General features: G+C 69.0%; 110 protein-coding genes, 1 tRNA gene, 1 pseudogene and 1 riboswitch (1 of these 113 running past the window's edge). Of the genes and pseudogenes, 62 read left to right on the top strand and 50 right to left on the bottom strand.

Features of this window, described 5'->3' with window-relative positions:
- From ASG17_RS14655 to ASG17_RS14645, 3 genes are all read right to left on the bottom strand, one after another.
- Positions 1-1,308, bottom strand: partial view of a M1 family aminopeptidase gene (locus ASG17_RS14655; protein WP_056105286.1) — the start only. Its footprint begins 2,265 nt before the window's first position; the window shows 1,308 of its 3,573 coding nt (coding positions 1-1,308); the start codon lies at positions 1,306-1,308; the stop codon falls past the left edge of the window.
- A 4-nt stretch (positions 1,309-1,312) separates the two neighbouring features.
- Positions 1,313-2,191: an ABC transporter ATP-binding protein gene (locus tag ASG17_RS14650; protein ID WP_056105283.1), complete on the bottom strand. Its 879-nt coding sequence runs from the start codon at positions 2,189-2,191 to the stop codon at positions 1,313-1,315.
- A 226-nt stretch (positions 2,192-2,417) separates the two neighbouring features.
- Positions 2,418-4,532, bottom strand: a complete 2,115-nt coding sequence (locus tag ASG17_RS14645) for a malate synthase G (RefSeq protein WP_056105281.1) — start codon at positions 4,530-4,532, stop codon at positions 2,418-2,420.
- Positions 4,533-4,631: 99 nt separating this feature from the next.
- Between ASG17_RS14645 and ASG17_RS14640 the strand changes: the two genes are divergently transcribed.
- The 6 genes from ASG17_RS14640 to ASG17_RS14615 all read left to right on the top strand — a co-directional run bounded on the left by ASG17_RS14640 (position 4,632) and on the right by ASG17_RS14615 (position 10,903).
- A complete protein-coding gene (locus ASG17_RS14640) occupies positions 4,632-5,279 on the top strand; it encodes a DUF1345 domain-containing protein (protein ID WP_056105361.1) in 648 nt (215 codons plus the stop codon).
- Between the two features lie 127 nt (positions 5,280-5,406).
- Complete coding sequence (locus tag ASG17_RS14635) at positions 5,407-5,787, top strand: hypothetical protein (RefSeq protein WP_056105279.1); 381 nt, start codon at positions 5,407-5,409, stop codon at positions 5,785-5,787.
- Between the two features lie 92 nt (positions 5,788-5,879).
- Positions 5,880-7,412, top strand: coding sequence for a hypothetical protein (locus ASG17_RS14630; RefSeq protein ID WP_056105278.1), 1,533 nt, complete (start codon positions 5,880-5,882; stop codon positions 7,410-7,412).
- Between the two features lie 56 nt (positions 7,413-7,468).
- Positions 7,469-9,097 carry a peptide chain release factor 3 gene (locus ASG17_RS14625; RefSeq protein WP_056105275.1) on the top strand — a complete coding sequence of 543 codons (1,629 nt, stop codon included), beginning with the start codon at positions 7,469-7,471 and terminating at the stop codon, positions 9,095-9,097.
- Between the two features lie 116 nt (positions 9,098-9,213).
- Positions 9,214-9,555, top strand: coding sequence for a hypothetical protein (locus ASG17_RS14620; protein ID WP_056105273.1), 342 nt, complete (start codon positions 9,214-9,216; stop codon positions 9,553-9,555).
- A 106-nt stretch (positions 9,556-9,661) separates the two neighbouring features.
- Positions 9,662-10,903: a hypothetical protein gene (locus ASG17_RS14615; protein ID WP_056105271.1), complete on the top strand. Its 1,242-nt coding sequence runs from the start codon at positions 9,662-9,664 to the stop codon at positions 10,901-10,903.
- Here ASG17_RS14615 and cysQ read toward each other — a convergent pair whose 3' ends face one another.
- On the bottom strand, positions 10,904-11,689 hold the full coding sequence (gene cysQ / locus ASG17_RS14610) for a 3'(2'),5'-bisphosphate nucleotidase CysQ (protein ID WP_056105269.1): 786 nt from the start codon (positions 11,687-11,689) through the stop codon (positions 10,904-10,906).
- Positions 11,690-11,775: 86 nt separating this feature from the next.
- On the opposite strand from cysQ, the gene chpT reads away from it, so the two are divergent.
- The 4 genes from chpT (at position 11,776) to ASG17_RS14590 (ending at position 15,676) form a co-directional block, all read left to right on the top strand.
- Positions 11,776-12,432, top strand: coding sequence for a histidine phosphotransferase ChpT (gene chpT / locus ASG17_RS14605; RefSeq protein ID WP_056105267.1), 657 nt, complete (start codon positions 11,776-11,778; stop codon positions 12,430-12,432).
- Between the two features lie 87 nt (positions 12,433-12,519).
- A complete protein-coding gene (locus tag ASG17_RS14600; RefSeq protein ID WP_056105265.1) occupies positions 12,520-12,906 on the top strand; it encodes a PleD family two-component system response regulator in 387 nt (128 codons plus the stop codon).
- Positions 12,903-13,715 (top strand): protein-glutamate O-methyltransferase CheR, encoded by an 813-nt coding sequence (locus ASG17_RS14595; protein ID WP_056105263.1) that lies wholly within the window; start codon positions 12,903-12,905, stop codon positions 13,713-13,715. The genes ASG17_RS14600 and ASG17_RS14595 overlap by 4 nt, the downstream gene beginning before the upstream one ends.
- Positions 13,716-13,789: 74 nt before the next feature.
- On the top strand, positions 13,790-15,676 hold the full coding sequence (locus ASG17_RS14590) for a M20/M25/M40 family metallo-hydrolase (protein WP_056105261.1): 1,887 nt from the start codon (positions 13,790-13,792) through the stop codon (positions 15,674-15,676).
- Positions 15,677-15,683: 7 nt separating this feature from the next.
- Here the strand turns inward: ASG17_RS14590 and ASG17_RS14585 are convergent, their stop codons facing one another.
- The 8 genes from ASG17_RS14585 to ASG17_RS14550 all read right to left on the bottom strand — a co-directional run bounded on the left by ASG17_RS14585 (position 15,684) and on the right by ASG17_RS14550 (position 21,493).
- Entirely contained in the window at positions 15,684-15,947 is a 264-nt protein-coding gene (locus ASG17_RS14585) for a BrnA antitoxin family protein (RefSeq protein WP_200935097.1), read from the bottom strand.
- Between the two features lie 4 nt (positions 15,948-15,951).
- The gene (locus tag ASG17_RS14580) at positions 15,952-16,215 is read right to left on the bottom strand and encodes a BrnT family toxin (RefSeq protein WP_056105258.1); all 264 of its coding nucleotides are present in this window, start codon (positions 16,213-16,215) and stop codon (positions 15,952-15,954) included.
- 35 nt (positions 16,216-16,250) lie between these two features.
- Positions 16,251-17,327, bottom strand: a complete 1,077-nt coding sequence (gene flhB, locus ASG17_RS14575; RefSeq protein ID WP_056105256.1) for a flagellar biosynthesis protein FlhB — start codon at positions 17,325-17,327, stop codon at positions 16,251-16,253.
- Positions 17,320-18,090 carry a flagellar biosynthetic protein FliR gene (fliR, locus tag ASG17_RS14570; RefSeq protein WP_056105254.1) on the bottom strand — a complete coding sequence of 257 codons (771 nt, stop codon included), beginning with the start codon at positions 18,088-18,090 and terminating at the stop codon, positions 17,320-17,322. The genes flhB and fliR overlap by 8 nt, the downstream gene beginning before the upstream one ends.
- Positions 18,091-18,354, bottom strand: a complete 264-nt coding sequence (gene fliQ, locus ASG17_RS14565) for a flagellar biosynthesis protein FliQ (protein ID WP_056105252.1) — start codon at positions 18,352-18,354, stop codon at positions 18,091-18,093. It lies immediately after the preceding gene.
- Between the two features lie 89 nt (positions 18,355-18,443).
- A complete protein-coding gene (locus ASG17_RS14560) occupies positions 18,444-19,880 on the bottom strand; it encodes a S41 family peptidase (protein ID WP_082496320.1) in 1,437 nt (478 codons plus the stop codon).
- Between the two features lie 32 nt (positions 19,881-19,912).
- Entirely contained in the window at positions 19,913-20,299 is a 387-nt protein-coding gene (locus ASG17_RS14555; protein WP_056105248.1) for a hypothetical protein, read from the bottom strand.
- Positions 20,300-20,380: 81 nt separating this feature from the next.
- Positions 20,381-21,493, bottom strand: coding sequence for an AraC family transcriptional regulator (locus tag ASG17_RS14550; RefSeq protein WP_235560480.1), 1,113 nt, complete (start codon positions 21,491-21,493; stop codon positions 20,381-20,383).
- 87 nt (positions 21,494-21,580) lie between these two features.
- Between ASG17_RS14550 and folE the strand changes: the two genes are divergently transcribed.
- The 3 genes from folE to ASG17_RS14535 all read left to right on the top strand — a co-directional run bounded on the left by folE (position 21,581) and on the right by ASG17_RS14535 (position 24,433).
- Positions 21,581-22,156: a GTP cyclohydrolase I FolE gene (gene folE, locus ASG17_RS14545; RefSeq protein WP_056105246.1), complete on the top strand. Its 576-nt coding sequence runs from the start codon at positions 21,581-21,583 to the stop codon at positions 22,154-22,156.
- Positions 22,153-23,196, top strand: coding sequence for a 2OG-Fe(II) oxygenase (locus ASG17_RS14540; RefSeq protein ID WP_056105245.1), 1,044 nt, complete (start codon positions 22,153-22,155; stop codon positions 23,194-23,196). The genes folE and ASG17_RS14540 overlap by 4 nt, the downstream gene beginning before the upstream one ends.
- An 85-nt stretch (positions 23,197-23,281) precedes the next feature.
- Positions 23,282-24,433, top strand: coding sequence for an acyltransferase (locus ASG17_RS14535; RefSeq protein ID WP_056105243.1), 1,152 nt, complete (start codon positions 23,282-23,284; stop codon positions 24,431-24,433).
- Here the strand turns inward: ASG17_RS14535 and ASG17_RS14530 are convergent.
- The 4 genes from ASG17_RS14530 to flgB are packed head-to-tail and all read right to left on the bottom strand — an operon-like array spanning position 24,430 to position 26,024.
- Complete coding sequence (locus tag ASG17_RS14530) at positions 24,430-24,810, bottom strand: VOC family protein (protein WP_056105241.1); 381 nt, start codon at positions 24,808-24,810, stop codon at positions 24,430-24,432. The genes ASG17_RS14535 and ASG17_RS14530 overlap by 4 nt on opposite strands.
- Positions 24,811-24,860: 50 nt before the next feature.
- Complete coding sequence (locus ASG17_RS14525) at positions 24,861-25,169, bottom strand: flagellar hook-basal body complex protein FliE (RefSeq protein ID WP_056105239.1); 309 nt, start codon at positions 25,167-25,169, stop codon at positions 24,861-24,863.
- Between the two features lie 13 nt (positions 25,170-25,182).
- The gene (gene flgC, locus ASG17_RS14520) at positions 25,183-25,569 is read right to left on the bottom strand and encodes a flagellar basal body rod protein FlgC (RefSeq protein WP_056105357.1); all 387 of its coding nucleotides are present in this window, start codon (positions 25,567-25,569) and stop codon (positions 25,183-25,185) included.
- A gap of 47 nt (positions 25,570-25,616) precedes the next feature.
- Entirely contained in the window at positions 25,617-26,024 is a 408-nt protein-coding gene (gene flgB / locus ASG17_RS14515) for a flagellar basal body rod protein FlgB (RefSeq protein WP_056105237.1), read from the bottom strand.
- 115 nt (positions 26,025-26,139) lie between these two features.
- On the opposite strand from flgB, the gene ASG17_RS14510 reads away from it, so the two are divergent.
- From ASG17_RS14510 to ASG17_RS14500, 3 genes are all read left to right on the top strand, one after another.
- A complete protein-coding gene (locus ASG17_RS14510; protein ID WP_056105235.1) occupies positions 26,140-26,409 on the top strand; it encodes a flagellar biosynthetic protein FliO in 270 nt (89 codons plus the stop codon).
- 38 nt (positions 26,410-26,447) lie between these two features.
- Complete coding sequence (fliP, locus tag ASG17_RS14505) at positions 26,448-27,377, top strand: flagellar type III secretion system pore protein FliP (protein ID WP_156367892.1); 930 nt, start codon at positions 26,448-26,450, stop codon at positions 27,375-27,377.
- A 116-nt stretch (positions 27,378-27,493) separates the two neighbouring features.
- On the top strand, positions 27,494-27,772 hold the full coding sequence (locus tag ASG17_RS14500; RefSeq protein WP_056105233.1) for an HU family DNA-binding protein: 279 nt from the start codon (positions 27,494-27,496) through the stop codon (positions 27,770-27,772).
- 254 nt (positions 27,773-28,026) lie between these two features.
- On the opposite strand, the gene ASG17_RS14495 is transcribed toward ASG17_RS14500, so the two are convergent.
- Complete coding sequence (locus tag ASG17_RS14495) at positions 28,027-30,849, bottom strand: tetratricopeptide repeat protein (RefSeq protein WP_056105231.1); 2,823 nt, start codon at positions 30,847-30,849, stop codon at positions 28,027-28,029.
- Positions 30,850-30,944: 95 nt separating this feature from the next.
- On the opposite strand from ASG17_RS14495, the gene ASG17_RS14490 reads away from it, so the two are divergent.
- Both ASG17_RS14490 and ASG17_RS14485 read left to right on the top strand, forming a co-directional pair.
- Positions 30,945-31,304 carry a hypothetical protein gene (locus tag ASG17_RS14490; RefSeq protein WP_056105229.1) on the top strand — a complete coding sequence of 120 codons (360 nt, stop codon included), beginning with the start codon at positions 30,945-30,947 and terminating at the stop codon, positions 31,302-31,304.
- A gap of 56 nt (positions 31,305-31,360) precedes the next feature.
- On the top strand, positions 31,361-31,750 hold the full coding sequence (locus tag ASG17_RS14485) for a DUF983 domain-containing protein (protein WP_056105227.1): 390 nt from the start codon (positions 31,361-31,363) through the stop codon (positions 31,748-31,750).
- 173 nt (positions 31,751-31,923) lie between these two features.
- On the opposite strand, the gene ASG17_RS14480 is transcribed toward ASG17_RS14485, so the two are convergent.
- On the bottom strand, positions 31,924-33,576 hold the full coding sequence (locus tag ASG17_RS14480; RefSeq protein WP_056105225.1) for a DNA mismatch repair protein MutT: 1,653 nt from the start codon (positions 33,574-33,576) through the stop codon (positions 31,924-31,926).
- A 144-nt stretch (positions 33,577-33,720) separates the two neighbouring features.
- Between ASG17_RS14480 and ASG17_RS14475 the strand changes: the two genes are divergently transcribed.
- Positions 33,721-34,407, top strand: coding sequence for a sulfotransferase family 2 domain-containing protein (locus ASG17_RS14475; RefSeq protein ID WP_156367891.1), 687 nt, complete (start codon positions 33,721-33,723; stop codon positions 34,405-34,407).
- A gap of 19 nt (positions 34,408-34,426) precedes the next feature.
- On the opposite strand, the gene ASG17_RS14470 is transcribed toward ASG17_RS14475, so the two are convergent.
- Together ASG17_RS14470 and ASG17_RS14465 are read right to left on the bottom strand one after the other, a co-directional pair.
- Positions 34,427-34,503, bottom strand: a tRNA-Arg gene (locus ASG17_RS14470).
- A 140-nt stretch (positions 34,504-34,643) separates the two neighbouring features.
- Positions 34,644-35,108, bottom strand: a complete 465-nt coding sequence (locus ASG17_RS14465; RefSeq protein ID WP_156367890.1) for a hypothetical protein — start codon at positions 35,106-35,108, stop codon at positions 34,644-34,646.
- A gap of 130 nt (positions 35,109-35,238) precedes the next feature.
- On the opposite strand from ASG17_RS14465, the gene ASG17_RS14460 reads away from it, so the two are divergent.
- Positions 35,239-37,722 carry a helicase-related protein gene (locus ASG17_RS14460; RefSeq protein WP_056105218.1) on the top strand — a complete coding sequence of 828 codons (2,484 nt, stop codon included), beginning with the start codon at positions 35,239-35,241 and terminating at the stop codon, positions 37,720-37,722.
- Here the strand turns inward: ASG17_RS14460 and ASG17_RS14455 are convergent.
- Both ASG17_RS14455 and ASG17_RS14450 read right to left on the bottom strand, forming a co-directional pair.
- Entirely contained in the window at positions 37,709-38,332 is a 624-nt protein-coding gene (locus ASG17_RS14455) for a hypothetical protein (RefSeq protein ID WP_056105216.1), read from the bottom strand. The genes ASG17_RS14460 and ASG17_RS14455 overlap by 14 nt on opposite strands.
- On the bottom strand, positions 38,329-38,631 hold the full coding sequence (locus tag ASG17_RS14450) for a PadR family transcriptional regulator (RefSeq protein ID WP_056105214.1): 303 nt from the start codon (positions 38,629-38,631) through the stop codon (positions 38,329-38,331). Before ASG17_RS14450 ends, ASG17_RS14455 begins: the two co-directional genes overlap by 4 nt.
- Positions 38,632-38,705: 74 nt before the next feature.
- Between ASG17_RS14450 and ASG17_RS14445 the strand changes: the two genes are divergently transcribed.
- Positions 38,706-39,008 carry an RNA-binding S4 domain-containing protein gene (locus ASG17_RS14445; protein ID WP_056105213.1) on the top strand — a complete coding sequence of 101 codons (303 nt, stop codon included), beginning with the start codon at positions 38,706-38,708 and terminating at the stop codon, positions 39,006-39,008.
- Positions 39,009-39,098: 90 nt separating this feature from the next.
- Here the strand turns inward: ASG17_RS14445 and ASG17_RS14440 are convergent, their stop codons facing one another.
- Entirely contained in the window at positions 39,099-39,731 is a 633-nt protein-coding gene (locus ASG17_RS14440) for a YceI family protein (protein ID WP_056105211.1), read from the bottom strand.
- A gap of 199 nt (positions 39,732-39,930) precedes the next feature.
- Between ASG17_RS14440 and fdxA the strand changes: the two genes are divergently transcribed.
- Both fdxA and ASG17_RS14430 read left to right on the top strand, forming a co-directional pair.
- Positions 39,931-40,272: a ferredoxin FdxA gene (gene fdxA, locus ASG17_RS14435; protein ID WP_056105210.1), complete on the top strand. Its 342-nt coding sequence runs from the start codon at positions 39,931-39,933 to the stop codon at positions 40,270-40,272.
- Between the two features lie 300 nt (positions 40,273-40,572).
- A complete protein-coding gene (locus ASG17_RS14430; protein WP_056105208.1) occupies positions 40,573-41,109 on the top strand; it encodes a CarD family transcriptional regulator in 537 nt (178 codons plus the stop codon).
- A 198-nt stretch (positions 41,110-41,307) separates the two neighbouring features.
- Here the strand turns inward: ASG17_RS14430 and ASG17_RS14425 are convergent, their stop codons facing one another.
- Positions 41,308-41,796, bottom strand: coding sequence for a DUF3617 family protein (locus ASG17_RS14425; protein WP_056105206.1), 489 nt, complete (start codon positions 41,794-41,796; stop codon positions 41,308-41,310).
- Positions 41,797-41,958: 162 nt separating this feature from the next.
- Between ASG17_RS14425 and rpmB the strand changes: the two genes are divergently transcribed.
- The gene (gene rpmB / locus ASG17_RS14420) at positions 41,959-42,255 is read left to right on the top strand and encodes a 50S ribosomal protein L28 (protein ID WP_082496314.1); all 297 of its coding nucleotides are present in this window, start codon (positions 41,959-41,961) and stop codon (positions 42,253-42,255) included.
- Between the two features lie 123 nt (positions 42,256-42,378).
- Positions 42,379-44,100 (top strand): M1 family metallopeptidase, encoded by a 1,722-nt coding sequence (locus tag ASG17_RS14415; RefSeq protein ID WP_235560479.1) that lies wholly within the window; start codon positions 42,379-42,381, stop codon positions 44,098-44,100.
- A gap of 160 nt (positions 44,101-44,260) precedes the next feature.
- Here ASG17_RS14415 and ASG17_RS14410 read toward each other — a convergent pair whose 3' ends face one another.
- Entirely contained in the window at positions 44,261-45,037 is a 777-nt protein-coding gene (locus tag ASG17_RS14410) for a transglutaminase family protein (protein ID WP_056105202.1), read from the bottom strand.
- A 229-nt stretch (positions 45,038-45,266) separates the two neighbouring features.
- Here ASG17_RS14410 and ASG17_RS14405 point away from each other — a divergent pair, with 229 nt between their 5' ends.
- The 7 genes from ASG17_RS14405 (at position 45,267) to ASG17_RS14375 (ending at position 54,119) form a co-directional block, all read left to right on the top strand.
- Positions 45,267-47,348, top strand: a complete 2,082-nt coding sequence (locus ASG17_RS14405) for a TonB-dependent siderophore receptor (RefSeq protein WP_056105200.1) — start codon at positions 45,267-45,269, stop codon at positions 47,346-47,348.
- 312 nt (positions 47,349-47,660) lie between these two features.
- Positions 47,661-49,604 carry a peptide MFS transporter gene (locus ASG17_RS14400; protein ID WP_056105199.1) on the top strand — a complete coding sequence of 648 codons (1,944 nt, stop codon included), beginning with the start codon at positions 47,661-47,663 and terminating at the stop codon, positions 49,602-49,604.
- An 87-nt stretch (positions 49,605-49,691) separates the two neighbouring features.
- On the top strand, positions 49,692-50,351 hold the full coding sequence (locus ASG17_RS14395) for a PepSY-associated TM helix domain-containing protein (RefSeq protein WP_235560478.1): 660 nt from the start codon (positions 49,692-49,694) through the stop codon (positions 50,349-50,351).
- Between the two features lie 13 nt (positions 50,352-50,364).
- A complete protein-coding gene (locus ASG17_RS14390; protein WP_056105197.1) occupies positions 50,365-50,877 on the top strand; it encodes a DUF2271 domain-containing protein in 513 nt (170 codons plus the stop codon).
- Between the two features lie 19 nt (positions 50,878-50,896).
- Positions 50,897-51,700 (top strand): DUF4198 domain-containing protein, encoded by an 804-nt coding sequence (locus ASG17_RS14385; protein ID WP_056105195.1) that lies wholly within the window; start codon positions 50,897-50,899, stop codon positions 51,698-51,700.
- Between the two features lie 83 nt (positions 51,701-51,783).
- The gene (locus ASG17_RS15885; protein WP_235560477.1) at positions 51,784-52,779 is read left to right on the top strand and encodes an FAD:protein FMN transferase; all 996 of its coding nucleotides are present in this window, start codon (positions 51,784-51,786) and stop codon (positions 52,777-52,779) included.
- Positions 52,776-54,119 carry a sulfite reductase subunit alpha gene (locus ASG17_RS14375; protein WP_056105192.1) on the top strand — a complete coding sequence of 448 codons (1,344 nt, stop codon included), beginning with the start codon at positions 52,776-52,778 and terminating at the stop codon, positions 54,117-54,119. The genes ASG17_RS15885 and ASG17_RS14375 overlap by 4 nt, the downstream gene beginning before the upstream one ends.
- A gap of 144 nt (positions 54,120-54,263) precedes the next feature.
- Here the strand turns inward: ASG17_RS14375 and ASG17_RS14370 are convergent, their stop codons facing one another.
- From ASG17_RS14370 to ASG17_RS14340, 7 genes are all read right to left on the bottom strand, one after another.
- Complete coding sequence (locus tag ASG17_RS14370) at positions 54,264-54,950, bottom strand: Fe2+-dependent dioxygenase (protein WP_056105190.1); 687 nt, start codon at positions 54,948-54,950, stop codon at positions 54,264-54,266.
- Positions 54,951-55,027: 77 nt separating this feature from the next.
- The gene (locus ASG17_RS14365) at positions 55,028-57,304 is read right to left on the bottom strand and encodes a TonB-dependent siderophore receptor (protein WP_056105188.1); all 2,277 of its coding nucleotides are present in this window, start codon (positions 57,302-57,304) and stop codon (positions 55,028-55,030) included.
- 142 nt (positions 57,305-57,446) lie between these two features.
- The gene (locus ASG17_RS14360; protein WP_056105186.1) at positions 57,447-58,232 is read right to left on the bottom strand and encodes a hypothetical protein; all 786 of its coding nucleotides are present in this window, start codon (positions 58,230-58,232) and stop codon (positions 57,447-57,449) included.
- Positions 58,233-58,291: 59 nt separating this feature from the next.
- The gene (locus tag ASG17_RS14355) at positions 58,292-59,134 is read right to left on the bottom strand and encodes a transglutaminase family protein (RefSeq protein ID WP_056105184.1); all 843 of its coding nucleotides are present in this window, start codon (positions 59,132-59,134) and stop codon (positions 58,292-58,294) included.
- A 4-nt stretch (positions 59,135-59,138) separates the two neighbouring features.
- The gene (locus ASG17_RS14350) at positions 59,139-60,077 is read right to left on the bottom strand and encodes an alpha-E domain-containing protein (protein WP_056105182.1); all 939 of its coding nucleotides are present in this window, start codon (positions 60,075-60,077) and stop codon (positions 59,139-59,141) included.
- Positions 60,078-60,238: 161 nt separating this feature from the next.
- On the bottom strand, positions 60,239-61,663 hold the full coding sequence (locus ASG17_RS14345) for a circularly permuted type 2 ATP-grasp protein (RefSeq protein WP_056105180.1): 1,425 nt from the start codon (positions 61,661-61,663) through the stop codon (positions 60,239-60,241).
- A gap of 81 nt (positions 61,664-61,744) precedes the next feature.
- Positions 61,745-62,950 (bottom strand): NAD(P)/FAD-dependent oxidoreductase, encoded by a 1,206-nt coding sequence (locus ASG17_RS14340; RefSeq protein WP_056105179.1) that lies wholly within the window; start codon positions 62,948-62,950, stop codon positions 61,745-61,747.
- Between the two features lie 215 nt (positions 62,951-63,165).
- Between ASG17_RS14340 and ASG17_RS14335 the strand changes: the two genes are divergently transcribed.
- From ASG17_RS14335 to ASG17_RS14275, 14 genes and pseudogenes are all read left to right on the top strand, one after another.
- Complete coding sequence (locus ASG17_RS14335; RefSeq protein ID WP_056105350.1) at positions 63,166-63,453, top strand: YerC/YecD family TrpR-related protein; 288 nt, start codon at positions 63,166-63,168, stop codon at positions 63,451-63,453.
- A gap of 1 nt (position 63,454) precedes the next feature.
- Positions 63,455-64,336 (top strand): ATP phosphoribosyltransferase, encoded by an 882-nt coding sequence (gene hisG, locus ASG17_RS14330; RefSeq protein WP_056105177.1) that lies wholly within the window; start codon positions 63,455-63,457, stop codon positions 64,334-64,336.
- Positions 64,336-65,655, top strand: a complete 1,320-nt coding sequence (hisD, locus tag ASG17_RS14325; RefSeq protein WP_056105175.1) for a histidinol dehydrogenase — start codon at positions 64,336-64,338, stop codon at positions 65,653-65,655. The genes hisG and hisD overlap by 1 nt, the downstream gene beginning before the upstream one ends.
- 175 nt (positions 65,656-65,830) lie before the next feature.
- A pseudogene (locus tag ASG17_RS16045) lies at positions 65,831-66,472 on the top strand (aminotransferase class I/II-fold pyridoxal phosphate-dependent enzyme); the annotation flags it as partial.
- 186 nt (positions 66,473-66,658) lie between these two features.
- A complete protein-coding gene (gene hisB / locus ASG17_RS15875) occupies positions 66,659-67,255 on the top strand; it encodes an imidazoleglycerol-phosphate dehydratase HisB (protein ID WP_235560484.1) in 597 nt (198 codons plus the stop codon).
- A 172-nt stretch (positions 67,256-67,427) separates the two neighbouring features.
- A complete protein-coding gene (gene hisH / locus ASG17_RS14315; protein WP_056105171.1) occupies positions 67,428-68,027 on the top strand; it encodes an imidazole glycerol phosphate synthase subunit HisH in 600 nt (199 codons plus the stop codon).
- On the top strand, positions 68,024-68,758 hold the full coding sequence (hisA, locus tag ASG17_RS14310) for a 1-(5-phosphoribosyl)-5-[(5-phosphoribosylamino)methylideneamino]imidazole-4-carboxamide isomerase (protein ID WP_056105169.1): 735 nt from the start codon (positions 68,024-68,026) through the stop codon (positions 68,756-68,758). Before hisH ends, hisA begins: the two co-directional genes overlap by 4 nt.
- Positions 68,755-69,522: an imidazole glycerol phosphate synthase subunit HisF gene (gene hisF, locus ASG17_RS14305; RefSeq protein WP_056105167.1), complete on the top strand. Its 768-nt coding sequence runs from the start codon at positions 68,755-68,757 to the stop codon at positions 69,520-69,522. Before hisA ends, hisF begins: the two co-directional genes overlap by 4 nt.
- Positions 69,523-69,659: 137 nt before the next feature.
- The gene (gene hisIE, locus ASG17_RS14300; RefSeq protein ID WP_056105166.1) at positions 69,660-70,280 is read left to right on the top strand and encodes a bifunctional phosphoribosyl-AMP cyclohydrolase/phosphoribosyl-ATP diphosphatase HisIE; all 621 of its coding nucleotides are present in this window, start codon (positions 69,660-69,662) and stop codon (positions 70,278-70,280) included.
- A 41-nt stretch (positions 70,281-70,321) separates the two neighbouring features.
- The gene (gene zwf, locus ASG17_RS14295) at positions 70,322-71,773 is read left to right on the top strand and encodes a glucose-6-phosphate dehydrogenase (RefSeq protein ID WP_056105163.1); all 1,452 of its coding nucleotides are present in this window, start codon (positions 70,322-70,324) and stop codon (positions 71,771-71,773) included.
- Complete coding sequence (pgl, locus tag ASG17_RS14290; protein WP_056105162.1) at positions 71,770-72,477, top strand: 6-phosphogluconolactonase; 708 nt, start codon at positions 71,770-71,772, stop codon at positions 72,475-72,477. Before zwf ends, pgl begins: the two co-directional genes overlap by 4 nt.
- Positions 72,477-74,357, top strand: a complete 1,881-nt coding sequence (gene edd / locus ASG17_RS14285; protein WP_082496312.1) for a phosphogluconate dehydratase — start codon at positions 72,477-72,479, stop codon at positions 74,355-74,357. Before pgl ends, edd begins: the two co-directional genes overlap by 1 nt.
- 2 nt (positions 74,358-74,359) lie before the next feature.
- Positions 74,360-75,337 carry a glucokinase gene (glk, locus tag ASG17_RS14280; RefSeq protein WP_056105159.1) on the top strand — a complete coding sequence of 326 codons (978 nt, stop codon included), beginning with the start codon at positions 74,360-74,362 and terminating at the stop codon, positions 75,335-75,337.
- A gap of 111 nt (positions 75,338-75,448) precedes the next feature.
- Complete coding sequence (locus ASG17_RS14275) at positions 75,449-75,703, top strand: hypothetical protein (RefSeq protein ID WP_235560476.1); 255 nt, start codon at positions 75,449-75,451, stop codon at positions 75,701-75,703.
- 58 nt (positions 75,704-75,761) lie between these two features.
- On the opposite strand, the gene ASG17_RS14270 is transcribed toward ASG17_RS14275, so the two are convergent.
- From ASG17_RS14270 to hmgA, 3 genes are read right to left on the bottom strand one after another with little or no spacing between them, the layout of a single operon-like run.
- A complete protein-coding gene (locus ASG17_RS14270; protein ID WP_056105155.1) occupies positions 75,762-76,556 on the bottom strand; it encodes a DUF1295 domain-containing protein in 795 nt (264 codons plus the stop codon).
- A gap of 36 nt (positions 76,557-76,592) precedes the next feature.
- Entirely contained in the window at positions 76,593-76,991 is a 399-nt protein-coding gene (locus ASG17_RS14265; RefSeq protein WP_056105152.1) for a hypothetical protein, read from the bottom strand.
- Positions 76,988-78,280: a homogentisate 1,2-dioxygenase gene (hmgA, locus tag ASG17_RS14260; RefSeq protein WP_156367889.1), complete on the bottom strand. Its 1,293-nt coding sequence runs from the start codon at positions 78,278-78,280 to the stop codon at positions 76,988-76,990. Before hmgA ends, ASG17_RS14265 begins: the two co-directional genes overlap by 4 nt.
- 63 nt (positions 78,281-78,343) lie before the next feature.
- On the opposite strand from hmgA, the gene ASG17_RS14255 reads away from it, so the two are divergent.
- Positions 78,344-79,018 (top strand): DsbA family oxidoreductase, encoded by a 675-nt coding sequence (locus ASG17_RS14255; RefSeq protein WP_056105151.1) that lies wholly within the window; start codon positions 78,344-78,346, stop codon positions 79,016-79,018.
- 15 nt (positions 79,019-79,033) lie between these two features.
- Here ASG17_RS14255 and ASG17_RS14250 read toward each other — a convergent pair whose 3' ends face one another.
- Positions 79,034-79,660, bottom strand: coding sequence for a hypothetical protein (locus ASG17_RS14250; protein WP_056105149.1), 627 nt, complete (start codon positions 79,658-79,660; stop codon positions 79,034-79,036).
- A gap of 335 nt (positions 79,661-79,995) precedes the next feature.
- On the opposite strand from ASG17_RS14250, the gene ASG17_RS14245 reads away from it, so the two are divergent.
- Positions 79,996-80,586 (top strand): hypothetical protein, encoded by a 591-nt coding sequence (locus tag ASG17_RS14245; protein WP_056105148.1) that lies wholly within the window; start codon positions 79,996-79,998, stop codon positions 80,584-80,586.
- A gap of 211 nt (positions 80,587-80,797) precedes the next feature.
- Here ASG17_RS14245 and ASG17_RS14240 read toward each other — a convergent pair whose 3' ends face one another.
- The 5 genes from ASG17_RS14240 to ASG17_RS14225 form a co-directional block, all read right to left on the bottom strand.
- Positions 80,798-80,986: a hypothetical protein gene (locus ASG17_RS14240; RefSeq protein ID WP_056105145.1), complete on the bottom strand. Its 189-nt coding sequence runs from the start codon at positions 80,984-80,986 to the stop codon at positions 80,798-80,800.
- Positions 80,983-81,492 (bottom strand): AAA family ATPase, encoded by a 510-nt coding sequence (locus tag ASG17_RS14235; RefSeq protein ID WP_056105144.1) that lies wholly within the window; start codon positions 81,490-81,492, stop codon positions 80,983-80,985. The genes ASG17_RS14240 and ASG17_RS14235 overlap by 4 nt, the downstream gene beginning before the upstream one ends.
- A 13-nt stretch (positions 81,493-81,505) precedes the next feature.
- A complete protein-coding gene (locus ASG17_RS15290) occupies positions 81,506-82,906 on the bottom strand; it encodes a reverse transcriptase domain-containing protein (RefSeq protein WP_082496311.1) in 1,401 nt (466 codons plus the stop codon).
- A 455-nt stretch (positions 82,907-83,361) separates the two neighbouring features.
- Positions 83,362-85,191 (bottom strand): phosphomethylpyrimidine synthase ThiC, encoded by a 1,830-nt coding sequence (thiC, locus tag ASG17_RS14230; protein WP_056105346.1) that lies wholly within the window; start codon positions 85,189-85,191, stop codon positions 83,362-83,364.
- Positions 85,192-85,342: 151 nt separating this feature from the next.
- Positions 85,343-85,451, bottom strand: a riboswitch (TPP riboswitch).
- A gap of 5 nt (positions 85,452-85,456) precedes the next feature.
- The gene (locus tag ASG17_RS14225; protein ID WP_056105142.1) at positions 85,457-87,187 is read right to left on the bottom strand and encodes a glycosyl hydrolase family 28-related protein; all 1,731 of its coding nucleotides are present in this window, start codon (positions 87,185-87,187) and stop codon (positions 85,457-85,459) included.
- A 170-nt stretch (positions 87,188-87,357) separates the two neighbouring features.
- Between ASG17_RS14225 and ASG17_RS14220 the strand changes: the two genes are divergently transcribed.
- Together ASG17_RS14220 and ASG17_RS14215 are read left to right on the top strand one after the other, a co-directional pair.
- On the top strand, positions 87,358-87,765 hold the full coding sequence (locus ASG17_RS14220) for a BLUF domain-containing protein (RefSeq protein ID WP_056105139.1): 408 nt from the start codon (positions 87,358-87,360) through the stop codon (positions 87,763-87,765).
- 77 nt (positions 87,766-87,842) lie between these two features.
- Complete coding sequence (locus ASG17_RS14215) at positions 87,843-88,220, top strand: hypothetical protein (RefSeq protein ID WP_056105137.1); 378 nt, start codon at positions 87,843-87,845, stop codon at positions 88,218-88,220.
- Between the two features lie 33 nt (positions 88,221-88,253).
- Here the strand turns inward: ASG17_RS14215 and ASG17_RS14210 are convergent, their stop codons facing one another.
- A complete protein-coding gene (locus tag ASG17_RS14210; protein WP_056105135.1) occupies positions 88,254-90,053 on the bottom strand; it encodes a long-chain-acyl-CoA synthetase in 1,800 nt (599 codons plus the stop codon).
- Positions 90,054-90,288: 235 nt separating this feature from the next.
- On the opposite strand from ASG17_RS14210, the gene ASG17_RS14205 reads away from it, so the two are divergent.
- Both ASG17_RS14205 and ASG17_RS14200 read left to right on the top strand, forming a co-directional pair.
- Positions 90,289-90,768 carry a peptidase S1 gene (locus tag ASG17_RS14205; protein ID WP_200935096.1) on the top strand — a complete coding sequence of 160 codons (480 nt, stop codon included), beginning with the start codon at positions 90,289-90,291 and terminating at the stop codon, positions 90,766-90,768.
- 145 nt (positions 90,769-90,913) lie between these two features.
- On the top strand, positions 90,914-91,510 hold the full coding sequence (locus ASG17_RS14200) for a hypothetical protein (RefSeq protein ID WP_056105133.1): 597 nt from the start codon (positions 90,914-90,916) through the stop codon (positions 91,508-91,510).
- A gap of 104 nt (positions 91,511-91,614) precedes the next feature.
- On the opposite strand, the gene ASG17_RS14195 is transcribed toward ASG17_RS14200, so the two are convergent.
- A complete protein-coding gene (locus ASG17_RS14195; protein ID WP_056105131.1) occupies positions 91,615-92,943 on the bottom strand; it encodes a sorbosone dehydrogenase family protein in 1,329 nt (442 codons plus the stop codon).
- A gap of 8 nt (positions 92,944-92,951) precedes the next feature.
- Positions 92,952-93,500 carry a lipocalin family protein gene (locus ASG17_RS14190; protein ID WP_056105130.1) on the bottom strand — a complete coding sequence of 183 codons (549 nt, stop codon included), beginning with the start codon at positions 93,498-93,500 and terminating at the stop codon, positions 92,952-92,954.
- 151 nt (positions 93,501-93,651) lie between these two features.
- On the opposite strand from ASG17_RS14190, the gene ASG17_RS14185 reads away from it, so the two are divergent.
- The 7 genes from ASG17_RS14185 (at position 93,652) to mnmD (ending at position 100,308) form a co-directional block, all read left to right on the top strand.
- Positions 93,652-94,584, top strand: coding sequence for an ABC transporter ATP-binding protein (locus ASG17_RS14185; protein ID WP_056105128.1), 933 nt, complete (start codon positions 93,652-93,654; stop codon positions 94,582-94,584).
- A gap of 2 nt (positions 94,585-94,586) precedes the next feature.
- Positions 94,587-95,360 carry an ABC transporter permease gene (locus ASG17_RS14180; protein ID WP_056105126.1) on the top strand — a complete coding sequence of 258 codons (774 nt, stop codon included), beginning with the start codon at positions 94,587-94,589 and terminating at the stop codon, positions 95,358-95,360.
- A 73-nt stretch (positions 95,361-95,433) separates the two neighbouring features.
- Positions 95,434-96,504 (top strand): hypothetical protein, encoded by a 1,071-nt coding sequence (locus tag ASG17_RS14175; RefSeq protein WP_056105124.1) that lies wholly within the window; start codon positions 95,434-95,436, stop codon positions 96,502-96,504.
- Positions 96,505-96,610: 106 nt separating this feature from the next.
- Complete coding sequence (gene motA, locus ASG17_RS14170) at positions 96,611-97,480, top strand: flagellar motor stator protein MotA (RefSeq protein ID WP_056105122.1); 870 nt, start codon at positions 96,611-96,613, stop codon at positions 97,478-97,480.
- 123 nt (positions 97,481-97,603) lie between these two features.
- Complete coding sequence (locus ASG17_RS14165; protein ID WP_056105120.1) at positions 97,604-98,005, top strand: hypothetical protein; 402 nt, start codon at positions 97,604-97,606, stop codon at positions 98,003-98,005.
- Between the two features lie 145 nt (positions 98,006-98,150).
- The gene (locus ASG17_RS14160) at positions 98,151-98,456 is read left to right on the top strand and encodes a hypothetical protein (RefSeq protein WP_056105118.1); all 306 of its coding nucleotides are present in this window, start codon (positions 98,151-98,153) and stop codon (positions 98,454-98,456) included.
- A gap of 79 nt (positions 98,457-98,535) precedes the next feature.
- Entirely contained in the window at positions 98,536-100,308 is a 1,773-nt protein-coding gene (gene mnmD, locus ASG17_RS14155; RefSeq protein WP_056105116.1) for a tRNA (5-methylaminomethyl-2-thiouridine)(34)-methyltransferase MnmD, read from the top strand.
- Here the strand turns inward: mnmD and ASG17_RS14150 are convergent.
- On the bottom strand, positions 100,305-100,916 hold the full coding sequence (locus ASG17_RS14150; protein ID WP_056105114.1) for a GyrI-like domain-containing protein: 612 nt from the start codon (positions 100,914-100,916) through the stop codon (positions 100,305-100,307). The genes mnmD and ASG17_RS14150 overlap by 4 nt on opposite strands.
- A 110-nt stretch (positions 100,917-101,026) precedes the next feature.
- On the opposite strand from ASG17_RS14150, the gene ASG17_RS14145 reads away from it, so the two are divergent.
- Positions 101,027-101,446, top strand: a complete 420-nt coding sequence (locus tag ASG17_RS14145; protein ID WP_056105112.1) for a DUF6491 family protein — start codon at positions 101,027-101,029, stop codon at positions 101,444-101,446.
- A gap of 17 nt (positions 101,447-101,463) precedes the next feature.
- Here ASG17_RS14145 and ASG17_RS14140 read toward each other — a convergent pair whose 3' ends face one another.
- The 5 genes from ASG17_RS14140 to ASG17_RS14120 all read right to left on the bottom strand — a co-directional run bounded on the left by ASG17_RS14140 (position 101,464) and on the right by ASG17_RS14120 (position 107,227).
- Complete coding sequence (locus tag ASG17_RS14140; protein WP_056105110.1) at positions 101,464-102,243, bottom strand: hypothetical protein; 780 nt, start codon at positions 102,241-102,243, stop codon at positions 101,464-101,466.
- Positions 102,240-103,292: a GSCFA domain-containing protein gene (locus ASG17_RS14135; protein ID WP_056105108.1), complete on the bottom strand. Its 1,053-nt coding sequence runs from the start codon at positions 103,290-103,292 to the stop codon at positions 102,240-102,242. The genes ASG17_RS14140 and ASG17_RS14135 overlap by 4 nt, the downstream gene beginning before the upstream one ends.
- Before the next feature lie 97 nt (positions 103,293-103,389).
- A complete protein-coding gene (gene scpA, locus ASG17_RS14130; RefSeq protein WP_056105341.1) occupies positions 103,390-105,525 on the bottom strand; it encodes a methylmalonyl-CoA mutase in 2,136 nt (711 codons plus the stop codon).
- An 11-nt stretch (positions 105,526-105,536) separates the two neighbouring features.
- Positions 105,537-106,925, bottom strand: coding sequence for a methylmalonyl-CoA mutase family protein (locus ASG17_RS14125; protein ID WP_056105106.1), 1,389 nt, complete (start codon positions 106,923-106,925; stop codon positions 105,537-105,539).
- 68 nt (positions 106,926-106,993) lie between these two features.
- A complete protein-coding gene (locus tag ASG17_RS14120; protein ID WP_056105103.1) occupies positions 106,994-107,227 on the bottom strand; it encodes a hypothetical protein in 234 nt (77 codons plus the stop codon).
- A 178-nt stretch (positions 107,228-107,405) separates the two neighbouring features.
- Between ASG17_RS14120 and ASG17_RS16005 the strand changes: the two genes are divergently transcribed.
- Positions 107,406-109,280: a M10 family metallopeptidase C-terminal domain-containing protein gene (locus tag ASG17_RS16005; protein ID WP_056105101.1), complete on the top strand. Its 1,875-nt coding sequence runs from the start codon at positions 107,406-107,408 to the stop codon at positions 109,278-109,280.
- Positions 109,281-109,383: 103 nt separating this feature from the next.
- A partial coding sequence (locus ASG17_RS14110; RefSeq protein WP_369796713.1) for a calcium-binding protein occupies positions 109,384-110,738 on the top strand: 1,355 nt, incomplete at its 3' end.

The following is a 110,738-nucleotide window of genomic DNA, read 5'->3' as shown; positions in this document are numbered from 1 at the left end:
GTCGAACCAGCCCCTGAAGGTCTGGACCACGACGCCGGCCAGGACACTGACCGCCAGGGTCGAGATCAGCACCAGCGCCAGGGCCAGCGTCTTGGGGATCAGGAACGACCAGTCGGGCGCGGCGGAGGCGTCGATGATCTCGTGCACGCGCCGCTCGCGGTCGCGCCAGACCAGCTCGCCCGAATAGTAGATCGCCACGATCATGGAGATCAGGCCGAACGCGCCCACCAGCGTCCCGATGACCACGCGCGTCACCGGCAGCACCGGCGCGCCGTAGATCTCGCCCATGAACAGCAGCGTGGCCACCGCAAAGGCGAAGCCCAGCAGGATCAGGACCGCATAGGCCGGGCTCTTGAACACCAGGACGGTCTCGAACCGGGTGCGTGCGACCAGGACGGCGAGGGCGCTCTTCAGGCCGAAGGCGGGCGTGGCCAGCGGGCCGGTCGCGACCGGCGCGGGCGCGGGCGCTTCGGCCTGGGCGGCCAGGCGGGCGGCCGTCTTGGGCTTGGCGCCCTTGGCCGAGAACTGGAAGACCCCGTAGGCGAGCGCCAGGAAGCCCAGCCCGATCGCCGACCACAGCACCCGGTTCCAGCCCAGCGTCCCGTCCAGCGACGGGTTGATCGTGTTGCGCTCCAGCGGGGTGAAGTACTTGGTCGCCTGTTCGAAGGCGAAGCCGCCGAACGGATCGAGCCAGACCATGAGGCCCTCGAACTGCGGTTTGTCGAGCACCGAGTTGACCGTCATGTACAGGATGAAGACCGCCACGACCCCGACGTAGGTGGCCATCATCGAGCGTGTGGCGGTGGCCAGGGCGAAGAACAGGGCCGAGGTCAGCAGGACCGACGGCAGCCCCATGACCACATAGGCCCAGACGAAGTCGCCGATGCGGAAGGGGCCGATCGTCTCGGGATCGACCCAGGGCATGGCCATGCCGACCACGGCGCCGATGTTGATGGCCAGGAAGGCCAGAGCCACGGCCCCGAAGGCGCCCGTGAAACGTCCGTACAGATAGTCGAACTTGGTGACCCGCGTGCTCTGGATCATCGGCCCGAAGCCGCTCTGGGCGTCCCGCGCCACGACGTTGGCGACGATGGCCGTGGTCGCCAGCATGAAGAAGACCGACCCGATCATGTTCAGGATGGCCAGAACATGGGGCGCGTTCTTGTGCACGTTCGAGCCTGCGACCAGGCCGACGTTGTCGCTGGCCACGGCGCCGAAGCCGATCAGGGCGAACAGGATGGCGATGACCCAGAAGGCGGGCTGGCGAAGCTGGTAGCGGAACTCGAAGGCCGCGATCTTGACGAACATGGGATCAGGCCGCGCGGCGGGTGGCGGCCAGGGTCGAGAAGTAGACGTCCTCCAGCCCGCCGGGGACCGGTTCGAAGCCTTCGCCCGGACGACCGTCGGCCAGGACGTGGATCACGGTGCGGCCGGCGAACAGGCGGGTCGAGATGACCTCGTAGCGGGCCTGGTGATCGGCCAGCGCCTCCTTGTCGATGGTCTTCTTCCAGACGCGGCCGTTCATCGACTTCATCAGCTCGACGGGGGCGCCCTCCATGCGGATCTTGCCGCCGGCCAGCACGGCCATGCGCGGGCACAGGTCGGCCACGTCCTCGACGATGTGGGTCGACAGGATGATGACCACCCCCTCGGCGATCTCGGCGAGCAGGTTGAGGAAGCGGTTGCGCTCCTCCGGGTCGAGGCCCGCGGTCGGCTCGTCGACGATGATCAGCTTTGGATTGCCGATCAGGGCCTGGGCGATGCCGAAGCGCTGGCGCATGCCGCCCGAGAAGCCGGCCAGGGCCTTCTTGCGCACGGACCACAGGTTGACCTGGTTCAGCAGCGCCTCGACCGTTTCCTTGCGCTCCTTGCCGCCGGCGATGCCCTTCAGAACCGCCATGTGATCCAGCATGTCGTAGGCCGAGACGCGCGGGTAGACGCCGAAGTCCTGGGGCAGATAGCCCAGGGTGCGGCGCAGCTCCTCCGGGTCCTTGATGACGTCGATGTCGCCGAAGGTGATGGAGCCGCTGGTCGGCGTCTGCAGCGTCGCGATCGAGCGCATCAGCGTCGACTTGCCCGCGCCGTTGGGGCCCAGCAGGCCGAACATGCCGGTGGGGACCGTCAGGCTGACGTCGTCGAGGGCGCGCACGCCGTTGCCGTAGACGTGGACCAGATTCTCGACGACCAGCATGCGCAACTCCCCAACCAGCGGCGGCAACCTGTCGCCGCAGAGAGTGAATCGCAAGTTACGGCTGAGTCACACTCGGGGATCTTCCCTCTCCCAGAGGGAGAGGGCTTGAGGCTCCAGGAGCCGAAGGCGATTGGCTAAGCCGAAAGGGTGAGGGGTGGGCGGCTAACAGGACAGGGCGGTCCCCTCACCCTTTCGCGCCAGAACGACGGCTATCGCCGCCGTGCGCTCAAGCCCTCTCCCTTTGGGAGAGGGACGCTTTGGCTTTGAGCCGGTAGGCATGCAGCAGCGGCTCCGTGTAGCCGTTCGGCTGGGTCAGGCCTTCGAACACCAGGTGGCGCGCCGCCTGGAAGGCGAGGCTGCCCGCCGGGTCCGGCGCCATGGGGCGGTAGAGCGGATCGCCCGCGTTCTGGGCATCGACCTTGGCGGCCATGCGCAGGAGTGCGGCGTCGGCGTCGGCCGCCGTGCACACCCCGTGCAGCAGCCAGTTGGCCATGTGCTGGGACGAGATGCGCAGGGTGGCGCGGTCCTCCATCAGGCCGATGTCGTGGATGTCCGGCACCTTGGAGCAGCCCACGCCCTGGTCGATCCAGCGCACGACGTAGCCGAGGATGCCCTGGGCGTTGTTGTCCAGCTCAGCGGCAATCTCGTCCGGCGTCCAGTTGCGGCCCTCTGCCAAGGGCGGGGTCAGCAGGGCCGACAGCGGTGGAACAGGTTGCGCGGCGATGGCGTCCCGCAGGGCGAACACGTCGCTCTGGTGATAGTGAAGGGCGTGCAGGGTCGCGGCGGTCGGCGACGGGACCCAGGCTGTGTTGGCGCCCGTCTTCGGATGCGCCGCCTTCTGGGCCAGCATGTCCGCCATTCGGTCGGGCGCCGCCCACATGCCCTTGCCGATCTGGGCCTTGCCGTTGAGGCCGCAGGCCAGGCCGATAGCGACGTTGCGCGCCTCATAGGCGGCGATCCAGGCGGCCGACTTGATCTCGCCCTTGGGGACCACCGGCCCGGCCTGCATGGCGGTGTGGATCTCGTCGCCGGTGCGGTCCAGGAAGCCGGTGTTGATGAAGACGATGCGGTCCTTCACCGCGTGGATGCAGGCGGCGAGGTTGGCGGACGTGCGTCGCTCCTCGTCCATCACCCCGACCTTGATCGTGTGGCGCGGCAGGGCCAGCAGGTCCTCCACCGCGTCGAACAGGGCGTCGGTGAAGGCGCACTCGTCCGGCCCATGCATCTTGGGTTTGACGATGTAGATCGACCCGGCGGCGCTGTTGCGACCGGCGCCCCTCACATCGTGCAGCGCGATCAGGCTGGTGACGATGGCGTCCAGTATGCCTTCCGGCGCATCCGATCCGTCCGCCAGCCGCACGGCCGGATTGGTCATCAGGTGGCCGACGTTGCGCACGAACAGCAGGCTGCGGCCCTTCAGCGTCACGGCCGATCCGTCCGGCGCGGTGAAGACGCGGTCCTCGGCCAGGCGCCGCGTCAGGCTCTGGCCGCCCTTGTCGAAGGTCTCGACCAGATCGCCCTTCATCAGGCCCAGCCAGTTCCGGTAGGCCGCCGCCTTGTCCGCCGCATCGACCGCCGCGACCGAATCCTCCAGGTCGCAGATGGTGGTCAGCGCCGCCTCGAGCACCACGTCACTGATCCCCGCAGGATCGCTGCGCCCGATGGCGGATGAGCGGTCGGTCACCACTTCGATATGCAGGCCGTTGTGGCGATAGAGCCGCGACCCCTCGGTCGAACCGACGAACTGGGCGGGCTCGGCCAGATCGGCCGCCGCGATGTCGGTCACGTCCGCCCACCGCCCGCTCTTCAGCGGCAGGGCCTCGTCCAAGAAAGCCTTGGCCCGCGCCACCACCCGCGCGCCGCGCGCCGGATCGTAGCCGCCGCCCGCCGGCAGGTCGCCCAGCGCGTCGGTCCCATACAGCGCGTCATATAGGCTGCCCCAGCGCGCATTGGCGGCATTCAGCAGGAAGCGGGCGTTGAGGATCGGGACCACCAGTTGCGGCCCCGCCATGGTCGCCACCTCCGGATCGACGCCTCTCGTGCCGATGGCGAAGGGTTCAGGCTCGGCGACCAGATAGCCGACCTCGCGCAGGAAGGTCTCGGACGTGGCGCTGTCATAGGGCTGGCCGCGCCGGGCCTCATGCCAGGCGTCGATCTTCGCCTGCAGGTCGTCGCGCACCGCCAGCAGCCGCCGGTTCTCCGGCGCGAACCGGGCGAAGATCGCCGCCGCGCCTGCCCAGAAGGCTTCCGGTTCGAGACCGAGGCCGGACAGCACCTCGTCCTCGATCAGGGCGGCGATCTCGGGCGCGACCGACAGGTCCGCGCGGTTAAAATAGGTCATGGCTCGATCCGTCGGGGAGACGACTGTAACATTCCGTGATGACGCAGCGGAAGTCGAGAGGCTTTGCGGATGTTTGCGCCGAAGCGCAGGGTGACGCCGATGGCCGATCACCCCTCGATGCTTCGCCTGCACGGCCTGTTGTTCGCCTCTGCGGCGGCGGGCCTGGTCGTCGGCATGGCGGCGGTCCCCTTCGGCTGGCTGAGCCGCGCGGCCTTGGGCGGCGAGACGGCGATGGCGCTCTTCATCGCCGGATCGCTCTTGAACATGGCGCGCAGCAAGGGCACGCAAGCGATCCGCGAACGCGCGGCCGCGCTGGATCAGGGCGGCGCCTTCGTTCTGCCTCTGGCCCTCTGCGCGGCGCTGGGCAGCGTCGGGGTCGTGATCGGCGAGGCCGCGCAAGGGCGACAGAGCGCGTCGGGGGCGCTGCTGGCCGTGGGGGCGGTGACGGTGTCGTGGCTGTTCACCCACGTCATCTTCGCCCTGCATTACGCCCACCGGTTCTATGCGCCGGAGAAGAACGGGGTGGCGGGCGGCCTGCTGTTCCCCGGCGAGGACGACCCCGACTATTGGGACTTCCTGCATTTCGCCCTGATCATCGGCGTCGCGTCGCAGACCGCCGACATCCAGATTTCCAGCCGGCCCCTGCGCCGCCTGGCCACCGTGCACAGCCTGACGGCGTTCCTGTTCAACACCGTCGTCCTGGCCCTGACGGTCAATCTGGCCGTGACCTTGATGGGGCAAGGATGAGACCGGCGCGTAAACGCGCTTAACGGTCGGTGCGAAAGGCTTAACCGCGTTCGGAAACGGGACCGCAAGCGGCCGTCCGTATGGTGACGACATGGACGAGAAACGTCCGGTTCGCGCCAGAGGCCCCATGCTGTTCCTGTTGAATGACGTCGTGTTCGATCTGGACGAGACCTGCCCGGTCACGCCTGGGGACGCGCGCCGCTTCGACAGCCTGGACTTCGACTATGTGCTGGAGCTGGGCTGCGAGCTGTTCGCCGAGGACCCGATGCTTCATCGCACCGATCCGCAGAAGGCGCGCCGGCTGGCCTGGCTTATCGCCGACCGCTCGCCCGAGGTGAACGCCGCTCTGTTCTGCGCACCGGAAAAGGACTGCGCGCCCGAACTGGTCGAGCCGCGGTTCTGCGCCCTGCCCGAGGCCGTCCTGGCCCAACTGGGGCAGAGCGCCCGCAAGGGCCGCCTGAGCCCGGTCGCCGCCGACCGCGCGGTGTGGAACCGAATGGCTGCCTGAGGCCGCGACACCCGACCGATCGCAACCTGCGCTTGCGACAAGGGCGGTTTCGGCTCTAGATGTCCGCGCCTTGGGGAAGGCGGGGGCCCATCATGTTGAAACGCTGGATTTTTGCGCTGGCCACGCTGTGCGCCATCGCCGCCGCCTCGCCGGCCGCCGCGGAATGGAAGCGCGCCGAAAGCGAGCGTTTCATCGTCTACAGCCAGGGCGGCGAGCGCGAGCTGGTCACGTACGTTCAGAAGCTGGAGACGTTCGATTACATCGTGCGCCTGCGCCTGGGCCTGTCGACCGACGCCCCGCCCCGTAAATTCCCCGTCTATCTGCTGCGCAATCGCCGCGACCTGCTGCAGGTGCTGCCGGGCGCCGGCGAGAACATCCAGGGCGTCTACATTCCACGCAACGACGACATCTTCGCCCTGTCGATGACCGGCGGCGACCACACCCTGCTGCACGAGTATTTCCACCACCTCTCGATCGCGACCGGCGGATTGGCCGCCTATCCCGGCTGGCTGGTCGAGGGACTGGCGGAATATTACGCCACCGCCGACGTCCTGCAGTCACGCGTGACGCTGGGGGGCTATGAGGACAACACCGCCTACTGGCTGTCGCAAAGCAGCTGGCTGCCGCTGGAGACCCTGCTGACCGAGCGGCCGTCGGTGATCAACACCAGCGCGGTGGCGCCGACCTACTATCCGGTGGCGTGGCTGCTGACCCACTATTTCATGAACGACGAGAGCCGGCGGCCGCTGCTGCAGGCCTATGTCCGCGACGTCAGCGCCGGCGGCGACCCGGTCGAGGCCATGCAGCGCGCGACGGGCATGGATCTGGCCGCCCTGAAGACGGAACTGCGGGGCTATATGCGCGACCGCATCACCCTGACCCGCTACAGCTTCCAGCGAGCGCCGGCCGAGATCACCGTCACCACCCTGCCCCCGTCGGCCGACGACCTGCTGCTGATCGGCCAGCGGCTGAGCGACGGCGTGGCGGACGAGGACAAGGCGCCGACCCTGGCGGCGATCCGCACGGCGGCGGCGCGCTATCCCGACGACGCCTTCGCCCTGCTGCAACTGGGCCGGGCCGAGATGGATCTGGGCGACAAGGCCATCGGCGAGGCGACCCTGCAGCGGGTGCTGGAGATCGAGCCGGCCAATGTCGGCGCCCTGCAGCGGCTGGCGGCGGAGCGCATCGACCATGCGCGCGACGAGACCGACTATCAGGCGTCCCTGGCCACGATCCGCGAGGCGCGCGCCTATCTGGCGCGCGCGTACCAGGCCGACCCGACCCACTTCTACACGCTGCAGATGCTGGCCGAGACCCGCCAGTGGTCGCAGTCCTATCCCAACGACAACGACCTGCTGACCTGGGACCAGGCCTTCAACCTGGCGCCGCAGCTGCCGAACATCCGCTTCGGTTACGCCAACGCCCTGATGCAGGCGGGCAAGAACGACGAAGCCATCATCCTGATGAAGCCCATCGCCAATGCGCCGCACAACGACGGCCAGGCCGAAGCCGCCCAGCAGATGATCGACCGCGCCCTGGCGGGTCAGGCGCCGCTGAGCCAGGAGGCGCTGGACGCCGCGGCGGACGAGCCGTCCGAACCGGTCGACGAACCCGCGCCGCAGTGACCCGCGCGTGACTTCCGGCGGCCGGCGCGGTACCTGCGCCCGCCCAAGGATTTCCCATGCCGCTGCCCCTCCCCGAAGAAGCTGCCCGCCGCAGAACCTTCGCCATCATCGCCCACCCCGACGCGGGCAAGACGACACTGACCGAGCACCTGCTGCTGGCGGGCGGCGCCATTCGCGCGGCCGGCGCGGTGCGGGCGCGGGGCGAGGCGCGGCGGGCGCGGTCGGACTGGATGAAGATCGAGAAGGAGCGGGGCATCTCCGTCACCGCCTCGGTCATGACGTTCGAGCACGACGGCAAGATGTTCAACTTGCTGGACACGCCCGGGCACGAGGACTTCTCGGAAGACACCTATCGCACCCTGACGGCCGCCGACTGCGCCATCATGGTGCTGGACGCCGCCAAGGGCATCGAGCCGCAGACGCTGAAGCTGTTCGAGGTCTGCCGCCTGCGCGACATCCCGATCATCACCTTCATCAACAAGCTGGACCGCGAGGCCCAGGACCCGATGGCCTTGCTGGACGAGATCGCCAGCCGCCTGCAGCTGGACCCGTCGCCGATCTGGTGGCCGGCCGAGAGCGGCAATCGCCTCAGGGGCATGGTCGAGCTGGGGACCGGCCGGTTCCAGCCCTACAAGCGCAAGGTCGCCGGTTCGGACGAGGACGCGGGCCATCCCGACGCCCTGCCGCTGGACGACGCCGCCGCCCACTTCGAGGGCGCCGAACAGGGCGACCTGGCCGAGGCGCTGGAGCTGGTCGAGGCCGGCTACAAGCCGTTCGACCGCGCGGCCTTTTTGGAGGGCCACATGACGCCGGTGCTGTGGGGCTCGGCGCTGCGCCATTTCGGCATCGAGCAGCTGCTGAAGGCCATCGCCGACTGGGCGCCGCCGCCCAAGACGATGGCGGCCCGCAAGGAGGCGCCGCCCGAAACCCGCAACGCGCCGGCGCCCGAGGCCATCACGGTCGAGCCGGCGCAGGGCGAGGTCACCGGCTTCGTCTTCAAGGTCCAGGCCAATATGGACCCCAACCACCGCGACCGTATCGCCATGTTCCGCATGGCGTCCGGCAGCTTCAAGCGCGGCATGAAGCTGAAGGTGCAGAACACCGGCAAGTCGCTCAGCGTGAACGCCCCCATCATGTTCTTCGCCTCGGACCGCGAGCTGGCCGAGGAAGCCTTCGCCGGCGACGTCATCGGCATTCCAAACCACGGCGTGCTGCGTGTGGGCGACAGCCTGTCCGAGAGCGGCATGATCCGCTTCGCCGGCCTGCCGAACTTTGCGCCGGAAATCCTGCAGCGCGTGCGGGTCAAGGATCCGCTGAAGGCCAAGCACCTGAAGAAGGCGCTGGAGGGTCTGGCCGAAGAAGGCGTGACCCAGCTGTTCCGGCCCGAGATCGGCAGCGACTTCATCGTCGGCGCCGTCGGCCAGCTGCAGTTCGAGGTCATGGCCGACCGGTTGAGCGAGGAATACGGCCTGGACGTCGTGTTCGAGCCCAGCCCCTACGCCGAGGCGCGCTGGATCGGCGGGTCGGACGCCGACATCGACGACTTCACCGGCAAATACCGTCCCCAGATGGCCCGCGACATCGACCAGGCCCCGGTCTTCCTGGCCAAGTCCAGTTGGGAGACCGGTTACGTTGGCGAACGCTTCACGCAGATCAGCTTCACCAAGACGAGGGAGCGGGGCTAGGCCCCTTCGGCTCGCTCAACGCGCGATTTTGATCGGGCGAGCGACTTCCTTCGGCCACAGGCGCGTGGTCATGTGGGGGTGAAGGTTCTGCGGGGGCGTGGAGCCGCGGAGAGTCCATGCATCTGATCGCCACCTTGCTGCTGACGCTGGTCGCGCCGGAAGGCGCGGGCGGCGGCTTGTTGTCCTATCAGGACACGGTGCGCTGCTCGGGGCTGACGCAGGCGGCGTCGGAGCTGGAGGGCGGCGAGAGCGCGCGCGGGCGGCAGCTGTTCGATGCGGCGCTGTACTGGTCGCTGGCGTCCGGTCAGGCGGCTGCGGCGGCGGGCCGCCCGGGCGCGTCGGCCGACGCCGACCAGACACGCGAGCGGATCGCCGCGGTCCGCGACCTGAGCGAACATCTGAACGGCGCCGAGGCGGCGCTGGAGGTCTGCCTGCGGCGGACGCCCGACCTGGGTTAGCGACCTTTAAGGCCAAGCCGAACGCAACGGGCGGCGTCGCGTTTGCAGGAGCGTCGGGCGAGAGCTTACGACGGTCCCGAACCGGGACGGCTGGCCAGGGTTGACGATGTTCGAGTTCGGCAGAGATCTGCGAAAACTGTTCGCCCAGGCGCGCGAGAGCGAAGACCTGAGCTGGCTGGAGCTGATCGGCGCCAATCTGGTCGAGGCCGAGGCGCGCGCCCAGAGCGTGGACGCCGGCCGCGTCTCGTGCCGCAAGCCGATGGACGCCGCCCTGCGCGCCGCCGCCCTGTGGCGCGAACAGGCGCGCCGCAGCGGTCGACGCGTCGCACTGGACAAGGCGAAGAGCGCCGCCGAGGACGCGGCGCGCCGCGCGGTCACCCCCGACGCCCACGCCCGCACGACCATTGAACGCGTGCGGGTGCTGTTGCTGGACTTCGATCTGTTCGGGCGGGCGCAAGCTCTGGCGGAGGCCGGCGCCCTGATCGAGGCGACGCAGCCGCCGGCGCGCGATCTGGGCGCCCAGCTGGCCGCCGTCCATGCCCGGGTCGCCGCGCGTCGCCAACGGCTGGTCGGCGACGTGGCCGCCTTGATGGACGCCGCCGCCCTGATGGATGCGGCCGAGCATGACAGCCGCCACGCCCTGCCCCGCGATCAGGCCGAGGACCTGCAGCTGGACCGCGCCGCCCTGCTGCTGGAAGGCGGCGTGCTGCAGCGGGATGCGCGGTTGCTGGACCAGGCGGGGCGCGAGCTGAGCCTGCTGGTCGAGGCGGCGTCGCCGGATTACCGGCCCCTGACCCGCGCGCGGGCCCTGATGCTGTGCGCGGCGGGACTGGCCGGTCTGGCCGCGCTGGCGCACGACGATGCGGCGGCCGCCCAGGCGTGCGTGCTGTTCGACGCCGCCGCCGAACAGTTCACCCCCGACCACAGCCCGCTGGACTGGGCCGCCATCCAGATCGCCCGCGCCGGCGATCCGCAGGCCTCGCTGACCGCCCTGATGCAGGCCGAGGCCCTGGCCGCCGAGCCGGGCTCCATCCTCGGGGCGCTGGCGCGCGAGCGCCGGGTCTCGCTGCAGGTCGAGGCGGCTGAAGCGGCGGGCGACAAGACCATGCTGGACAGCATGGCCGAGCAGCTGAAGCGCCGCCTTTCGGTCGGTCAGACGCCGATCGACTGGGCCGCCGACCAGATCGGCCTGGTTCGCGTCGGGCTGGCGCGGCAGGCGCTGGGCGGGCCCGCGATGATGGGCGTGGGACTGGTGCTCATCGAGGCCGCCGACGCGGCCCGTGACTGGGGCGCCCCGGCCTTGGCCGACCGCGCCATGAGGCTGCTGCCCAGCCGGCAGACCGTCTGATCAGCCTGCGACAGCGGTAAAGGCGCCGTTCAGCAGGCCCGGCTTGCCGTAGGCGAAACGCCGCCCGTCAGGCCCGATCATGCGCCCGCCCGCCGCCTCCAGCACCGCCTGACCGGCCGCCGTGTCCCATTCATAGGTCGGGCCTGTGCGCGCATAGGCGTCGGCGCCGCCCTCGGCCAGGAGGCAGAACTTCAGCGACGAATCCATTGCGATCCAGCGCATGCAGCCGGTCGCATCTGCTAGCGCGCGCGCGGCGTCCTCGGTGATGCTGAGACTGACAAGGGCGACCGGCTCGTCCGGCCGAGCCCGGACATGGATGGGAGCCCAATCGCCGCCCGCATGACGCTTCGCAGCCCCCTCGCCCGGCGTGACCGTGCGCCAGGTCTGGCCCGTCGCCGGCGCGTGGATCACGCCCGCGACCGGGGCGTCGCCCTCGATCAGGGCGATGTTGACGGTGAAGCTTTCCCGGCCCTCGACGAAGCCGCGCGTACCGTCCAGCGGGTCGATCAGCCAGCGACGGGTCTCCATCCGCGACGGGGCGCCGTCCGCCGCGACGCTCTCCTCGGCCACCGCCTGCACGCCGGGCCACCGCCGCGCCAGCGCCGTCAGGATCAGGGCCTCGGCCTTCTGGTCCGCCTCGGTGACAGGGCTGGCGTCGGCCTTGCGCGACACCTGGGCGCCGGCGCGCCAGTAGGGCAGGATCACGCGGCCGGCGGCCTCGGCGATGTCGGCCAAAGCCTCGGTCAGGGCGCCGGAGGCCAGGTCGGCCTGAAGTTGATCGCTCATGAGGCCGGCTTATCGCATGGCGGGGTTCAAACCCCAGACAAATCACCCCAGCTTGGCGCCACCCCGAACAGGACGCCTCCTCGCCTATGACCGACGCCCAAGCCCAGCCGCTGAACATCGACGGCGCCGATCTGGCCGCCCTGGTCGCGGCCAAGCTGTGCCACGACTTCATCAGCCCCGCGGGCGCCATCGTCTCGGGCCTGGACCTGCTGGACGATCCCAGCGCGGCGGACATGCGCGACGACGCCTTGTCGCTGATCCGGCAGAGCGCGACCAAGTTGACGGCGCTGGTCCAGTTCGCCCGCGTCGCCTTCGGCGCGGCGACGACGGCCGAACGCTTCACCGGCGAGACCTTGAAGGAGCTGGTCGCGGGCCTGACCGAGGGCGGGCGGGCCAGCCTGGCCTGGGTGCTGGAGGAGACCGACTTTTCCAAGCCGGCGGCGCGGACACTGGTCAACCTGGCCTATCTGACCCACGCCGCCCTGCCGACCGGCGGGGAGGCGACGGTGACGGCGCGGCGCGAAGGCGGCGACCTGGTGCTGATCGGAGAGGCCGTCGGCGCCCGCGCCCGGCTGAAGCCCGAGGCCGCCAGCGGCCTGCGCGGCGAGCGGCTGAGCGAGGGGCTGCAGGGCCAGTGGATCCAGCCCTACTGGCTGTGGCTGACGGTCCGCAACGCCGGCGGCGTGCTGACGCTGGACGTGGCGGAGGGTTGCGTGGTTCTGACGGCTCGCCTGCCGCGCTAAAGGCCTGAATCCCAACCGCTCGTTAACCCGGCGCGCCCGATAAGGGCGGTCGATGCGCGCGGCCTGCGTTTGGCGGGCCGGCACGGGATGACGCTCGCCTTGGACCCCAGGACCTGCCTGATCGTCGACGACAGCCGGATCATCCGCAAGGTCGCGCGGCGCATCGTCGAGGGCCTCGGCTTCGAGGTCGACGAGGCCGGTGACGGCGCGGAGGCCCTGACCTTCTGCGCCGGGGCCATGCCGGAGGTGATCCTTCTGGACTGGGCCATGCCGGTGATGGACGGCCTGACCTTTCTGGGGCGGCTGCGCGCCCTGCCCGGCGGCGACCAGCCCAAGGTGCTGTTCTGCACCATCGAGACCCGCGCCGAACGGATCGCGGAGGCGCTGGACGCCGGCGCCGACGACTATGTGATGAAGCCGTTCGACGGCGAGATCCTGCAATCCAAGTTCGCCGAAGTGGGGGCGGTGGCGTGAGCCCGGCCGACTTCGAACGCCTGCAGGCCCTGATGGCGACGCGCGCCGGCTATCGGCTGACGCGCGACCGGATGCAGCTGGCCAACCACCGGCTGGGTCCCGTCGCGCGACGCGAAGGCTTCGACAGCGTCGAGGCGATGCTGCATTCGCTGGCCGATCAGCCGGTCGCCTCGCTGGGCTGGTCGGTGATCGAGGCCCTGCTGAACGGCGAGACCTGGTTCCGGCGCGACCGGGCGGTGTTCGACAGCTTCGCCCGCGAAGTGCTGCCGGCCCTGGCCAAGGCGCGCGGCCGGCCCGTGCGCATCTGGTCGGCGGGGACGTCGACCGGACAGGAAGCCTATTCGCTGGCCATGGCGGCGATGGACGCGGGCGTCGACGCCGAGGTGCAGGGCGTCGATCTGGCCGGCCGGTCGATCGAGAAGGCCAGAAGCGGCCTCTACACCGCCTTCGAGATCCAGAAAGGACTGTCGGCGTCGACCATGCTGCGCTGGTTTGAACAGGTCGAGGACGGCTGGCGCGCCCGGCCGGCCCTGCGCCAGGCTGTGACCTTCACACGCGGCAACCTGCTGGACGAGCCGTCCGACACCCTGCAGTACGACGTCATCTTCTGTCGCCACCTGTTGAAGGACATGGAGCCGGGACGCCGCTCGCGGCTGCTGGACGCGCTGGACCGACGGCTGCTGGACGACGGTTGCCTGTTCCTGGGGCTGGACGAACGGCCCGAGGGCGAGACCGTCGCCTTCCGCGGCATCGCCGGCCGGCCGGGCCTCTACATCAAGGCCGACCGCAGCCTGAGCCGCGCGGCCTGATCTCGCCGAGGCGCTGAGCAGGCTTGCACAAGCCGCCGCCACGCGCCCTATTGCGCGCCCTGTGGGGGAAGCTGATGCGACTAGGACTTCTGATCGGAACCCTGGCTCTGGCCCTGGGTCTGGCCATCGCCACACTGCAGACGCCGGCGCCGGTGGGGCGACAGGCGGCTGCCAGCGACTTCTCGGCCGAGCGGGCCATGGACGACGTGCGCCTGATCGCCCGCGCGCCGCACCCGGCCGGATCGGCCGAGCACGCCGCCGTGCGCGAGCGGCTGCTGGCGCGAATGACGGCCCTGGGCTTGTCGCCGCAGGTGCAGACGGGCGCGCTGGATCCGCGCGTCATTCAGGCCATGCGCGAGCGCGGCGTCGCCCAGCCGCCGGCCGTCGCGCAGAACCTCATCGGCGTCCTGCCCGGCGCCGACCCGGCGGCGCCCGCCGTCGTCATGATGGCCCACTACGACAGCGCCGTCGGCTCGCCCGGCGCGGCCGATGACGCCACGGGCGTCGCCGCCATTCTGGAGGGCGTGCGCGCCATCAAGGCGCGTGGCGCGGCGAAACGCGACCTGATCGTCCTGATCACCGACGCCGAGGAGATCGGCCTGGACGGCGCCCGCATCTTCTTCAACGAACACCCCCTGCGCACCCGCGTCGGCATGGTCGTGAACCTGGAGGCGCGCGGCGGCGGGGGCCGGGCGGCCATGTTCGAGACGGGCCGGGGCAACGCCGAGACCATCGCCGTCTACGAGCGCGCATCGCGCCGCGCGACGGGCGGGCCGGACAGCAATTCGCTGGCCATCTTCGTCTATGAGAACATGCCCAACGGCACCGATTACACCATCCCCAAGGAGCAGGGGACGCCGGGCCTGAACTTTGCCTTCATCGGCCGGCCGAGCCAGTATCACTCGGCGACCTCGACCCCCGAGGCGCTGGACCAGGGGTCGCTGCAGCACATCGGATCGCAGGCGCTGGAGGCGACCGACGCGCTGCTCCGTGCGCCAGCCCTGCCGACCGCGACGGTCGACCGCGTCTACGCCGACGTCTTCGGCCAGTTCATCATCGGCCATGCGCCGGCCTTTGGCTGGACGCTGCTGGGGATCGCGGCCGTGCTGTGGCTGTTCGCGGCCTGGGGGGCGCGCCATGCGTCGGGGCTGACCTTCGCCGATCTGGGCGGTGGCATTCTGGGCGGGATCTGGACCATCACCACGGCCGTCGTCCTGACGGGCCTGGTCCGCGTGCTGGCCGGTCCGATGGGCCAAAGAGCCGGGTCGATGGAGAGCTATTATCTGATGATGCGGCGACTGCCGTGGCTGGAGGCCGGGGTCGCCCTGATGGTCACCTCCATCGCCCTGACCGCCATCATCGGCCGCGACCTGATCGGGCGCAGGGTGCTGGCCGGGGTGATCGTCCTGTCGGCCGGGGTGGTGCTGCTGGTCGGCGGGGTGGACGTCGTAATGATCGGCGCAGCGGTCATCGCGGCCAGCCTCAGCCTGTGGCCCAAGGCCGACGCGCGGCCGCCTTGGGGCGGCTGGCTGGGGCTGATCCTGCTGGTCATGGTGCTGGCCGCGCTGGCGCAGGCGTTCGCGCCGCAAGCCGCCTTCCTGTTCGTCTGGCCGGTGCTGGTCGCCAGCGGGACGGCCGCCGTGTCCGCTCTGATCGGCGCGAAGCTGGAGCGGTGGCCGTCGCTGGTCCCGCCGGTCGTGGCGGGCGTGGTGATGGGCGGCTGGCTGATGGGCTGGAGCCACGGCGTGTTTCTGGGCGTCGGAGCGACGGTGCCGGCCGTCACCGTGCTGCTGGCGCTGTTGATCATGCTGTTCGTCCGGCCCTTGCAGCCGGTGGGCATGGGCGGCCGCTCCGTGGCGGGCCTCGCCGCCGCCTGCGCCGTCATCGCCTGCGCCATGGCCCTGACCGGCGTAGTGTTGGAGCCGAGCGCACCGCCGGCTGGCGCCCGGCCGATGCAATAGCCGTCGATCAGAGCGCCTTGAGCTTGGGCAGGATCGCCGCGCGCAGGGCGTCGTTCATGCGGGTCTGCCACCCGGCGCCCGTGGCCTTCCAGGCATCCAGGACATCCTGATCGAGACGCAGCGACACCGGCGCCTTGGCGGCCTCTGACCTGGGGCGGCCGCGACCGCGCGGAAACTGGGACAGGATGGTTTCCGGCAGGACGTCGCGTCCGCGCCGCGCCGACCTCGCCAAATCGGCCGTCAGTTCGGGACCGTCGTCGTCATGGGTCATGGCTTCAATCCTCCACAGCGTCGTACTGGCGCCGTTCGCGGGCATTGGCCTTGCGAAGGCTGATGACGCGGAGGTCTTCGCCACGGGCGGTGAAGACCATCACAAATAGCCGATCCTCGATCAGCCCGTAGGCCACCGACCGATCCTCGTCGGCGCGCGGGCTCGGGACGATCAGCGCCCCGTCCAGTTTCATCTGCGCGCCCAAGCCAAGGGACACGCCGTGCTTGTCGAGGTTGGCGGCGTCCTTGGAAGGATCGAAGACAATCATTCATAGCCGTATATACGATAATTCGAGCGGCCGCGCTACCGCCCCCGCTTGCGCCCCTGCATCACGAAACCGATGACCTTGGCCGCGGCTTCGAAATGTTCGCGCGGGATGGTCTCGTCGATGTCGACGGCGGCGTAGAGGGCGCGGGCGAGTGGGACGTTCTCGACGATCGGCACCTTGTGCTCCTTGGCCACTTCGCGGATGCGCAAGGCCAGGGCGTCGACGCCCTTGGCCACGCAGATCGGCGCGGCGTCGCCCTTGTCCGGCTCGTAGCGCAGGGCGACCGAGTAGTGGGTCGGGTTGGTGACGATGACCGTGGCGGTCGGCACGTTCTGCATCATCCGCTGGCGGCTGCGCTGCATGCGGATCTGCTTCAGCTTGGCCTTGACGTGCGGGTCGCCCTCGGACTGCTTGTAGTCCTCCTTCACCTCTTCCTTCGACATCTTCATGCGCTGGGCGAAGCGGAACTTCTGCCAGATGTAGTCGGCCCCGGCGGTGAAGCTGAGGAAGACGATGGTCGAGGCCATCAGGGCGATCGCCAGGTCCCGCGCCAGCGGCAAGAGGGCGATGGGGCTCATCGCCGCCATGTTCTCGAACTCGCGCGCGTGCGGCTTCAGCACCATCCAGCAGATCACGCAGACGGCGATCAGCTTGATGAAGGTTTTCAGGAACTGCATCAGGCCGTCCGGCCCGAACATCCGCTTCAGCCCCTCCAGCGGGTTCAGCTTGGACCACTGCGGCTTCAGCTTGTCGGGTGAGAACATCAGCCCGGACTGCGCCAGCCCGCCGCCCACGCCGCCGATGATCGTGGCCAACATCACCGCCCCCAGGAAGGGCGCCACGGCCCACAGGGCGCGGGCGCCGATCTGGACGCCGGCGCCGCTTTCCAGCGCCCCGACCATGGCGTGCGGGCGGGCGATGAACGGCAGAAGATCCTCGGCCATGGAGGTGGCGAACCAGCCGCCCGCGCCCAGCACCACCGAGACCGCACCCAGAAGACTGAGCGCCGCCGAGACGTCGGGCGATCGGGCGACGTCGCCCTTGGCTCGCGCCTGTTCGAGTTTTCGCGGGGTGGCTTCTTCTGTCTTCGAGTCGGGATCGGCGTCAGCCACCGGCCCCTCCCGCGAAGACGGCCGCGACGGCGCGGTAACGGTCGATGAAGACCGTGCCCAGCACCCCCAGCGACAGGGCGAAGACCGACAGGCCCAGGATCACGCTGAGCGGGGCGGCGGCGAAGAAGATCTGGAACTGCGGCATGACCCGCGCGACCAGGCCCGACGCCAGGTTGAAGATCAGGGCGAAGACGATCACCGGCGCCGCGAGCTGGACCCCCAGCAGGAAACTGTCGCCCACGGTCCGCACCGCCATGGTCGCGAAGTCGCCGACGACCAGTGGCTTGGCCGGCGCGATCAGCTCGTACGACCCGACCAAGGCGGCGATGAACAGGTGGTGGGTGTTGGTGGCGAAGATCAGGGTGATGCCGAACAGCATCAGGAAGGTGGCGATGGTCGTGCCCGGCTGGGCCTGCAGCGGATTGGCGGTCTGGGCGAAGCTGAGGGTGGTCTGCAGGCTGACGATCTCGCCCGCCGTGGTCAGGGCGCCGGCGAAGACGCGGATCAGCATGCCGATCATCAGCCCGACGATGACCTCGCGCAGGACCCAGCCGATCATCGATCCCATGCTCTCGGGTAGGGCCGGCAGGACGCCGCGCACCACCGGCCACAGGGCCAGAGTGATGACCAGCGCCAACGACAGGCGCACGCGCGGCGGCACATAGGTTTCGCCAAAGCCGGGCAGCAGCATCAGGATCGCCCCGATGCGCGCGAAAATCAGCGCCCCGGTCCAGATCTCGCCGGTGGTCGCATACGCCTCCAACTACATGCTCGCGATGCGGCCGGCGATCTGATGCATGAAGCCGCCCAGGAGCGCGCCCATCAGCGGCAGGAACAGCAGCAGGGAGACGAAGATGGCGATGATCTTGGGCGCATAGATCAGGGTCTGTTCCTGGATCTGGGTCAGGGCCTGGAACAGGCCGATGACCACGCCGACCACCAGGCCGACGATCAGGATCGGCGCGCACAGCTGAATGGTCAGCCACAGGGCGTCGCGCCCCACGTCCAGAACCTCGGAACCGTTCATCGCTCACTCCACGCACGCGGTCGGCCACGGGACCGATCGGCAGAAAATGCCGGGCCCATGGTTAATGCCGCGCTAACCGTTGGTGGACGTCAGCCCAGCACCGCCTCCATCACCGGATCGCGGCCCGAGGCGATGGCGCCCGGCGTGCGCGCGATCGTCACGTCCGGCTCGATCCCGGCGTCGGGCTGGGGCGTCAGCGGGAAGGTCCCGATCAGCGGCAGGTCCGCCTCCAGCCCCGTCGCCGGCAACTTTAGGAAGTAGAAGGCACCGCCGTTGATGCCGCGCCGGTTGCCGCCCGTGGTCTCGCCCACCAGCCGCGCCAGGCCCTCGCGCTTGACCATCTGGGCGAAGCCGAACGTGGCCGAGCTGTTCTGCGGTCCGATCAGGACCGCGACGTCGCCGGTGAAGCGCGGCCCGCGCGGCTGGATCACCCCGCCCTCGTCCGCCGAACGCGCCAGGGTGAAGTAGCGGTCGTCGAAGGGCTGGGCGTCGTCGCCCCAGTCGTCGAAGCTGCGGTCCCAGGTCGCCAGCACAGGCCGAAGGTCTTCGGGGATGCGGCGATAGCGCACCAGCCGGCGCGCCACATCCGGCACGACGGGCCGATCGATCAGGCGCGCGGCCAGCACGTCGCCGCAGTCCAGTCCGCCCTCGTTGTCGCGAATGTCGACCACCAGGCGCCGCACGCGGTCGGCGACGACCTGGTCCATCTGGTCGTTCAGCCAGCCCTTCCAGTCCCAGGCGCTCTCGTACAGTCCCCAGCCCGGCATGGTCAGAACGGCGACGTCGCCCCGCCGCTGCATCGACCATACCGGCGTGTCGCCACCGGCGTCGACCACCGGCGGCCGCTGTGCGCGGCGGGCCTCCAGCGAGATGGCGTCGACGACGGCGCGCCGAACGCGCCCGTCCGGCGCCTGGATCTCCAGATCGTGCCGCGACCGCGATCCGAACATCAGCGAGTAGAAGACGTCGAAGCTCTCGTAGCCGTCCTGGCCCTGCACCGACATCAGCTGGCGGCGCTTGGCGTCGTTGCCGCCGTCGGCGCGGGCCACGGTCATCAACCCGGCCAGCACCTCGCCCGCCGGCCGGCCGTTGAGGGTGACGATCTCGCTGCCGGGAGCGACGCTCGAGCCGCTGAGGTCGCGTGTCACGATCATCCGGTCGCCCAGCCAGACGAACTGGAACGGCAGGCGGTCGGCGGTCTCGAACAGCCGCTGCTGCACCGGCCGGGACTGGTTGTAGAAGTTGGCGTAGGAATGCCCGCACTTTAGCGTCGCCAGGAAGCGCGACAGCCGGATGTAGAAGGCCTCCAGCGACACCGGCGCTCGGGCGTCCGCCTCCAGCCCGTCGAAGGCGGCCGCCATCTGGTCCGCCGTGTTGTAGCGCAGCAGGCCGGGATGCAGCGTCTCATAGGCGCGGCGCAGCAGGCGCACGTCCTCGATCATGGCGTCCGGCGACAGGCTCGCCGACGCCGCCTGTGCGCGCACGAGGCCCGGTGCGGCGACGGCGGCGGTCACGGCCCCGAGCATCAGGCTCCGTCGCGAGAGTTCGAACAGGGCCGTCACGGGCGCACCGCCAGTTCACGATCGACCTGGGTCGCCAGATCGGCGGGCAGGCCTTCGGCATAGCGAACCAGCGCACCGCCGTATTCGCGAAGTTCCGACGCCCGCACCCCGGATTCCTCGGCGGCCAATGCGTCGAACGCAGCCCGGGCGTCGGCGGCGTAGGCGGCGATGTCCGGGCGCAGGGCCTCGATCCGCGCCAGCGCGATGCGGCGGCGCTGCTCGGCCGGACCCGGTCTGTCGAGGTCGGCCTCTATGGCGGCGACGACCTGGTCGAGCCGCGCCTCGAAACGCGCCGAGCGCTGTTCGAGCGCCGCCTCGACAGCGGCGGTGCCGGTGGGCGGGCTTGCGCCGAAGAGGGCGAGGCAGAGAAGGGACGCGATCATGATCGAACTCCATCAGCGATGGTCCGACCCTGAGCGCCGGTCCGCGCCGGGTCGTCGCAGTTCACGGCTCGGCGGCGATTTTCATGATTTGAGACCTCGCGCGATCGCCGCGCGGTAAGCCTGCGGCGTCTGGCCGAAGCGGCTCAGAAAGGCGCGGTTGAAGCTGGCCTTCGAGCTGAAGCCCGCGTCGAGCGCCAGCGTCAGCAGGGAGGCCTGCGCGCCCGCCTCGATCCGCGCGGCCACCGCCTCGCTGCGCAGGCCGTTGATGAAGGTCGAGAAGTTGACGCCCAGCCCGTCGTTGATCGCGCGCGACAGATAGGCCGTGTTGGTGCCGAGGCGCGCGGCCAAGGTGGACAGGCTGAGCTCCGGCTCGGCGAACCAGTCCTCGGCGCGCACCCGCGCGGCCCAGGCCTGACCCTGCGCGGCCCAGTCTCGACCGGTCGCCTGTACGGGCGGGGTCGGCAGGGCGTCCAGCACCGGATAGGCCACTCGCGTCTGGCGCCAGCTTTCGACCGCCAGATAGACGGCGATGGCGGCCAGCCCGACATAGAGACCCATCAGCCCCTGATAACCCAACGGCGCGATCGCATCCCAGACGCCGTAGACGGTCCAGAAGGCGGCCAGAAGCGCGCCGGCCGCCAGCGCCTGATTGAGCCACCGCAGGGCGAAGCGGGCGTCGTCGCTGCGCTGCTGGGCGAGAACCCCGCGCTGAGTCTCCAGCAGCCGGACGGTCATCCATCCGTAGGCCACGAAGGATAGGCCCAGGGCGGCGGTGAACAGCGGCCCTGTCACGGGCATGCTGGCGTCGGCCCAGGCGTTCTTGAGATCCAGCGGCAGGGCGAAGGCCGCCGCCTGCCAGAGGAACTGGGCGGCGCCCGGCAGCAGGTGTCGCCACGCCCGGTCCGGCCAGCGCCCGTGGACCAGCGCATGCACGTAGAGAAACAGCAGCGGCGGCGCCCACAGCGGATTGGCGACCGGCAGGAAGGTCAGCCAGCGCCACTTGTCATAGGCGCCGGCGAAGCCGATCAGCCACGGGGTGAACACCCCGACCAGCACCAGCAGCGCCATCGCCATGGTCCGCGCCGCCAGCCGACCGTGGAACGCGTTGAACAGGCCCAGCGCGATGGGCAGCACCACCGCCGCCGCGACGCTGAGCACCGCCGTGCGCCAACCGAAGACCAGCCCCTCGAACATGCGGTGATAGTAGGTTCACGGAGGCGCTTGTCACCTGCCGTAAAGCGGGGTCTGCACATCGGCCGCGCGGCTCGCTATGTAGGCGCCATGACCGAAGAAGCCGTCTCCCAGAGCGAAGCCGAAGCCGCCGTGCGGACCCTGATCAAATGGGCCGGCGACAACCCCGACCGCGAGGGCCTTTTGGAGACGCCTTCGCGGGTGGCGCGCAGCTATCGCGAGCTGTTCTCGGGCTACGAGGTCGATCCCCTGACCTATCTGGAGAAGACCTTCGAGGAGACAGGCGGCTACGACCAGCTGGTGGTGCTGAAGGACATCCGCTTCGTGAGTTTCTGCGAGCACCACATGCTGCCGGTCGTGGGCAAGGCGCACGTCGCCTATCTGCCGACCGACCGGGTGGTGGGCATCTCCAAGCTGGCGCGCGTGGTGCGCGGCTTAGCCCGGCGTCTGCAGATCCAGGAGAAGATGACGGCCGAGATCGCGGAGGCCATCCAGACTGTGCTGAAGCCGCACGGCGTCGGGGTGGTGATTGAGGCGGAGCACAGCTGCATGACCCTGCGCGGCGTTAATGCGCCGGGCGCCAGCCTGACGACCAGCCACCTGATCGGCGTGGTGCGCGACGACGCCCGCACGCGCGAGGAGTTCCTGCGGCTGGTCCGGGGGTGACGGCGATCACGCCGCAGCAGTTGCATGCCCGCGCGGTGGGCGGCGATGTGGCGGCCCAGGTCGCCCTGTCGCAGCTGTTCGACCGCGAGGGCCGGCACGACGTGGCGGTCGCCTGGCTGGAGAAGGCCGCCCAGGGTGGGTCGGTCGAGGCGGCCACCGCCTTCGGCGCGCGCCTGCTGGTCGGCCGAGCCGCGCCGTTCGAGCCGTCCAAGGGCGCGGCCTGGCTGGCCAAGGCCGCCGAGACGGGCGCCGAGGCGGCCTCGCGGATGGCCGTGATCGAGGGACTGGGCCTGAAGGGCCGGAGCGACTGGCCCAAGGCGATCGACTGGCTGACCAAGGCGGCCCATCGTGGCGATGCGAGCGCCCAGGCCCAGCGGGCCATCTTGTCCGGCGCGGCGGGCTCCGTGGATTTGAAGGGCTGGCTGACGCCGCCCGCGTCTCAGGCGCCGCACGAGACGCCGCGTGTCCGGGTCTTCCATGACTTCGTGGCGGCAGAGGTCCTGGCCTGGATCCGTTCGCGGGCCGAAGGGCGGCTGGATGCGCTCAGGGTCTATGACGCGGCCGGCGGCGGGGTGCGCACCGACGAGATCCGAACCAGCCGAGGGACCGGTTTCGGCCTGCTGGAGACGGACGTGGTCATTTCCATCATGCGGGCGCGGATGGCCGCCGCCTGCGGCCTGGCCCTGGCCCAATTCGAGCCGCCCAACGTGCTGAACTATCAGGTCGGCCAGCAGTACCGGCCCCACTACGACTACATCGACCCCGAGGCTCCGGCCCTGGCCGAGACCCTGGCGCGACAGGGCCAGCGGACCGCGACCTTCCTGCTGTACCTGAACGACGACTACGAGGGCGGCGAGACGGCGTTCCCCGAGCTGGACTGGTCGTTCAAGGCGCGGGCCGGAGACGCCCTGCTGTTCTTCAACACCGATGCGGCGGGACGGCCCGTACCGGCCAGCCTGCACGCCGGTCTGCCGCCGACGGCCGGCGAGAAATGGCTGCTGTCGCAGTGGATCCGCGACCGGCCGCAGCCGATCGTCTGACACGCCGCTTCGACACATTACCGCCGATCACCGAACGGACCTGATCTTGCGGCGCACGCCTTGAGTCATCTCGACGTGGTGCAAAATGACACAGGCTTGGTCACAGATCATCGGTCGGCGGGAAACGCCGCCCATCGCGCGCGGCGGCTGGCTGGACGCGCTGCGCTTCATCGTCGCCGGTCTGATCATCCTGCATCACTTCCAGGCCTATGGCCCCCATCCGCTGGCCGAGATCGTCAATCCGATCTTCGAGCGCGCCGGATTTCTGCTGACCAACTTCTTCCTGATCGACAGCGGCTATGTGCTGATGCGGGTCTATGGCGGCGCGGTCGGGAACGGTCGGATGTCGCCCGGCGACTTTGTGCTGAAGCGGCTGCTGCGTGTCTGGCCGGCGCACCTGATGATGGGCTGGGTGCTGGTCGTCGCCATCGTCCTGGCGGCCGCGGTCGGCGTGTCGCCCAGCAATCCGGAATGGTTCGCCTGGGATCAGCTGCCGGCCCAGCTGGCGCTGGTCCAGGCGTTCGGCATCCACGGCGGCCTGGGCTGGAACGCGCCCAGCTGGTCGATCTCCGCCCTGATCGGCTGCTACCTGGCATTCCCGTGGATCCTGCGCGCCCTGACCCGGCTGAGCGCCTGGAATGCGCTGCTGCTGGGGATCGGCGTCTATCTGCTGGCCAATCAGCTGTGCTGGATGCTGCTGGACTTCCCCGTCTACCAGATGCCCATGCAGTACGGCTTCTTCCGCGCTCTGCCGCTGTTCTTCCTGGGCATGTGCCTGGCCTGGTTCGCCCAGACGGTGTGGATCAATCCTAAGCTGGCGGGCTGGACCGGCATGCTCGCGGCGGCCGCACTGCTGCTGGTCGAACTGCACGACAAGCATGCGCTGATCGCCCTGACCCTAATCAGCCTGATCATCCTGGCGGCCGGCGCCATTCCGGTGACCAAGCCCAACCGCTGGATCGAACAGGCGGCGATGGTCAGCTTTTCGATGTTCATCACCAACGAGGTCACGCGCATCATCTGGTTCGCCGGCGCCGAGGCCCTGATTGTGCGCTTCAATCTGTCGGCGCCGGTGCAGTGGGTTATATGGGGCATGGGCGTCATGGCCGCCTTCGTGGCCGCCTTCGCCTTCCACTATCTGATCGACAACCCGCTGCAGAACCACATCCGCGCCTGGTTCAAGCGCAACGGACGCCAGCCGTCGCGGATCGGCCCGGTCGTGTCGCTGGAAGGTTAGCCCATGCCCTGGTTCAGATGGATCAGATTGCCGTCCGGGTCCTTGACCCAGACCAGTTTGACCTCCCCCGAGACGTGGATCGGCCCGTCCATCGTCATGCCCATCGCGGGATAGGTGGCGAACGCGGCGCCCTTGGCCTGAAGGGCGGCGACGATGGCCTCGATCCCTTCGACGCCGAAGACCACGGCGTTGGCCTTGTTCGTGCCGGCGAACTCGGACGGATAGACCAGCAGCGTGACGCCGCCCGTCTTGAATGCCAGCGACCCGCCGGGGCCGTCCTCGGGCGCATCCAGGCCCAGAACGTCGGTGTAGAAGACGCGGGCACGCTCGGTGTCGCTGACGGCGATGATGGCGACGGCGTCGAAATCCTTGAGCATGAACGCCTCCTTCGGTTCTCTCTGAACCGGCCGAGCCACGCCCTGTTCCGTCAGATCGGCATCCGCATGATTTCCTGATAGGCCGCGATGACCTGGTCGCGGACGGCCATGACGGTTTCCAGCGACGCCTCGGCCGAGGACACCGCCGTGACCACGTCGATCAGGCTGCCCTGGCCCTGGACGGCGCTGGTCATCTGGGTTTCGGCCGCCTTGGACGCCTGGGTCATGTCGCCCATGACGTTCTGCAGGATGTCCCCGAAGCCCGCGCCCTGGACCTGGCCGGCGCCGCCGGTGGGGCTGGGCAGGCCTGATCCGCCCTGAACCGCCTGATACGCGCGGGCCGCCATCATCGGGTTCATGGCCTAGCCTCCCCTATCGCTTCAGCAGGTCGAGGGTGCGCTGCTCCATCGCGCGCGCCGTCTCGATCACGTTCAGGTTGGCCTCATAGGCGCGCTGCGCCTCGCGCATGTCCATCGCCTCGACCAGGGTGTCGACGTTGGGCCGCTGAACATAGCCCTGGGCATTCGCCGCCGGATGGGATGGGTCGTATTCCATGCGGAACGGCGCCTGGTCGGGCCGCACCTCGGCCAGGGCCACCCCCGTGGCGCCGTCCACCTCCTGCGACTGGAAGATCGGCATCTGACGACGATAGGGCGCGCCGCCGGCCGTATCGGCGGTCGACTGGGCGTTGGCGATGTTCTCGGCGATGATCCGCATGCGCGACTGCTGGGCGCGCAGGGCGGTGGCGGCGACGGCCATGGCCGGATTTCTGGGCGGGATCGGATCGGACATGGCCTAGCGCTCCATCACCGGCCGGGAGCCCGGGCGGCCATGCGGATCATCGACAGGCTCTTCTGGTAGAAGCCGATGGCGGCGTCATAGGCCATGCGGCTCTCGGCCATCTTCAGCATCTGCTCCTCGACGACGACGGAGTTGCCGTCCAGCGTGGTCTCCGAATCCGGGGCCTTCACGCTGGTGAAGCGGGCCTGGGGGCCGGACGGCGCGATGTGGCTGGCGCTGGTGCGGGTCATCTGCAGCCCGCCGCCCCCGCCGTTCAGGGCGGCGGCGAAGTCGGTCGGCTGGTTGATGTCGCGGGCGACGTATCCGGGCGTGTCGGCGTTGGCGACGTTCTGGGCGATGACGCGCTGACGCTCGTCCAGCCAGCCGAGGCGGCCCTTGATCTGCGACAGCAGCGGAAGATCGGCGATCGACATGATCGGTCCTCGCGGGCGCGCGGATCGCGCCTGACACGGCAGAAAATGCCGCCTGCGTGGTTAACGGGGGGTTATCTCAACGCGGCGTTAACCACGATGGTCAACGCTGGGCGCCATGAACTTCCTCGACCTGGCGCGCGCGATCTTCGGCCTGGCCTTCGTGCTGGGCATCATCGGCCTGTGCGCCTGGGCCGCGCGCCGCTATGCGCCCCAGCTGATGGCGCGCCTGCAGGCGGATCGGGGCGAGCGCCGTCTGACCGTGGTCGAAACCCTGGTGCTGGACCCCGCGCGGCGTCTGGTCCTGGTGCGGATCGACGACGAGGAGCGGCTGCTGCTGCTGGGCGAAGGGCGCGAATTGATCGAGCCGCGGCAGGTGCGGACGTGAGCCAGCGCGACGCTTCTCCCTGCCCGTCCCGGGGAGGGATGACGCCGAAGGCGTCGGGGTGGGGGCGGCCTCGCAAGGCGAGCGCTGTAGATGCCCGGCCGGGCCGTCCCCACCCGGCCGCTGCGCGGCCCGCCCTCCCCGGGACGGGGAGGGAGAAGCTGTGGTCGACCCCCACCGGCGCCGAACTCAAGCGCGCCGCCTGGCTGTCGCTGTTCACCACCCTGGCCTGTCTGCTCTGGCCCATCGGCGCCCTGGCGCAGGAGGCGGCGCAGGCCGCCGCGACCGGATCGGCCATCAACGTCGATCTGGGCACCGGCGCCGGCCTGACCGAGCGTGTGGTCCAGCTGGTCGGCCTGATGACCGTTCTGTCGCTGGCGCCGTCCATCGTCATCATGACCACCAGCTTCGTGCGCATCGTCGTCGTGCTGTCGCTGCTGCGGACCGCGCTGGGCCTGACAGCCTCGCCGCCGAACGCCGTTCTGGTCTCCCTGGCCCTGTTCCTCAGCGCCATCGTCATGGCCCCGACCTGGCAGGACGCCTATGATTCGGGCATCCGCCCCCTGATGGATCAGCAGATGGAGCTGCCCCAGGCGTTCGATGCGGCGTCCGAGCCGGTGAAAACCTTCATGCTCGCTCAGGTGGATCGATCCGACCTCGCACTCTTCACCCGATTGTCCCAAGTCGAGGCCGGCACGGAACTGCAGGACCTGCCCATCCGGGTGGTCACTCCGGCCTTCATGATCAGCGAGTTGAAGCGGGCCTTTGAAATCGGATTTCTTCTTTTCGTTCCGTTTCTTGTGATCGATCTGGTGGTGGCCAGCGTGCTGATGTCCATGGGTATGATGATGCTGCCGCCGGTGGTCGTCTCCCTGCCCTTCAAGCTGATCTTTTTCGTGCTGGTGGATGGCTGGCGGCTGGTGTGCGGAAGCCTGGTCGAGAGCTTCCAGAGAGCCTCCGGTACGGGCTGAATCCCCAAGCGGTGGGGGTTTGCGGGCCAAAGTCGCTTGCCAAGTCCCCAGAAAAGCGTGTTGATCCGCCGGTCTTCGCCCGGGAATCATCGGGCGGCTTACGGGAAACGACCCATATGACCACTCAAGCCGAACTCATCGCCGCCGTCGCCAAGGACGCCAACGTCAGCCAAGCTGACGCCGGCCGCGTTCTGACCTCGCTGGTCGAGCAGATCCACGCCAGCCTGAAGTCGGGCGGCGACGTCCGCATCTCCAACCTGGGCGTGTTCGACACCGCCGCCCGCGCCGCTCGCGAAGGCCGCAACCCGGCCACCGGCGCGACCATCAAGATCGCCGCCTCCAAGGCCGTCCGCTTCCGGGTCTCCAAGCCCCTGAAGGACGCCGTCAACGGCTAAGCCGCTCCGCCGGCCACGCGCCGGCTGACGGACTGAAACAGACGGGCGGGATCGCGCAGCGCGGTCCCGCCCGTTTTGCGTTTCAAGATCCTCCACCGCGCAGCGGGGGAGGGGGACCACGAAGTGGTGGAGGGGGCGAAGGCTGGGTTGAGCGCTGAATTGAGATGGCGCGGATGCCCTCGCCCCCTCCACCACGCTTCGCGCGGTCCCCCTCCCCCGTTTCGCTGCGCTTCACGGTGGAGGATCGAAGGCCTCTACGGCTTCGCCGTCTCTTGCCGGAACTGGGTCTTCATCGCAGCGACCCAGCCGGTGAAGGCGTCGGCCTGGGCGGTGACCGAGGCGACGGTGCCGGGGCTGTCGATCTGGTCGGCCAGGGCGATGCGCAGGGCGTCCTTGCGCCGCGCCGTCTGCACCAGCGGGGCGTAGGCGCGCGACAGGCGGGCCAGCGCCACGTCGTCGTGAGCCAGCGACCAGCCCACTCCGGCGCGGATCAGCCGAACCTCCTCCTCGGGCGCCAGCGGCGTGCCCGGCGTCTTCCAGCGGTCGCCCAGCAGGCCTTCGTACAGGGCGCCTGCGTCGGCCCACTTCGCCTGCTTCCAGGCGATCTCCGCGCGCACGGCGCGAGCCTCGGGCGACTGGTCACGGTCCAGCACCTCCAGCGCATGGTCGAAGCGGCCGAGGTCATACAGCGCCCTCGCCTCCAGCGCGCGTCGCTCGGTATTCAGCGCCGTCGGCAGCAGGGTGGTGCGCGACGCCCAGATGGTCTGCAGCGCCTGCTCCGGCTGGCGGTTCATTAGATAGACGGTGGCCAGGTCGGTCGCGACCTGCGCCTTGGCGACGCCGTCCAGCCGGCTGTCGACCTGATATTTCAGCAGCTCGGCCGCTTGGGTCAGCAGGTCGACGTCGATCAGGCGGCGCGCCAGACGCCGCACCATCTCGTCGCCGTCGGCGCCCAGCGGCGTCAGGTCGCGGAAGTCGAAGAACAGCGCCAGCGCCTGCACCGGCTGCAGCCCGTCGGCCGCGCCTTCCAGGAACAGGGCGCGGAAGGCGTTGGCCAGATCGGCCTGCAGATCCGCCGCCCCCGGCAGGTCGGCCATCCGCTTGCCGGCGCCGCGCAGCGTCTCCAGCGCCTCGCGGTATCGGCCCTGGGACAGATAGAGGCTGCCCAGGGTGCGGATCACCGTCAGCTCGGTCGCGTCGCCGCGCCAGCGCCACTTCAGGCTTTCCAGCTGCGCCGCCGCCTCATCCGGCTTCATCGCCTGGCGAGCCAGCTTCATGCGCACGACGGCCAGCTTGGCCGGCGTGGCGATGCCGTCCAGCGGGGCGCGGCCGACGGCCGTATAGACCGCCAGCGCCCGGTCGCCCTGGCCTTCCAGTTCGAACAGGCGGGCCTGCACCAGCCGCGCCTCCAGCTGGTCGGGGGCCGAGGCGTTCTGGCTGAAGCTGTAGGCCAGCAGCGCCCGCGCCGCGTCCAGATCGCCGGTCTCGATGGCGGCCATGGCGTGGGCGGCGCCGAAGCGGGCGCGCCACGACGTCGGAAACTGGTCGATGACGCCGGCGCCGGCGGTGAAGGCGCGGCGCGCCGCCTCCCAGTCGCCATGCTGGGTCGCCAGATACCCCAGCCAGACCTGCGTCGCCGGATCGTCGGTGATGGTCGCGGCCGAGAAATCGACCTGAGCCTCGTCATAGCGGCCGACCTGGGCGCGGGCGACCCCGCGCAGGCCGCGCAGCTCCGGCTCGCCCAGCAGGGACGGCGTCTTGACGGCCATGGCGTTCAGGACGCCCACCGCCTCGTACCCCAAGCCCGATCCGACCAGGAAGCGGGCCAGCGCCATCCGGGCCTCGATCGGCGCGCGCGGATCGTCGCCGGCGCGCATCTGCTCCTCGGCCGCCTTGTCCTGCAGGTCGCGGTAGCGCGCGCTGAAGCCGTGCTCGGGCGTCTTGGCCCAGTCGTCCAGGATCAGAGCCGCGTGCGCCGCCTTGCGAGGCGCGTCGCCGGCGTCGTCGCCCGCCTCCAGACCGGCCGAGGGCGGCGACAGGATCAGGCCGCGCGGCCGCGACAGGGTGACCAGATCGCCGGCCGCGACGATGGTCAGGTCGTCGGCCCGGCTCTCGACCGCCAGCCCTTGCGCGCTGGGCAGGACGGTCAGATCCACGGTCTGGAACTGGTTGGCGTACCCCTTGGTCGGCCCCAGCGCCGTGACCGCCGCGAAGCGGTCGCCCGACATCGGGTCGGTCAGCCAGATGGCCCGCGTCGCCCCGGCCATGCGCGCCACCAGCGTCTGGTGACCCTCGTCGTCGCGCGTGACGTCCACGCCGCCGCCCGCGCCGGTCGGCCCGCCCAGGCTGACGGTCCAGCTCGACCCCTCGCCCACGGCGGTGACCGAGATGTTCTCCGGCGCGTCGATGCGCACCACGCTGTAGTCCGGTCCGGTCGCCCAGCGCGCCTCGCCCGCAGGCCCGAGCGCACCCCGGCTCTGCATGTCGAACCGGGTGGCGGCGTCGAACACGATCCAAACCGCGCCGCCGCGCCGGAACACCGCCGCCCCCACCGGTGTGGACCAGCGGAACGTCAGCACCGCCTTGTCCGGCGAGACCTGCGCCGCCACCGGCGTGACGGCCGAGACCGGCGCCGCCGGCGTGGCCGGGGCCTCGCCTTCCGGCTTCGTCGGATAGAGGTTCAGCCAGACCGAGCCGTCGGCCGCGCCGTTGCGGACATCCGCCCCCTCGGCCAGCGTCAGGATGATGTCGGTGCCGCCCTGGACCGCGCGGGTCTCGACCTCGGTGACGCCCGGCGGCGGATTGACCTTCAGCAGCGAAACGTCGGGCGCCGCCGTCGTGCCGACGCGCACCACGACCTGTTGGCCGACGCGCCGCACCCGCGCGCGCGCGCCGATGACGCCGGCGAACTCGACCTTGGTGAACTCGGCCGTCGAACCGACGCGGATAACGATGGGGTCCGCGACCCGGCCGCCCTCCTGGGCCAGCGAGGCCAGGGGCGCGAACGCCAGCGCCCCCGCCGTCGCAACGGCGACGGTCGAGTTCAGCAGGCGCGATCGGGATCGGGCGACGGACATTCGCGCGCACGGTGCAGGCAAGCCGTTTAATCGCGGTTAATCCTTAATGGTAGAACGCGCGTATCTGGGCGAAGGCCGCCCTTCAGGAGATCGCCATGCTGACCGCCCTTGCCCTCGCTGCCGCCCTGCAGGCCCCAGCATCGGCGGAAGCGCCCGCGACATCGGCGCTGGAGGGCGACTGGACCGTCGATCTGTCGGTCGACCCGGCACAGCCCTATACCCGGCCCATGCATCTGAACCTGGCCGCCGACGGCACGGTGACGGGGATGTTCTACCAGAGCGACATCGAGGCCGGCCGCTGGAAACGCCAGCACGGCCGGCTGTGCGTCTCCTTCCGCACCACGGACGGCGCCGGCCCTTATCACACCGCCGCCTGCGCGGTCGGCGACCATGTCGAGGGTCAGACCTGGGCCGAGCACCGCAACTTCGTCTTCGTCTGGAACGCGGTGCGATAGGCCGCGACACTTCGGCCCTTGCGGAGCGCCGCCATCGGGCCGACGTGGGTCGGATCATGACCGACTATCCGCGCCTGAGCACCCTGAAGACCGGCCTGAAGTGCCGCTGTCCGCGCTGCGGCAAGGGGCCGCTGCTGCGCGGCTTCCTGAAAATCCGCGAGGAGTGCCCGGCCTGCGGGCTCAGCTACGCCTTCGCCGACCCGGCGGACGGCCCGGCCTTCTTCGGCATGAGCTTTGTCGGCACCGTCGGCATGGCGCTGTTCATGTGGTTCGAGTTCACCGTCCACCCGCCGGTGTGGGTGCATTTCGTGGTGACCCTGCCGCTGCTGACCCTGGCCTGTCTGGTCGTGTTGCGCCCGATCAAGGGCTGGCTGGTGTCTGAGCAATACGTCCACAAGGCCGCCCCGCCGGAGTGGGCCAGCATCGGCAAGCACGGGCCGTTCTAGGCGCAACCGCGCCAAATCCGCGCCGTCATCCTCGGACTTGATCCGAGGATCAGGTGACCGGGTGCGCAATCAGCGAGGGCTGAAGCGATCCGGCATGAGCCATCATTGTTCGGCACGACCTACGCCTGATCCTCGGATCGAGTCCGAGGATGACGACGCATAAGGGGCTGTCTTCAGATCCGGTCCGGATAGGTCGGATCGATGTCGACCGGCAGCACCGTCAGCGAGGCGATCACCGCCTGCGCATGATCGTCCAGCACCGCGTACCGGTCGAAGAAGGCCGTCATGCCCGCCCGGTCGCCGTCGCCCTGCAGCACCACTAGGTCGTGGACCAGGTCGCGCACGCCCCGCTCCATGGCTGCATCGTTCACCCGGTAGCGGCCCGCCGCCGCATCCCAGGCGAAGGCGCCCTTGGCCTTCAGGTATCCGTACTGCATCGCCGCGCCGCGCCCGTGCGCCTCGTCGACGCCGAAGCGCATGGCGCGGAAGATGCCGGCGAAATAGGTGGCGAACAGCTGGGGCCGCTCGGCGGCCGGGATCTCGCCCTGGTCCATCATGTAGAGGATGTTCCAGACGCCCATGACGTCCGCCTTGCCCTCCTCGCTGGCGCTGTAGATGTCGCGCAGCTCGGCGCCGACCGTCGTCTGGCGACCGCCGACAGTGATCGTGCCCGGCCCCAGGCTGTGCGACAGCTCGTGGAACAGGGTCTCCAGCAGCATGTATTTCTTGGCCACGTGCGGCGCCTGGTCGGACGCCAGCACCAGCCCGGCCATCGGCCCCAGAATGCGCTCGTATTTGGCGTCGATGACGTTGGACAGGATCACCTTCTTGGCCCCCTTGGCCTCGCGCACCCGCTCGTCGTTCGGCAGGTTGAAGGCCGCCGTCTGGACGCCCGGTACGGCATCGCCGCCGGCGTAGATCTCTTCCGCCACCACGATCGGCGACGAGCCGCCCCGCTGGAAGTTCTTGTAGCGGTCGTCGACCGGCAGGTTCTCCTCCATGCGGCGGAGGTAGGCCTTGTACTTGTCCAGGGCCGCGCTCTCGGCCGGGTTCTTGATGGTGACGTAGCTCTCGAACGCCGTCTTCGCGCCGTAGAGGCCGTCGGTGTAGACCTCATAGGGTCCGATCGCGACCTCGATGGGCGTGCCCTCGACGTCCATCCACGCCATCTCGGACGCGAAATAGTCGTCTGTGCGGAAGGCCTGCGCCCGCAGGGTCAGGAAGGTCTTCAGGCTGGCGTTCGACGTGATCGCCGCCGCCTGTTCCAGCTTCCGCGCCGCCGGCTCCAGCCACTCGCGATAAGCCTGCGAATAGGGCACGGCCACGAACCCGTCGCCCGAGCGCCGCACTACGGTGTAGGGGCTCAGCATAGTCTCGCGCTGGTCCGGATGGGCCGCCAGCCAGGCGTCGAACTCGGACACTGTCAGGTCTTCAGGATAGAGGCCGTGACCGTCCGGCAGCGGCCGGTCGCCATAGAAGGGCTTGAACCCGTCCAGCACGTCCCACACTCCGCCGTTCAGATCGAAGCGCGCCAGCAGGGCTTCGCGGTCCGGCCGGTCGCTGGCGGCGATCTCGGCGCGCAGGGCGGGGTTCCGCTCGCTGAACTGGCGCAGGTAGACCTCGTTCAACAGGTCGGACGCCTCGATCAGCAGGTTCACGACCCGCTTCTCTTCCGGGGTCAGGAAGCTGACGTCCGGCGTCATGACGATCGGCGCGAAGGGCGCGGGCGTCGCGGCCCGACCGGCCGTCACGGGCGAAGTCATGGGCGGCGCGCTCATGGCGCAGCCGGCGAGGAGGAGAAGGGCGAAAGGGGCGAGACGGCGCATGACAGCTCCTGACCAATCTGCAGAAGGACTTATTCCACGTCGCGACCCCGGCCAAGGCCGCTTCGCAGCGCCCCGGTCTGCGCTGGATAAATCGCGGCCGGTGCTGTCTAGTCCGCGGCCCACACGGACAGCCGGGCGAGCCTCTTGCGACTATTGAACGAAGCGGTGAATTTCGAGCGCGAGGCGATCTTCATCGCCGTGCCCCGGACGGGCACCACCTCGATCCGCAAGCAGCTGTCGCAGCCCGGGCCCAAGCTGATCGACAATCCGCATCTGACCATCCTGCAGGTGCGTGACAGCCTCTATACCCACTTCCTGCTGAACGCCCTGGGGCGCAACCGGTCCTTCCCGACCGACCCCGAAGCGGTGCCCAGCGACGCGGACGTCCGGCGTCAGGCGACACAGACGTTCGACCGCTTCTTCAAGTTCGCCAGCGTGCGAAATCCGTGGACGCGGGCCCTGTCCCTCTACAAGCGCCGACAGGGCCTTCAGCTCTCGGAGAAGATGGACTTTGAGACCTTCTGCGCGCGCCTGCGCTACGCGTCGGACACCTGCAGCCATCCGACCCGCGTCCAGACCCAGCTGGACTGGATGACCGACGAGACCGGCGCGGTCGTGGTCGATTATGTTCTGCGTCTCGAGGATCTGGACGCCGGTATCCGCGAAATCAACGAACGGACCGACGGGCGGCTGGGGCTGCGGGTGATGCACCTGAACAACAATCCGGCGTCTAATCCCGACGCCTACCGCGAAGCCTACTCCGCCGCAGCGCGGGCCGACGTCGCAGCCGTTTTTCAGCGCGACATCGAGCACTTCGGCTACGAATTCTGACGGTGATTTCGGGGGGTGTTGGCGACCCCGGCAGGACTCCAACCTGCGACCTCGGCTTTAGGAAAGCCTTGCTCTATGCAGCTGAGCTACGGGGCCAACGGCGCCTGCCCTAGCCGGTGCGCGGGCGGCCGGTAAAGCGCCCGTTTCCGAAAACCGCAGACCGCCCGATCGCCGTTGTGGTTAATCGTCGTTAAGATACAATATCTTGTAGGGAACAAACCCTGAATCGGGCGGTGTCAGTGATTCGGTCCTGATTCGTTTCGCGCCTGTTCCACCGAAACAGTGGGCGCATTAACCGCTGCCGTGTGCGGCGCGGCGGGCGGCGCCGGGGCGGTAGTCGTGGCCGCGGCGACTTGATCGTTGCACCCCCGCCCTTCGTAGAGCCCGTTCAGATAGTTCCAGCGATCACGCTGGGCCTGATCGCGCCGTTCCTCGGCCTGGCGGCCCGGCTGCGTCACGGCGTCCGCTCCGGCGATGGCGAGGCCGGCGCCGGGGACCAGCATCGCCGCGCCCGCCTTGGCGACCCCGGCCACGCGTCCGAAGATGCCGGGGCTGTCTTCCCCGAAACCGGCGCTGAGGGTCGCGGCCTCGTCCGACATCTGGGCGCAGGTCAACTGACCGTCGTTGGGACGAACGGTCTGGGCCGAAGCGCCGGTCGCGGCGGACGCCAGGAGGGCGGTGAGGACGAGGGTTCGCAGCATGGGGATCTCCTTGGCTGGAGGAACGACCGCTTCGCCCATCGGGTTGCGCGCGGGCCGGCTCTCGTCTCACTGGAGGAGGAACTGCACGGCGCCGCTTGAGCATCGCCGCGTCTAGGCCCACCTTCCTTTCATGAGCGACCGCGCCACAGGCCTGCCGCCCTCTCGCGTCACGGCCGTTCTCGGCCCGACCAACACCGGCAAGACCCATCTGGCGGTCGAACGGATGCTGGGTCACGCCTCGGGCATGATCGGCCTGCCGCTGCGTCTGTTAGCCCGCGAGATCTATGAGCGGATCGTCAAACAGCGCGGCGCCGCCGCCGTCGCCCTGGTCACCGGCGAGGAAAAGATCATCCCGCCGCGACCTCACTATTGGGTCTGCACGGTCGAGGCCATGCCGCTGGAGCGCGAGGTCGAGTTCCTGGCCATCGACGAGATCCAGCTGGCCGCCGACCCGGAGCGGGGTCACGTCTTCACCTCGCGCCTGCTGCATGCGCGGGGCCGGTTCGAGACCATGTTCCTGGGCGCCGCGACCCTGGCGCCGCTGATACGGCGGCTGATCCCGGACGTCGAGATCGTGACCCGCGACCGGCTGTCGACCCTGTCCTACGCCGGATCCAAGAAGCTGACCCGCCTGCCCCGGCGCAGCGCCATCGTCGCCTTCTCGACCGACCAGGTCTACGCCATCGCCGAGCTGATCCGGCGCCAGAGGGGTGGCGCGGCCGTGGTCATGGGCTCGCTCAGCCCCCGCACCCGCAACGCGCAGGTCGCCCTGTTCCAGTCCGGCGAGGTGGATTTCCTGGTCGCCACAGACGCCATCGGCATGGGGCTGAACATGGACGTCGACCATGTCGCCTTCGCCGGGATGCGCAAGTTCGATGGCCGCCGCACCCGCTGGCTGCACGCCCACGAGATCGCCCAGATCGCCGGCCGCGCCGGCCGCCACGTTCGCGACGGCACTTTCGGGGTCACGGGCGAGGCCGAGGAGCTGGACGAGGATCTGGTGCAGCAGGTGGTCGAGCATCGATTCGATCCCATCCAGGCCATCGAGTGGCGCAACGCCCGCCTGGACTTCGACACCCTGCCCGACCTGCTGCGCTCGCTCGTCCAGGTGCCGGATGTCCCCGGCCTGAGGCTGACGGGCCAGGCGCTGGACGAGACCCTGCTGCGCCGGGCCATGCAGGACGACGAGATCAAGCGCATCGGCCGATCGCGCGGGACGATCATGCGCCTGTGGGAAGCGTGCCAGCTGCCCGACTTCCAGAAGACCACGCTGGAGGAACACGTGCGCCTGTCGCGCGACGTCTTCCACGCCCTGACCGGCAAGCGCGGCCGCCTGACCGAAGACTGGTTCGCGCCGCGCTTCGCCGAGGTCGACCGAGACGACGGCCAGATCGACCAGCTGTCGGCCCGCCTGTCGGGGGTGCGCACCCTCAGCTACATCGCCAATCGGCCCGACTGGCTAGAGGGCGCCAAGGCGTGGCGGGAGCGGGCGCGCGCGCTGGAGGATCGGCTCAGCGACGTGCTGCACGAGCGCCTCACCGCGCGGTTCGTGGATCGCAAGACCACGGCCCTGATGCGGTCCCTGCAAGACCGCAAGGCGACGATGGCGGAGGTGGCCGCGAACGGCGTCGTCACCGTGGACGGGGAATCGGTCGGTCATCTGGCGGGCGTACGGTTCGCGCCCGACGTCGGCGGCTCGGCCCTGGCAGACCGTACGCTGAAGGCGGCGGCGCTGCGCGCCGTGACGCCGGAGATCGCCAGGCGACTGGGCAGGTTGGCCGGAGACGGCGATGAGGCCTTCTCGTTGACGCCGGAGGGTGACGTGCTGTGGTCCGGGGCCTTGGCGGCGAAGGTCGTCAACACCGACCCGTTCAGCCCGCGCGTCCGGCTGATCGGCGACCTGGGGCCTCCGCCCGCGCGCGACCGGGCCCAGCGCCGCATCGAGGCTTGGCTGGCGTCCGAGGCCGGGCGGGCCTTGCGTGACCTGCGTCGCCTGAAATCGGCGGTCGAGAGCGGCGCCTTGAAGGGCCTGCCGCGGGGCATCGCGTTTCGGCTGCTGGAGGCCGGCGGCGTCATCGACCGCCGCGACGTCGAGCGCGACCTGGCCGCCCTCAGTCAGGTCGAGCGCCGGACGATCAAGGCCTTCGCAATCCGCGTCGGGGCCCATTCGGTCTGGCTGCCCGGCGCCCTGAAGCCGCGCGGCCGCGTCTTGTCGCAGGCCTTCACCGCCGCCGAACCCTTCCGCGCCAAGCCTCAGGGCCTGAGCCTGCTGCCTATCCCGGCGCCCTCGCCTCGCGCCCTGTCCGCCTTCGGCGCCCGCGCCGCCGGCCGCTGGGCCGTGCCGGTCGAGGATCTGGAGCGCGCGGCGGACCTGCGCCGCGAGAACAACGGAAATCTCTCCGAAGAAGCGCTCGCATCCCTCGGCTGGACCGCCGGCGACGCCAGGGCGATCTGGGCCGCCCTCAAGACCGTTCGCGCCCAGATGCCTGACCGAGAGGGCCGCCCCGTCGCGATCCGCCCCGACTCGCCCTTCGCCAAACTGGCCGAACTGACCGCCCGCCCGGAACCGGCGCGGCGCCGGCGCCCGAGGCGCGCGAAAGTTAAAGTGACGTAGCCGGCAGGCGCGCCGCCCGGCCCCGCGTCACCCGCCAAAGGCTCCATCCAAAGATGGCGCCGAGCACGCCGGCCCATGTCTGCTGGGCCAACCACCAGAAGGGGAAGGCGATGAAAGGCATCGCCGGTTCGACGTCCAGCATGAGGAGCGGGTCGTTCAGGCTGTCGCGCAGATTCTGCACGAAAGCGGCCAGAGGCCACCCCATCAACCAGACCATCGGCACAACACCGCCGATGAGCCAGGCTCGCCGCGGCCAGACGGCGACGAGCGCAAAACAGAGGGCGAACAGAAGCGCCGCCTGAACGGCCTGCATGGTGTTGAACCAGACGGTGCTGTTCGCCTGCGCCCAGTCGACGACCACGAAGAATATCTGGGCATTGAGGAAATAGGCGCTGGCGCACCCAAGCATAGAAGCGGCGACCCAGCCCGCCTCCGCCCGCGCCCGCCATCCCGTCGCCGAGACCAGGCACCCTAGAGCCCACTTCGTCGATCCAGGCCCGCCGCCGAGAGCCTCGAACTCCGCGCGCATGGCGGCGCTCCACGAGGCGTGGGCGGGCGGCGCGAGCCTCTCGGCCAGAGACATGACGACGCGAGCGATGGGCGAACTCATGCGGGCGATCCCTTCGGCGAGAAGACGGGGCGAGTGCCGATTACCTCGCGCAGCGCCGCGCGGCCGGCGCCGGTGATGCGGTAGGCGTGGCGCGGCGGGCGACCTTCGCGCTGCGGCTCCAGCCACTGGCTCTCCAGCCAGCCGCGGTCCGCCAGCCGGATCAGGATCGGATAGAGACTGCCGGACTTCAGGCCGGTCGCCGCCGCCAGTTCCAGGCCGTAAAGCCATTCCCTCGGCTGGGCGCCGAGCGCCGTCAGCACGGCGAGGGTCTGGGCGGAGGGTCGGCGAGCGCGCGTCATGGCAATAACTCTACATATGTTGCGTTGTTGGTCAACGGCTGGCGGCGGCGTGCGCGCGCGCCCATGTTCGGACGATGCCGGAGACGACTGCCTCGCCCGATAGCTGCCGCATCGACGTCTGGCTGTGGCGGGCGCGGTTCGCCAAGACGCGGGGGCTGGCCGCCGATCTGGTCGAGAAGGGCGCGATCCGGCTGACGCATCAGGGGCGACAGACACGGCTGGATAAGCCCAGCCGGTCGGTTCATGTCGGCGATGAGCTGGTCTTCGCGCTGGCCGGCCGGGTGACGGCCGTCCGCGTCGCGGCGCTGGGCGACCGGCGCGGGCCGCCGGCCGAGGCGCGGGCGCTGTATTTTGATCTCGACGCATCCCAGACATGACGAAGGCGAGCCATCGGCCCGCCTTCGTCTACCTCACGTGCAGTTCGCCTCACGCAGCGAGGCGCCGCGCGGCGAGCGTTAGGCCCTTGATCAGGGTTGCTTCACGAACTCGCCTTCGATGTGCAGTCCGACCTCGTCGCCCAGGCCCATCGGGATGCCGTATTGAATGCCGAACTCCGAGCGCTTGATGGTGGCCTCGCCGTCGAAGCCGACCCTGTAGGCGCCGCCCATGGACGGGCCAGCCTTGTTGAACTGGACCTCCAGCGTCACCGGACGCGTCACGCCGCGCAGGGTCAGGTCGCCGATCACATCCGCCTCGGTCGGGTCCCCGGCGTCCACCACGATCAAGCGCGCGACGAATGTGGCGGTCGGGAACTGCGCGGCGTCGAAGAAGTCCGGCGTCTGCAGGTGAGCCTTAAGGGCGTCGTCGTTCGGATCGACGTCGGCCAGGGGCACGGTGGCCGTCAGGGTCGAGGCCGAAGGGTTGGCCGGGTCCAGCGTCAGGTCGGCCGACACGTTCACGAACTGGCCGACGTAGTGGGAGAAGCCCAGGTGGGCGACCGTCCAGGTGATCTTACCGTGGCTGGGGTCCAGCTTGTAGGTCCCGGCCTGGACCTCGGCGGGCGCCTGGGTCGTGGCGGTGCGGGCCGTGACGACCCCGCCGGTCAGGCTGAGAGCGAGGACGGCGAGGACGGCGGCGACGGCGGTGGTGGACAGGCGCATGAAGGCTCCGCTTGGAAAAGGAGAATAGGACGTCGCTAACTGTAACGACTGGTGGTGCAAATAGCGCATCTCATGCCGGGCGCAAGGGAAAGTCGATGCGTCCCTTGCGCGCATCGGTTGACAGGGCCGACAGCGGGGGTCATCTGCCCTGCCGCTCTCCCCGCTCCCTCTCTTCAAGCCTCAGCGTTCCTTCGCCCGCATGACCTACATCGTCACCGACGCCTGCGTGAAATGTAAGTTCATGGACTGCGTCGAGGTGTGCCCCGTCGACTGCTTCTACGAGGGTGAGAACTTCCTGGTCATCGCGCCCGACGAATGCATCGACTGCGGCGTCTGCGAGCCTGAGTGCCCGGTCGACGCAATCGTGCCGGACACCGAGGACGAACCGGACGGCAAGTGGCTGCAGGTCAACGCCGAATACGCCAAGGTCTGGCCGAACATCACGGTGAAGGGCACGCCCCCGTCGGACCGCGAGCAGTTCGAGCGCGAGACCGGCAAGTTCGAGAAATACTTCTCTACAAAGCCCGGCAAGGGCAGCTGACCCGACGGGGTCGTTCGCGGACCCCGGATTCGCCATCCCCCCGGACGGGCTGTGGATGTTTTGAATTTCCGCGTTTTTGTGATAGGTTCCTGCACATTGGGTCGGGCGGTCCGCGAAAGCCTCGCGCCGCCCGCGTTTGCGACAGAATCCCGCCCACGAAGGCGGGATCGGCCAGAGGTTGGGTGATCCGTTTCCGCGTATGAAGTCTGACGATCGCACCGGCGACCTCCATCGCCGGTTTGCAGCCGTTCGACTTCTGCGCGCCTGCGCCTCGCTCGGCTCGGTCGAGAAAGGAATGACATGACCACCAAGAGCGTTCTGGAATTCAAGGTTGGCGACGCGGTCGTCTATCCGGCGCACGGCGTCGGCAAGGTGGCGGCCGTCGAGACCCAGGAAGTCGCGGGCATGTCGCTGGAGGTCTATGTCGTGACCTTCGACCACGAGAAGATGACCCTGCGCGTCCCGACCAAGAAGGCAAAGACCGCCGGCCTGCGCACCCTGGCCGCCGACGACACCGTCACCCGCGCCCTGACCGTCCTGAAGGGCCGCGCGCGCATCAAGCGCACCATGTGGTCGCGTCGCGCCCAGGAATACGAAGCCAAGATCAACTCGGGCGACCTGATCTCGATCGCTGAAGTGGTCCGCGACCTGCACCGCGCCGACAGCCAGCCCGAACAGTCCTATTCGGAGCGCCAGCTCTATGAATCGGCGCTGGATCGCATGGCCCGCGAAGTCGCCGCCGCCAACAAGATCGACAAGGACGCCGCCGTCGAGCTGCTGGGCAAGTCGCTCAGCGCCAAGAAGCCGATCGTCCAGCCGACCGCCGAAGCGGCCTGATCGCTTCGCATCGCTGATATGAAAGGCCCGGGAGCGATCCCGGGCCTTTTTTCTTTCTCCCTCCTCTTCATGGGGAGGGAAGACGCCGAAGGCGGCGGGGTGGGGCTCGAACGGGCATCCACGGCGGTGCTTCGAACTTCCCCACCCGGGCTTCGCTACGCTTCGCCGTCCCTCCCCATAAAGGGGAGGGAGACTGGATCAGAAGTACTCCGCCCCGGCCGGGCACTGAGCCGCGATGCGGCGGGCGGTGATGCTGGCGGGAATATAGGGGGTGCCGCGGCTGAGCTGGGCGCCACCGCTGAAGCGGAAGCTCGTGCTGTCGTAGGGGCCGCTGAGGCGCACGCGAACCTGGCGGCCGCGCCGATCCTGGCACGTTCCCTCGAAGCGGGCGCTGCCGCCGCCGACCTCCTTCACCGGATAGGTGCATTGCCACCGGCGCGTCGACAGGCCGCCGAAGAAGCGATTGATCTCGCTCTGGCGCACGCATTTCTGCTCCGCCTCACCGACGCCCAGCACGCGGGTGGAGTATTCCCAATAGCCCGGCTGGGGCTGGCCCGAGCCTTGCGCCTGAGGCGCGGTCGCGGAACCGGCCAGCAGGGCGCCGGCGAGGACAGGCAGAACGAGGAGCGGCTTGAAGGTCATGGCGCGAACGGGCTCTTGCAGCAGGAGGGCGACAGGATACGTCATCTATGACGCCGGTTGAACGGCGGCTGAACGCAGCATTTGTGTCGCCAAAACTTGACTCGCCTGAGCCCCGCCCTCTATACGGCCCGCTCTCGCGCGGGATGCCCTCCCGCGCGCTCTCGTTTCATGCGTCGCCTTCGGGCGGCGCCGTCCAAGGATTAGACGATGTCGCGTCGTTGCGAACTCACCGGTATCGGCCCGATGGTCGGTCACTCGGTCAGCCACTCGAACATCAAGACCAAGCGCCGGTTCCTGCCGTCGCTGAAGGCGGTCAAGGTGACGTCCGAGGCCCTGGGCCAGACCTTCAGCCTGCGCATCTCGAACGCCGCGCTGCGCACCCTGGACTACAAGGGCGGCCTGGACGTGTTCATCGTCAAGGCGCGCGACGAGCAACTGTCGCTCGCGGCCCAGCGCATCAAGCGCCAGGTCAAGGCCAAGCTGGCCGAGCAAGCCGCCGCCTGATCGGGCGACGCATCGATGATTTGAAGAGGCCGGCGGAAATGTCGGCCTTTTTCTTTGGGCGCCCCATGGGTTGAACCGTCGCGGATCACGGTTAGCTTGAGCGCGATGCGCTTCCTCAGCCTCATGTCCGCGACATCCCTGCTGGTTCTGGCCGCCTGCGCCTCGACGCCCGAAAGCGCGACGCCCGCCGCCGCGACGCCGGCCGAGCTGTCGACGCCCTTCACCCTGACCACCGGCTCGCCCCGCACGCCCGAGCAGCAGTCCGTGCGGTTCGAAAAGGCGGACCTGGCCATCCGCGTCATGCCGGACAGCCAGTCGATCGACGCCGTCGCCGTGCTGGACGTGACGGCGGCCCAGCCAGTCGACCGGCTGGTGTTCGAGCTGGATACGCGACTGCCGATCCGGTCCATCGTGATCAACGGCCGCCCGCTGACCACGGCCGAGTGGAGCAATCCGGACGGCCGCCTGACCATCGTCCTGCCGCAGACCCTGGCCGCCGGGCGCGGGGCCTCGGTCCGTATCGCCTATGGCGGTCACCCGCGCACCGCCCCACAGGCGCCCTGGGACGGGGGCTTCGTCTGGAGCGCTGCGCCGAACGGCCAGCCCTGGATCGCCACGGCGGTTCAGGGCGAAGGGTGCGACCTGTTCTGGCCCTGCATCGACCATCCGCTGGGCGAGCCGGGCCGGGTCGATCTGCACATCACCGTCCCGACCGGCCTGATGGCGCCGTCCAACGGCCGCTTCATCGGCAGCGTCGATCACGGAGACGGCTGGACGACCTGGACCTGGTCGGCGCGTGAACCCAACACCTACGCCATCGCCCTGAACATCGGCCCCTATGTCGAGATGCAGGCCGACCATGTCAGCCGCTACGGCGCCACCATTCCGTTGCGGTTCTGGCCGCTGAGCACCGACGATCCGGCGAAGGCGCAGGGCCTGTTCGACCAATTCCCGCGCATGATGGACTTCTACGAAGCCACCGTCGGCCCCTTCCCGTTCGGCGACGACAAGATGGGGGTGGTGGAGACGCCGCATCTGGGCATGGAGCACCAGACTATCAACGCCTACGGCAACGCCTACCGGCTGGACGGCAAGGACTACGATTGGCTGCTGCATCACGAGCTGGCGCACGAATGGTTCGGCAACCAGATGACCGACGCCGACTACGACGATCTGTGGCTGCACGAGGGTCTGGGCAGCTATATGCAGCCGCTCTACGCCCGCTGGCTGAACGGCGACCGGGCGATGCAGGTCGAGCTGTCGGAGATGCGCGGCAAGCTGATCAACCGCTTCCCGCTGGTGTCCGGCCGGCCGCAGGACGACGACAGCGTCTATGACAGCGCCAGGGGGCCGGGGCTGGACCTTTACAACAAGGGCGCCCTTGTCGCGCATTCCCTGCGCCTGCTGATCGGCGACCACGCCTTCTTCGAGACGATCCGGCGGCTGGTCTATGGAACCGACGATCCGCGCCCCGGCCAGTTCGAGCCGCGCTTCGGCACGACCGCGGAGTTCGAGGCGCTGGCGTCACGCGCCGCCGGACGGGACTTGGGCTGGTTCTTCGACGTCTATCTGCACCAGGCGGCATTGCCGGAGCTGCGCCAGACTCGGGCGGGCGACCGGATCGTGCTGGAATGGATCACCGAGGGCGGGCGTCCCTTCCCCATGCCGCTTGAGGTCGAGGTGGAGGGACGGGTGCAGACATTGTCCATGACGGGCGGTCGCGGCGAGCTGGTCGCGCCGGCGGGAGCTCACATCCTGATCGACCCGCAGAACAAGGTGCTGCGGCGGCTGGAGCACATAGAGGCCTGGCAAGCGGCTAGGGCGGCGCCGACCGCGCCGAAGTAAATGCGACGCCTCTCCTCCCCCGCCGGAGGGAGGGCAGACGCCGAAGGCGTCGGGTGGGGGCATCCCAGCAAGTGAGGCGCGGTGGATGCTCTCAGCCTCGCCGTCGCCACCCAGTCGCTACGCGACCGCCCTCCCCGGGACGGAGAGGGAAAGGGTCGCGCTAACCCTCGTTCACCGTCACCGACTGCCACACCAAATCGGCGAAGCCCTGGGTGCTGAGGAAGGCGATGTCCGCCGCATCATGGCCGCAGGCGATGCGGACGATGCCGCCGATGGGCGCCAGGCCGGTCGGATCGACCAGCCACCAGCTGCCCGCCAGATAGACCTCGAAGATCGCGTGGAAGTCCGGCGGCGCCAGCTGGTGCGCATAGGCGCTGACCGCACGCGCCGGGATGCCCGACGCCCGGCACAGGGTGATGCCCAGGTGGCTGAAGTCACGGCACACGCCGGCGCGGTCGATGAAGGTGCGCGATGCGGTCGTCTCGGCGTTCGACACGCCCGGCACATAGTCGATGTGGCGGTTGATCCAGTCCAGGATGGCCAGCACCCGGTCGCTGCCGCGCTTGCCGTCGAACTCGCGCAGGGCGAAGCGGACGAAGGCGTCGGACGGGCAATAGCGGCTGGGCCAGACCCAAGTCAGCATTTCGGGCGGCATCTCGGTCCAGTCGTCCTGGGCCAGGCCCGGCGGCAGAATCTGCAGGACGCCGTTGTCGACCGTCGCCTCATAGCGAACCGAGACTTCGCCGCTCAGCTCGGCGCGCAGCATTCGCGCGCCCGAGTCGGGCTCGATATCGACGCGGAAGTCGACGGGCGGCGTGACGACCAGCGTCTCGTCGAGGATCGTCTGACCGGGCCAGTGGGCCGCCTGGATCTTGAATACGGCAGGGGTGGGCGGCTCGAACCGGTAAACCAGCTCGGCGCGAACGGTCAGCTTCATGGGATGCGTCATACAGTCGGGGACCGCCACAACGCCAGCCCTGCACGCCTGTTCCGAAGTTAACGCCGATAAGTATTCGCACGGACGTTTCGAACAACATCGAGATCTAGACCTATGCCGTTCATTACGTGGGCGTAATCTGTCCGAGATTTAATCCACCTGTCCAGCTTGTAACTGGAGTGCAATGTAGCTCGCCGTCAGAAAGCCCCCAACAAACAAGGGGACTGACATGACCAAGGCGCTGCTGCTGGCCACCACCGCGATGCTGCTCACCGCCGGCGCTGCGATGGCCGCCGAGCCCGAGCCGCAGGCCGCCGCCCAGGCGCCGGTCGCCACCGGCCCCACCACGACCAGCCCGCTGGTCGATGCGGCCCAGCAGGGCGTGCTGGTGTTCGAACCCGAGTTCTTCACCGCCAGCCAGCCGAACACGGCGCTGGACATGGTCTACCGCGTGCCGGGCTTCAATCCGAACGACGGCGACGGCGGCCGGGGCTTCGAAGGCGCGGTCGGCAACACCCTGATCAACGGCGCCCGCCCGGCGTCAAAGAACGACGCAGGCACCAGCGCGCTGAATCGCATCCCCGCCAACCGGGTGGAGCGCATCGAGCTGATCCGCGGCGGCGCGCCCGGCATCGACATGCAGGGCTATTCGGTCGTCGTGAACGTGATCATCAAGGCCGGCGCCAGCAGCGAGCACATCCTGCAGGCCGACGGCGTCCTGTTCGGCGACGGCGGTCAGGACGTCTATGGCCTGCGCTATCAGTTCACGCACCGCGACGGCGAACGGACCTGGGGCGTCATCGTCGTGGACGGCATCGGCACCAGCGACAGCAACGGGCCCGGCGTGTCCATCCGCCGTGCGGCCGACGGCACGATCCTGCGCCAGGATGACTACGTCAACGACGGCTACGGCGGCGGCCAGGCGATGCGCATCAACTATGCGTCCCCGCTGCTGGGCGGCAAGATCGACCTGACGACCCGTTACGGCATCAGCGACTGGCAGTCCTACGAACGCTTCACCGGCGTCGACAGCCTGCGCCTGGCCCAGGACAACAGCGATGAAAAAGATTTCGAGTTCGGCGCGACCTACACCCGCCCCCTGACCGACAAGCTGAAGTCCGAGACCCGCTTCATCCACACGGCCGAAAGCTCGGAGTATGTCTCCAGCTACGACCAGACGTTCGGCGGCGTGGACGATCCCGAGGAAGTCTTCGGCTCGAACGCGGACTCCTCCGAGACCATCCTGCGCAGCCTGCTGCGCTGGGAGCGCAGCCCGAACATCACCTTCGAGGGCGGCGCCGAGGTGGCGTACAACAAGCTGGACGCGGTCCAGTCCTATTCCATCGGCGGCGAAAACATCCCCCTGCCCTCCGACGAGATCGTCGTCGAGGAAACGCGCGGCGAAATCTTCGGCAAGTCGACCTGGCGCGCCCGCCCCAGCCTGTCGGTCGAGACCGGCCTGCGCCTGGAGGCCTCGACGATCAGCCAGTCGGGCGACCAGGACAACGAGCGGACCTTCTACTTCGTCAAGCCGCGGGCCCAGGTCACCTGGACGCCGTGGGCCGACAATCAGTTCCGCGTCCGGTTCGAGCGCGAGGTCGGCCAGCTGGACTTCGGCGACTTCGCGGCCAGCGCCAGCCTCAGCGACGACAATGTCCTGGGCGGCAACGTCAACCTGCAGCCCGAGGACCGCTGGATCGGCGAGATCGCCTATGAGCGCCGTTTCTGGGGCGAAGGCGTCTTCTCGATCGGCTATCGCCACGACGAGATCCGCAACGTCATCGACCGCATCCCGCTGGAAGACGGCCTCAGCGCCGTCGGCAACATCGGCGACGGCACGCTGGACCAGCTGTCGCTGAACATCGTGGTGCCGACCGACAAGCTGGGCGTCACGGGGGGCCGTTTCACCTTCCGCAACGATTGGAACCACACCGAGGTCACCGACCCCACCACGGGCCGGACGCGCGCCATCTCGGGCCTGCGCCCCAGCCAGCCGAACATCGCGTTCTCGCAGGATCTGCCGCGCTGGAAGCTGAATTACGAGGTGGCCTATCTGCCGATGCTGCGGCAGTTCACCTATTCGCCGGACCAGACGTTCGGCTTCACCGGCTCGGACTATTTCCAGGCCTCGATCGAATACAAGCCGCAGCCCACGCTTTCGATCAAGGCGTCGGTGAACATCTGGAACGACTTCAACGTCTACCGCACGGTCTATGCGGATCGCACCGCCGCCCGTCCGATCGCCTTCACCGAAGAGCGCAACATCGACCCGCGCGAGTTCATGACGATCACCGTGCGCAAGACCTTCTAGGGCCGAGTCGGCCCGGCTCGCCCGGGCTCGGATCTTCGGCCCGCTCAAGACGCGAGGCTCAAGGCGCTCCGGCCAACGGAGCCGTTCTCCTGCCCTGCCGGCGACATCTGCTCCCGTGGATGTCGCCGGTTTTGTGTTCAGATCCTTCGCCGGACGGGAGGGGTCGTGACCCCGATGCGACGACGCGTCGCCGACACACGCTTGTCACGCTGGCCGTCAGATGGTCCTATCGCCGCTTCCTATGATGCGGGCGGAGGGCCTGCGTCATTTCCGGGCCGGGCGGCCCGGCCATAGTCGCTTTCAGGGGTCGGCATGAATCTCGTCATCTTGTTGGGGGTGGTGATCACCCTCGCCACGGGCCTGCCCGTGCTTCTTCAAATTCTGAAGAACCACCCGCGCGGCCTGATCATCTGCTTCTTCGCCGAGATGTGGGAGCGGTTCTCATTCTACGGCATGCGCGGCCTGCTGATCTTCTATCTGACCCAGCACTTCCTGTTCGACGACGGCTTCGCCACCGGCCAGTACGGCACCTACGGCTCGCTGGTGTATCTGCTGCCGCTGATCGGCGGCATCGTGGCGGACCGCTACATCGGCACGCGCAAGGCCATCATGTTCGGCGCCGTCCTTCTGGTGCTCGGCCACGGCCTGATGGGCTTCGAAGGGCGTCCGGCGACCCAGACCCTGCAATACGGCGGCCAGTCCTACGCCATCCAGATGGAAGGCCGCGCCGACGGTCGCGAGAGCCGCGTCCTCATCGACGGCCAGCCCTATGCCTACGCCTCGAGCGAGACCGGTTTGGCCATCGAGGGTCTGCCGGCGACCGCTTCGGTCCCCGCCGTCCTGCCGACCGGCCAGTACGAGCTGTCGGCCCAGCGTGACCCGATGGGGGTGAACGTCTTCTACCTGGCCCTGTCGCTGATCATCATGGGCGTGGGCTTCCTGAAGCCGAACATCTCCACCCTGGTCGGCCAGCTCTATCCGCAGGGCGATCCGCGCCGGGATTCGGGCTTCACCCTCTACTATTACGGCATCAACCTGGGGGCCTTCTGGGCCGCCGTCCTGTGCGGTTACCTCGGTCAGAACTTCGGCTGGGGCTGGGGCTTCGGCCTGGCCGGCATCGGCATGGCGCTGGGTCTGGTCGTCTTCTGGCTGGGCAAGCCCCTGCTGCAGGGCAAGGGTGAGAGCCCCTACCCCGAACTGATCAAGAAGCCGCTGGTCGGACCGATCAACCGCGAATGGCTGATCTACATCCTGGGCTTCGTCGGCGTCGGCGCGCTGTTCTTCGTCGTGCCGAACCACGAACTGGTCGGCATCGGCCTGCTGCTGTCCACCATCGCGGCCATCGGCTTCATCGCCTGGTTCATCATCTTCAAGCTGCGCGGCGACAAGGTCGCGCGTGAGCGGATGATGCTGGCCAGCGTGCTGATCTTCGGCTCGGCGGTCTTCTTCACCCTGTTCGAACAGGCCGGCTCCAGCCTGAACCTGTTCGCGGACCGGAACGTGGACCTGTCGATCACGGCCACGGCCGGCACCCTGTTCGGCATTCCCTACGGCACCCCGGCCCAGATGGCGGCCGCCGGCCTGTCGACGACCGGCTTCTGGATCGACACCACCATCACGGCGGCCCAGACCCAGTCGTTCAACGCCGCCTACATCCTGATCTTCGCGCCGGTGTTCGCGGCCCTGTGGGCCTTCCTGGGGGCGCGCAAGATCGACCCGAACCCGGTCGTCAAGTTCGGCCTCGGCATCATCCAGGTTGGCCTGGGCTTCCTGGTCGTGGTCTGGGGCGCCAACTCCGGCATGGTCGATGACGCCTTCCGCACACCGGTCGTGCTGCTGGCCCTGCTCTATCTGCTGCACACCACGGGCGAGCTGTTCCTGTCGCCGGTCGGCCTGTCCGAGATCACCAAACTGTCGGTCGCCTCGATCGTCAGCTTCATGATGGCGGTGTGGTTCATGTCCTCGTCGATCGCGCACTTCATCGGCGGCATCATCGCGGGCATGGCCGGGACCGAAACCGTCGGCGGCCAGGTGACCAATCCGCAGGCCGCGCTGAACGCCTCGCTCGAGAGCTTCAACGCCATCGGCTGGGTAGGCGTCGGCATCGGCGTCTTCTTCCTGGTGATCAGCCTGTTCATCGCCAAATGGTCGAACGGCGCCAACGACGCCGGCAACCACCCCGGCCCCGTCATCACCGACGGCGGCAAGGAAGACGGCAACATCGCCAAGCCGGGCGATTCCACGGTCGGCGCGTAAGAGGCTTTCCGCAGCGCCTTCCTCCGGGGAGGCGCTGCGATCCTTTCTGCTATTGCAAACCGTTCTCAGCTTTGGCACAGCCAAGGCGTGACCGCGTCCATCCCCGCCCCTGCCGTCCGAAAGCCCCCGCGGCCGCCCAGCGCCGCGCGAGCCTTCTGGCTGAAGCAGCTGCATTCCTGGCACTGGATCTCGGCGGCGCTCAGCCTGGCCGGGATGTTCCTGTTCGCCATCACCGGGATCACGCTGAACCACGCGGCGCAGATACCGACGCCGACCAACACCGCTGAACAGACCGCCACCGCGCCACAGGCGGTGCTGGACGCCCTGGCGGATTTCCCGGCCGACACCACCCGCCCCGTGCCCCAGGCCGTCGCGCGCTGGAGCGCGGGGGCGCTGAAGGCCGACATCGCGGGCCGCGCCACCGAGACCACGGCCGAGGAAATCTACGTCGCCCTGCCCATGCCCGGCGGCGACGGGTGGGTCACGATCGACCGTTCAAACGGCGAGGCGGTCCACGAGCGCACCACGCGCGGTTGGGTCGCCTACCTCAACGACCTGCACAAGGGGCGCAACGCGGGGCTGGCCTGGTTCATCTTCATCGACGTCTTCGCGGCCGCCTGCGTGATTTTCGCGGTCACCGGTTTCGCCCTGCTGTTCCTGCACGCGCGAGGCCGCGTCTCGACCTGGCCGCTGACCCTGATGGGGCTAGCCATCCCCGTCATCATCGCCCTGATCTTCATCCACTGACGAGTTGCCTCTGATGCGTGTTCTCCCCACCGCGATCGCTGCTGCCGGCCTCGGCCTGGCCGCCACGCCCTCCCTGGCCGCCGATATCCAGATCTCGGTCGAGTTGCCGCAGATCCAGACCGCCGCCTATCATCGGCCCTACGTCGCCATCTGGCTGGAGACGCCGGATCAGACCGCCGTGCGCACCCTGGCCGTCTGGTACCAGCAGACTCCGAACCGCGAGGGCGACGGCCGCGACTGGCTGAAGGACCTGCGCACCTGGTGGCGCAAGGGCGGCCGAGCCATGACCATGCCGGCGGACGGAGTCTCGGGCCCGACCCGCGCGGCTGGTCGCCAGTCGATCACCATTCCCGCCCGCCGCCTGAGTGGCGTAGCCGCCGGCCAGTACAACCTGGTCGTCGAGGCCGCGCGCGAACAGGGCGGCCGCGAGGCCGTGCGCGTGCCCATACGCTGGGGCGCGGCCAACGCCGGCTCCGGCCAGGGCTCCACCGAACTGGGCGCCGTGCGCGTCACCGTCACTCGCTAGACCCCAAAGGACCGTCGCCATGAAGAAGAAGATCGTCGCCCTGATGGCCCTCGCCGCCGCCCTGGCCGCGCCGTTGTCGGCGCAGGCCCACCGCGCCTGGATCATGCCCACCTCCACCGTCCTGTCGGGCGGCGACGCCTGGGTCGGGTTCGACGCCGGCATGTCGACCAATCCGTTCGAGGCCGACCACGCCGCCATGCGCCTGGACAATCTGGTGGTCACCGCGCCGGACGGATCGACGATCCAGCCGGAGAACGTCAACGTCGCCAAATACCGCTCGACCTTCGACGTCCATCTGACCCAGCCGGGCACCTATCGCATCGCCAATGTCGGCGGCGGGGTCATGGCCACCTATATGTTGAACGGCGAGCAGCAGCGCTGGCGCGGCCGGGCCGAGGAGTTCCCGGCCGCCATCCCCGCCGGCGCCACCGACGTGACCCCGACGCGGAACAGCAGCCGCACCGAGACCTTCGTCACCCTGGGCTCGCCCAACGACACCGCCTTCACCAACGCCGGCGATGGCCTGACCCTGATCCCGGTCACCCATCCGAACGACCTGGTCGCGGGCGAGCCGGCGACGTTCAAGCTGTCCAAGGACGGCGTGGCGGCCTCGGGCGTCGCGGTCACCGTGCTGCGCGGCGGCCAGCGCTATCGCGACAATCCCGAGGAAACGACGGTCACCACCGGCGCGGACGGCGCCTTCACCGTCACCTGGGGCGAGCCGGGCCTGTACTGGATCAATGCGGCGGTGCGTACGCCCGCACAAGGCGATACGATCGCGGCCAATGCATCCTACGTGGCCGTTTTCGAGGTTCTGCCCTGAGCGACAATCCGTTTCACCGATCAGCCGGCGCGCCCGCACCCGTCGATCTGAACCCCCAGACGCGCGACGACCACCGGGTCCTCATGCCGACCGGCGACATCGCGCCCACCCCGCCGCCCGGCGACCGGGTCGTGGGGCTGGACGGCGAGACCATGGGCACGACCTGGCGCGTGCGTCTGGTCCTGCCGACCGGCGACGAGGAGGCGCGCCTGCGCGCCGCCATCGAGGAAGAGCTGGCGGGGATCGTCGCGGTCTTCAGCCACTGGGATCCGCGCAGCGAGGTGTCGCGCTTCAACACCGCGCCCGCCGGGGTCTGGGCCTTGTCCAAGACCTTCTGGTCGCTGCTGGACCAAGCTCTGGACATCGCCGATCAGACCAATGGCGCGGTCGATCCGACGCTCGGCGCCCTGGCCGATCTATGGGGCTTCGGGCCCGCCGGCCGGCGTCAGCCGCCCCTGTCGCCCATCCCATCCGACGAAGAGATCGAGGCGGCCCTGGCCGTCAGCGGCTGGCGGTCCCTGCGCCTGAACCGCGAGGCGCGCGGCGCCATGCAGCTGGGCGGGATGAAGCTGGACTTCTCGGGCATCGCCAAAGGCCATGCCGTGGATCGCGTGTCCGAACGCCTGACCAGCGAAGGCGCCACGTCGCACCTGATCGAGATCGGCGGCGAGCTGCGCGGCGCGGGGGTCAAGCCCGACGCCCAGCCCTGGTGGGTCAGCATCGAACAACCGGACGGGTTGGAGGCGCCGCGCACCGTGGCGGCCCTGTTCGACCTGGCCGTCGCCACGTCCGGAGATGCCCTGAACGCTTTCGAGCACGACGGCCGCCGCTATCCGCACACCATCGACGGATCCACCGGCCGGCCGATCGACAACGGCGTCGTCTCGGTCACCGTGATCCACGCCTCGGCCATGGTCGCCGACGCCTGGGCGACCGCGCTCAGCGTCATGGGGCCGTACGAAGGTCCGCCCTACGCCGAGATGGCCGAGATCGCCGCACACTTCGTCGAGCGGACGTCGCGCGGACTGGTCGAGCACATCACGCCCGCCTACCGCGCCATGATGGACGAGGGCGATTGACCAGCGATCCGGCCCGCCTGTGGGCCGCGGCCGGCGTGCTGGGGCTGTGGCTGATCCTGCTCGTTTGGACAGTCTGGCGCGCGCGCCAAAAGGCCGCGCCGGTCGGGCCGACGGGCGGCGACGCCGTCCTGATCGCCCACGCCAGCCAGACCGGCTTCGGCGAGGCCCTGGCCGAGATGACGGCCCAGACGATGCGTGGCGCCGGGATCTCGGTGCGCCTGATCGCCTTCTCCGCGATCAACGCCGCGACCCTGAAGGCCGCCAGACGCGCCTTGCTGATCGTCGCCACGACCGGCGAGGGCGACGCGCCCGACAGCGCCGCGGGCTTCGTGCGACGGGTCATGAAGGACGCGCCGGACCTGTCGCACCTGTCCTATGGCCTGCTGGCGCTGGGCGACCGGGAGTACGACCAGTTCTGCGGCTTCGGCCGAGGCATGGATCACTGGCTGCGGGCCGCCGGCGCCGCGCCCCTGTTCGACCCGGTCGAGGTGGACAACGGAGATCCCGGCGCGGTCCGCCATTGGCAGCATTCCGTCAGCCAGGCGCTGGGCGCCGCCCCCGGCCCTGACTGGACGCCGCCCGCCTATGAGACCTGGCGACTGACGGAGCGCACCCTGGCCAACCCCGGCAGTCCCGGCGGCGAGGCCTGGCGCCTGACCCTTGAGCCCGCCGGCGCGCTTCCGATCTGGGCCGCCGGCGACATCGCCGAGATCGGGCCGCCCGGCGACCCCGCTCCCGCCGCCCGCGAATACTCCGTCGCCTCCATCCCCGCCGATGGGCGGGTGGAGCTACTGGTTCGCCTGATGCAGCATCCCGACGGGACGCCCGGCCTCGCGTCCGGTTGGCTGACGCATGATCTGGCGCTCGGCGGCGACGTCCCGATGCGCCTGCGCGCCAACCGCGCCTTCCACGGCCCAGCCGCCGCGACGCCGATGATCCTGATCGGCAACGGCACCGGGATCGCAGGCCTGCGCGCTCACCTACGGTCCCGCGCCGGCAACCCGAGGCAAGCGGGGGCCTGGCTGCTCTTCGGCGAGCGCACCGCCGACCACGACCGCTTCTACGACGCCGAACTTCAGGCCTGGCGCGCCTCGGGCGTTCTGACGCGCCTCGACCGCTGCTTCTCGCGCGATGCGGGCGACGGACGTTACGTCCAGGCACTGGTCCCCGAAGCGGCTGACGATATCCGCGCCTGGATCGAAAGGGACGCGGCGATCTACGTCTGCGGCAGCCTCAAAGGGATGAGCCAAGGGGTCCATGCGGCGCTGGAATCAGCGCTGGGCGTCGACCGGCTGGCGGACCTGCTGGAGACGGGGCGGTACCGACGGGACGTGTACTGACAATGCGCGGGACACTCTCCGCCTCGTGGGCGGAGACAGCGAGCGCAGCGAGCAGAGGCGGGCAAGTTGTCCTGCCTCAACCTTTCGGGCCCGCCTCTGGCGACTGCGTCGCCTGTCTCCGGCCAAGGGGCGGAGAGCTTTAGCTCACACCTCGGCCCAGCGCCGCAGCAGGTTGTGGTAGACGCCGGTCAGCTCGATCACCGCCTGATCCGTCGGGCCCTTCTCGGCCGCCACGCGCTGGATGGCCACGTCCATGCGGAACAGCATTTCGCGGTCGCCGTCGTCGCGGATCAGGCTTTGCAGCCACAGAAACGAGCTGACCCGCGCGCCGCGCGTCACCGGCGTGACCCGGTGCAGGCTCTTGGACGGATAGAGCACCAGATCGCCCGCCGGCAGTTTGACAACCTGCGGCCCGTACATCTCCTCGACGACCAGTTCGCCGCCGTCATAGTCCTCGGGCTCGGACAGGAAGAGGGTGGCTGACAGGTCGCTCCGTATACGGATTGTCCCGCCGTCGCGCGACTGGCGGATCGCATTGTCGACGTGCACGCCGAAGGTCTCGCCGCCCTGATAGCGGTTGAACAGGGGTGGAAAGATCGTGTGTGGCAGGGCTGCCGCCACGAACATCGGATGGGCCTTCAGCGCCTGCTCCACCAAGGCCGACACCTCGCGTGCGATGGCGCTGTCCTCCGGCAGCTGCTGGTTGTTCTTGGCGCTGGCGGCCTGGTGGCCTGAGGTGAGGTTGCCGTCCGTCCACGGACCGGCGTCCAGCCTGCGCCGCAGCTCGGCGACTTCCGCCTTGGTGAACACGCCGGGGATGTGCAGCAGCAAGGGTCGATCCTCGATAAGAAACGGCGGCCCGGGCGAAAGCGCCGGGCCGCCGTCAGTCTAGGCCGGGAGGGCCTGTCTCAGAAGCGCATGTTCAGCGTCAGGATCGCGGAGCGGCCCGGCGCGACATCGGCGTGGTGCACGCCGTTGGTGCGGATGATGTATTCCTCGTCCGAGGCGTTCTGGACGTTCAGTTGCAGGCTGGCCCGCTCGGTGAGATCGTAAGAGGCGTAGGCGTCGATCCGCGTCCAGGCCGGGGCATAGACCCGGTTCGCGCCGCCGCCGGCGCCACCCTGGTTGCCGCCGAAGCTGTCCGACACATGATAGACGCCGCCGCCGACCGTCAGCTTGGGCAGCAGGCGATAGGTCGTGAACAGGCTGAACGAGTGCTCCGGCGTATTGGCCAGCGGATCGCCGATGTTCACATTGGTGTAGGCGCCCGAGACCAGTTCACTGTCCATGTAGGTATAGCCGCCGAACACCTGCCATTCGCGGGTGACATTGCCCGAGAAGCCCAGCTCGACGCCCTGCACCTCGGCCTCGCCGGCCTGTTCATAGACGCCCGGGGCCACCTGGATCTGCGCGTCTTTGCGCTCCAGCCGGAAGAGGGCGGCGCTCAGATGCAGCTGGTCCCGCATCAGGCTGGCCTTGGCGCCGATCTCGTAGCTGGTGGTCTGCTCCGGATCGAGCAGCTCGGTCGCCAGATTGCCCGTGCCCATGCCCGAACCGCCGTTCTGGTCGCCCGCCGAGATGGTCGGCGGCGTCGAAGAGGTGGCGTAGGAGGCGTAGAGGCTGGTCCAGGCGGTGGGCTTGTAGACCAGCCCCACCTGATAGTTGACGAAGTCCCACTCGCCTGACGTCGGCGTGTAGATCGGCGCCGCCACCGTGCCCGTCGCCGTCACGCCCTCGACCGAATAGTCGTCCCAGCGCAGGCCCAGATTCAACAGCCACTGCTCGCCGAAGCTGATGGAGTCGAAGGCGTAGATGCCGACCGTGTCGGTCGTATTCGAGCTGATCAGGCCGCGCGCGATCGTGCCGGTCCAGGGATCGGTCGGGTCCGGATTGTACAGCGGCGTGCAGTCGAACCCGGTCATCGGCGCCGGGCAGGCCGAGCCGCCCGTCGTGGTCACGATGTAGGAGGCGTTGTGATTGTCCTCGGTCGAAAGCTCCACGCCGACGTTGAAGCTGTGCTCGATCCCGCCGGTCGAGAAGGTCCCGTACACGTCGGTGACGTTCGCCAGGGTCTCGACCGGATTCCAGCGCGACTTCAGGCCTCGCTTCATCCAGTAGACGTCGCCGATCAGGACGACGCCGCCGTTCGTGATGTTGCCGCCGTCGCCGGGGTTGGTGACGACATAGTCGTTCAGCGTCTCCGAGTATCGGGTGACGTTGCGGATCGCCAGGTTCTCGCTGAACCGGTGCTCCAGCTTCACCGTCACGCTGTCGACCGTATTGGTCAGATAGTCACGCGCCTCGAGCCCGTAGAAACTGTCGTAGGGCACGTCCAGAACGCCGCTGTCGGTCGTCCGTACACCGATCTTCGTGAACAGCGGGATGCCGTAGTCGGGCATCTGATCGCTATCGAGGTGGTAGTAGTTGATGCTCGCGGTCGTGTCGGTGCCCAGGCCGGTGGCCAGCGCCATGGCGAAGCCCTGGCGGTCGAAGTCGACGCTGTCGCGGCCGGCCACGTCGCCTTCGGTCGCCATCAGGTTCAGGCGGAAGGCGGTCGTCTCGTTCAGCCGCCAGTTTCCGTCCACCGCGGCGCGGTAGTAGCTGTCGGTCCCGGCGCCGGCCGAGACGTTGACGAAGTCGGTCAGGCGCGGCGTCTTGGAGGTCAGGTTGATCGAGCCGCCGCCCGAGCCGCGGCCCGAATAGACCGAGTCAGGGCCCTTGATGACCTCGACCTGCTCCAGATCGAAGACCTCGCGCTGCTGGCCGCCGCTGTCGCGGATGCCGTCCACAAAGACGTTGTTGCCAGAGGCCTGACCCCGGATGAAGGGGCGGTCGGCCAGCGGCTGGCCGCCCTCGCCGGCGCCGAAGGTGATGCCCGGCGAGGTGCGCAGCAGGTCCTGCAGCGAAGTCGCGGCGGTCTGTTCGATGATCTGCTGGGGAATGACGGTGACGGCGCGCGGCGTGTCGACGAGGGGTGCGACATACTCAGGCGAGGCCGGCTCGCGACGCTGGCGCTGGCCGTTCACGTCGATGGTCCCCAGATCATCCGCGTTGGCCATTTCGGCGGCCGTCGCCATCGCGCTCGCGGCGGGCTCAGCGGCCTGGGCAGGCTGGACGCACAGCATGCCGGCGGCGCTGGAAGCGGCGAGAAGGGTACTGAGCGCGGCAGCGCGGGATTGTGACATGGAAGCCCCCAAGGCATCTGACATTGCGATGCGCTCGCAATAGCAGCTTTGCCTTTCGGGTCCAGATGTTTTTGCGATTTAGTCGCAATTGGTCGGCGAGAGCTGGCACGGCCCCTCACCGAGCCGGCTTGGCTCCATGGGGTCAGCGGACGATGGCGATGCCTGGACGAGGGTCTTCGCGCGGCTCGTCAACCCAGGGCGGGTCGGGCATGGCGCGGTGGGCGGCGGCCAGGGCTTCCGACCAGCGGCGTCCCAGATCGCGGAAATAGTCGTCATCGGCGCTGATGCGCCGCTCGGCCCCGGTCAGCTCGTCGCGCGGCATGATGATCAGGTCCAGCGGCGGACCGACGGCGATGTTCGAGCGGATGGTCGAATCGAACGAGATCAGACCCAGCTTCACCGCCTCGGCCAAAGGGGTGTCGATGCGCAGCGCGCGGTCCAGGATCGGCTTGCCGTACTTCAGCTCGCCGATCTGCAGATAGGGCGTGTCGCGCCCACATTCGATGAAGTTGCCCTGCCCATATATCAGGTACAGGCCCATCTTGCCGCCCCCGATCTGGCCGCCCAGCAGCATGGACGCAGAGACATTCAGGCTGTCGGCGGTCGGCGTTGGCGGCGAGTTCAGCGTGGCGCGAACCGTGGCCAGGGCGTTGCCCAGGATCTGGGCCGCACGAAAGAGGCTGGGCGCCGTCTGCAGCGTCTCGAAGGCGGTCGAATCCGGCAGCTTGATCCCCGCCGCCACCAGGGCCAGCGCGGTCTGGGTGACCGACAGATTGCCCGCCGTCGCCACCGCCAGCACACGGTCGCCCGGGATCTTTGTGACGTGCAGCTTGCGGTAGGAGGAGATGTTGTCGACGCCGGCGTTCGTGCGGGTGTCGGCGATCATCGCCAACCCTTCATCCACCAGCATGCCGACGCAGTAGGTCACGCGGCCTTATTCCCCGTCCACGGATAAATTAGGCCTAACAGATTCGCGGGGTCTGGCGATCACGACCACGCACGTCCCTGCTGTTGCTGCTGCCCCTGTGGCGCGGGGCGCACACGCAGCGCCACCGTCAGGGTCTCGGGCCCGCCGCCGTAGCTGGTCCCCCGGATCGGCGAGGCGCCCAGCGCATCCAGGCCGACGGCGACCCGCACATAGTGTTCGGTCGGGCAGACGCCGTTGGCGGGATCGAAACCGACCCAGCCCAGATCGGGCACATAGGCCTCGGCCCAGGCGTGCGACGCCTCCTGGTCGATCTGACCGTCAGAGCGATGCAGGTGGCCCGACACGTACCGGGCCGGCACCCCAAGGCGCCGGGCGGTCGCGATGAAGATCTGGGCGTGGTCCTGGCAGACCCCGCGCTTCATGGCATAGGCCTCGGCCGCCGTATGGGCGGCGGACGTGGCCGCGGTGTCAAACACCACGGCTTCGTTGATGTGCGCCGACAGCTGATGCATCTGCGCCAGGGTTGATGAGGCGCCGCGCATCCGATCGGCCAGGTCGCGCAGGGCAGCGTCCGGCGCCGTCAGCGGCGTCTCGCGCAGGAAGACCGGCGTGGCCAGCTTTTCGACCGTGCCGTAGACCACGCCGTTGGTGTCGGACGTCGCCACCTCGCCGGTGACCCGGATGGTCAGCTCGGCCGTCGGCCGCTCGGTATAGAGGGTGTGCACGACGTTGCCGAACGCGTCCTCCGAGCGCCGCAGGTGGGCGTCGACATCCGTCTCGATGCGCCAGTCCATGACCTGCTGCCCCTCGTTGGAGCGCGGCGTCAGGCGCAGCGTCTGGACGATGAAGCGCGCCTGCCGCTGATAGGCGTAGCGCGTGGAGTGGTCGATCCGAATACGCATGGGCTCAGACCAGGTACTGATCGTGGATTGAGGCGGCCAGGCCGTTGTTCTCGGCCAGGAAGCGCTGGATGTATTCGTGCAGGCCGGACTGGAAGATGTCCTCGATCTTGGCCTCGTTGAACTGGGACAGGCGGGCCGAGGCCATGCGCTGGGCCGGGCCGCGGCGACCGTAATCGGTGGCCAGCTTTTCCAGATAGCTGACGATCATGCCCTGGCAGCTGGCCAGCGAGCGCGGCATCTGGCGGTTCAGCACCATCAGATCGGCGACCAGCCACGGCCGCACGCTCTCGCGGTAGACCCAGCGATAGGCGGTTAGAGCCGACACCTCGCGCAGCAGCGTGGTCCACTGGAAGTAATCCAGTTGCCCCCCCACCCGCTCGCCGGCGGGCAGCAGCAGGTGGTACTTCACGTCCAGCAGGCGGGCGGTGTTGTCGGCACGCTCGATCGCCATGCCCAGGCGCAGGAACCAGTATCCGTCGTTGCGAAGCATGGTCCGCGACGCGGCGCCTTCGAAGGCCAGGGACACGCCCTTCACCCACTCCAGAAACCGCACGAAGTCGTCGCGCTTCCCCGGCTCGCCGAAGTCGGCCAAGCCGTTGTAGGCGCCGTTGATCGCCTCCCACAGCTCGATGGTCAGGGCGGTGCGAACCGACCGCGCGTTGGTGCGCGCGCGCGTCAGGCAGGCGCGGATGGACGAGCCGTTCTCGGGCGAGAACGCCAGATAATCGCGCACCGACTTCTCGGATACGGCGCGACCACTGACCTCGAACCCGGTCGATGCGCCGGCCGAAGCCAAGGCGCTGGCCCAGGCAGTGGCGGCGGCGGCGTCCTTGGCCGGCAGGGCGGCCAAGCGAACGGCCGCCTCCAGGATGCGCGCGAGGAAGTCCGCCCGCTCCATGTAGCGGCCGGTCCAGTAGAGGCTTTCTGCGGTACGGCTGAGCATCTTAAATCCTCCCCCATTGGGGGAGGGGGACCCCGGAGGGGTGGAGGGGGCTCGACGCCGGACGCGAGGTTAGACGAGACACGCTGCGCGTGAGGCAGGCCCCCTCCACCGCAAGCGGCCCCCCTCCCCCGTGAAAAACGGGGGAGGATCTGGAAACGGCGTCACTCATCCAGCACCCAGGTGTCCTTTGTGCCGCCGCCCTGACTGGAGTTGACCACCAGTGATCCAGGCTTGAGCGCGACGCGGGTCAGGCCGCCGGGCGTGACGCGGATGCCGGACGGGCTGGACAGCACGAACGGCCGCAGGTCCACGTGACGCGGGGCAAGCTTGCCCCCGTCCAGCGTCGGCGCCGTCGACAGGCTGAGCGTCGGCTGGGCGATGAAGTCGTCGGGGTCGGCGATCAGTTTGGCCCGGAAGGTCTCGATCTCGGCCTTGGTCGACGCCGGGCCGACCAGCATGCCGTAGCCGCCGGATCCGCCCACTTCCTTGACCACTAGCTGGTCCAACTGTTCCAGCACCTGCCTCAGGTCATCCGCCTCGCGGCAGCGCCAAGTCGGCACGTTCTTCAGGATCGGATCCTCGCCCGTATAGAAGCGGATCAGGTCCGGCATGTAGGTGTAGACGGCCTTGTCGTCGGCCACACCGGTGCCGACCGCATTGGCCAGGGTGACGGTTCCGGCCTGGTAGGCGCCCATCAGCCCGGGGATCCCGACGGCCGAGTTCGGCATGAAGGTCAGGGGATCGAGGAAGTCGTCGTCGATGCGGCGATAGATGACGTCGACCTGTTTGGGCCCCTCGGTCGTGCGCATGAAGACCTTGTCGTCGTTGACGAAAAGGTCCGCCCCTTCAACCAGCTCCACGCCCATCTTGTCGGCCAGGAAGGAGTGTTCGTAATAGGCCGAGTTGAACGGGCCGGGCGTCAGCACCACGATCACCGGATCGTCCCCCGCCCCCACCGGCGCGGACGCCTGCAGCGAGCGCAGGAGCATGTCGGGATAGGCCTCGACCGGCCGGATCCGGTGTTCCGCGAACAGGTCGGGGAACAGCCGCATCATCATCTCGCGGTTCTCCAGCATGTAGGAGACGCCGGACGGCGTGCGGACGTTGTCCTCCAGCACATAGAAGCCGTCCTCGCCCGTGCGGACCAGGTCGATGCCGGAGATGTGGTTCCAGATGTCGCCCGGCGGACGGCGGCCCTGCATTTCAGGCCGGTAGTTGGGATTGGTCAGCACCAGATCGGCCGGGATGATGCCGGCGCGGATGCAATCTTGCGCGCCGTAGACGTCCTTCAGGAAGGCGTTGATGGCCGAGACGCGCTGCTTCAGGCCCTTTTCCAGCCCGGCCCATTCGCGACCACCGAGAATGCGAGGCACGACGTCGAAGGGGATCAGTCGCTCGTTGGATTCAGCGTCGCCGTAGACGGCGAAGGTCACCCCCATGCGGCGGAAGAACAGCTCCGCCTGCCGCGACCGCGACTGCAGCAGGTCGTCGGGCGCCGCCTCGAGCCAGCGAGCCAGCGTCTGATAGCTCTCGCGGATTTGCCCCGCGCCGCCATCGCCCGACATTTCGTCAAAAGCCGCCGTCATTCCCGCCTTCGGTGATCCGTTCACGCAGCTTGACCCCGCACCGACCGCGCGCGCAACACAAATGTTGCAGTGCGACGACGCTTAGTCGGCGGCAACCGCCTTCATGGAAACGGCAGGGTCGGCCAATCGCTCCCCATCGACCGGAGTGCGCCTGCCGATCAGTTGCTTGCCGCCCATGAACTCGGGCGGGGCGTTGACCGCTTCCACGCAGACGATGCGGTCGCCGTTGAGATGGAAGACGCCGAAGCTGCGCGCGGCCGGATCGCCCCGCACAACCTGCCGGTCGGCCCCGGTCGGCAGGCCGGCGATCTGAAGCTTCAGGTCATACTGGTCGGACCAAAACCACGGCACTTCGGCCGGCGGCGGCGCGCGGCCGACGATGGCGGCGGCGACCTGCTTGGCCTGCTCCAGCGCATTGGGCACGCTCTCCAGCCGCCAAGTCAGATCGAGCGCCGGGACCGGCCGCCGCGTCATATCGCCGATGGCGTAGATGGACGGGTCCGACGTGCGCGCGCTCTCGTCCACCACCACGCCGCCCTCGCAGGTCAGGCCCGCCGTGGCGGCCAGGGCGTCGCAGGCGTCCGCCCCGATGCCGACCAAAACCGCATCCGCTGCGATGACCCGTCCATCGCTGAGGCTGACGCCGTCCGGGGCCACGCCCATGACCGCGGCTCCGGTCAGGATCTCGACGCCCCTGGCCCGATGCTCGGTGGTGAAGAATTCCGACAGCGTCTCTGACGCGACCCGCGCCAGCACGCGGTCCATCCGCTCAATCACCACCGCCTCGGCGCCCAGCGCCCGGGCCGAGGCCGCCGCCTCCAGCCCGACATAGCCGCCGCCGACCACCGCCAGTCGCCTGCCGGGCCCCAGCGCCGCCTTCAGCCGCTCGGCGTCCTTCAGCGTCCGCAGCTCCAGAATGTCGGGGTGATCGCCGCCCGCGACGGGCAGCTTCCGCAAGGTCGAGCCCGTAGCCAGGATCAGGATGTCATAGGGTTCGACCGCCCCGCCATCAAAGGTCACCGTCTTCGCCGCCGCGTCGATCGCGGTCGCGGTCACACCGGTGCGCAGTTCGATGGTCTGCTCGACGTAGAAGCTCTCGGGCCGCAGCAGCAGGTCCTCCAGACCCGCCTCCCCCTTCAGCCACGCCTTCGACAGCAGCGGCCGCTGGTAGGGCGGCGCGGCCTCGGTCCCCGCCAGCACGATCTGTCCCTCGAAGCCGTACTGCCGCAGGAACGCCGCCGCCGATCCGCCCGCGTGGCCCGCACCGATGATGAGCACCTTGGTCATACGCCTGAGATAAGGCGCGTGCGCCACTCTGTCTCCTCTCCATTCGCGGATGCGGATGGAGAGGTGGATCGGCCGTCAGGCCGAGACGTAGGGGCTGTTCAAACGCTGCGCCTGTGTTCGCCCCTCCACCGCTCCGCGGTCCCTCTCCCCATCAAAACGATGGGGAGGAAAAGCAGCCTTGACCGTTCCATCGTTACAGCATAGTGGAACGCGCCATGACGCCGCCTCCCGCCAGCGCCGACCTCTATGACGCCCTGCTCTCACTGGAGACGCGGGCGGAGGTCGACGCATTTCTGGCCGATCTGTGCACCCCTGCCGAGCTGCGCGCGTTTGCCGAGCGGTGGCAGGTCGCGCAGATGCTGGACGCCGGCGACAAGTCCTACCGCGAAATCGCCGCCCAGGCGCACGCCAGCCCGACAACCGTGGTGCGCGTCGCCCGTTCTCTGAAAGACATGCCGCACCAGGGCTATCGCCTGGCGCTGGACCGACTGAAGGCCGAGTAGAATGAGCACTGTGCAAGGGCGGCTTCGTATCGCCGTCCAGAAATCCGGACGCCTGTCCGACCGCAGCCTGGACTTGATCCGGGATGCGGGCCTGAAGTGGGTCAAGGGCAATAACGACCTGCTGTACCGGGTCGAAAACTACCCGATCGACCTGCTGCGCGTGCGCGACGACGACATCCCGACCTTCGTGGCGGACGGCGTCTGCGACCTGGGCATCGTCGGCGAGAATGTGCTGGAGGAGGGCAAGAACGGAGGCGCGAACGCCGAGGTCGTCATGCCGCTGGGCTTCGGCCGCTGCACGCTGAAGATCGCCGCGCCCCCGACGCTGGCCTACGACGGGCCGGCCTCGCTGGACGGCCTTCGCATCGCCACCAGCTATCCGAAGATCCTGCGCAAGTTCCTGGACCAGCGCGGCGTCGGCGCCGACATCATCATCATGCGCGGTGCGGTCGAGGTCGCTCCCCGACTGAAGCTGGCCGCCGCCATCTGCGACCTGGTCTCGACCGGCGCGACGCTGGAGGCCAACGGCCTGCAGGCCAAGGACACGGTGCTGGAAAGCCAGGCGGTCCTGATCCGCTCGCCCGTCGCCCCGGAGCCCGGCCTGCAGCATCTGCTCGACAGCATCATCGAGCGCATGGCCGGCGTGGTGTCTTCGCAGGGCGCCAAATACGTGATGCTGAACGCGCCGCGCTCCGCCCTCGACACCATCACCGCCATCCTGCCGGGCGCCGGCTCTCCAACCGTCATGCCCCTGATGGGCCGCGACGACGCCGTGGCCGTCCATGCGGTGTGCCAGGAGGCGGTCTTCTGGGAGACGCTGGAGAAGCTGAAGGCCGCCGGCGCTTCTGCCATCCTGGTGCTGCCGATCGAGAAGATGATGTGATGGCGTTTGGTCAGAGCCTGATCGACTGGGCGTCGCTGGACGCCGCCGGGCGCAAGGCCGCCCTGGCCCGCCCGGCCCAGCGCTCGGCCGGCGATGTCACCGAGGTGGTGCGGACCATCCTGGAAGACGTGCAGACGCGCGGCGGCGCGGCCGTCAACGACTGGTGCGTGAAGCTGGACGGCGCCCCGCCCCGCCGCATCGCCATCACGCCCGAGACCGTGAGCAAGGCGCGCGGCGACCTGCCGCCCGCCGATGTCCGCGCCCTGCGCATGGCCGCCGACAATATCCGCGTCTTCCACCAAGCGACGCGGCCGGAGGACACGGCCTTCATCGAGACCACGCCGGGCGTGCGCTCCAAGCTGGCCTGGCGCCCCATCGGCGCGGCCGGCCTCTACGTCCCCGGCGGCACGGCGCCCCTGTTCTCGAGCCTGATGATGCTGGCGATCCCGGCCGGCGTGGCGGGGGTGCGAGAGCGCGTCGCCGTCACCCCGCCGGACAAGTCGGGCGGCGTCCACCCCGCCATGATCCTGGCCGCCGCCGAGGCGGGTCTGGACGCCATCTGGCTGATCGGCGGCGCCCAGGCCATCGCCGCCCTGACCTTCGGCGCCGAACTGGACGACGGCGTGATCCCGGCCTGCGACAAGCTGTTCGGACCCGGCAACGCCTATGTCGCCGAGGCCAAGAAGCAGGCCGCCGCCCTCCCCGGCGGCCCCGCCGTCGACATGCCCGCAGGCCCGTCGGAGCTGATGGTCATCGTCGACCGCGACTCGGCGCCCGAGATCGCCGCCGCCGACCTGCTCAGCCAGGCCGAGCACGACGCGGACGCCCAGGTGCTGCTGGTCTCGACCAGCCGCGCCACGATCGACTACATCCTGTCCGAGGTGGAGGCCCAGCTGGAAGGCCTGCCGCGCGAGGCCATCGCCCGTGCTTCCCTGGCCGAGGCCCGCGCCATCCTGGTGCGCGATCTGGACACGGCCTGCGAGGTCGCCAACCTGTATGGCCCCGAACACCTGGCCATCCAGGTCGAATACGCCGACGAACTGGTCGATCAGATCCAGGCCGCCGGCGCGATCTTCGTCGGCCGCTGGGCCGCCGAGACGCTCGGCGACTACGCCGCCGGCCCCAGCCACGTCCTGCCCACCGACGGCGGCGCCCGCACCCTGGGCGGCGTCACCACGGCCAGCTTCATGACCTCCATGTCGGTACAGGTCGTAACCGAAGCCGGCGCCCGCGCCCTGGCCCCCATCGCCGCCCGGCTGGCGCGAATGGAAGGTTTGGAAGCCCACGCGCGGGCGGCCGATCTGAGGAGCGAGGGATGAGCCGCGCGGATAAGATCCTTCTCCCCTCGGGGGAGAAGGTGGCCGGCGGAGCCGGTCGGATGAGGGGGGCGTCTGACGCGCGCTCGACCTTCACCGGCATGGCTGCCGATCCCGCCCCCTCATCCGTCTCGCTTCGCGAGCCACCTTCTCCCCCGAGGGGAGAAGGAGACCGATCATGACCCTGCCCGCTCCCTTTCCGCCGCTGGTGTCCGGTGGCGACGGCCTGGACCGCTATCCGGCGGAAAGCGCAGCCCTCGCCGCGCGCATGGCCGCCGTTTATGGCGTGCCGCTCGACAGCGTCCTGCCGGTGCGCGGCACGACCCATGGGCTGGAGCTGGTCTGGCGGCTGGCGGCGCGTGGCGGCGGCGCGGTCGAGGCTCCGGACGCGGAACCCTACACGCGCTTGCAGGCCATATACCCCGCCCGCGGCGCCGTCTCGGCCCAGGTCGTCCGCGCGCTCGGCTCGGTCGAGGCCGTGGCCGAGATGGCGGCGCGCGTCGCCCCCGCCCTGCTGGTCGTGGACGAGGGCCTGATCGAGTTCTCGGACCACGCCTCGGCCGCCACCGTCGTTGCCGACCAGCCGAACCTGATCGTTCTGCGCAGCCTGTCGCTGGCTTACGGGTTGGCCGGCGCCCGCGTCGGCGCGGCCCTCGCCCAGCCGCAGACCCTGGCGCGCATGGCCGAGGTGATCGAGCCCTACGCCCTGCCCGAACCCCTGGTCCGGCTGGCCCAGCAGGCGCTTGATCCGTCGCGCATGATCGAGACCGCCGAGCGCATCGCCGCCGTTCGCAAGGAACGCGAGCGGATCGTGCGCGAGCTGTCGCGCCAGATGCCGGTCGACGCTGGGGTGGGCCCCATCATCATGGCCCGCCCCGAAGACCCGGCCGCCGCCCTGACCGCGCTCAAGACCTATGGCGTCCAAGGCGATCTGTCGGGCGACCGCCTGCGCCTGCCCGTCTCGATCAAGGCTGAGGTCAACGACCGGCTGCTGGCCGCCTTCGGCCTGGCCCCCGCCCGGCGCCGCCCGAACCGCACCGGCAGCGTCGTGCGCGACACCAAGGAGACCCGCATCGTCTGCGCCGTCGATCTGGACGCGACCGGCCCGATCCGCATCGAGACCGGCGTCGGCTTCTTCGACCATATGCTGGAGCAGATCGCGTCGCACGGCGGCTTTTCCCTGCGCCTGCAATGCGAGGGCGACCTGCACACCGACCCGCACCACACCATCGAGGACAGCGCCATCGCCCTGGGTCAGGCGCTGAAACAGGCGCTGGGCGAGCGCCGGGGCATCGCCCGCTACGGCTTCGTCCTGGCCATGGACGAGGCCGAGGCCCACGTCGCCATCGACCTGTCGGGCCGGCCCTATCCCCTGTTCGAAGGGTCGTTCGCGACCCCCTTCATCGGCGAATACCGCACGGACCTGACCGCCCACGTCTTCCGGTCCCTGGCCGAGGCGATGGGCGCGGCCATCCACATCAAGGTCTCCGGCGACGACGACCACCACAAGACCGAGGCCGTCTACAAGGGCTTCGCCCGCGCCCTTCGCCAGGCCATCCGCATCGAAGGCAACGCCGTGCCGAGCACCAAGGGGGTGTTGTGATGGGCGCGACCCAAATCCTCCACCGCCCTTCGCGGGGGAGGGGGACCGCTTGCGGTGGAGGGGGGGAGGGCATCCGCGCCGTTCTCCGTCTAGCCGCCCACCCAGCTTTCGCCCCCTCCACCACTGCGTGGTCCCCCTCCCCCGCTTCGCTGCGCTGCTCGGTGGAGGATCGATGACCGACGTCGCCGTCATCGCCTATGGCGCCGGCAACGTCGCCTCGGTCCAGTTCGCGCTGGAGCGTCTCGGCGCGCGCGTCGTGCTGACCGACGACCCGGCCGTGATCGCCTCGGCCAAGCGGGTCATCCTGCCCGGCGTCGGCGCCGCCGCCTATGCGATGGGTCGACTGGAAGCGCTGGGTCTGATCGAGCCGATCCGCGCCTTCACCCGGCCCCTGCTGGGCGTGTGCCTGGGCCAGCAGCTGCTGTTCGAGAGCAGCGACGAGGGCGACACGCCGCTTCTGGGCCTCATCCCCGGTCGCGTCCGCAGGCTGGAACCGGGTGGGGACCGGACCGTGCCGCACATGGGCTGGAGCCGGCTCGAGCGCGTGCGCGACGACCCCCTGACCGCAGGGCTGGACGAGCGGCCCTACGCCTATTTCGTCCACAGCTACGCCTGCCCGGACGGCCCTGCGACGCTGGCGCGCGCCGAATACGGCGGCCCTGTTCCGGCCATCGTCGGCCGGGACAACTTCCGCGGCTGCCAATTCCATCCCGAACGCTCGGCCGAGGCCGGCGCGCACATCCTCAAGACCTTCCTGGAGCTGCCGGCGTGATCATCTATCCGGCCATCGACCTGAAAGACGGCGTCTGCGTGCGGCTGATGCACGGCCGGTTCGATCAGGTGACGCACTACGACGATCAGCCGGCCGCGCGCCTGACCGCCTTCGCGACCGAGGGCGCCGGGTGGATCCATATCGTCGATCTGGACGGCGCCGAAGCCGGCCGGGCCGTCCAGCACGCCCTGATCGGCGAGCTGACCCGGGCGATCCAGGTCAAGGTCCAGTCCGGCGGCGGCGTGCGCGGGGCCAACGACATCGCCGCCCTGCTGGACGCCGGCGTTGCTCGCGTCGTCGTCGGATCGCTGGCGGTGACCCAGCCCAATGATGTCGTGGCCTGGCTTAAGGGCTTCGGCGCGGACCGCATCACCCTGGCTCTGGACGTCCGCATCGAGGACGGCGTTCCCGTGCCGGCGCTGAAGGGCTGGACTCAGTCGTCGGGCGTCACCCTGTGGGAGACGCTGGACCGCTATCCGCCGGGCGTCGCCAAACATCTGCTGGTCACCGATGTGGGCCGCGATGGGGCCCTGACGGGACCGAACACCGACCTGCTGGCCGAAATCCGCCACCGCCGCCCGGACCTGGCGCTTCAGGCCTCCGGCGGCATCGCGTCGCTGGAGGACATCGCGGCCGTCAAGGCGCTGGGCTGCCACGGCGCCATCGTCGGCCGCGCCCTCTACGAAGGGAAGTTCACGCTGGAAGCGGCGCTTAAGATCGCTCGCGCATGACGGCGCGGCGGATCATTCCCTGCCTGGACGTGCGCGACGGGCGCGTGGTCAAGGGCGTGCGCTTCCTCGACCATGTCGATATGGGCGACGCCGCCGAGCTGGCCGCGCGCTATCGCGACGAGGGGGCGGACGAGCTGGTGTTCTACGACATCACCGCCAGCCCGGAGGGACGCACGCTGGACTATGGCTGGGTGCGCGAGATCGCCCGGCTGCTGGACATCCCCTTCTGCGTCGCCGGCGGCATCCGTTCGGTGGAGCAGGCGGGGCGGTGCCTGGACAACGGCGCGGACAAGGTCTCGGTCAACTCACCCGCGCTGGAACGCCCCGACCTGATCGGCGAACTGGCCGACCGCTTCGGCAGCCAGTGCGTGGTGGTCGGCGTCGATTCACGGCGCGAGGACGATGACTGGGTGGTCCACAAATACACCGGCGATCCCGACAGCCGTCGCCTGGCGGGCCGCAGCACCATGGATTGGATCGGCGAGGCCCAGGCGCGAGGCGCGGGCGAGATCGTGCTGAACTGCATCGATCAGGACGGGGTGCGCCAGGGATATGACACGGCCCAGCTGGCTCAGGCGCGCAGCCGCCTGACCATTCCGCTGGTCGCCTCGGGCGGCGCGGGGGCGGAATCGCATTTCCTGGATGTTTTCGACCGCGCCAACGTCTCGGGCGCCCTGGCCGCCAGCGTCTTTCATACTGGGGCGATCCGGATCGGCGATCTGAAGGCCTTTCTGGCAGGATCGGGCGTGGAGGTGCGGCAATGAGCGATCTGAAATCCTCCCCCATTGGGGGAGGGGGACCGCTTGCGGTGGAGGGGGCCGGCATCACGCACGGCGCAGGAACTCAATCCGCAACATCGGGCATCGAACCCCCTCCACCCCTTCGGGGTCCCCCTCCCCCAATGGGGGAGGATTTTGAGAACCTCGACTTCGACAAGGGCAACGGCCTGGTCCCCGCCGTGGTGCAGGACGCGGACACGCTGCAGGTGCTGACACTGGCCTACATGGACCGCGCCGCGCTGGACGAGACGATCCAGAGCGGCGAGGCGACGTTCTTCTCGCGCTCGCGCGGCGGGCGGTGGAGGAAGGGCGAGACCTCGGGCAACCGGCTGAAGGTAGTGTCCGTCACGCCCGACTGCGACGGCGACGCCCTGGTTCTGGCGGTCCGACCGATGGGACCGGCCTGCCATCTGGGCACGACCTCCTGCTTCGGCCCGGACACCGCGCCCGGCCTCGGCCGTCTGGCCGAGCTGGAACGCACCATCGCGCGCCGGGCCGGCGCTGATCCGGCCTCCAGCTGGACCGCCAAACTGATGGCGCAGGGGCCCAAGCGCATCGCCCAGAAGGTGGGCGAAGAGGGCGTCGAGACGGCTCTGGCGGGGGTCGCTGGGCCTGACGAGGAAGTGGCGTCCGAGGCGGCGGATTTGATCTACCACCTGTTTGTCCTTCTAAAGGCCCGTAACATGGTGTTTCAGGACGTCCTCGACGTGTTGGCGCGCCGGGCGGAACAGGCCAAGGACTGAGGCTCAAGGGCCTTCAGAGTCCGGATCGGGAAGGACCAGGAATGGCGGCATTGGTGCTGTTCGGCGGCGGTGGCGATTTGGCCATGCGCATGCTGCTGCCCTCTCTGTATTTCCTGGAGCAGGAGCGCCTGCTGCCCGACGGCCTGAAGATCGTCGGCGTCGCCCGCTCGGCCGAGAGCCGCGAGGAATATGTCGCCAAGGTCCGCGAAGCCTGCGAGGCCCGCACCGGCGCCGACTGGTCGCCCGAGGACTTCGCCCGGCTGGAGCCGCGCCTGGATTATCTGGCGCTGGACGCCACGTCGGCCGACAGCCTGAAGCAACTGCGCGAGCGTCTCGGCGACGATGACGCCCTGACCTTCTTCCTGGCCGTGTCGCCATCGCTGTACGGCGGCATCGTCAAGGCGCTGAAGGGCGCCGGACTGGCGACCGATCAGGCGCGCATCGTGCTGGAAAAGCCCGTCGGCCGCGACCTGAAGACCTTCCTGGAGATCGACGACGCGGTGGCCCACGCCTTCCGCGAGGACCAGGTGTTCCGCATCGACCACTATCTGGGCAAGGAGACGGTTCAGAACCTGATCGCCCTGCGATTCGGCAACACGGTGTTCGAGCCGCTGTGGAACAGCCAGAACATCGACCACGTGCAGATCACCATCGGCGAAACGGTGGGCGTCGGCGATCGCTGGCCCTACTATGACGAGTACGGCGCCCTGAGGGACATGCTGCAGAACCACATGCTGCAGCTGCTGTGCCTGGTGGCGATGGAGCCGCCCAGCGATCTGGATCCCGAATCCGTCCGCAACGAGAAGGTGAAGGTCCTGAAGTCCCTTCGCCCGATCACGCAGGAGGAGGTCGAGCGGGTCACCGTGCGCGGCCAGTACGTCGCGGGTCTGTCGGAGGGCCAGCCGGCCAAGGGCTATGACGAGGAACGCGGCGAGGATTCGGACACCGAGACCTTCGTCGCCATCCGCGCCGACATCGACAACTGGCGCTGGGCCGGCACGCCCTTCTTCATGCGGACCGGCAAGCGCCTGCCCGAGAAGCGCACCGAGATCGTCATCCAGTTCAAGCCCCTGCCCCACTCGATCTTCGACTACGAGGACGGCGAGCCGGCAGCCAACAAGATGATCATCGAGTTGCAGCCCGAGGAAGACATCTCCCTCACGGTCATGAACAAGAAGGCCGGGCTGGACGGCCGGATGCAGCTGCAGCCCATCAAGATGAGCCTGTCCTGGGGCTTCCGCGGCAAGGGGGACACCGCGCCGCGCCGCCGCATCGCCTATGAAAGGCTGCTGCTGGACGCGCTGAAGGGCGATTCGACCCTGTTCGTCCGCCGGGACGAGGCCGAGCAGGCCTGGAAGTGGGTGGACGAGGTGTCCGACGCCTGGGCCGACGGGGGCATCAAGCCGCAGGAGTATGTGGCCGGCAGCTGGGGCCCGCCCCTGGCCGACACCCTGCTGGCGCGCACCGGCCGCACCTGGAACACCTCGGAGTGACCGCCATCGAAACCTTCGCCGGTCAGGACGCCTGGGCCGAAGCCTGCGCCGCGCGCCTGGCCGAGACGCTGGAAGCGGCCGTGCTGGCCAACGGCAAGGCGATCTTCGCCGGCGCCGGCGGGTCCACGCCCTCGCCCATCTATCGCCAGATGGCGGCGATGGCGCTGGACTGGGACAAGGTCGTCGTCACCCTGGTCGACGAGCGCTACGTGCCCGAGACCAGCCCGGACTCGAACGCGGCCCTGATGAAGGCGACGTTGCTGACCGGCCCGGCCGCCGCCGCGACCTTCCTGCCGCTCTTTTCGGCCGAGGTGACGGTGGACCGCGCCGCCGCTGTCGCGGCCGCCGCGCTGGCCGCTCAGGGCTCGCGTCTGGACGCGGTCCTTCTCGGCATGGGGGAAGATGGTCATATCTGCTCCATGTTCCCGCAAAGCCCCACCCTGAAGACCCTGCTGACCCCGACGCTGAAGCCGACCGTCCTGGGCGTCCCGCACGGCCGCGACGGCCTGGCCCCAAGTCTGGAGCGCCTGTCGATCAACCTGCCCTACCTGGCCCAGGCCGGCCGGGTGGTGCTGGCGCTGAAGGGGGCGGCCAAGCGCGACGTGTTCGAACGCGAGGCGACGGGTGATCCGGTGACCCAGCCGATCGCGGCCCTGGTCGCATCCGGCGCCCCGCTCGAAATTCTCTGGACGGAGGCCGCGTAATGGCCGGCGAGTTCAAACTGCATCCCAGGACCGCCGAGGTCACCGACCGCATCATCGCGCGCAGCCGCGAGACGCGCCGGGACTATGTGGCCCGCATGGACGCCGCGCGTGGCAACGGCGTGGCCCGCGCCAAGCTGTCCTGCGCCAACTGGGCCCACGCCTTCGCCGGCCAGACCCTGGCCGACAAGCTGACGGCGATGGATGGCTCAAAGCCCAACATCGGCATCGTCACCGCCTATAACGACATGCTCTCGGCCCACCAGCCGTTCGAACGCTACCCCGCCGTGATCCGCGAGGCGGCCCGTGCAGTGGGCGGCACTGCCCAGGTCGCCGGCGGCACGCCCGCCATGTGCGACGGCGTCACCCAAGGCCGTCCGGGCATGGAGCTGTCGCTCTTCAGCCGCGATGTCATCGCCATGTCGGCCGGCGTCGCCCTGACCCACGACGCCTTCGACGCCGCCGTGTGTCTGGGCGTCTGCGACAAGATCGTGCCGGGCCTGTTCATGGGCGCCCTGGCCTTTGGCCACCTGCCCGTCATCTTCGCCCCGGCCGGCCCGATGCCCTCGGGCATCCCCAATGCCGAAAAGGCCCGCGTCCGCGCCGAGTTCGCGCAGGGCAAGGTGGATCGGCAGACCCTGCTGGAAAGCGAGGTCGCCAGCTATCACTCGCCGGGCACCTGCACCTTCTACGGCACCGCCAACTCCAACCAGATGATGATGGAGCTGGCCGGGCTGCACATGCCCTCCACCGCCTTCGTTCATCCCGAGACCGGCCTGCGCGACGCCCTGACGGCCGCCGCCGCCAAGCGGGCCGTCGAGCTGGCCCGGTCAGGTCAGGGCCGGATGGCCGACGTCATCGACGAGAAGTCGGTCGTGAACATGATCGTGGCCCTCTTGGCTACCGGCGGGTCAACCAATCACGCCATCCACCTGGTCGCCATGGCGCGCTCGGCCGGCGTGCTGATCGACTGGACCGACATGGACGAATTGTCGGCCGTGACGCCGCTGCTGGCGCGGGTCTATCCGAACGGCTCGGCCGACGTGAACGCCTTCCAGGCGGCGGGCGGCGTGGCCTTCATCACCCGCGAACTGGCCAAGGGCGGCTTCGTCCACACCGACGTGACTACGGTCGCCGGTCAGGGGCTGGAGCACTATTTTAAGGAGCCCATCCTCAAGGACGGCGAACTGATCTGGGTCGACGGCGTCGAGTCCAGCCTGGACGAGGCCATCGTGCGCCCCTTCGACAACCCCTTCGACAAGGAGGGCGGCCTGCGCCTGCTGAAGGGGCCGCTGGGCCGCGCCGTCATCAAGGTGTCGGCCGTGAAGCCCGAGCACCGGATCATCGAGGCGCCCGCCCGGGTCTTCGACGACCAGGACGACTTCCTGGCCGCGTTCAAGGCGGGCGAGATGGACAAGGACGGCATCGCCGTCGTCCGATTCCAGGGCCCCAAGGCCAACGGCATGCCTGAGTTGCATAGCCTGTCGCCCGGCCTTTCGGTCCTTCAGGACCGCGGCTTCAAGGTCGCTCTGGTCACGGACGGCCGGATGTCGGGCGCCTCGGGCAAAACCCCGGCCGCCATTCACATCACGCCCGAAGCCATCGAGGGCGGCCCCCTGGCCTATGTCCAGGACGGCGACATCATCCGCGTCAACGCCGAGACGGGCGAGCTAACCATCCAGGTCGCGCCCGAGGTCTTGATGGCTCGCCCCCGCGCCCGCCCGACCGCCCAACACTGGGGCTATGGCCGAGAACTGTTCGGGGCGTTCCGCGCCTCGGTCGGCTCGGCCGAACAGGGCGCCTCCGTCTGCTTCGCCGCCAATTATTCAGAACCTGTCGTTTCGGCTGCTCACGCCCTGACCGACGCAACCATCGACGCCTGATCATGTCTGACCGTGTCCTTCTCGCCGGCGATGTCGGTGGCACCAACGCCCGTTTCGCCACGGCCCGCCTGGTCGATGGCGTGCCCGTGCTCGAGCATCACGAGACCTTCCCGGCCGAGCGCTATCCGACCTTCCTGGAAGGGGTGAAGGCCTTCATGGACGGATGTGACGTCAAGCCGGACGGCGGCGTCATCGCCGTGGCCGGCCCGGTGACGGACGGCGAGATCGACCTGACCAACTCGCCCTGGCGCGTGTCGGAGAAGGAGCTGAAAACCCTCGGCCTCGATCCGGTCCAGCTGATCAACGACTTCGAAGCCCAGGCCTGGGGCGCGCCGATCGTCGCCAAGGAGAACCTGGTCTCGCTGGGCGGTCCGCTCGAAGGCGAGGAGAACGCCGCCATCGCGGTGCTTGGCCCGGGCACCGGCTTTGGCGTCTCGGCCTTGGCGCGAGACATCCACGGCAATGAGATGGCCCTGCCCAGCGAAGGCGGCCATGCCTGTTTCGCACCGGGCGACCCGATCGAGGACGAAATCCTGCGCATCCTGCGGCGTCGCTATGACCGCGTCTCGATCGAGCGCCTGATCTGCGGCCCCGGCTTGCTGAACATGCACCGCGCCCTGGCCGAGATCGACGGACGCGAGACGCATATCGATGATCCGGCCGAAATCACCGCCGAGGCGATGCAGGACCCAAACAGCGCGTGCGGCGCCACCCTGGCCCGCTTCTGCGCCATCCTGGGCGCGGTCGCCGGCGACGTGGCGCTGACGATGGGCGCGCGGCGCGGGGTGTATGTGGCAGGCGGAATCCCGCCCAAGATCCTGCCCTTCCTCAAGGCCAGCCCCTTCCGCGAGCGGTTCGAACGCAAGGGCCGGTTCCAGCCCTATATGGCCGCCATCCCGACGTGGTGCGTCACCGACAAGACCGCGGCCCTGCTGGGCGCCGCGCGCGTGGCCTTCGCAGAGGTGAAGCGGCTGGGCTGATCCCGCTGGCTGCCGAAAAATTTCACTTTTCGGTCACGGCGGCGTGAACCGGATGCCAAGCGTTGCGTTATCCGGTCTCCACTAGGGAGGAAACTTTCCATGCGTAAACTGATGTTCGCCGCCGCCGCCGCCTTCGCCCTGACGGGCCTCGCCGCTTGCGGTGAGAGCGCTGCCGACAAGCAAGCCGAAGTGAAGGCCGATCAGCTGGAAGCGCAAGCCGCCGCCACGCCGAACGAGCAGGAAGAAAAGAACCTGAACGCTCAAGCCGACCACATCGAGCAGCAAGCCGGCAACGCCGACGGTGGCCTGACCACCGCCAACACGCCGTCGACCTCGCCGACCGCGGGCGAGCAACCGGGCCACTAAGCCAGGTTCGAAAAGACCGGAGCCCCCGTCGCGATGCGGCGGGGGCTTTGCTTTGGGATCAGGCCTTCTTCGGAGGCCAGGGCACAAAGGCGCTGGTGCGCTTCACATAGGCCTCGTAGCCCGGGCGGCTTTTCTTCGACGCCTTTTCGCTGAGGCCGATGCCGGACCAGCGGGTCAGAGTGAAGGTCAGGAACAGCGGGCCGACAACGGCGAACAGGCCCGGCGTCGTCTCCGCCGCGATCAGCCAAAGGCCCCACCAGACGCAGGCGTCGCCGAAATAGTTGGGGTGCCGGGTATAACGCCACAGGCCCTGGTCCATCACCGCGCCCTTGGCCGCCGTCTTCTTGAAGGCCGCCAGCTGGGCGTCGCCGACGGCTTCGAAGATCAGGCCGAACAGCGCCAGGCCGGCGCCGACCCAGCCCATCACGCCGACCGCCGGCTGGGCCGCGACCTGGCCCAGCTGGACCGGCAGGCAGGTCAGCCAGCCCAGGAAGGCTTGTGGCAGGAAGACGAACAGCAGGGCCGTCTTGCCGAAGCTCCAGCCCTTCTCGCGCTCCTGCGTCTCGACGATCTCGACATAGCGGCCGTCCGCGCCATGCCCCCGCCAGCGCTTCAGCAGGTGCCAGCCAAGCCTGACCGCCCACAGGGCGCACAGGCCCACCAGCAGCCCCTTACGAAGCGGGTCGCCCTCTGTCCTTGGCCATGTCGCCACCGCCAGCAGCAGCATGCCGAGCGGCCAGACGCCGTCGATGAAGCTGACGTCCTTCAGCCTCAGCGCCAGCAGCCACAGGGCCAGCATGACCGCCACCAAGAAGGCGAGGTTGGCGGTCAGCAGCAGCGCGATGTCGGTCATGGCTCAGCTTACGTCAGTCGGCGCGATCCGGATGCGTCAGTCGACGCAGAGCGTGGCGCCCGCCTTGCCGTCCTCGATCGTCGTGAAACACCCGAAGCGATTGCTATCGGCGGTGCAGACGCCGGCGGCGTTGTCGCGATCCTTGATCGAGGTGTTGCCCTCGACGCGGCAGTCGCCCTGGCATTCGTCGCCGTCGGTGCAGGTCTTGCCGCCGTCGGAATAGAGGATGACGCACTGCTCGGACTGCATCCGGCCGACGCGGCGGATCTCGCCGCCCCGCGCGGCGCAGGCGGAGGCGTCCGGCGTCTGGGTCACCGGGGCCTGAGCGGTCTCGGTCGAAGGCGCCTGGTCGGGCGCGGCCGGCGCCTGTGCGCCCGGCATGGGGGTGCAGGCTGTGGCGAGCAGCAGGCTGGCGGCCAGCAGAAGGCGCTTCATCGGACGGTTCCTTTTTCAAAGCCGGACCAGACGTCGTCGTAGTCGAGCTGCATGAGAGGCGTCTCTTGCGCCCATTTCGTGACGCGGATCGGCATGCGGGTCTCGAACATGAAGGCCAGGGTGTCCGCGATCCGGTGCGGCTTCAGTTCGGCGTTCGTGGCCCCCTGCCAGCTGGCCTGATCGGGGCCGTGACCGCTCATGCGGTTGTGCAGGGACGCGCCGCCGGGCGCGAAGCCGCCGACCTTGGCGTCATAGGCGCCGGTCACCAGCCCCATGAACTCGCTCATGACGTTCCGGTGGAACCACGGCGGGCGGAAGGTGTCCTCGGCCACCATCCAGCGCGGGGGGAAGATGACGAAGTCGCAGTTGGCCGTCCCCGGCGTGTCGGACGGCGAGGTCAGGACGGTGAAGATGGACGGGTCGGGATGGTCGAAGCTGACTGTGCCGATCGTATTGAACCGGGCGGTGTCATAGCGGCAGGGGGCGTAGTTGCCGTGCCAGGCCACGACGTCGAGCGGCGAGTGGTCGAAGGTCGTGGCCCACAGGCGGCCCCCGTATTTCTGGACGCACTGGGTGGGGCGGTCGACGTCCTTGAAGGCGGCGACCGGCGTTTCGAAGTCGCGCGGGTTCGCCAGGCCGTTGGAGCCAATCGGCCCCAGGTCCGGCAGGCGGAAGGGGGCGCCGTAGTTCTCGCAGACATAGCCGCGGATGGTGCCCGAGACCTCGACGCGGAAGCGGACGCCGCGCGGGATCAGGACGATGTGGCCGGGTTCGGCGTCGATGACGCCCAACTCGGTGACGAAGCGGTGGGCGCCCGCCTGGGGCACGATCAGCAGCTCGCCGTCGGCGTCGTAGAAGACGCGGTCGGTCATGGAGCGGTCGGCGGCGTAGAGGTGGATGCCCACGCCCGCGCCGCTGTCGGCGTCGCCGTTGCCGCCGTAAGTGACCAGGCCCTCGACCCAATCGGCGCCCGGCGCGCCCGCCAGCGGGTCCCAGCGCAGGCGGTTGGGGGACGGCGGCGCCTCGTCGAACGGGCCGGACCGGACCAGCCCCTGTTCGAACGGGACATAGGGCGGGTGCTGGGCCGAGGGACGCAGGCGGTAGAGCCAGCTGCGCCGGTTCTCGTGCCGGGGCGCGGTGAAGGCGGTGCCCGACAGCTGCTCGGCATAGAGGCCCATGGGCGGCTTCTGCGGCGAGTTTCGGCCGACCGGCAGGGCGCCGGGGGCGGCCTCGGTGGCGTGGTGGTTGCCGAAACCGGGCAGGTACTGGGGCGCGTTGGTTCGCGTCATCGTTGGGTCTCCCTGAGCGCCGGTTTAGGCCCCATATGCGATGCAGGCCAGCCGGAGAGACACATGAAGACCCTGACCATCGACTTCGTCTCCGACGTCGTCTGCCCCTGGTGCGCCGTGGGACTGGGCGGGCTGGAGACCGCGCTGGAGCGTGTGAAGGCGGACGGGATCGACGCCGAAATCCGCTTCCAACCCTTCGAGCTGAACCCCCAGATGGCGCCCGAGGGGGAGAACATCACCGAGCATATCGTGCGCAAGTACGGCTCCACCCCCGAACAGTCGGCGGCCAACCGGGCGATGATCCACGACCGGGCGGCCGAGGCCTGGGCCGAGGCGCCGGGCGGGCCGTTTCAGATGGCGATGGGCGAGGACAGCCGCATCTGGAACACCTTCGACGCCCACCGCCTGATCCACTGGGCCGGGACGCTGGGACCGGCCGAGCAGAAGGCGCTGAAGACCGCCCTGCTGCGCACCCACTTCAGCGACAACCGCTCGCTGGCCGATTCTGTCGTGCTGGCCGACGCGGCCGAGGCGGCGGGGCTGGACCGGGCCAAGGCCGTCGAAGTGCTGGCCGACGACCTCTATGCCGCCGAGGTGCGGGCCGACGAGGACCTGTGGCGCGGCCGGGGGATCAACTCGGTGCCGGCCGTGGTGGTGGAGGGCAAATACCTGATCTCGGGCGGCCAGCCGGCCGAGGTGTTCGAACAGGCCCTGCGCAAGATCGCCGCCGAGGGCTGAGGCCCGTCCGCCGCGTCAGGGACGGGCGAGAATCGCGTCCGATCCGTCCAAAGCGTCCGAACCGTGCGATGCGTTCGAACCATCCGATCCGTCCGGTGCGTGCATGGCGTTCAGGGCGGCCGACACACGGGCCCCCTCGGCCAGGTATTCGGCGCGGTCGGCCGCCTCGGCGCGGGCGAAGGCCAGGGCGTCGTCCAGGCGCCCGGCCTCGTCGATCGCCGCCTGTTCCGCATCCATGACCGCCTCGACCCGGCGCCAGCGCAGCACGGCGGCCGCGTCGCCGCGCAGCACCGCGCGCATCATCCGCCGGTGCGCCACCCACGACAGCTCGCGATAGTCGACCTGGTCCAGATCGCCGCCCACCGCCTCCTCCAGGGCCGCGCCTTCGTCGAGGGGGTCCAGCGGGGCCGCGATCCGCGCCGGCGTGGTCCAGGCCTGATCGGCGCGGCGCCACCCGCCGGCCTTGGCGCGGGCGCGAAAGGCGCTGAGCCCGACGCCGTGCCGCCGGCACACCTGGGGTGCGCTGTACCCCGCCAGATAATCCGCCCGCGCCGCCTCCCACGCCGCCTCGGGCGGCGTGCGCTTGCCGCGCGGCGCGTCCGCGATCGATCCGTCGCCCATGGTGTGGTCCCCGTCCGTCATGACCGCCCATGATACGGCCGGTGGAGAGGGCGCCAGGTCGATTGTGGGCGGAAAAGTGAAAATCCGTGGCGTGACGGGGACTTGGCGCGACGGCGGGGCCGGAATCGTGATGGGTCAATAAATTTCGCGCCCGCGGTCCCTCTCCCAAAGGGAGAGGGCTTGAGGCCCGCAGAGCGAAGCGATGCGACTTGGCCGAAAGGGTGAGGGGTGCGCCCTATCCTGCGAGCCTCCACCCCTCACCCTTTCGCGCAAGACTGATCGCTGGCGCTCTCAGGCGCTCAAGCCCTCTCCCTCTGGGAGAGGGAAAGCCTATAGTTGAGGCGGGGGAGCGCACCATGAGCCTGTTCGAGTTCACCTTCGGCCTGTCGGCCGTGATCCTGGGGCTGGCGCTGGCGCAGATCGCGTCGGCGATCAGCCGTCTGGCGCTGGCGGGGCGGCGGGTGCGCTGGGCGCCCGAGCCGCTGTTGCTGGCCGGGATCATCGTCCTGGTCACCGTCTCGGTCTGGCTGGGCCAATGGGGGCTGCGCAACGACACCGAGACGACCATCGGCGCCATGCTGATGCAGGTCGGCAAGCTGATGCTGCCCTTCATGGCCGCCATGTTCGTGCTGCCCGACCCGTTGCCGGACGAGGGGCCGATCGACCTGTACGCCCACTATGACCGCACGCGCGGCCTGACGTACGGGGTGCTGATCGCCGGGCTGATCGCCTTCTGGATCGTGGGGCTGATGGACTGGGCCGGCGGCGGGCGTCCCAGCCTGGGGCCGCTGACGCTCTGGGGGGCGATCGCGCGGTCGCCGTGGCTGTTCTGCGTCGGCTACGGCCTGATGATCGTAGTGCGGATCCGCTGGCTCAACATCCTGCTGCTGACGGCGGGGCTGCTCTACTACGGCTGGGAGGTCATCCCGACGCGGCTGGCGGGGTGAGGGTTAGGCGGCACCCGTTCTTTCGTCATCCTCCGGCCGCGCAGCGGACCGAGGGGCGTTCGTCACCCTCCGACCCGCGAAGCGGGATCGGGGGGCGGCGCCGCAGCGAAGCGAAGGCGATCTTTCAGCCGTCACGCCCTTGGCAGTGTCCTGCTCCCGCAGGCCGCCTGGTCCCCCGATCAAGTCGGGGGATGACGAAAGAAGAAGCGGTTCAGCCCGCCGTCTTGCGCGGGCGCGAGGCCGGCCGGGGCGCGGCGTCGGCAGCGGTGACCAGATGGCCGGTCCAGCCGGGTGGCGGCAGGAACTTGCCGCTCTTCTCCTCGCGCGTGCCTTCGCGCGCGATGCGGGCGGCGTCGCGCAGGGCCTTCAGCGTGGTTTCGCGGTCGAAGATCGTGCTCATTTCGGACCCCAATCTAGCAGTTCGGGGTCTCCGTCGCTACTCGACCAGACCTCCCAGCTGTCCACCAGCGGTTTGTAGACCGTCTCCAGATAGTCGAGGCTGAGACCGAAACGGCGGCGCAGGGTCTCCTCGGGAATGTCGTGGCCGCCCTGCGCCACGCGGCGCGCCACGCGGGCGACGGAGAAGTCCGCCGAGGGCGGCCGCAGATAGACCAGCTCGGCCCGATAGCCCGCCGCCTTCCATCTGCGGATGCGCCCGGCGTGGGAGCGCGTGGCCAGGGTGGTCTCCAGCACCACGTCCGCCCGCTGGGCGAACAGGTCGTCCAGAAGCTCCAGCACCCGCCGCCCCGCCATTACATCGCGCGCCGCGCCCTCGCCCGTCAGCCCGCGCGCCACCTCGTCCGGGTTCACGAACCGAAACGCCTCCGCCCGCTGGCGCAGGAAGCGGTTGATGAAGGTGGTCTTCCCGGCGCCGTTCGGCCCGGCGAGGAGAACGAGGGTGGGCATCGGTCGGCTCTTTCTAGACAGCCAGCTCGTCCAACCATCCGTTCAGCTCAGCTGCGAAAAGCGCGGATGGCGTGAATGCGGTTCCGTATGGCGAAATCTTCTCGCCATATAGTGGGCCGCTGAATACGATACCTAGGAAAACCCCTTGGAGGTCGAAGACTGGGCCGCCACTCATTCCATGCGGCCAAGGCGTACCGACTGAATGTCGGGTCTGGCCTTCCAGTTCTCTTACCGATGAGATTTGTGTAGGAACAATTCCTAACTTGTTTCCCGGCACGTAATTCTCAAATCCGTAGGCCTCAACAGAGTCGCCGCGCACCGACTGTCTCGTTGTGAGCTTTATGGCTGGCCTATTTATGACTGTTGCATCCCCAACGTGGCGCAGCAAAGCAACATCTGTATCATAATTCCTACGCACCACTTCGGTTACAAATGGTGATTCGTAATGATCGGGAGAATGAAGCCTCACAAAGACGGGTGGATTATTCGGGTCAAGCAGGTGAGCGGCCGTTACAAAAAGACCATTGCCAACATGGAACGCGGTCGCTTGCTCACCTCCCGGCATATTTGTAGCCACATATACCGAACGCTCCCTTTCCAACAAAGGTACAGGGAGTTTAACGCCAGGAAGCGCTGCCATAAGCCTCCTTGCCATTGCAGTATATCGGAGACCGTAATCTGTAATGTAACCAATATAGGCAACTCTACCAATCACGTGGTCCCTTATTTTTGGCGAGTCATTCAATTTTCTAACGAGAAGAAATTTTTCCTGCGCCCCACTGAGTCCATTCTTTTCAATTGAATGGATTATCGCCCTTGTATTCCTCATAAGTGAGGATGGAATATTATACTTTTTGTTCACAACAAGCCCTGTGACCTGCTGGCGAACCTTTCTAGTAGTTCCCCATACCTTTTTTGAATTTATCTTGAACCCATTTGACGTAAATATCTCAACAAAATCATCAGATAAGTTATCGACACCTCTAGATATATGGCTCACACTCAAGTCCATACCGGTCGCAGCGGCAATATGCCCTGATGTAGATGAGGAGAACGTTATATCGTCGTAGTATCTGCTATAGCGTATTTTGTTTTTCTTGGCGAGCCGGATAAGCTGGGCATCTAGCTTTCCACAAACCATGTTTGCCAATACTGGCGACGTCGGCGCCCCCATAGGGAGCCGCCCTTGATGGCAACAAAGTTGCGCAATCGCTTTTGCTACCTCGATATGAACTCCATACCTAGACGAAGATAGAATCCCAACAATGCGCTTAAAGTGGATATTGTAGAAGAACTCTTCGATGTCGACGTTTAGAATATAACGGCGACCGATATGTGGTGCTGCATTTGTCTTAACTGAACGGCCCTTTACCGCTCCATGGACCGAAGGAGGCGCTTCATATAGCTCCTCCAAGTACGGTCAAAGCGCGCGCTGGAGTGCCTTCCTCCCTCGTCTTGGAGCCGTAATAACTCTGCTAGTTCCGTCTTTTTTGGGTATCGGAAAGCTTCGGTAAGCCGAAAACTCCCCCCGCCTATAAAGCTCGAACGAAAGCGTTTTCCCGTAGCTGACGTTGAGAAGGTGAGCCAGCTGCTGGACGCTTGATAGGTTAGCCAGGGATAGGGCGGGGAATAGGGAGGCCGGGGCTGGAGTGGTCAGAATTCAACCTCGTGGGCATCAACCCATGGCGATCCAAAACACGGCAAAGTGGTCCATGCTCGGTCGCGCCTCTAAGTACCGTACAGTGAAAGCGGTCGCAGTTTCGCAACCAAAATACAAATCCGACCACCCCAGCTTGAGCGCAACCCTAGATGTAGATTCGCTTCCTCGAAAGCCTTTAGTGCTCCCTGTGATTTAATGAGAGCGCAGCCTCACACCTTCACCTCCACCACGCTCCCGCCCGCGCGAAACTTCTCGCTCATGGCCGCCATGCCGGCTTCGGCCTCGGCCAGGCTGCCGCCCGCGTCGTTCTGCGCCTGCGCATCCCGGCGGATGTCCTGGCTGATCTTCATGGAGCAGAATTTCGGGCCGCACATGGAGCAGAAGTGGGCGGTCTTGTGGGCCTCCTTGGGGAGGGTCTCGTCGTGGTATTTGCGGGCCGTTTCGGGGTCGAGGCCGAGGTTGAACTGGTCCTCCCAGCGGAACTCGAACCGGGCGCGTGACAGGGCGTCGTCGTGCAGGCGGGCGGCGGGGTGGCCCTTGGCCAGGTCGGCGGCGTGGGCGGCGATCTTGTAGGTGATGACGCCGTCCTTGACGTCCTGACGGTCGGGCAGGCCCAGATGCTCCTTGGGCGTGACGTAGCAAAGCATGGCCGTGCCGAACCAGCCGATCATGGCCGCGCCGATGGCGCTGGTGATGTGGTCGTAGCCGGGTGCGATGTCGGTGGTCAGCGGGCCAAGCGTATAGAAGGGCGCCTCGTGGCAGTGTTTCAGCTGCTCATCCATGTTGGCCTTGATCTTGTGCATCGGCACGTGGCCGGGGCCCTCGATCATGACCTGGCAGCCCTTGGCCCAGGCGATCTTGGTCAGTTCGCCCAGGGTGCGCAGCTCGGCGAACTGGGCCTCGTCATTGGCGTCGGCGATGGAGCCGGGACGCAGGCCGTCGCCGAGGCTGAACGACACGTCGTAGGCCCGCATGATGTCGCAGATCTCTTCGAAATGCTCGTAGAGGAAGCTCTCGCGGTGATGGCTGAGGCACCATTTGGCCATGATGGAGCCGCCGCGCGAGACGATGCCGGTGACGCGTTTGGCCGTCATGGGGATGAAGGGCAGGCGGACGCCCGCGTGGATGGTGAAATAGTCGACGCCCTGTTCGGCCTGTTCGATCAGGGTGTCGCGGTAAACCTCCCAGGTCAGGTCCTCGGCGACGCCGTTCACCTTTTCCAGCGCCTGGTAGATGGGGACGGTGCCGATGGGGACGCTGGAGTTGCGGATGATCCAGTCGCGGATGTTGTGGATGTTGCGGCCGGTCGACAGGTCCATGACGTTGTCGGCGCCCCAGCGGGTGGCCCAGACCAGCTTGTCCACCTCGTCGTCGACGGAGGACAGGACGGCCGAGTTGCCGATGTTGGCGTTGATCTTCACCAGGAAGTTGCGGCCGATGATCATCGGCTCGACCTCGGGGTGGTTGATGTTGTGCGGGATGATGGCGCGGCCGCGGGCGATCTCCTGACGCACGAACTCCGGCGTGACGAAGTCGGGAATCGAGGCGCCGAAGTCCTCGCCGTCGCGGATGCAGGGGGCGGTCTGTTCGCGGCGCAGGTTCTCGCGGATGGAGACGTATTCCATCTCGGGCGTGATGACGCCGGCCTGGGCGTACTCGTACTGGGTAACCGGGCGGCCAGGGACGCCCTTGAAGACCTTGTGGTTGGAGACGTCGAAGCGGGGGGCGAGGTGGCGGCCGCTGGCGTGGCCGTTGTCCTCGGGCTTGACCTCGCGGGGGTTCAGGACGGGGGCGATGTCGCCGCGATCCAGTTGCCAGCTGGATTTGACCAGGGGCAGGCCGCGCTTGATGTCGATGGTGACGGTGGGGTCGGTGTAGGGGCCGGACGAGTCATAGATGGTCACCGGCGGCTCGTTGGCGCTGGGGTGGACGGCGACCTCGCGGAAGGGGACGCGGATGTCGGGGTAGAGCTCGCCCTGGGCGTAGACCTTGCGGCTGCCCTCGCGTTCGCCCGTCGGAATGGAGCCGGTTTCGCGCATCACCTGATCGCGGGCGTCCTTGAGCGACAGATCCACGGCGGGATCGTGCGACGGTTCAGACGGGACGTGGACGTTCATGGCGCGGCCTCAAAAATGAGGGTCCGCCGGCGTCGGGCGAGAAGGGTCCTGTGGCGCCCTTTGAATTCGGGCAGGACCGGAAGCGTACTCATCCCTTCGCCGGCATGACCCGGATCAGGTTCGGCCGGTCAGAGGATCACCTCTATCTCAGCGGCTCAGGCGCCGCCCCCGGGAGAACACGGTCAGCCTACGCTTCGGGCGGCGGCGGTTCAACGGGGTGGGTGCAGGTGCGCGGACGGGACCAGGCGGCGTCGCCGCGGCCCAGCATGACTTCGAACGCCTCGTCGCAGGCGTCTATGCCGCCGGGCGTCAGGCCCCGCGCGCGGATATTGGCGAAGACCGCCTGGCCGGGGCCTTGCAGCCGCAGCGCCAGGTCGCCGCCGGTGATGTCCACGCCGGACAGGGTCAGGTCGGTGACCGCGTGCGGGCCGCGCACGTGCATCGCCACAGGCCCGCTATCGATCAGCCGCAGGCCCGTGACACGGATGCGCGCCTCGATCGCCTGGTCCAGCGCATAGGTCCAGACGGCGCCGACGCCGTGGCTCCAGTTGGGATCGCCGCCACTGGCGCGCACGGCGATGTTGCCCGCCAGGGTGATCTGGCCCTGGAACGGTCGGGCGTTGAAGCGGGCGCCGAGGTGATAGCCGCCGCCTTGGGTCAGGATGTCGGCGACCAGATTGTTCTGCAGCGTGATGTCTCGCCCGCCGTAGACGGCGATGCCGTTGGCCAGGCTGGGGGCGATGACGGTGTTGCGGCGAAAGACGATGTCGCGGTCCGCTTGGCGCCGCGACCACAGGGCCAGGCCGTCGTCGCCTGACCCGCGCACGAAGACGTCCTCGACCAGCGCATCGCCGGCGCCGGACGCCAGATTGATCCCGTCCGCCGTGACGTCGAGGATGCGCAGGCGCCGGATGGTCAGCCCGCTGAACGGCCCGTCCAGCCAGACGCCGACCTTCAGATGCTGGATGAACAGGTCCTCGATCACGGAGCCTTCGCCCAGGCCGCCGCCGATGGCGTTGAACGGTTCAGGATCGACGCGGTCGGCCACCTGGCCCTCGATACTCAGGCCCCGGATGGTGACGGCCCGGCCGGAACCGCGCGCGGATGTGCCCAGGAAGCCCGGCGTCTTGCCCGCGATCGTCGTATGCCACGGCCCGGCCCCCACGACGGTGACGCGGTCGACGTTGATGCGGCCGTCCAGATGGTAGCGGCCGGGCGGGATGTAGACAGGCCGCTGCTGCTCGCGCCCGGCGCGGACGGCGGCGTTCAGGGCGGATTCGGCAGAGGCCTGCCCGGTCGGGTCGGCACCGAAGTCCAGCAGGCTGAGCGCATCGTCAGGCGCGGGCGCGGGGTCAGGCACGATCTCCAGATCGACCACGTCCAGCACGACCCAGCCCGCGGCGAACCCCTCCGGCACAGTGAACCGAAGGCGCGCGCCCGCCGGTGCGGGCTGGGTCAGACGCAGGCGGACGTGGTCGTAGAGATGATGCCCCTTCCCGTCCGCCGGATGGTTGGTGAAGGGATAGTCGCCGTAGAGCCAGCTAAAGCGCGAGGTCAGGGCCGCCCGCCCGGCCGGCGCCCCGTCGACGCTGAGGTCCAGGTGGGCGTCCAGACCCTTTCCGTCGGCGCTGTCGGGCAGCGCGTAGCGCAGGGTGATCCCGTCGGCGGGCCGGTCCAGCACGATCTCGACGAACTGACCGGCGCGTTCGAGGCGGACGGCCCGGCGACCGGAGGCCTCGGCCGGCAAGGAGCCGAACGTCCGGTCCGGGCCGATGATCGCGCCGTCGGTGGCGGCGTTTTCGGCTTCGACCTCGACGAAGGGGACACGCGCGCCGCGTCCGGCGGTCTCGCCCGGCGGCAAGGCGGCGACGGTGAGAGGCGAAGCCTGGAGCAGGGACGCGGCGATCAGGGCGAACATGGCCGCAGGAGGCGACGCGACGGGCGCTGTGTCAAAGGAGCGAACGTCGCAGGCGCGCAGCCCCATGCTCCGCCAGTGTCGGCAATCGGACTTTTCTAGTTGAATCCGCACCTTAGCAGATTGGAAAGGGTTAATGGGTTTGGTGGGAACGGTCGCACCGGAGAGGGCTCATGCTGGAAGAAATCGTCTATGCGAGCACCGCCCGGGGCTCCACCGAATCCCTGCTGGTCATGGCGATCTTGCTGGGCGAGGCGCAGCGCAATAATGCGCGCGACGGTCTGACCGGCGCCCTGGCGGCGCACGACGGCCGCTTCTATCAGGCTCTGGAGGGGCAGGGTCAGATGCTGGACCTGCTGCTGCGGCGCCTGGCGCGGGACCCGCGCCATGCGGATATCCGCATCCTGGGGCGGCGGCCGATCGATCAGCGCGCGTTCGCGGACTGGAACATGGCCAACGCCACCATCACGCCGGCGCAGGGCGTCGAACTGAACGAGATGATGGGGGATGAAGCGCCGTCCGCCGCCAACGTGGTGCGCCTGCTGCACAGCGCCCTGGCCAAGGCGCCGTCCACCGACTGAGGCGCGGCAACCGCTCCTTAACCGGCGAAGCGCAGCCTTCTGACTTGGCGGCACGCGCCGTCGACAGGACCCTTCGGATGGCCACGACCGTCACACAGACCTGGCGTCGAACCAGCGACCACTTCGAGCCCCAGGACAACGATCCGCACGAACAGCGCCGCGTGCGCGGCCAGCTGGAGCAGATCGACTACGCCGCCTATGTCGCCAATCGCGAGGTGATCGGCCAGATGCTGGCCGGCGCCGACGCCGCCGCCTTTCAGAAGCTGGCGGTGACCACGGCGACGGCGCGGGCGCGCTGGGCGGCCGAAGCGCTAAGGCTGTCGGCCTCGGGCTCGCCGACCACCCCGGATCAAGTGGCGCGCCTGACGGCGTCGCGGCAGGCCTATGAGGAGCTTGCGGAAGTGTACGAAGCGCTCAGGCGGATGGTCGAGCGCGGGTATCTGGCCCTGAAGTAGGCCTCTTGCATCCTCCCCCGCTGGGAGGATCTTTTAGAGGCGGACTGTGCCGTTTTCGATGGCTTCGCGGCCGGCGGCGGTGACCTTCATATAGCCGTTCTTGCCGCCGCGGACGTAGACGGACCCGTCGGTGCGGGCGGGATCGAAGCCGTCGGCGACCAGGTCGACCTTGCGGTATTTGAAGGTGCCGGTGGTCTCGGCCGATTTCAGGATCCGCACGAAGACCGGCTGGGCGTAGGTCGGCAGGGCCTCTGCGACATAGTCCGAGAACGCCTTGGCGTTGAACTTTCCGTCCAGCACCAGGGCGACCATTCCGGCCTTGCCTTCCTGGCCGGGGACGGGGACGCCGTAGGCGATGACCTCCTGGACGCCCGGCGCTTCGGCCAGTCGCTGTTCGACCTCGCTGGTCGAGACGTTTTCGGCCTTCCAGCGGAAGGTGTCGCCGATGCGGTCCACGAAGTAGAAATAGCCCTGCGAATCCTGACGCATCAGGTCGCCGGTGCGGAACCACCGGTCGCCCTTGGCGAAGACGTCGGTCAGGATCTTCTTCTCCGACGCCGCCTTGTCGGCATAGCCGCTGAAGTCGTGGCGGATGTCGCCGGCGATCAGGCCGATGGCCTCGCCCACCTCGCCGACCGAGGTGGTCTGGCACAGGCCGTTCAGGCCGCGCACCGGCGCTTCTTCCTCGACGTCGAAGCGGACCAGGCGAATGTTGATCTGCTTCTTCAGATAGGCCGGCACGCGGCCGATGGCGCCCGGCTTGCCGTCGAAGTTGAACAGGGAGACGTTGCCTTCGGTGGAGCCGTAGAACTCCAGGATCTCGGGGATGGCGAAGCGCGTCTGGAACTCGGACCAGACGTCGGGACGCAGGCCGTTGCCGAACGCCAGCTTCAGCCCGTGCGCCTTTTCGTCCGCGTGTTCCGGACAGTTGACCAGATAGCGGCACAGTTCGCCGATGTAGACGAACAGGGTCGCGCCGGACGCCTTTACGTCGGGCCAGAAGGCGCTGGCCGAGAAGCGCTTGCGCAGGATCAGCCGCCCGCCGTTCAACAGGGCCGCGCCCACGCCCACCAGACCGCCGGTCGAGTGATAGAGCGGCAGGCAGTTGTAGACCGCGTCCTGGGGCGTCGAACGCGTGGCCCCGGCGAAGGCGCGCATATAGGTGCGGGCGCGCGAATGCGGGATGCGCGCCGCCTTGGGCAGGCCGGTGGTGCCGGAGGTATAGATGTAGAGGGCCGTATCGCGGTTGGTCAGCCGCTCGCGCACCGCGCGCGCCGGGCGCACCGACGATCCGCTGCGCACCGGATTGTCCAGGCCGCGGCGGGTGTCGCTCTCGTCCTCGGACTTCAGACCCAGCACCCAGAGCATCAGATTGCGATCGACATAGTTGCGCGCCGCCTCGACCGACTTCCACGTCTCTTCGTCCGCGACGATCTGGAAAGCGCCGGAGATCGACAGGCAGTGGGCCAGGGCCTGGCCGGTCAGGTTGGTGTTGATCAGGGCGGTGGCGATGCCGACCTTGGAGAAGCCGATCCAGGCGGCCAGGTATTCGGCCCGGTTCATCATCACCAGGGCGATGACGTCCGAGGACCGCAGGCCCCGGCTCTTGGCCCAGTGGGCGTAGCGGTTGGCCATGGCGTCGAGGTCGCGATAGGTCAGCGACCGGTGCTCGTCGACGATGGCGATGTTGTCGGAGAACTTGTCGACGGCCTCCTCGAAGTCGTCGCAGACCAGATCGGGGCTATCCAGCTGGATCGGCTTGATCCGCTTCAGCAGGCGGCGAAGGCCGGCCGCGAACTTCATGTCGCGTCGGATGTTCGCCATCAGTCCCATATCGTCGTCCGTCCTCTCAGCTTGGTGTCTCGTGATGGACAAGCGGTCCGCCCGGGTCAACCGGCGGGCGAATCCCCGCGCACCCCGAACGCCGCTTATCGGGCCATCCGTTGCCCTGGAGACGCGGCGCCGCGACGGAAGCTTGAGGGTGCTTGAAGCGAGGCGGCCAGCGGCGTTAAACATCGCGGAACGATGATCGCCGGCGGAGGGCCGGTTCATTCGGGGGAATGAGCAGATGAAGATGCAAGCGCTGGCCGGCCTGGCCCTCGCCTTGGGAGCCGTCACGGCCGCCGCCGCCACGCCGGCCGCGGCCCAGAACTACAACGGCACGCCCAACTACGGCGAAATCAATCTGTCGGCCGGGTTCACGCCCGATCCCTATCTGCAGGTGCTGCGCGCAGGCGGCGGCTATGCGGCGTCGAACCTGTCCAGCGAGTGCCAGGGCTATGTGACCGAGGCACCGGACGTGCGCCTGTACTGGGACGGCAAGGGCAGCCTGCCGATCAAGATCTCGGTCATGGCTAACGCCGACACCTCGCTGATCGTCAACGGGCCCGGCGGCGAATGGTACTGCGACGACGACGGCGGCGACGGGACCAATCCGCTGGTGCTGCTGAACGCCGTGCCGGGCCGGTACGAGATCTGGATCGGCACCTATGAGTCGGGCGACAGCCGCCCGGCGGTGCTGTCGATCTCGGAAGTGACGAACTTCTAGGCGGCCAAACGGTCCGAATACGGCCTGTTTTCGGTCGCGCCGCCCCACCTGTGGCGGCATCGGTGTTTCTTCGTGACGGGGGTGATGAATCCGGAACCGGGTGTGCCGGGGCGGGTTCCAAGACCCTCGTTACGGAGGAAAGTCTATGTCTGTCACCTACGATCCTTTCGCTGAGACCCCCGCCTCGGGCCGCTATGACCCGTTCCGCGAGACGCCGGTCGCCGAGGGCGACGTACGCCGCGACGACGTCGCCGCCCCGGCCTTCGCCCGCCGCACCGCCAAGCGGAGCAAGCCCGTCCGCACCTGGATGATCCTGGCGCCGCTGGGCGGCGCGCTTCTGATCGGCGGCGGCGCCCTGATGCTGATGAACGGCGGCGAGGCGTCTGCGCCCCTGGCCGAGCCTGCGGCGGTTCAGCCGGCCCCGGCGCCGATGCCGGCCCCGATGGTCGCCGAGCCCATGGCGACCACGGCGATGACGCCGGTTGAGGCGGCCTCGGCCGCGGCGCCCGCCCCGGTCGCCCGCACCACTCCGCGTTCGGCCCCGGCGCCTCGTCCGGCGCAGCGCGCGGCATCGACGCCCGCTCCGGTCGCCGAGCCTCTGCCGGGCCCGCAACCGTATAACGCCTCGCCGTCGACGCCGGCCCCGTCGCCGACCATGACCGCTCCGGCGGCGCCCGCGCCACGCGTGGTCGTGACGCCGGCCCCGGCCCCCGCGCCGGTGGTGATCGCTCCGGTCAACTGATTGGACAGAGCGGATAAAACAGAGGCCCCGGGAGCGATCCCGGGGCCTTTTTCGTTGCGCGATCCCTCTCCTAGAGAGAGGGGGACGAATGCCCTCGACAGCCGTCAGGCCGGAACGACGCGCCAGACCGCATTGCCGACGTCGTCCGCCACCAGCACGGCGCCGAGGCGGTCGAGCTGGACGCCCACGGGCCGTCCACGCGCCTTGCCGTCCGCGCCGACGAAGCCGGTCAGCAGGTCCACCGGCATGCCGTTCGGGCGCCCGCCGGCGAAGGGCACGGCGATGACGCGGTAGCCGTTGAACGGCTTGCGGTTCCAGGAACCGTGCTGGCCGACGATGGCGGCGTTGCGCAGGCCGGGGATCAGGGTCCCGTCGTAGAAGGTCAGGCCAAGGGACGCCGTGTGGGCGCCCAGGGCGTAATCGGGCTTGAGCGCCCGCGCGACCATGTCGGGATTGGCGGGCGTCACGCGCGTGTCGACGGTCTGGCCATAGTAGCTCCACGGCCAGCCGTAGAAGCCGCCGGGCGTCACCGAGGTCATGTAGTCGGGCACCAGGTCGTTCCCCAGCTCGTCCCGCTCGTTGACCGAGACCCACAGACGCCCGTCTTCGGGGTTCCAGGCCAGGCCGACCGGATTGCGCAGGCCGGTCGCATAGGGGCGCGTGGCGCCGGTTGCCGGGTCGATCTCTAGGATGCGGGCGCGGTCGCCTTCGATCTCCAGGCCGTTCTCGCCGATGTTGGAGTTGGATCCGACGCCGACATAAAGGCGCGAACCGTCCGAGCTGGCGACCAGGCTCTTGGTCCAGTGGTGGTTCAGCCCGCCGGGCAGGTCCGCCACCTTCACCGCCGGCGCGGCGATGCGGGTTTCGCCCGTACGATAGGGGAAGGCGACGAGGGCGTCGGCGTTGGCGACGAACAGGCGGTCGCCCACCAGCGCCATGCCGAAGGGCGACTTCAGGCCGGTCAGAAAGTCGGTCTTCACCTCCGCCACGCCGTCGCCGTCCGCGTCGCGCAGCAGGATGATGCGATTGGGGCTTTCGACGCCCGCGCCCGCCTTCTTCATGACCAGGCCCTGGACCCAGCCCTTGACCTTGTCGAACACGCCGCGATCCGGCGCCGGGGCGTTCTCGGGCTTGGGCGGGGCGTTGCTCTCGGCGACCAGAATGTCGCCGTTCGGCAGGCGATAGAGCCAGCGCGGGTGCTCCAGCCCCACGGCGAAGGCCTGAACACGGTAGCCGGGGGCCGCCGTGGGCGTCTCGCCGGCAGGCCAGCCCACCGCATCGGCGACCTTCACGGTCGGGAACAGCGCCCGGCTGGGCGCCGGAAGGGTGGGATTGGGACCAAAGCCCGCTGTGGGCGGCAAGGCGGATTCACCCCCGCACGCGGCCAGGGTCAGGGCCGCGCCGCAGGCGGCCAGCAGAAGTTGGGGGCGCATGGCCGTCCTCACTGAGTGGGTTGCTCGGGGTATTCCAGACGCGACACGTCATAGCCCAGGGCCCGCGCCCGCTCGGTCAGGCGCGTCACCTGTGCAGCGCTGGGCAGCTCACGCGTATAGATGAACAGCCGCTCCATCGTCGGGTCGGCCGAGATGAACCAGCTGTAGTCGTCGGCCCGGTCCAGGATCCAGTAGTCCCAGGTGATCAGCCCGCCCAGATACTTGACCCGCAGCTTGGCGTTCGTGCCCGGATCGAGGATTTCGCCGCGCCCGCCGATGGCCTTTTCCTTGCCGGTGGGCGTGCCTTCCTGACAGGTGTCGCGCACGTCGATGCGCGTCGCATCGACCGGCGTGTAGATGGAGGCGCCGGCGACGCAGCCGTCGGTCAGACGATCCGGCAGGCGGGCGATCTCATGCCAGCGGCCGGACCAGAGGCGGGAAATCTCGACCGCCTTGGCGGGCTGGGGCGCTCGGTACTCGGACGGCGAGGGGGCGGTGACGCAGGCGCTCAAGCTCATCGCCGCCAGGGCGATAGCGATGGGGGCGACGATTTTCATGAGTCCGGTCTTTCGCTTCGGTCAGCCTAAGCCTCGAGATACGGCGCGGTTCCGTGGCGGGACGCGATCGCGCCTTGAGACCGGGGCTCGCTCCGCCTATCTGCGTTCGTCGCGCGGCCCGCTCGGGGCGGTGGCGGCGCGGGGGACGCGGATGCAGCCGGTCATATCCATCCAGGGCCTGGGCAAGACCTATGCATCCGGGCTCCAGGCGCTGAAGCCCACGACGCTGGACATCGGCAAGGGCGAGATCTTCGCCCTGCTGGGCCCCAACGGCGCCGGCAAGACGACGCTGATCTCCACCGTCTGCGGGATCGTCAGTCCCTCGGAAGGCACCGCGATCGCCGACGGCTTCGACATCCGCAAGGACTATCGACAGGCCCGCGCCCGCATCGGCCTAGTGCCGCAGGAGCTGACCACCGACGCCTTCGAGACGGTGATGGCGACCGTCACCTTCAGTCGCGGCCTGTTCGGCAAGGCCCCGAACCCCGCCTTCATCGAGCAGGTGCTGCGCGACCTGAGCCTGTGGGACAAGCGGGCCTCCAAGATCATGACCCTGTCGGGCGGCATGAAGCGGCGGGTGATGATCGCCAAGGCGCTGAGCCACGAACCTGACATCCTGTTCCTGGACGAGCCCACCGCCGGCGTCGACGTCGAGCTGCGCAAGGACATGTGGGCGATGGTCAGGAAGCTGCGGGATCGCGGCGTCACCATCATCCTGACCACCCACTACATCGAGGAGGCCGAGGAGATGGCCGACCGGGTGGGCGTGATCCTGAAGGGCGAGCTGATCCTGGTGGAGGACAAGTCCACCCTGATGAAGAAGCTGGGCAAGAAGACCCTGACGCTGAATCTGGTGGAGGCGATGGACGCGGTGCCGCTTGAACTGGCCGAATGGAGCCTGGAGCTGAAGAACGAGGGCCACGAACTGGTCTACGCCTTCGATTCCAACGCCGAGGACACCCGCGTGCCCGCCCTGATCCGGCGCGTCGAACAACTGGGCGTCGCCTTCAAGGACCTGAACACCCGCCAGAGCTCGCTCGAAGACATCTTCGTCAGCCTGGTCCATCAAGATAAGGCGGCCTGAGGATGGGCGTTAGTTTCAACGGCTATGGCGTCTGGGCCATCTATCGCTTCGAGATGGCGCGCGCGCTGCGCACCGTCTGGCAATCCATCGTGACGCCGGTCATCACCACGGCACTGTATTTCGTGGTCTTCGGCTCTGCCATCGGCGGCCACATGAACGAGATCGACGGCGTGCCTTACGGCGCCTTCATCGTGCCGGGCCTGATCATGCTGAGCCTGTTCACCCAGTCGATCTTCAACGCCAGTTTCGGCATCTACTTCCCCAAGTTCACAGGCACGATCTACGAGATCCTGTCCGCGCCGGTCTCCTCGCTTGAGATCGTGCTGGCCTATGTCGGCGCGGCGGCCACCAAGTCGGCCGTGCTGGGGCTGATCATCCTGGCCACCGCCGCTTTGTTCGTGCCGCTGCAGATCCTGCACCCGGTGTGGATGATGGCGTTCCTGGTGCTGATCTCGGTGACGTTCAGCCTGTTCGGCTTCATCATCGGCGTCTGGGCCAACGGCTTCGAGCAGCTGCAGATGATCCCCATGCTGGTGGTCACGCCGCTGACCTTTTTGGGCGGGTCCTTCTATTCGATCGACATGCTGCCCCGTCCCTGGGACACGATCGCCCTGTTCAACCCGGTGGTCTATCTGATCTCGGGCTTCCGCTGGGCCTTCTACGGCACGTCGGACGTGGGCGTGGGCTACAGCCTCCTGGCGACAGCCTGCTTCTTCTTCATCTGCCTGGCGGTCGTCGGATGGATGTTCAAGACGGGCTATCGTCTGAAGGCCTAGGCCGCATCCGACCGGCGGCGCCCCCAGATCGCCGTATTGGAACGACAAGCGGACCTTATCCGCTGGAGCCCTGATGTCCGACGCCGACAAACCCAAGCCGCCTGCCGCGCCGTTCGAGCGCAAGCCGATCCAGTGGGGCCGCATGCCCCAGGCCACCTTCCGCGTGGCCGGATCGGCACCCGAGGCCGCGCCGGCGACCCCGCCCGGCCCGGCGGTGCAGCAGCGCCAGGCCTTCAGCCAATTCCAGGCCCAGCCGTCGTTGGCGCCCCAGCGCGCGCCGCGTCCGATGCCGCGACCCGGCGTCAACATCCTGGGCGGCTCGCTGATCCCGCAGGCGACGCGGCCGATCCCGGCGCTGGATCTGGCGCCGCGGCCAGCGCCCACGCCGGCGGCCGCCCGGACCACCGGTCAGGCCCCCGCAGCGGCCGCCGCGCCCCTGCCGCCCATCTCGTCCCCGGCCGATCTGTCCGTCCGCCCCCTGCCGCAGGCCGAGCCTGAAACCCGGGCCGCGCCCCCTCTGGAGCCCGCCGCCGACGCCGCCGCCACGGCCGCGCCGCTGGTGGAGGCCGGTGCGCCCGCGCCGATCGCGCCCCTGGCCCACGCCGAACCGATCGAAGCCACGACCCGGCCTGAGCGGGTCGAAGACGTGGTGCTGAACGACGTCCATGTCGTCGCGGCGCGCCCGGCCGCCCGCAGGCCCAGCCGCATGCCCTGGATCCTGGGGGGCTCGCTGGCGGTGCTCGCCGCCGCCGTCGCCGGGGCCTGGTGGATGCTGGACAACCGACCCGCGCCCCCGCCGCCGGTGCAGCCCCAGCCGCCGATCACCGCCGTCGTTCCGGCTCTTCCGGCCCCGGCGCCTGGCGAAGCCACGCCGCTGGAGACGCTGGACGCCGCGCCGCCCGCGACGGTCGCGCCCGCCACGCCGGCCCCGACCCAGCCCGCCGCCGCGCTTCGCCCGGCCATACCGACCACGTCCGTACCGACCACGCCGCAGCCGTCGCCGCAGGCCACGGCGCCCACGCCGGAGCCGGCGGCCGAAACACCGCCGCCTGTCGTCGTGGTCACGCCCCCGCCGACGGCCGCTCGGCCTCAGCAGTCGGACCCCGACGGCCCCATCGTCACGCGCCCGCAGCCGCTGGACTGACGAGCCGCTCCATAGGGGATGATGCCGGGGATCAGCCCTAACCCGGCCTTAACGGTTAACGCTCACCCTGTCGGCGCTTCTTCGTCGCCAGGACCGCCCCCCGCTCATGTTCCAGATTATCGGCATTGTGCTGCTGTTCGGCCTGGTGTTCGGCAGCTACGCCATTTCGGGCGGGAAGTTCGAAGTCATCATGCACGCCGCGCCGCACGAGCTGATGGCCATCGGCGGCGCGGGCATCGCGGCGTTCCTGATCTCCAACTCGATCACCGTCATCAAGGGGTCTCTGGCCGGCCTGGGCAAGGCGTTCGCCGGGCCGAAGTGGAAGAAGCAGGATTACCGCGACCTGCTGAGCCTGCTGTTCCAGCTGACCAAGACGATGAAGTCCAAGGGCGTGATCGCCCTGGAAAGCCACATCGAAAAGCCGGCCGAGAGCACCATTTTCCAGAAGTACCCCAAGGTGCTGAAGGACCACTTCGCCACCGACTTCATCTGCGACACCCTGCGGATGATGACCATGAACCTGGAAGATCCTCACCAGATCGAGGACGTCATGGAAAAGCAGCTGGAGAAGCACCACCACGAGCATGCCGAGGCGGCGCACGCGCTTCAGAACCTGGCCGACGCCCTGCCGGCGCTGGGCATCGTCGCGGCAGTGCTGGGCGTCATCAAGACCATGGGCTCGATCACCGAGCCGCCGGAGGTGCTGGGCACCATGATCGGCGGCGCCCTGGTCGGCACCTTCATGGGCGTGTTCCTGGCCTACGGCCTGGTCGGTCCGATGGCGGCGCGCCTGAAGGCCATCGTCGACGAGGAAGCCTGCTACTACAAGATCATCCAGTCGGTGCTGGTCGCGCACCTGCACGGCAATGCGGCGCAGATTTCGGTCGAGATCGGCCGGGGCGACATCCCCTCGGCGGCTCAGCCCAGCTTCGCCGAAATGGAAGAGGCGCTGTCGGCCGCGCCGATGGACGCCTAGACGAGCGTCGGTATCCGGCCGGGAACACCCGAGGGATCGAGGGGTTAACCTCAACATCACGATCGCGCGAGCCGATGACGGCAGGCCGCTTCCGGCCAGGCGATCGCTTGACGGAGGATTCCCATGAAAACCCAACTGATCGTCGCCGCCGGCATCGCCGCCCTGACGCTGGCCGCCTGTAACAAGCCGGCCGAGAAGACCGACGAGACCATGGCCGCGGGCGACGCCGCGACCGACGCCTCGGCCATGGCCCCGGCCAGCGACGGCGCGATGGCCCCCAGCGACGGCGCCATGAGCGGCGGCGCGATGAACGGCGGAACCAGCGGCTCGGGCGGCGCGTCCGGCGCCATGGCTCCGGCCCCGCAGTCGATGTCGCCGATGTCGGTCGAACAGCCCGGCGCCATGCAGGCCGGCGGCACCACCTCCGGCGCCAACATCGGCGAGGCGGCCCAGGCCCAGCGCGGCCCGCGTCCGACCATCCCGGCCGATTCGACCGGCACCACCGTCCCGACGCGCCAGAACTGATCCCGACCGGGCGCGACGACGCGCCGCGCCCGGCGTCTGGCTTGCGATCACGGGTCCGTGAGATTGGCCCTTGCGGTTCGTCTCACGGGCTCGTTATCTCATGGGCGGGGCGCTTCGCCCCCAACCCAATAGGGAAGGAAGCATCATGCGTATGACTGCTCTGTTCGTCGCCGGCGCCGCCGCTCTGGCCCTGGCCGCCTGCCAGCCCGCCGCCGAAGACAAGGCCGCGGACGCCGCCGCCGATTCGGCCGCCGCCGCCGACACCGCCGCTGACGCCGCAGCCACGGCCGACGCCGCCGCGACCGACGCCGCCGCCGCCGCGGGTGAAGCCGCCCAGGCCGCCAACGCCGCCGCCATGGCCCCCGCGGCCGACGGCGCGATGGCTCCGGCCCCGGCCGCCGGCGGCGCCATGGCCCCGGCCACGACGCCGGCTCCGGCGCCCGCTCACTAAGCGCGCCGCCGCCTTGAACCAGGAAGGGGCCGTCCGATCGAGCGGCCCCTTTTTCGTGCGTGCATGCTAGGGCGCGGGGATGAGCGATACGGCGCCCCCCGCAGACCTGACCTGGACCGAGCAGGGACCCCGCTCGTCCGTGTTCGGCGACGTCTATTTCTCGGCCGACGACGGGCTGGCCGAGAGCCGGGCGGTGTTCCTGGCCGGATGCGGCCTGCCGGAGGCATGGGTCGGGCGGGACCGGTTCGTGGTGGGCGAGCTGGGGTTCGGGACGGGGCTGAACATCGCCGCCCTGCTGGCGCTGTGGGACGAGGCGCGAACGCCGGGGGCGCGGCTGAGCGTCTTCACCATCGAGGCGCATCCGCTGTCGGCCGAGGACGCGGGACGGGCGCTGGCGGCTTGGCCGGAGCTGGCGACCGTGACAGGCCCCTTGCTGGCGCGCTGGCCGGCGGGCGCGCCGGGGTTCCACCGGATCGACCTGCCGGCGTTCGGCGCGACCATCGACCTGGCGATCGGCGATGCGGCCTGGGCGCTGGACCAGTGGTCAGGGCGGGCCGATGCCTGGTTCCTGGACGGTTTTTCGCCCAGCCTGAACCCGGGGATGTGGTCGGACGAGGTGCTGGACGGCGTGGCGGCGCGCTCGGCGCCGGACGCACGGCTGGCCACCTTCACCGTCGCGGGGGCTGTGCGACGCGGCCTGGCGGCGCGCGGGTTCGAGGTGGCGAAGCGGCCGGGACACGGGCGCAAGCGCGAGCGGCTGGAGGCGTGGCGGACAGGCGCAGCGGCCGCCCAGGCCCGGCCGCGCGTGGCGGTCATCGGGGCAGGGATCGCGGGGGCCAGCGCAGTGCGGGGGCTGAGGGCGCTGGGGGCCCGGCCGGTGCTGGTCGAGGCCGAGGCGGTCGGCGCCGGCGGATCGGGGTTCGCGGCCGCCCTGGTGACCCCACGGCTGGATGCGGGCGACGTAGCGATCGCAGGCCTGTCGGCCCAGGCGCTGGACCGGGCGGCGACCCTGTACGACGCCATTCCCGGCGCGGTGACGGCGCGCGGCGTGTTGCAACTGGCGAGCGCCGACCGGGATGCGGCGCGCTTCGCCAAGGTGGCGGCCCAGGCGATCTGGCCGGATGAGGCGATGCGGGTCGTGGGCGCGGGAGAGGCGTCGGCGCGGCTGGACGAGCCGGTCGAGGCGGGCGGGCTGATGATGGCGGGCGCGCGAGCGGTGCGGCCGCGCGCGATCCTGGACGCCTGGCTGGAGGGTGTGCAGTGCGCGCCGATGCGGGTGGCGAGGCTCGAGCCGCTGGAGGCCAGCTGGCGGCTGGTCGGGACGGCCGGCGAGACGCTGGAGACCGATGCCGTGGTGATCGCGGGCGGCTGGGGAACCGAGGCGCTGGCGCCAGGCTTCGGCCTGAAGCCCGTACGCGGACAGGCGGAATGGATCGAGGGCGAGACCGGACCGGCGACGGCCTGGGGCGGCTACGTCGCGCCGGGAGACGGCGGCGTGCTGTTCGGCGCCACGCACGACCGCGAGCGGACGGATGCGGCGCCGGACGACGACAGCGCCGCGCGCAACCGCCAGACCCTGGCCGCACGCCTGCCGGGCCTGGCGCAGACGCTGGATCGGGCGCTGGATCGGGCGACCACGAGCCGGGCCGCCGTCAGGGCCACCACACGCGACCGATCGCCCATCGCCGGAGCCGTGTCGGGACGGGCGGGCCTGTTCGTGCTGAGCGGACTGGGATCACGCGGGTTCGCGCTGGCGCCGCTGCTGGGCGAGCACGTGGCGGCCTTGGTGATGGGCGCGCCGTCGCCGCTGCCGAAGCGGCTGGCGGCGGTGGTCGGGCCGGAGCGGCTCTAGAGCGGGCGCACCGGCTGGCGGAGGATGGTCTTCAGCCTGGCCGCCTCGGTTCGACGAGGATCGCTGAGGTAGATCTCGTGGTGGGGGCCGTTGAAGGTCAGGCCGCGGGCGGGCATCTCGATCTCGTGCAGGCGCCGTAGCACCGGCCCTTCGTCGTCATAGGGGCCGGTGTGCAGGATCTGCAGCGACGCGCCCTCGTCATAGGTTTCGAGGCGCAGGCTGTCCGGCAGGTCGCCCTGTTTGGAGCGAGCCTTGAGCACCGCCTGGTCAAACAGGTCGCGCGGAGCGAAATCCGGCGCCAGGATCATCATGGTCCAGCGCCACGCCGCCTTGTCGCGGCGCACGAAGGCGGCGGGATCGTCGGCGGTCCACAGCCCCTCCAGCGGCGGCACGACATAGTCCCGGCCCAGCGCCGCCTTGACCGCGAACTTGAGGCCGTAGCTGACGCCGTACAGCGCCTCGACCGCCCGACGGTAGGCGGGGGTGGTGTTGGGGTCGCCCGCGCCGTCGACCATGACGTAGGTCAGCGGCGGCACGTCGATCTGCTGGAACACGGCGCCGGGGGCATAGAGGGTCTTGAGCGTCTTGCGAAAATCGATCTTGTCCATGTCGCCTTCGTCGCCGAACAGCCATCAAGCGTGGGCATAGTGCACCGATGGCGTCTTAAACCGAACCGCGCCGCGGACGGTTGAGTCCCTACCTTCCAGAGGAGCCGCCGATGAAGACCCCTGCCCCGACCCTGGCCCTCCTGCTGGCCCTCACGGGCGTTCTGGCGGCCGGCTGTGCGCCGACCGGAACAATGGAGGACGGATCGACCGGCGGGACGCCGAGCCGTCCGTGCTTCTATGCCGATCAGGTCGTGAACTTCCAGAACGGCCCGACAGGGACCGTCTATGTGCGCGGCCTGCGCAGTCAGGTGTTCGAGCTGAGCGCCGCCGGCAGCTGCCGTGACATCGACAACGCCAACGTCATCGGACTGGAGGCCTGGGGCGGCGGATCGAACCGCCTGTGCGCCGGCGACTGGGCCGTGGCCCACCTGCCCGAGACCCGCCAGATCGGCGGGCCGTGCCGGGTGCAGGTGGTCCGCGCCCTGACGGCCGCCGAGGTCGAAGCCCTGGACCCGCGCTACAGACCCTAAAGCCCGGACTTTCGGGCTCAGGCCGCGTCGTTGGCGACCAGACGCAGGCCCTGCGGGTGCAGCCGGGCCATGACGTCGTAGAGTTGGCGCATGACCAGCAGGCCGTAGTCCTGATTGCCGTGGTGCCAGTCGTTGCGGTGAATCTTGCGCAGGTCGTCCTTGAGGAAGCCGGTCTCGGCGACGGCGTCGGCCGGCGGGGCCAGGACGACGACGCCCATCGCCTCCAGCCGCGCACGCATGGCCAGGCGCACGATGCGGTCCACGTCCAGGATCACCTCGGCTCGCGCCCCCTTGGCGATGGCCAGTTCGTCGGAGCGGACGGGCGGCGCCTCGACGGCGATCATCTCCAGCCCCAGAGCGCGGCCCGCCTCGAAGAATCCGAGGGTGTGCTGGAAGAAGTCGAAGCCCATCTGGACGATCAGGCCATCGGAGATCAGCTGTCTGGGCTTCAGCCTGCGCAGCCGCCAGGAGGCGTAGCGTTTCCAGTCCGGCTTGCGCAGCAGGTTGGTTGTCGTGAAGCCCATGCACAGGGCCAGGGTGGTGTCCTTCAGCGTCTCGACGGACAGATCCGGCTCCCCCGACAGCGCGGCCCAGTTGGCGGCCATGGTGTCGACGGTCCAGACGATCCGTTCGCCGTCGCGCGCGAAAAAGGGCTCGCGTCCCTGGGTCTTGGGAAACTCGAACAGCTTGTAGGCGGACACGGCCAGCGGGATGTCGTTCGGCTCCGGCTTGAACTTCTGAAGGCCCCGCCCGATGGCCACGGTGTGGGAGTCGCCTCCGATCAGCAGCCGCCTCATGCGCGCACCAGTTCCAGCTTTTCCTCGTCGCAGGCCACGTCCGCCGCCTCCTTGCGCGCCGGGGCCGGAGCGGGAGGGGCGCCGGCCGTCTCGGGCGCCGGGTGCTGACCGAAGAAGTGGGTCATGACGTAGTCGACGCCGGCTGGCGCCACCTCGCGCATGTTGGGGCGGAAGAACATGCCCCGGTTCGAGGGGGCGGTGACGATCTCGTACGACGGGAAGTAGTCGATGTGGTCGTAGGTCTCGTACAGCTCGCCCGCCACGGCGCGCAGCACCGACTTGGAATAGGTGGTGGCCGCCAGGACGTGATGGCCCGCCGCCGTCGCCGTCAGCGGGACGGGCGAGACGGTCAGCAGGATGCGCAGGGTCGGATTGACCCCCTTCAGCGCCTCGATCAGCTCCGTCATGTCGGCCAGGATCTCGCCGAAACGGAAGTTCTTGAAGACGTGCTTCCGGGCGTCGAACTCGCCCGCCACCGTGCCGGGACAGACCGGATAGACGGTGCCGTCCGCCGCATCCATCCAGGCCTCGGTCAGGCCCAGGGTGAAGACCAGGACATTGGCCTTCTGAAACATCCGCTTGACCGCAGGCAGGTGCTGGGTGTCGCGCAGGACCTGAGCCTCGCGCGCCGAGCCGAAGCCGTTCGGCTCGATGGAGGGGCGAAGGGGATCGAAGAACCGGCGGTCCGCCTGCTTCCACACACCCGTCGCCGGCGCGAACAGGCCGAACGCCTGCTTGTAGAGCTGCAGCATCTGGCGGGCGGTGTAGATGTTGCCGAACCGCGCCGAATACATGCCGTAGCCGAACGACAGGTGGCGGTCCTCGGCCAGGGCCGCGGGCGCCGGCTCCATGTCCAGATAGTTGAAGCCGCGGCGTCGCAGCTGGCGACCGATGTGCTGGGCGAAACAGCTGCCGGCGCAGGCGACACGGTCGGTCGGGCTGATGTCGAACCGCTTGCGATAGAGATCCTGCAGCTCCAGCGGATTGTACTGGGCCACGCCGGTGCGCCAGTAGGCGCGGTCCGGGAGCGAGGCGTACGGATGCGACATGACGGCCTCCCCCTGAGGCGCCGACGATGGAACCCTGGCGAACCCTAGCGAGAACGCGGGCCGCTTGGCAACGCCGCATGGCGGCGCGGCGGTCGGCTCAGGTCCGCGCGGGCTGGGCGTAGCCGAGGCGCTGGTTCAGCCGCTCGATCAGGTCGATGGCGGTGTCCGCGATGACCGAGCCGGGCGGATAGACGGCGGCGGCGCCCAGATCGAGCAGGGTCTGGACGTCGGCGGGCGGGATGACGCCGCCGACCACGATCATGATGTCGGGCCGCCCCAGCCGCTCCAGCTCGGCCTTCAACGCCGGAACCAGCGTCAGGTGACCCGCCGCGAGCGATGAGGCCCCCACGGCGTGGACGTTCGAGGCGACCGCGTCGCGCGCGGCCTCCTCCGGCGTCTGGAACAGGGCGCCGGCCGTGGCGTCGAGGCCGAGGTCGCCGTAGGCGGTGGCGATGACCTTCTGGCCCCGGTCGTGGCCGTCCTGGCCCAGCTTGGCGATCAGGATGCGCGGCGGGCCGCCGTCGTTCTCGACGAAGGCGGCGACCATGTCGCGGGCGCGGGAGATTTTCGGATCGGCCCCGGCCTCGCGGGCATAGACGCCCGAGACGGTGTGGACGCTAGCCACATGGCGGCCGAAGGCGGCCTCCAGCGCGTCGGAGATCTCGCCCACCGTCGCCTTGGCGCGGGCGGCCTTGATGGCCAGGGCCAGCAGGTTGGCGTCGCCCTTCGCGCCTTGCGTCAGGGCGGTCAGGGCCGCCTCGACCGCCGCCGGATCGCGCTCGGCGCGCAGGCGCTTGAGCTTGTCGAGCTGGGCGGTCAGGACGGCCGCATTGTCGACCTTCAGCACCGGAATGTCGTCGGGCGTGTCGGACAGATAGCGGTTCACGCCGACCACCGTCTGCTGGCCCGTGTCGATGCGGGCCTGGGTGCGGGCGGCCGATTCCTCGATCCGCATCTTGGGCACGCCCGCCTCGATGGCCTTGGCCATGCCGCCCAGGGTCGCGACCTCGGCCATGTGGGCGCGGGCGCGGTCGGCCAGGTCCTGGGTCAGGCGCTCGACGTAGTAGCTGCCGCCCCAGGGGTCGATGACGTGGGTCTGGTCGGTCTCTTCCTGCAGCAGGATCTGTGTGTTGCGGGCGATGCGGGCCGAGAAGTCGGTCGGCAGGGCCAGGGCCTCGTCCAGGCTGTTGGTGTGCAGCGACTGGGTCTGGCCGGACGCCGCCGCCATCGCCTCGACCAGGGTGCGCGGCACATTGTTGAACACGTCCTGGGCCGCCAGCGACCAGCCGGAGGTCTGGCAGTGGGCGCGCAGGGACAGGCTGCGGGCGTCCTTGGGCGCGAACTCGGCCTGCACCGCCTCGGCCCACAACAGGCGACCGGCGCGCAGCTTGGCCACCTCCATGAAGTAGTTCATGCCGACGGCCCAGAAGAAGCTGAGGCGCGGCGCGAACCGGTCCACGTCCATGCCCGCCGCGACGCCCGCGCGAATGTATTCCAGCCCGTCCGCCAGGGTATAGGCCAGCTCCAGATCCGCCGAGGCCCCCGCCTCCTGCATATGGTAGCCGCTGATCGAGATGGAGTTGAAGCGCGGCGCGTGCTGGGCGGTCCAGGCGAAGATGTCCGACACGATCCGCATGCTGGGCAGCGGCGGATAGATGTAGGTGTTGCGGACCATGAACTCCTTGAGGATGTCGTTCTGGATGGTCCCGGTCAGAGCCTCGGGCGCGACGCCCTGCTCCTCCGCCGCCACGACATAGAGGGCCAGGATCGGCAGGACCGCGCCGTTCATGGTCATCGACACGCTCATCTTGTCCAGCGGGATGCCGTCGAACAGGGTGCGCATGTCGTAGAGGCTGTCGATCGCCACGCCGGCCATGCCGACGTCGCCGGCCACGCGCGGGTGGTCGCTGTCGTACCCCCGGTGGGTGGCCAGATCGAAGGCGATGCTCAGCCCTTTCTGACCGGCCGCCAGGTTGCGGCGATAGAAGGCGTTCGATTCCTCCGCCGTCGAGAAGCCGGCGTACTGGCGGATGGTCCAGGGGTTGGACGCATACATGGTCGGATAGGGTCCGCGCACGAAGGGGGCGAAGCCGGGCAGGCCGTCGAGGAAGGTCACGCCTTCCAGCGCCGAGGCGTCATGGGCGGGGGCGACGGCGACGCCTTCGGGCGTCATCCAAGGCGTGTCGGCGACCGCGCCCGCAAGGGGCGACAGGTCGAGCGGCGTCTTGTTCAGGTCGGGGCGGCTCACGCGGACGCCTCCTCGAAGGCGGCGGCCCAGCGGACGGGCGTCAGCGGCGGACAGGCGTCGCCGCCGCCCTCCGACGCCAGCGCGGGTCGCGGCGCGGCCTGGGCCGGGCGCGGCGCCTCGTCGACATAGCGGGTGACGCCGACCAGATGATCGTGGCCCTCACTCAGGGCGCGGTCGGCCGCGCGGCGCGCCTCGGCGACGCGCGTCTGGAACGCCCCGGCGCGCAGACTGGCGATCAGCCCGCCCTCGCGCTCGATGCGCTGCAGCTCGGCCCAGCCGGCGTCGGCCAGCTCGCGCGTGCGGCTGTCCAGGAACCAGGAGCCGGCGGCCGGATCGGCGACGCGGCCCAGGTGCGCCTCCTCCATCAGCACCAGCTGCGCGCTCAAGGCTTGCCGGCGGGCGAAGGCGTCGGGGCGGCCCAGCGCCTGAGTGAAGGGCTCGACGATCACCGCTTCGGCCCCGCCGACGGCGCCGGCGAACCCGGCCGCGCCCAGGCGCAGCAGGTTGGGCCAGGGATCGCGCGCCGCCAGCATCCGCCGCGACGACCGCGCCTCGATGGTCGCCGGCGTCTCCTGACCCCAGGCCTGGCTCAGCGAGCGCCAGATCAGGCGCATCGCGCGCACGGCGCACAGGCCGTCGAAATGCCGCTGATCGACCGACAGGCCCAGCACCACGCCGTCCAGCGCCTGCGCCACCGACAGGCCCGCCGCCACCGACGCTTCGATGTACAGATTGGCCGAGGCCGCCGTGAAGCCCAGCATCTGGCCCAGCGATCCGCCCGCCTCGTGCGCGACCCGGCCGCCCGCCAGGAAGAAGCGCGCCTGCGGATACGCCCCCGCATGGCGGGCGGCGGTGTTGGCGGCCAGGGCGATGTGCTCGTCCACCGAACGCGGCGCGGCGCCCGCCTCGGCGAAGGCCGACAGCGGGTCCATGTGGAAAAGCAGTTGCGCGCGCGGCGAGCCCTTGGCCGCCACGGCCAGGGCGTTAGCGGCCGCGTCGCCCTTCAAGCCCGCATCCAGTGCGGCGGGGGCGATCTCCAGCGACACGGCGTCCAGCGCGCGAGCCAGCGTCTCGCTGTCGTCCAGCACGGCGCCCGACAGGACGACGGACGCGGCCCCGCCCTGCAGCGCGGCCAAAAGCTGGGCGTTGGCCTCGGCCCCGTCATCCGCCTCGACACCGACGCGCACGTCCCAGGCCCGGCCCTCGGCGTCCCGGGCGCGCGGCGCGCTGATGGGCTCCGTTCCGCTGGCCCGGCCGTACAGCGGACGCACGGCCAGCTGGTCGGCGTCCAGCCGCAGCAGGGTCTCCAGACCCCGTCCCTTCAGGGCTTTTTCAGCTTCGGCGCGCCAGGCGGCGGGCGTCGGATCGGGAAAGACGGCGCTCATCCGCCCCCTATGCCGCCCCGGGCCGCCCCGCGTCCAGCAGGGGCACTCGGCCGACGGGTCTCAGCGGGTCAGTTGCGCGGCGGCGAAACCAGGCCGCCGCGGATCTCGCACTGATTGTCGACCGCCGGCTCGCCCGAGTTGGCGCCCGGCCGCGCCAGCAGAATGCCGCCGCGCGCCTCGCACTCGCCGCGCAGGCGATCCATTTCGGTGCGATAGCGCGGAATGCCGGCGCTTTCGGAGGTGGCGCAGGCGGACACGCCGAAGGTCAGAACGGCGGCGGACAGAACAAGCGCGGCGCGCATGGGTAGCTCCCTGTGACCGGAGCACGGCGGATCGCACGCGCCCTCATCGCGGCCACAACACGCCCGCCAATCTGAACGGTGGCTGAACGAAGCTAAGCCGCTGACCCGACACAACTTCGGCTAGTGACGACGGCGGGATGTCATCATAGGGTGTCGTCAGGGAAGAGGGACGAACGCCATGCCGACCACAGTGACCACCACCTATACCGTCGATGATGACGACGCTGTTGCCGGCGAGGGCGTGATCTTCTCGCTGAACTCGACAGACAAAGACGCCGTGTTCACCAATCTGGGGAGCATTACGGCTGAGCTTGATGATGCGACCGCCATCGACGTGGTGGCCTGGGCGGGGTCGATCGACAATCGCGGTGATATCGTCGTCCGGTACGCGGGCGACGTGGGCGTCGCTCTGGACGTCACGTCCACGACCCGGAGCGTCACCAACTCCGGGTCGATCTCGGTAAATGCCGATTACGCTTACGGCTACCGCAGCGCTACGCCGGGGACCTTTAACAATAGCGGCGAGATCAAAGTCGGCGGCAGTTTTGACAGTGTCGCTGTGGATAACGTGCTCGCCAGCGGCTTCAAAAACAGTGGGTTGATCTCTGCTGGAGGAGCCGATGTCGCCACGGCGGTACGGGTCGTCCAAGTAGCCGGGACCTCGTTCACAAACGACGGCACGATCCGCGCAAGAGCGTCGGACAGTCTAAGCGTCGGACTTGTGATCTCTGGCCAAGCCGGCGACACGTCGGAGTTTTCGTTCTTCACCAACAAGGGGGAGATCGATGCGGATAATGCCATCGTGGCCTCGGACAGCGGTGTGGTTCTGCGCAACTACGTCAGCAATACCGGGACGATCCTGGGGAACGTCAGGCTGGGCGGCGGTTCCGACGTGTTCGTCAGCAGCGGCCGCGTCGTAGGCGATATCGTCATGGGCGACGGGCGCGATGAGATCGATCTGACCAACGCGGTTGAAACGACTGGAGAGATATTCCTGGGCGCCGACGACGATGCATGCGTGCTGGGGGCGAGCGGGCAGACTGTCTGGGCGGGAGCGGGAAACGATGCGCTCAGTGGCGGCTTGGGCGACGATACGCTCCAAGGCGAGGATGGCGATGACCGCATTGGAGGCGCTGGCGGCGACGACATGCTGTATGGCGGCGCCGGCTCCGACCAACTCAACGGCGGCGACGGCGACGACCACCTGGATGGCGGTTCGGGCGCCGACTACATGACCGGCGGCCGGGGCAACGATACCTATCACGTCGACAATGCCGGCGATCGCGTGGTCGAAGGCTCAAGCCAAAGCGGCGCCGCCGATACGGTGATCAGCTCGGTCAGCTTCACGCTGGAACGAAATGTCGAGAACCTCACCCTGACCGGTTCGGCGCTGACGGCGCGCGGCAACGATCTGGACAACGTCCTGATCGGCAACGACCGTGATAACTACATGCGCGGCGGTCTGGGGGCCGACAGCCTGACAGGAGGTCTAGGCGACGACCGCTACTACGTCGACAACCTCGGCGATCAGGTCATCGAGGCGAGCTCCGCAGGCCGCGACTGGGTCTACAGCACGATCAGCTGGACGCTGGGCGCCAACCTCGAAGCCCTGAGCTTGACGGGCGACGCCTGGATCAACGCCACCGGGAACTCCAAGGGCAACGCCATCTACGGCAACGCCGGGCGCAACGTCATCACCGGCGGCAAGGGCGGCGACGTCATGACGGGGAAGGCGGGGTCGGACACCTTCGTCTTCACCTCGCTGTCGGATTCGACCGTGGCGGATTCAGACCGCATTACCGACCTGAACGACGTCTCGGACAAGATCGACTTCCGCCAGATCGACGGCGACGTGAACACGGCTGGGGTCCAAGGCTTCACCATCGTGGATTCGTTCAGCGGCCACGCGGGCGAGCTGGTGCTGCGCTATGACGCCGGGACCGACATCACCTCGCTGACGGTGGACGTGAACGGCGACGGTCAGGCCGACATGCTGGTGCGGCTGAACGGCGAGCACGAGAGCTTTGATCGGTTCCTGTTCGGGGGCGGGTGAGCGGGCCATCGCCGGCTGCGGTAAGTGACTGGAATGTCGTTGGGTTAATGCGTGACGGCCGTCGCGTGGCGGCCTAGGTTCTGATCAAACTCTGGAACATCCCATGCCGACGATCGTGCGCGACAACTATACGGTGAACGCTGAACAGCTGGTCAGCGTGGCCGAGACCGCCTTCTACATCGACGCCCGAAAGGCGATCGACTTCCTGAATGCGGGCCGCATTCAGGCGCAGGACTACGCCAGCCAGAGCGTGGCGGGGATCGAGGCGCACAGCCTGCCGAACGGCAAGATCACCAATGTGGGGGCGATCGACGTCATGGGCGACGTCGCCTCCGGGGTCTTCGTCGATGTCGGCGCCTTCGCGGCCTCGGTCGTCAACAACGGCTCGATCACCATCGACGGCGATCAACAGGGCTACGGCGTCCGGTTCGGCAACGCCCAGGGAAACCTGACCAACGCGGGCGACATCGTCGTCACCGGCACGATGGCCACCGCCGTGCGGTTCGACCAGGCCGGCGCCCTGACCAACACCGGCGACATCTCGGCCGACGGCGCGGACGCCGCCGTGGCCGTCAGCTTTGTTCTGGCGGGCGGGACGCTGCTGAACACCGGCTCGATCGTGTCCGACGCATCGGACAGCCGCAGCAGCGGCGTTTCGGGGGCGGCGCGCATCGTGAACTATGGCGTGATCGAAGCCGACGTCGCCATCGGCGGGGGCGCCCAGGACAACGTCGTGCAGAACGAGGACGGCGGCGTCATCACCGGCGATATCTTCCTGGGAGACGGCCAGGACCGGCTGACCAATACGGGCGCCATCACCGGCGTCGTCTCGATGGGGTCGGGCGACGACGTCGTCGATCTGCGGGGCGGCGTGTTCGAGGGTACGGTGCGCCTGGACGAGGGCGACGACACCATCTGGCTGAGCGACGGGGGCGACACCGTCGACGGCGGCGCGGGCGTCGACACCCTGCACGGCGGCCTGGGCGCCGACACCTACTACGTCGACAACGCCGGCGATCAGGTCACCGAGGACCGTATCAACGGCGGCGTCGATACGGTGTTCAGCTCGGTCAGCTTCCGGCTGGGCGCCTACGTCGAGAACCTGACCCTCACCGGCTCGGCCGGCACGGCGCGCGGGAACGACCTGGACAACATCCTGATCGGCAACGCCCGCGACAACTTCATGCGCGGCGGCGCGGGCGCGGACACGATGTCGGGCTCGACCAGCGACGACCGCTACTACGTCGACGACGCGGGCGACCAGGTGATCGAGCTGAGCTCGGAAGGTCGCGACTGGGTCTACAGCGAGATCAGCTGGACGCTGGGCGCCAACATCGAGGCCCTGACGCTGACGGGCGACGCGTGGATCAACGCCACCGGCAACTCCAAGGGCAACGCCATCTACGGCAACGCCGGGCGCAACGTCATCACGGGCGGGCGCGGGGCGGACGTGATGAC

Source organism: Brevundimonas sp. Leaf363, from assembly GCF_001424025.1.
Classification (GTDB): domain Bacteria; phylum Pseudomonadota; class Alphaproteobacteria; order Caulobacterales; family Caulobacteraceae; genus Brevundimonas.
This window is presented reverse-complemented; position numbering and strand designations above follow the sequence as displayed.

What these genes read in the sequence shown, in the direction of transcription:
- ASG17_RS14265 (WP_056105152.1), bottom strand. Translation starts at nt 76,991, where the DNA reads ATGAAGCGCCTTCTGCTGGCCGCCAGCCTGCTGCTCGCCACAGCCTGC.
- fdxA (WP_056105210.1), top strand. Translation starts at nt 39,931, where the DNA reads ATGACCTACATCGTCACCGACGCCTGCGTGAAATGTAAGTTCATGGAC.
- ASG17_RS14225 (WP_056105142.1), bottom strand. Translation starts at nt 87,187, where the DNA reads ATGTTCGCCCTGATCGCCGCGTCCCTGCTCCAGGCTTCGCCTCTCACC.
- ASG17_RS14190 (WP_056105130.1), bottom strand. Translation starts at nt 93,500, where the DNA reads ATGAAAATCGTCGCCCCCATCGCTATCGCCCTGGCGGCGATGAGCTTG.
- ASG17_RS14510 (WP_056105235.1), top strand. Translation starts at nt 26,140, where the DNA reads ATGAACTTCCTCGACCTGGCGCGCGCGATCTTCGGCCTGGCCTTCGTG.
- ASG17_RS14210 (WP_056105135.1), bottom strand. Translation starts at nt 90,053, where the DNA reads ATGGGACTGATGGCGAACATCCGACGCGACATGAAGTTCGCGGCCGGC.
- ASG17_RS14495 (WP_056105231.1), bottom strand. Translation starts at nt 30,849, where the DNA reads ATGTCCGTCGCCCGATCCCGATCGCGCCTGCTGAACTCGACCGTCGCC.
- ASG17_RS14355 (WP_056105184.1), bottom strand. Translation starts at nt 59,134, where the DNA reads ATGCGTATTCGGATCGACCACTCCACGCGCTACGCCTATCAGCGGCAG.
- ASG17_RS14245 (WP_056105148.1), top strand. Translation starts at nt 79,996, where the DNA reads ATGAGCCTGTTCGAGTTCACCTTCGGCCTGTCGGCCGTGATCCTGGGG.
- ASG17_RS14425 (WP_056105206.1), bottom strand. Translation starts at nt 41,796, where the DNA reads ATGACGTATCCTGTCGCCCTCCTGCTGCAAGAGCCCGTTCGCGCCATG.
- rpmB (WP_082496314.1), top strand. Translation starts at nt 41,959, where the DNA reads ATGTCGCGTCGTTGCGAACTCACCGGTATCGGCCCGATGGTCGGTCAC.
- ASG17_RS16005 (WP_056105101.1), top strand. Translation starts at nt 107,406, where the DNA reads ATGCCGACCACAGTGACCACCACCTATACCGTCGATGATGACGACGCT.
- ASG17_RS14585 (WP_200935097.1), bottom strand. Translation starts at nt 15,947, where the DNA reads ATGACCCATGACGACGACGGTCCCGAACTGACGGCCGATTTGGCGAGG.
- ASG17_RS14345 (WP_056105180.1), bottom strand. Translation starts at nt 61,663, where the DNA reads ATGACGGCGGCTTTTGACGAAATGTCGGGCGATGGCGGCGCGGGGCAA.
- ASG17_RS14600 (WP_056105265.1), top strand. Translation starts at nt 12,520, where the DNA reads ATGACGCTCGCCTTGGACCCCAGGACCTGCCTGATCGTCGACGACAGC.
- ASG17_RS14450 (WP_056105214.1), bottom strand. Translation starts at nt 38,631, where the DNA reads ATGACGCGCGCTCGCCGACCCTCCGCCCAGACCCTCGCCGTGCTGACG.
- ASG17_RS14490 (WP_056105229.1), top strand. Translation starts at nt 30,945, where the DNA reads ATGCTGACCGCCCTTGCCCTCGCTGCCGCCCTGCAGGCCCCAGCATCG.
- hisD (WP_056105175.1), top strand. Translation starts at nt 64,336, where the DNA reads ATGGCGTTTGGTCAGAGCCTGATCGACTGGGCGTCGCTGGACGCCGCC.
- fliP (WP_156367892.1), top strand. Translation starts at nt 26,448, where the DNA reads ATGACGCCGAAGGCGTCGGGGTGGGGGCGGCCTCGCAAGGCGAGCGCT.
- mnmD (WP_056105116.1), top strand. Translation starts at nt 98,536, where the DNA reads ATGAGCGATACGGCGCCCCCCGCAGACCTGACCTGGACCGAGCAGGGA.
- ASG17_RS14530 (WP_056105241.1), bottom strand. Translation starts at nt 24,810, where the DNA reads ATGCTCAAGGATTTCGACGCCGTCGCCATCATCGCCGTCAGCGACACC.
- ASG17_RS14560 (WP_082496320.1), bottom strand. Translation starts at nt 19,880, where the DNA reads ATGCTCGGGGCCGTGACCGCCGCCGTCGCCGCACCGGGCCTCGTGCGC.
- ASG17_RS14400 (WP_056105199.1), top strand. Translation starts at nt 47,661, where the DNA reads ATGAATCTCGTCATCTTGTTGGGGGTGGTGATCACCCTCGCCACGGGC.
- ASG17_RS14180 (WP_056105126.1), top strand. Translation starts at nt 94,587, where the DNA reads ATGGGCGTTAGTTTCAACGGCTATGGCGTCTGGGCCATCTATCGCTTC.
- ASG17_RS14195 (WP_056105131.1), bottom strand. Translation starts at nt 92,943, where the DNA reads ATGCGCCCCCAACTTCTGCTGGCCGCCTGCGGCGCGGCCCTGACCCTG.
- flgC (WP_056105357.1), bottom strand. Translation starts at nt 25,569, where the DNA reads ATGGCCGTCGCCGCCACCGCCCTGCGCGCCCAGCAGTCGCGCATGCGG.
- ASG17_RS14460 (WP_056105218.1), top strand. Translation starts at nt 35,239, where the DNA reads ATGAGCGACCGCGCCACAGGCCTGCCGCCCTCTCGCGTCACGGCCGTT.
- ASG17_RS14125 (WP_056105106.1), bottom strand. Translation starts at nt 106,925, where the DNA reads ATGAGCGCCGTCTTTCCCGATCCGACGCCCGCCGCCTGGCGCGCCGAA.
- motA (WP_056105122.1), top strand. Translation starts at nt 96,611, where the DNA reads ATGTTCCAGATTATCGGCATTGTGCTGCTGTTCGGCCTGGTGTTCGGC.
- edd (WP_082496312.1), top strand. Translation starts at nt 72,477, where the DNA reads ATGGCCGGCGAGTTCAAACTGCATCCCAGGACCGCCGAGGTCACCGAC.
- chpT (WP_056105267.1), top strand. Translation starts at nt 11,776, where the DNA reads ATGACCGACGCCCAAGCCCAGCCGCTGAACATCGACGGCGCCGATCTG.
- hisIE (WP_056105166.1), top strand. Translation starts at nt 69,660, where the DNA reads ATGGGGGAGGATTTTGAGAACCTCGACTTCGACAAGGGCAACGGCCTG.
- glk (WP_056105159.1), top strand. Translation starts at nt 74,360, where the DNA reads ATGTCTGACCGTGTCCTTCTCGCCGGCGATGTCGGTGGCACCAACGCC.
- hisF (WP_056105167.1), top strand. Translation starts at nt 68,755, where the DNA reads ATGACGGCGCGGCGGATCATTCCCTGCCTGGACGTGCGCGACGGGCGC.
- ASG17_RS14120 (WP_056105103.1), bottom strand. Translation starts at nt 107,227, where the DNA reads ATGCGCGCCGCGCTTGTTCTGTCCGCCGCCGTTCTGACCTTCGGCGTG.
- cysQ (WP_056105269.1), bottom strand. Translation starts at nt 11,689, where the DNA reads ATGAGCGATCAACTTCAGGCCGACCTGGCCTCCGGCGCCCTGACCGAG.
- ASG17_RS15885 (WP_235560477.1), top strand. Translation starts at nt 51,784, where the DNA reads ATGCCGACCGGCGACATCGCGCCCACCCCGCCGCCCGGCGACCGGGTC.
- ASG17_RS14220 (WP_056105139.1), top strand. Translation starts at nt 87,358, where the DNA reads ATGCTGGAAGAAATCGTCTATGCGAGCACCGCCCGGGGCTCCACCGAA.
- hisG (WP_056105177.1), top strand. Translation starts at nt 63,455, where the DNA reads ATGAGCACTGTGCAAGGGCGGCTTCGTATCGCCGTCCAGAAATCCGGA.
- ASG17_RS14200 (WP_056105133.1), top strand. Translation starts at nt 90,914, where the DNA reads ATGTCTGTCACCTACGATCCTTTCGCTGAGACCCCCGCCTCGGGCCGC.
- ASG17_RS14525 (WP_056105239.1), bottom strand. Translation starts at nt 25,169, where the DNA reads ATGAACCCGATGATGGCGGCCCGCGCGTATCAGGCGGTTCAGGGCGGA.
- ASG17_RS14500 (WP_056105233.1), top strand. Translation starts at nt 27,494, where the DNA reads ATGACCACTCAAGCCGAACTCATCGCCGCCGTCGCCAAGGACGCCAAC.
- ASG17_RS14550 (WP_235560480.1), bottom strand. Translation starts at nt 21,493, where the DNA reads ATGTTCGAGGGGCTGGTCTTCGGTTGGCGCACGGCGGTGCTCAGCGTC.
- ASG17_RS14615 (WP_056105271.1), top strand. Translation starts at nt 9,662, where the DNA reads ATGTTCGAGTTCGGCAGAGATCTGCGAAAACTGTTCGCCCAGGCGCGC.
- ASG17_RS14135 (WP_056105108.1), bottom strand. Translation starts at nt 103,292, where the DNA reads ATGTCGCATCCGTACGCCTCGCTCCCGGACCGCGCCTACTGGCGCACC.
- ASG17_RS14405 (WP_056105200.1), top strand. Translation starts at nt 45,267, where the DNA reads ATGACCAAGGCGCTGCTGCTGGCCACCACCGCGATGCTGCTCACCGCC.
- ASG17_RS14430 (WP_056105208.1), top strand. Translation starts at nt 40,573, where the DNA reads ATGACCACCAAGAGCGTTCTGGAATTCAAGGTTGGCGACGCGGTCGTC.
- ASG17_RS14650 (WP_056105283.1), bottom strand. Translation starts at nt 2,191, where the DNA reads ATGCTGGTCGTCGAGAATCTGGTCCACGTCTACGGCAACGGCGTGCGC.
- ASG17_RS14165 (WP_056105120.1), top strand. Translation starts at nt 97,604, where the DNA reads ATGAAAACCCAACTGATCGTCGCCGCCGGCATCGCCGCCCTGACGCTG.
- ASG17_RS14255 (WP_056105151.1), top strand. Translation starts at nt 78,344, where the DNA reads ATGAAGACCCTGACCATCGACTTCGTCTCCGACGTCGTCTGCCCCTGG.
- ASG17_RS14445 (WP_056105213.1), top strand. Translation starts at nt 38,706, where the DNA reads ATGCCGGAGACGACTGCCTCGCCCGATAGCTGCCGCATCGACGTCTGG.
- ASG17_RS14455 (WP_056105216.1), bottom strand. Translation starts at nt 38,332, where the DNA reads ATGAGTTCGCCCATCGCTCGCGTCGTCATGTCTCTGGCCGAGAGGCTC.
- hmgA (WP_156367889.1), bottom strand. Translation starts at nt 78,280, where the DNA reads ATGACGCGAACCAACGCGCCCCAGTACCTGCCCGGTTTCGGCAACCAC.
- ASG17_RS14385 (WP_056105195.1), top strand. Translation starts at nt 50,897, where the DNA reads ATGAAGAAGAAGATCGTCGCCCTGATGGCCCTCGCCGCCGCCCTGGCC.
- zwf (WP_056105163.1), top strand. Translation starts at nt 70,322, where the DNA reads ATGGCGGCATTGGTGCTGTTCGGCGGCGGTGGCGATTTGGCCATGCGC.
- ASG17_RS14275 (WP_235560476.1), top strand. Translation starts at nt 75,449, where the DNA reads ATGTTCGCCGCCGCCGCCGCCTTCGCCCTGACGGGCCTCGCCGCTTGC.
- ASG17_RS14160 (WP_056105118.1), top strand. Translation starts at nt 98,151, where the DNA reads ATGCGTATGACTGCTCTGTTCGTCGCCGGCGCCGCCGCTCTGGCCCTG.
- ASG17_RS14630 (WP_056105278.1), top strand. Translation starts at nt 5,880, where the DNA reads ATGTTGAAACGCTGGATTTTTGCGCTGGCCACGCTGTGCGCCATCGCC.
- ASG17_RS14480 (WP_056105225.1), bottom strand. Translation starts at nt 33,576, where the DNA reads ATGCGCCGTCTCGCCCCTTTCGCCCTTCTCCTCCTCGCCGGCTGCGCC.
- ASG17_RS14350 (WP_056105182.1), bottom strand. Translation starts at nt 60,077, where the DNA reads ATGCTCAGCCGTACCGCAGAAAGCCTCTACTGGACCGGCCGCTACATG.
- ASG17_RS14635 (WP_056105279.1), top strand. Translation starts at nt 5,407, where the DNA reads ATGCTGTTCCTGTTGAATGACGTCGTGTTCGATCTGGACGAGACCTGC.
- fliQ (WP_056105252.1), bottom strand. Translation starts at nt 18,354, where the DNA reads ATGAACGGTTCCGAGGTTCTGGACGTGGGGCGCGACGCCCTGTGGCTG.
- ASG17_RS14640 (WP_056105361.1), top strand. Translation starts at nt 4,632, where the DNA reads ATGGCCGATCACCCCTCGATGCTTCGCCTGCACGGCCTGTTGTTCGCC.
- ASG17_RS14555 (WP_056105248.1), bottom strand. Translation starts at nt 20,299, where the DNA reads ATGATCGCGTCCCTTCTCTGCCTCGCCCTCTTCGGCGCAAGCCCGCCC.
- ASG17_RS14340 (WP_056105179.1), bottom strand. Translation starts at nt 62,950, where the DNA reads ATGACCAAGGTGCTCATCATCGGTGCGGGCCACGCGGGCGGATCGGCG.
- ASG17_RS14625 (WP_056105275.1), top strand. Translation starts at nt 7,469, where the DNA reads ATGCCGCTGCCCCTCCCCGAAGAAGCTGCCCGCCGCAGAACCTTCGCC.
- flgB (WP_056105237.1), bottom strand. Translation starts at nt 26,024, where the DNA reads ATGTCGATCGCCGATCTTCCGCTGCTGTCGCAGATCAAGGGCCGCCTC.
- ASG17_RS14580 (WP_056105258.1), bottom strand. Translation starts at nt 16,215, where the DNA reads ATGATTGTCTTCGATCCTTCCAAGGACGCCGCCAACCTCGACAAGCAC.
- ASG17_RS14205 (WP_200935096.1), top strand. Translation starts at nt 90,289, where the DNA reads ATGAAGATGCAAGCGCTGGCCGGCCTGGCCCTCGCCTTGGGAGCCGTC.
- folE (WP_056105246.1), top strand. Translation starts at nt 21,581, where the DNA reads ATGACCGAAGAAGCCGTCTCCCAGAGCGAAGCCGAAGCCGCCGTGCGG.
- ASG17_RS14390 (WP_056105197.1), top strand. Translation starts at nt 50,365, where the DNA reads ATGCGTGTTCTCCCCACCGCGATCGCTGCTGCCGGCCTCGGCCTGGCC.
- ASG17_RS14235 (WP_056105144.1), bottom strand. Translation starts at nt 81,492, where the DNA reads ATGCCCACCCTCGTTCTCCTCGCCGGGCCGAACGGCGCCGGGAAGACC.
- ASG17_RS14145 (WP_056105112.1), top strand. Translation starts at nt 101,027, where the DNA reads ATGAAGACCCCTGCCCCGACCCTGGCCCTCCTGCTGGCCCTCACGGGC.
- ASG17_RS14365 (WP_056105188.1), bottom strand. Translation starts at nt 57,304, where the DNA reads ATGTCACAATCCCGCGCTGCCGCGCTCAGTACCCTTCTCGCCGCTTCC.
- thiC (WP_056105346.1), bottom strand. Translation starts at nt 85,191, where the DNA reads ATGCGCGAAACCGGCTCCATTCCGACGGGCGAACGCGAGGGCAGCCGC.
- ASG17_RS14535 (WP_056105243.1), top strand. Translation starts at nt 23,282, where the DNA reads ATGACACAGGCTTGGTCACAGATCATCGGTCGGCGGGAAACGCCGCCC.
- ASG17_RS14150 (WP_056105114.1), bottom strand. Translation starts at nt 100,916, where the DNA reads ATGGACAAGATCGATTTTCGCAAGACGCTCAAGACCCTCTATGCCCCC.
- ASG17_RS14485 (WP_056105227.1), top strand. Translation starts at nt 31,361, where the DNA reads ATGACCGACTATCCGCGCCTGAGCACCCTGAAGACCGGCCTGAAGTGC.
- ASG17_RS14335 (WP_056105350.1), top strand. Translation starts at nt 63,166, where the DNA reads ATGACGCCGCCTCCCGCCAGCGCCGACCTCTATGACGCCCTGCTCTCA.
- hisH (WP_056105171.1), top strand. Translation starts at nt 67,428, where the DNA reads ATGACCGACGTCGCCGTCATCGCCTATGGCGCCGGCAACGTCGCCTCG.
- ASG17_RS14240 (WP_056105145.1), bottom strand. Translation starts at nt 80,986, where the DNA reads ATGAGCACGATCTTCGACCGCGAAACCACGCTGAAGGCCCTGCGCGAC.
- ASG17_RS14440 (WP_056105211.1), bottom strand. Translation starts at nt 39,731, where the DNA reads ATGCGCCTGTCCACCACCGCCGTCGCCGCCGTCCTCGCCGTCCTCGCT.
- ASG17_RS14250 (WP_056105149.1), bottom strand. Translation starts at nt 79,660, where the DNA reads ATGACGGACGGGGACCACACCATGGGCGACGGATCGATCGCGGACGCG.
- ASG17_RS14620 (WP_056105273.1), top strand. Translation starts at nt 9,214, where the DNA reads ATGCATCTGATCGCCACCTTGCTGCTGACGCTGGTCGCGCCGGAAGGC.
- ASG17_RS14185 (WP_056105128.1), top strand. Translation starts at nt 93,652, where the DNA reads ATGCAGCCGGTCATATCCATCCAGGGCCTGGGCAAGACCTATGCATCC.
- ASG17_RS14590 (WP_056105261.1), top strand. Translation starts at nt 13,790, where the DNA reads ATGCGACTAGGACTTCTGATCGGAACCCTGGCTCTGGCCCTGGGTCTG.
- ASG17_RS14415 (WP_235560479.1), top strand. Translation starts at nt 42,379, where the DNA reads ATGTCCGCGACATCCCTGCTGGTTCTGGCCGCCTGCGCCTCGACGCCC.
- ASG17_RS14410 (WP_056105202.1), bottom strand. Translation starts at nt 45,037, where the DNA reads ATGAAGCTGACCGTTCGCGCCGAGCTGGTTTACCGGTTCGAGCCGCCC.
- ASG17_RS14270 (WP_056105155.1), bottom strand. Translation starts at nt 76,556, where the DNA reads ATGACCGACATCGCGCTGCTGCTGACCGCCAACCTCGCCTTCTTGGTG.
- ASG17_RS14645 (WP_056105281.1), bottom strand. Translation starts at nt 4,532, where the DNA reads ATGACCTATTTTAACCGCGCGGACCTGTCGGTCGCGCCCGAGATCGCC.
- ASG17_RS14465 (WP_156367890.1), bottom strand. Translation starts at nt 35,108, where the DNA reads ATGCTGCGAACCCTCGTCCTCACCGCCCTCCTGGCGTCCGCCGCGACC.
- ASG17_RS14140 (WP_056105110.1), bottom strand. Translation starts at nt 102,243, where the DNA reads ATGAGGCGGCTGCTGATCGGAGGCGACTCCCACACCGTGGCCATCGGG.
- ASG17_RS14215 (WP_056105137.1), top strand. Translation starts at nt 87,843, where the DNA reads ATGGCCACGACCGTCACACAGACCTGGCGTCGAACCAGCGACCACTTC.
- ASG17_RS14175 (WP_056105124.1), top strand. Translation starts at nt 95,434, where the DNA reads ATGTCCGACGCCGACAAACCCAAGCCGCCTGCCGCGCCGTTCGAGCGC.